The 112,209-nt window shown below is 69.5% G+C and carries 115 protein-coding genes, 1 tRNA gene, 2 pseudogenes and 1 riboswitch (2 of these 119 running past the window's edge); of the genes and pseudogenes, 63 read left to right on the top strand and 55 right to left on the bottom strand.

Translation table 11 applies throughout. The features are described from left to right. On the bottom strand, positions 1-301 hold the start of the coding sequence (locus WDU99_RS02815; RefSeq protein ID WP_420063979.1) for a 4-hydroxy-3-methylbut-2-enyl diphosphate reductase. Its footprint begins 743 nt before the window's first position; only the first 301 of its 1,044 coding nucleotides appear in the window; its start codon is at positions 299-301; the stop codon falls past the left edge of the window. A gap of 136 nt (positions 302-437) precedes the next feature. Here WDU99_RS02815 and xseA point away from each other — a divergent pair, with 136 nt between their 5' ends. The 8 genes from xseA (at position 438) to WDU99_RS02775 (ending at position 6,526) form a co-directional block, all read left to right on the top strand. After that, on the top strand, positions 438-1,715 hold the full coding sequence (gene xseA / locus WDU99_RS02810; protein ID WP_337330918.1) for an exodeoxyribonuclease VII large subunit: 1,278 nt from the start codon (positions 438-440) through the stop codon (positions 1,713-1,715). 1 nt (position 1,716) lies between these two features. Further along, positions 1,717-1,953, top strand: a complete 237-nt coding sequence (locus tag WDU99_RS02805; RefSeq protein ID WP_337330917.1) for an exodeoxyribonuclease VII small subunit — start codon at positions 1,717-1,719, stop codon at positions 1,951-1,953. Further along, on the top strand, positions 1,950-2,591 hold the full coding sequence (locus WDU99_RS02800) for a DUF4245 family protein (protein ID WP_337330916.1): 642 nt from the start codon (positions 1,950-1,952) through the stop codon (positions 2,589-2,591). Before WDU99_RS02805 ends, WDU99_RS02800 begins: the two co-directional genes overlap by 4 nt. Next, positions 2,588-3,262, top strand: a complete 675-nt coding sequence (locus WDU99_RS02795) for a carbonic anhydrase (protein WP_337330915.1) — start codon at positions 2,588-2,590, stop codon at positions 3,260-3,262. Before WDU99_RS02800 ends, WDU99_RS02795 begins: the two co-directional genes overlap by 4 nt. Further along, the gene (locus WDU99_RS02790; RefSeq protein WP_337330914.1) at positions 3,259-4,653 is read left to right on the top strand and encodes a class II fumarate hydratase; all 1,395 of its coding nucleotides are present in this window, start codon (positions 3,259-3,261) and stop codon (positions 4,651-4,653) included. The genes WDU99_RS02795 and WDU99_RS02790 overlap by 4 nt, the downstream gene beginning before the upstream one ends. Positions 4,654-4,854: 201 nt before the next feature. Next, positions 4,855-5,145 carry a hypothetical protein gene (locus tag WDU99_RS02785; protein WP_337330913.1) on the top strand — a complete coding sequence of 97 codons (291 nt, stop codon included), beginning with the start codon at positions 4,855-4,857 and terminating at the stop codon, positions 5,143-5,145. Beyond that, positions 5,142-5,699: a hypothetical protein gene (locus tag WDU99_RS02780; RefSeq protein WP_420063974.1), complete on the top strand. Its 558-nt coding sequence runs from the start codon at positions 5,142-5,144 to the stop codon at positions 5,697-5,699. The genes WDU99_RS02785 and WDU99_RS02780 overlap by 4 nt, the downstream gene beginning before the upstream one ends. A gap of 350 nt (positions 5,700-6,049) precedes the next feature. Then, the gene (locus WDU99_RS02775) at positions 6,050-6,526 is read left to right on the top strand and encodes a hypothetical protein (RefSeq protein WP_337330912.1); all 477 of its coding nucleotides are present in this window, start codon (positions 6,050-6,052) and stop codon (positions 6,524-6,526) included. Positions 6,527-6,740: 214 nt separating this feature from the next. On the opposite strand, the gene WDU99_RS02770 is transcribed toward WDU99_RS02775, so the two are convergent. From WDU99_RS02770 to WDU99_RS02760, 3 genes are all read right to left on the bottom strand, one after another. After that, positions 6,741-8,048 carry a PhoH family protein gene (locus WDU99_RS02770; RefSeq protein WP_337331107.1) on the bottom strand — a complete coding sequence of 436 codons (1,308 nt, stop codon included), beginning with the start codon at positions 8,046-8,048 and terminating at the stop codon, positions 6,741-6,743. Positions 8,049-8,276: 228 nt separating this feature from the next. Next, entirely contained in the window at positions 8,277-9,395 is a 1,119-nt protein-coding gene (locus WDU99_RS02765; protein ID WP_337330911.1) for an aminotransferase class V-fold PLP-dependent enzyme, read from the bottom strand. Between the two features lie 34 nt (positions 9,396-9,429). Continuing rightward, positions 9,430-10,212 (bottom strand): isoprenyl transferase, encoded by a 783-nt coding sequence (locus WDU99_RS02760; protein ID WP_337330910.1) that lies wholly within the window; start codon positions 10,210-10,212, stop codon positions 9,430-9,432. 139 nt (positions 10,213-10,351) lie between these two features. On the opposite strand from WDU99_RS02760, the gene trhA reads away from it, so the two are divergent. Continuing rightward, a complete protein-coding gene (trhA, locus tag WDU99_RS02755) occupies positions 10,352-11,038 on the top strand; it encodes a PAQR family membrane homeostasis protein TrhA (protein ID WP_337331106.1) in 687 nt (228 codons plus the stop codon). A gap of 61 nt (positions 11,039-11,099) precedes the next feature. Then, on the top strand, positions 11,100-11,573 hold the full coding sequence (locus WDU99_RS02750) for an S-ribosylhomocysteine lyase (RefSeq protein ID WP_337330909.1): 474 nt from the start codon (positions 11,100-11,102) through the stop codon (positions 11,571-11,573). 10 nt (positions 11,574-11,583) lie between these two features. Here WDU99_RS02750 and WDU99_RS02745 read toward each other — a convergent pair whose 3' ends face one another. Continuing rightward, positions 11,584-11,874 carry a hypothetical protein gene (locus tag WDU99_RS02745; protein WP_337330908.1) on the bottom strand — a complete coding sequence of 97 codons (291 nt, stop codon included), beginning with the start codon at positions 11,872-11,874 and terminating at the stop codon, positions 11,584-11,586. A 74-nt stretch (positions 11,875-11,948) separates the two neighbouring features. Between WDU99_RS02745 and WDU99_RS02740 the strand changes: the two genes are divergently transcribed. Together WDU99_RS02740 and greA are read left to right on the top strand one after the other, a co-directional pair. Further along, complete coding sequence (locus WDU99_RS02740) at positions 11,949-12,335, top strand: DUF4307 domain-containing protein (RefSeq protein WP_337330907.1); 387 nt, start codon at positions 11,949-11,951, stop codon at positions 12,333-12,335. Positions 12,336-12,454: 119 nt separating this feature from the next. Continuing rightward, positions 12,455-12,943: a transcription elongation factor GreA gene (gene greA, locus WDU99_RS02735; protein WP_337330906.1), complete on the top strand. Its 489-nt coding sequence runs from the start codon at positions 12,455-12,457 to the stop codon at positions 12,941-12,943. Positions 12,944-13,044: 101 nt separating this feature from the next. Here the strand turns inward: greA and ilvA are convergent, their stop codons facing one another. Both ilvA and WDU99_RS02725 read right to left on the bottom strand, forming a co-directional pair. After that, positions 13,045-14,274 (bottom strand): threonine ammonia-lyase, encoded by a 1,230-nt coding sequence (gene ilvA, locus WDU99_RS02730; RefSeq protein WP_337330905.1) that lies wholly within the window; start codon positions 14,272-14,274, stop codon positions 13,045-13,047. After that, positions 14,271-15,467: an AI-2E family transporter gene (locus WDU99_RS02725; RefSeq protein WP_337330904.1), complete on the bottom strand. Its 1,197-nt coding sequence runs from the start codon at positions 15,465-15,467 to the stop codon at positions 14,271-14,273. Before WDU99_RS02725 ends, ilvA begins: the two co-directional genes overlap by 4 nt. Positions 15,468-15,536: 69 nt before the next feature. Between WDU99_RS02725 and WDU99_RS02720 the strand changes: the two genes are divergently transcribed. Then, entirely contained in the window at positions 15,537-16,808 is a 1,272-nt protein-coding gene (locus WDU99_RS02720) for a winged helix-turn-helix domain-containing protein (RefSeq protein ID WP_337330903.1), read from the top strand. Between the two features lie 22 nt (positions 16,809-16,830). Here the strand turns inward: WDU99_RS02720 and WDU99_RS02715 are convergent, their stop codons facing one another. The 14 genes from WDU99_RS02715 to WDU99_RS02650 all read right to left on the bottom strand — a co-directional run bounded on the left by WDU99_RS02715 (position 16,831) and on the right by WDU99_RS02650 (position 29,787). Then, the gene (locus WDU99_RS02715) at positions 16,831-17,397 is read right to left on the bottom strand and encodes a LemA family protein (protein ID WP_337330902.1); all 567 of its coding nucleotides are present in this window, start codon (positions 17,395-17,397) and stop codon (positions 16,831-16,833) included. A gap of 73 nt (positions 17,398-17,470) precedes the next feature. Beyond that, positions 17,471-18,784 carry a D-arabinono-1,4-lactone oxidase gene (locus WDU99_RS02710; RefSeq protein ID WP_337330901.1) on the bottom strand — a complete coding sequence of 438 codons (1,314 nt, stop codon included), beginning with the start codon at positions 18,782-18,784 and terminating at the stop codon, positions 17,471-17,473. After that, positions 18,781-19,938, bottom strand: a complete 1,158-nt coding sequence (locus WDU99_RS02705) for a type III PLP-dependent enzyme domain-containing protein (RefSeq protein WP_337331105.1) — start codon at positions 19,936-19,938, stop codon at positions 18,781-18,783. Before WDU99_RS02705 ends, WDU99_RS02710 begins: the two co-directional genes overlap by 4 nt. Positions 19,939-20,093: 155 nt before the next feature. Next, entirely contained in the window at positions 20,094-20,639 is a 546-nt protein-coding gene (gene msrA, locus WDU99_RS02700) for a peptide-methionine (S)-S-oxide reductase MsrA (RefSeq protein ID WP_337330900.1), read from the bottom strand. 205 nt (positions 20,640-20,844) lie between these two features. Beyond that, positions 20,845-20,917, bottom strand: a tRNA-Leu gene (locus WDU99_RS02695). Positions 20,918-21,006: 89 nt separating this feature from the next. Beyond that, a complete protein-coding gene (locus WDU99_RS02690) occupies positions 21,007-22,554 on the bottom strand; it encodes an NAD(P)/FAD-dependent oxidoreductase (protein WP_337330899.1) in 1,548 nt (515 codons plus the stop codon). Between the two features lie 20 nt (positions 22,555-22,574). Next, positions 22,575-23,960 (bottom strand): S8 family serine peptidase, encoded by a 1,386-nt coding sequence (locus WDU99_RS02685; protein WP_337330898.1) that lies wholly within the window; start codon positions 23,958-23,960, stop codon positions 22,575-22,577. Next, positions 23,957-24,490, bottom strand: a complete 534-nt coding sequence (locus WDU99_RS02680; protein ID WP_337330897.1) for a DUF501 domain-containing protein — start codon at positions 24,488-24,490, stop codon at positions 23,957-23,959. The genes WDU99_RS02685 and WDU99_RS02680 overlap by 4 nt, the downstream gene beginning before the upstream one ends. 46 nt (positions 24,491-24,536) lie before the next feature. Further along, complete coding sequence (locus tag WDU99_RS02675; RefSeq protein ID WP_337330896.1) at positions 24,537-25,079, bottom strand: FtsB family cell division protein; 543 nt, start codon at positions 25,077-25,079, stop codon at positions 24,537-24,539. 34 nt (positions 25,080-25,113) lie between these two features. Beyond that, positions 25,114-26,394: a phosphopyruvate hydratase gene (gene eno, locus WDU99_RS02670; RefSeq protein ID WP_337330895.1), complete on the bottom strand. Its 1,281-nt coding sequence runs from the start codon at positions 26,392-26,394 to the stop codon at positions 25,114-25,116. Positions 26,395-26,595: 201 nt separating this feature from the next. After that, positions 26,596-27,258, bottom strand: coding sequence for an O-methyltransferase (locus tag WDU99_RS02665; RefSeq protein WP_337330894.1), 663 nt, complete (start codon positions 27,256-27,258; stop codon positions 26,596-26,598). A 152-nt stretch (positions 27,259-27,410) separates the two neighbouring features. Next, positions 27,411-28,376, bottom strand: coding sequence for a CPBP family intramembrane glutamic endopeptidase (locus tag WDU99_RS02660; protein ID WP_337331104.1), 966 nt, complete (start codon positions 28,374-28,376; stop codon positions 27,411-27,413). Between the two features lie 17 nt (positions 28,377-28,393). Continuing rightward, positions 28,394-29,443, bottom strand: a complete 1,050-nt coding sequence (locus WDU99_RS02655) for a DUF1648 domain-containing protein (RefSeq protein WP_337330893.1) — start codon at positions 29,441-29,443, stop codon at positions 28,394-28,396. Continuing rightward, a complete protein-coding gene (locus WDU99_RS02650) occupies positions 29,440-29,787 on the bottom strand; it encodes a GntR family transcriptional regulator (RefSeq protein WP_337330892.1) in 348 nt (115 codons plus the stop codon). Before WDU99_RS02650 ends, WDU99_RS02655 begins: the two co-directional genes overlap by 4 nt. A 117-nt stretch (positions 29,788-29,904) precedes the next feature. Between WDU99_RS02650 and WDU99_RS02645 the strand changes: the two genes are divergently transcribed. Next, on the top strand, positions 29,905-30,378 hold the full coding sequence (locus WDU99_RS02645; protein WP_337330891.1) for a DUF4442 domain-containing protein: 474 nt from the start codon (positions 29,905-29,907) through the stop codon (positions 30,376-30,378). Positions 30,379-30,416: 38 nt separating this feature from the next. Next, a complete protein-coding gene (locus WDU99_RS02640; RefSeq protein ID WP_337330890.1) occupies positions 30,417-31,673 on the top strand; it encodes an APC family permease in 1,257 nt (418 codons plus the stop codon). Here WDU99_RS02640 and WDU99_RS02635 read toward each other — a convergent pair. After that, positions 31,655-32,425: an AraC family transcriptional regulator gene (locus tag WDU99_RS02635; protein ID WP_337330889.1), complete on the bottom strand. Its 771-nt coding sequence runs from the start codon at positions 32,423-32,425 to the stop codon at positions 31,655-31,657. The two genes, WDU99_RS02640 and WDU99_RS02635, sit on opposite strands and share 19 nt — an antisense overlap. A 10-nt stretch (positions 32,426-32,435) precedes the next feature. Continuing rightward, a pseudogene (locus WDU99_RS02630) lies at positions 32,436-32,552 on the bottom strand (IS5/IS1182 family transposase); the annotation flags it as partial. A 131-nt stretch (positions 32,553-32,683) separates the two neighbouring features. Here WDU99_RS02630 and WDU99_RS02625 point away from each other — a divergent pair. The 3 genes from WDU99_RS02625 (at position 32,684) to WDU99_RS02615 (ending at position 34,545) form a co-directional block, all read left to right on the top strand. Continuing rightward, entirely contained in the window at positions 32,684-33,235 is a 552-nt protein-coding gene (locus WDU99_RS02625; RefSeq protein WP_337330888.1) for a matrixin family metalloprotease, read from the top strand. 17 nt (positions 33,236-33,252) lie between these two features. Next, positions 33,253-33,813: a hypothetical protein gene (locus WDU99_RS02620; RefSeq protein WP_337330887.1), complete on the top strand. Its 561-nt coding sequence runs from the start codon at positions 33,253-33,255 to the stop codon at positions 33,811-33,813. 234 nt (positions 33,814-34,047) lie between these two features. Next, the gene (locus WDU99_RS02615) at positions 34,048-34,545 is read left to right on the top strand and encodes a VOC family protein (RefSeq protein ID WP_337330886.1); all 498 of its coding nucleotides are present in this window, start codon (positions 34,048-34,050) and stop codon (positions 34,543-34,545) included. 44 nt (positions 34,546-34,589) lie between these two features. Here WDU99_RS02615 and hisS read toward each other — a convergent pair whose 3' ends face one another. Continuing rightward, entirely contained in the window at positions 34,590-35,855 is a 1,266-nt protein-coding gene (gene hisS / locus WDU99_RS02610; protein WP_337331103.1) for a histidine--tRNA ligase, read from the bottom strand. A 77-nt stretch (positions 35,856-35,932) separates the two neighbouring features. Here hisS and WDU99_RS02605 point away from each other — a divergent pair, with 77 nt between their 5' ends. Genes WDU99_RS02605 through WDU99_RS02595 form a run of 3 tightly spaced genes read left to right on the top strand, consistent with a single transcriptional unit; the run spans position 35,933 to position 36,794 of the window. Continuing rightward, positions 35,933-36,160, top strand: a complete 228-nt coding sequence (locus WDU99_RS02605) for a hypothetical protein (protein ID WP_337330885.1) — start codon at positions 35,933-35,935, stop codon at positions 36,158-36,160. After that, positions 36,144-36,482 carry a type II toxin-antitoxin system PemK/MazF family toxin gene (locus WDU99_RS02600; RefSeq protein WP_337330884.1) on the top strand — a complete coding sequence of 113 codons (339 nt, stop codon included), beginning with the start codon at positions 36,144-36,146 and terminating at the stop codon, positions 36,480-36,482. The genes WDU99_RS02605 and WDU99_RS02600 overlap by 17 nt, the downstream gene beginning before the upstream one ends. A gap of 54 nt (positions 36,483-36,536) precedes the next feature. Then, positions 36,537-36,794, top strand: coding sequence for a DUF2087 domain-containing protein (locus WDU99_RS02595; protein WP_337330883.1), 258 nt, complete (start codon positions 36,537-36,539; stop codon positions 36,792-36,794). Positions 36,795-36,844: 50 nt separating this feature from the next. On the opposite strand, the gene WDU99_RS02590 is transcribed toward WDU99_RS02595, so the two are convergent. After that, positions 36,845-37,564: a MazG family protein gene (locus WDU99_RS02590; protein ID WP_337330882.1), complete on the bottom strand. Its 720-nt coding sequence runs from the start codon at positions 37,562-37,564 to the stop codon at positions 36,845-36,847. Positions 37,565-37,574: 10 nt separating this feature from the next. Then, positions 37,575-38,744 carry a Na+/H+ antiporter NhaA gene (gene nhaA / locus WDU99_RS02585; RefSeq protein WP_337330881.1) on the bottom strand — a complete coding sequence of 390 codons (1,170 nt, stop codon included), beginning with the start codon at positions 38,742-38,744 and terminating at the stop codon, positions 37,575-37,577. Positions 38,745-38,812: 68 nt separating this feature from the next. On the opposite strand from nhaA, the gene WDU99_RS02580 reads away from it, so the two are divergent. Next, positions 38,813-41,494, top strand: a complete 2,682-nt coding sequence (locus WDU99_RS02580) for a phosphoenolpyruvate carboxylase (protein WP_337330880.1) — start codon at positions 38,813-38,815, stop codon at positions 41,492-41,494. 128 nt (positions 41,495-41,622) lie between these two features. Further along, positions 41,623-42,990: an NADP-specific glutamate dehydrogenase gene (gene gdhA, locus WDU99_RS02575; RefSeq protein WP_337330879.1), complete on the top strand. Its 1,368-nt coding sequence runs from the start codon at positions 41,623-41,625 to the stop codon at positions 42,988-42,990. Positions 42,991-43,100: 110 nt separating this feature from the next. Here gdhA and WDU99_RS02570 read toward each other — a convergent pair whose 3' ends face one another. After that, a complete protein-coding gene (locus WDU99_RS02570; protein WP_337330878.1) occupies positions 43,101-43,697 on the bottom strand; it encodes a gamma carbonic anhydrase family protein in 597 nt (198 codons plus the stop codon). 105 nt (positions 43,698-43,802) lie between these two features. On the opposite strand from WDU99_RS02570, the gene WDU99_RS02565 reads away from it, so the two are divergent. Beyond that, positions 43,803-44,681 (top strand): SDR family oxidoreductase, encoded by an 879-nt coding sequence (locus WDU99_RS02565; protein ID WP_337330877.1) that lies wholly within the window; start codon positions 43,803-43,805, stop codon positions 44,679-44,681. 138 nt (positions 44,682-44,819) lie between these two features. Continuing rightward, positions 44,820-45,020, top strand: a pseudogene (locus WDU99_RS17255) (VOC family protein); the annotation flags it as partial. Positions 45,021-45,063: 43 nt separating this feature from the next. On the opposite strand, the gene WDU99_RS02560 reads toward WDU99_RS17255, so the two are convergent. From WDU99_RS02560 to WDU99_RS02550, 3 genes are all read right to left on the bottom strand, one after another. After that, the gene (locus WDU99_RS02560) at positions 45,064-45,432 is read right to left on the bottom strand and encodes a nuclear transport factor 2 family protein (protein ID WP_337330876.1); all 369 of its coding nucleotides are present in this window, start codon (positions 45,430-45,432) and stop codon (positions 45,064-45,066) included. A gap of 169 nt (positions 45,433-45,601) precedes the next feature. Beyond that, entirely contained in the window at positions 45,602-46,639 is a 1,038-nt protein-coding gene (cydB, locus tag WDU99_RS02555) for a cytochrome d ubiquinol oxidase subunit II (RefSeq protein WP_337330875.1), read from the bottom strand. 26 nt (positions 46,640-46,665) lie between these two features. Then, positions 46,666-48,249: a cytochrome ubiquinol oxidase subunit I gene (locus tag WDU99_RS02550; RefSeq protein ID WP_337330874.1), complete on the bottom strand. Its 1,584-nt coding sequence runs from the start codon at positions 48,247-48,249 to the stop codon at positions 46,666-46,668. Between the two features lie 154 nt (positions 48,250-48,403). Between WDU99_RS02550 and WDU99_RS02545 the strand changes: the two genes are divergently transcribed. Both WDU99_RS02545 and WDU99_RS02540 read left to right on the top strand, forming a co-directional pair. Continuing rightward, the gene (locus tag WDU99_RS02545; RefSeq protein ID WP_337330873.1) at positions 48,404-48,760 is read left to right on the top strand and encodes a BlaI/MecI/CopY family transcriptional regulator; all 357 of its coding nucleotides are present in this window, start codon (positions 48,404-48,406) and stop codon (positions 48,758-48,760) included. Positions 48,761-48,779: 19 nt separating this feature from the next. Further along, positions 48,780-49,595 (top strand): M56 family metallopeptidase, encoded by an 816-nt coding sequence (locus WDU99_RS02540; RefSeq protein WP_337330872.1) that lies wholly within the window; start codon positions 48,780-48,782, stop codon positions 49,593-49,595. A 52-nt stretch (positions 49,596-49,647) separates the two neighbouring features. Here the strand turns inward: WDU99_RS02540 and cydC are convergent, their stop codons facing one another. The 4 genes from cydC to WDU99_RS02520 are packed head-to-tail and all read right to left on the bottom strand — an operon-like array spanning position 49,648 to position 58,480. Beyond that, positions 49,648-53,088: a thiol reductant ABC exporter subunit CydC gene (gene cydC / locus WDU99_RS02535; RefSeq protein ID WP_337330871.1), complete on the bottom strand. Its 3,441-nt coding sequence runs from the start codon at positions 53,086-53,088 to the stop codon at positions 49,648-49,650. A gap of 50 nt (positions 53,089-53,138) precedes the next feature. Next, a complete protein-coding gene (locus WDU99_RS02530; protein ID WP_337330870.1) occupies positions 53,139-53,945 on the bottom strand; it encodes an alpha/beta fold hydrolase in 807 nt (268 codons plus the stop codon). A 20-nt stretch (positions 53,946-53,965) separates the two neighbouring features. After that, positions 53,966-57,565: a transcription-repair coupling factor gene (gene mfd, locus WDU99_RS02525; protein WP_337330869.1), complete on the bottom strand. Its 3,600-nt coding sequence runs from the start codon at positions 57,563-57,565 to the stop codon at positions 53,966-53,968. A 9-nt stretch (positions 57,566-57,574) separates the two neighbouring features. Further along, on the bottom strand, positions 57,575-58,480 hold the full coding sequence (locus tag WDU99_RS02520) for an EamA family transporter (RefSeq protein ID WP_337330868.1): 906 nt from the start codon (positions 58,478-58,480) through the stop codon (positions 57,575-57,577). Between the two features lie 84 nt (positions 58,481-58,564). Here WDU99_RS02520 and WDU99_RS02515 point away from each other — a divergent pair, with 84 nt between their 5' ends. The 13 genes from WDU99_RS02515 (at position 58,565) to WDU99_RS02455 (ending at position 70,330) form a co-directional block, all read left to right on the top strand. Then, positions 58,565-59,128: a GNAT family N-acetyltransferase gene (locus tag WDU99_RS02515; protein WP_337330867.1), complete on the top strand. Its 564-nt coding sequence runs from the start codon at positions 58,565-58,567 to the stop codon at positions 59,126-59,128. A 128-nt stretch (positions 59,129-59,256) separates the two neighbouring features. Further along, complete coding sequence (locus WDU99_RS02510) at positions 59,257-60,120, top strand: Fpg/Nei family DNA glycosylase (protein WP_337330866.1); 864 nt, start codon at positions 59,257-59,259, stop codon at positions 60,118-60,120. Between the two features lie 57 nt (positions 60,121-60,177). After that, positions 60,178-60,318: riboswitch (FMN riboswitch) on the top strand. Between the two features lie 50 nt (positions 60,319-60,368). Continuing rightward, entirely contained in the window at positions 60,369-61,397 is a 1,029-nt protein-coding gene (ribD, locus tag WDU99_RS02505; RefSeq protein WP_337330865.1) for a bifunctional diaminohydroxyphosphoribosylaminopyrimidine deaminase/5-amino-6-(5-phosphoribosylamino)uracil reductase RibD, read from the top strand. Then, positions 61,397-62,026 (top strand): riboflavin synthase, encoded by a 630-nt coding sequence (locus WDU99_RS02500; RefSeq protein ID WP_337330864.1) that lies wholly within the window; start codon positions 61,397-61,399, stop codon positions 62,024-62,026. The genes ribD and WDU99_RS02500 overlap by 1 nt, the downstream gene beginning before the upstream one ends. Next, entirely contained in the window at positions 62,023-63,291 is a 1,269-nt protein-coding gene (gene ribA, locus WDU99_RS02495) for a GTP cyclohydrolase II (protein WP_337330863.1), read from the top strand. The genes WDU99_RS02500 and ribA overlap by 4 nt, the downstream gene beginning before the upstream one ends. Continuing rightward, the gene (gene ribH / locus WDU99_RS02490; protein WP_337330862.1) at positions 63,288-63,782 is read left to right on the top strand and encodes a 6,7-dimethyl-8-ribityllumazine synthase; all 495 of its coding nucleotides are present in this window, start codon (positions 63,288-63,290) and stop codon (positions 63,780-63,782) included. The genes ribA and ribH overlap by 4 nt, the downstream gene beginning before the upstream one ends. Before the next feature lie 89 nt (positions 63,783-63,871). Further along, positions 63,872-64,228, top strand: coding sequence for a Fe-S protein (locus WDU99_RS02485; RefSeq protein ID WP_337330861.1), 357 nt, complete (start codon positions 63,872-63,874; stop codon positions 64,226-64,228). Positions 64,229-64,382: 154 nt separating this feature from the next. Then, positions 64,383-65,555: an ABC transporter substrate-binding protein gene (locus tag WDU99_RS02480; protein ID WP_337330860.1), complete on the top strand. Its 1,173-nt coding sequence runs from the start codon at positions 64,383-64,385 to the stop codon at positions 65,553-65,555. Positions 65,556-65,578: 23 nt separating this feature from the next. Beyond that, on the top strand, positions 65,579-66,457 hold the full coding sequence (locus WDU99_RS02475; RefSeq protein ID WP_337330859.1) for a branched-chain amino acid ABC transporter permease: 879 nt from the start codon (positions 65,579-65,581) through the stop codon (positions 66,455-66,457). Next, entirely contained in the window at positions 66,457-68,178 is a 1,722-nt protein-coding gene (locus tag WDU99_RS02470) for a branched-chain amino acid ABC transporter ATP-binding protein/permease (protein WP_337330858.1), read from the top strand. Before WDU99_RS02475 ends, WDU99_RS02470 begins: the two co-directional genes overlap by 1 nt. Beyond that, positions 68,171-68,896, top strand: a complete 726-nt coding sequence (locus tag WDU99_RS02465) for an ABC transporter ATP-binding protein (protein ID WP_337330857.1) — start codon at positions 68,171-68,173, stop codon at positions 68,894-68,896. Before WDU99_RS02470 ends, WDU99_RS02465 begins: the two co-directional genes overlap by 8 nt. After that, the gene (locus tag WDU99_RS02460) at positions 68,893-70,116 is read left to right on the top strand and encodes an alpha-hydroxy acid oxidase (protein ID WP_337330856.1); all 1,224 of its coding nucleotides are present in this window, start codon (positions 68,893-68,895) and stop codon (positions 70,114-70,116) included. The genes WDU99_RS02465 and WDU99_RS02460 overlap by 4 nt, the downstream gene beginning before the upstream one ends. Positions 70,117-70,159: 43 nt before the next feature. Then, positions 70,160-70,330: a hypothetical protein gene (locus tag WDU99_RS02455; RefSeq protein WP_337330855.1), complete on the top strand. Its 171-nt coding sequence runs from the start codon at positions 70,160-70,162 to the stop codon at positions 70,328-70,330. Positions 70,331-70,349: 19 nt separating this feature from the next. On the opposite strand, the gene WDU99_RS02450 is transcribed toward WDU99_RS02455, so the two are convergent. Then, positions 70,350-70,724, bottom strand: a complete 375-nt coding sequence (locus WDU99_RS02450; protein ID WP_337330854.1) for a type II toxin-antitoxin system VapC family toxin — start codon at positions 70,722-70,724, stop codon at positions 70,350-70,352. Further along, positions 70,721-70,975, bottom strand: coding sequence for a FitA-like ribbon-helix-helix domain-containing protein (locus WDU99_RS02445; RefSeq protein WP_337330853.1), 255 nt, complete (start codon positions 70,973-70,975; stop codon positions 70,721-70,723). The genes WDU99_RS02450 and WDU99_RS02445 overlap by 4 nt, the downstream gene beginning before the upstream one ends. Before the next feature lie 119 nt (positions 70,976-71,094). Here WDU99_RS02445 and WDU99_RS02440 point away from each other — a divergent pair, with 119 nt between their 5' ends. Beyond that, positions 71,095-71,301, top strand: coding sequence for an AsnC family protein (locus tag WDU99_RS02440; protein ID WP_337330851.1), 207 nt, complete (start codon positions 71,095-71,097; stop codon positions 71,299-71,301). A 38-nt stretch (positions 71,302-71,339) separates the two neighbouring features. Beyond that, the gene (locus tag WDU99_RS02435) at positions 71,340-73,223 is read left to right on the top strand and encodes an ABC transporter ATP-binding protein (protein ID WP_337330850.1); all 1,884 of its coding nucleotides are present in this window, start codon (positions 71,340-71,342) and stop codon (positions 73,221-73,223) included. Between the two features lie 2 nt (positions 73,224-73,225). On the opposite strand, the gene WDU99_RS02430 is transcribed toward WDU99_RS02435, so the two are convergent. Further along, entirely contained in the window at positions 73,226-73,552 is a 327-nt protein-coding gene (locus WDU99_RS02430; RefSeq protein ID WP_337330849.1) for an FAD-dependent oxidoreductase, read from the bottom strand. Positions 73,553-73,714: 162 nt separating this feature from the next. Beyond that, entirely contained in the window at positions 73,715-75,586 is a 1,872-nt protein-coding gene (locus WDU99_RS02425) for a phosphoenolpyruvate carboxykinase (GTP) (RefSeq protein WP_420063973.1), read from the bottom strand. A gap of 110 nt (positions 75,587-75,696) precedes the next feature. Here WDU99_RS02425 and WDU99_RS02420 point away from each other — a divergent pair, with 110 nt between their 5' ends. Beyond that, positions 75,697-77,139, top strand: a complete 1,443-nt coding sequence (locus WDU99_RS02420) for a helix-turn-helix domain-containing protein (protein WP_337330848.1) — start codon at positions 75,697-75,699, stop codon at positions 77,137-77,139. A gap of 46 nt (positions 77,140-77,185) precedes the next feature. On the opposite strand, the gene WDU99_RS02415 is transcribed toward WDU99_RS02420, so the two are convergent. The 4 genes from WDU99_RS02415 to WDU99_RS02400 all read right to left on the bottom strand — a co-directional run bounded on the left by WDU99_RS02415 (position 77,186) and on the right by WDU99_RS02400 (position 81,934). Next, positions 77,186-77,962, bottom strand: a complete 777-nt coding sequence (locus WDU99_RS02415) for a thioesterase family protein (RefSeq protein ID WP_337330847.1) — start codon at positions 77,960-77,962, stop codon at positions 77,186-77,188. 28 nt (positions 77,963-77,990) lie between these two features. Beyond that, on the bottom strand, positions 77,991-79,028 hold the full coding sequence (locus WDU99_RS02410) for a winged helix DNA-binding domain-containing protein (protein WP_337330846.1): 1,038 nt from the start codon (positions 79,026-79,028) through the stop codon (positions 77,991-77,993). A gap of 140 nt (positions 79,029-79,168) precedes the next feature. Beyond that, complete coding sequence (locus tag WDU99_RS02405) at positions 79,169-80,617, bottom strand: glyceraldehyde-3-phosphate dehydrogenase (protein WP_337330845.1); 1,449 nt, start codon at positions 80,615-80,617, stop codon at positions 79,169-79,171. Between the two features lie 141 nt (positions 80,618-80,758). Continuing rightward, on the bottom strand, positions 80,759-81,934 hold the full coding sequence (locus tag WDU99_RS02400; RefSeq protein ID WP_337330844.1) for a DUF998 domain-containing protein: 1,176 nt from the start codon (positions 81,932-81,934) through the stop codon (positions 80,759-80,761). Between the two features lie 50 nt (positions 81,935-81,984). Between WDU99_RS02400 and WDU99_RS02395 the strand changes: the two genes are divergently transcribed. Genes WDU99_RS02395 through WDU99_RS02385 form a run of 3 tightly spaced genes read left to right on the top strand, consistent with a single transcriptional unit; the run spans position 81,985 to position 84,626 of the window. After that, positions 81,985-82,539: a GNAT family N-acetyltransferase gene (locus tag WDU99_RS02395; RefSeq protein ID WP_337330843.1), complete on the top strand. Its 555-nt coding sequence runs from the start codon at positions 81,985-81,987 to the stop codon at positions 82,537-82,539. Between the two features lie 9 nt (positions 82,540-82,548). Then, on the top strand, positions 82,549-83,955 hold the full coding sequence (locus tag WDU99_RS02390; protein ID WP_337330842.1) for an amidase: 1,407 nt from the start codon (positions 82,549-82,551) through the stop codon (positions 83,953-83,955). 20 nt (positions 83,956-83,975) lie between these two features. Then, a complete protein-coding gene (locus WDU99_RS02385; protein WP_337330841.1) occupies positions 83,976-84,626 on the top strand; it encodes an HAD-IA family hydrolase in 651 nt (216 codons plus the stop codon). A 42-nt stretch (positions 84,627-84,668) separates the two neighbouring features. Here WDU99_RS02385 and WDU99_RS02380 read toward each other — a convergent pair whose 3' ends face one another. Both WDU99_RS02380 and WDU99_RS02375 read right to left on the bottom strand, forming a co-directional pair. After that, positions 84,669-85,085 carry a hypothetical protein gene (locus tag WDU99_RS02380; RefSeq protein ID WP_337330840.1) on the bottom strand — a complete coding sequence of 139 codons (417 nt, stop codon included), beginning with the start codon at positions 85,083-85,085 and terminating at the stop codon, positions 84,669-84,671. Positions 85,086-85,638: 553 nt separating this feature from the next. Beyond that, positions 85,639-86,076, bottom strand: a complete 438-nt coding sequence (locus WDU99_RS02375) for an Lrp/AsnC family transcriptional regulator (RefSeq protein ID WP_337330839.1) — start codon at positions 86,074-86,076, stop codon at positions 85,639-85,641. A gap of 148 nt (positions 86,077-86,224) precedes the next feature. Here WDU99_RS02375 and WDU99_RS02370 point away from each other — a divergent pair, with 148 nt between their 5' ends. The 8 genes from WDU99_RS02370 to paaI all read left to right on the top strand — a co-directional run bounded on the left by WDU99_RS02370 (position 86,225) and on the right by paaI (position 95,206). Beyond that, positions 86,225-87,355: a thiamine pyrophosphate-dependent enzyme gene (locus tag WDU99_RS02370; protein WP_337330838.1), complete on the top strand. Its 1,131-nt coding sequence runs from the start codon at positions 86,225-86,227 to the stop codon at positions 87,353-87,355. After that, positions 87,352-88,398 (top strand): alpha-ketoacid dehydrogenase subunit beta, encoded by a 1,047-nt coding sequence (locus tag WDU99_RS02365; RefSeq protein ID WP_337330837.1) that lies wholly within the window; start codon positions 87,352-87,354, stop codon positions 88,396-88,398. Before WDU99_RS02370 ends, WDU99_RS02365 begins: the two co-directional genes overlap by 4 nt. Then, positions 88,395-89,741 (top strand): dihydrolipoamide acetyltransferase family protein, encoded by a 1,347-nt coding sequence (locus WDU99_RS02360; RefSeq protein WP_337330836.1) that lies wholly within the window; start codon positions 88,395-88,397, stop codon positions 89,739-89,741. Before WDU99_RS02365 ends, WDU99_RS02360 begins: the two co-directional genes overlap by 4 nt. A gap of 1 nt (position 89,742) precedes the next feature. Continuing rightward, on the top strand, positions 89,743-90,930 hold the full coding sequence (locus WDU99_RS02355; protein WP_337330835.1) for a thiolase family protein: 1,188 nt from the start codon (positions 89,743-89,745) through the stop codon (positions 90,928-90,930). 142 nt (positions 90,931-91,072) lie between these two features. Continuing rightward, entirely contained in the window at positions 91,073-91,813 is a 741-nt protein-coding gene (locus WDU99_RS02350; RefSeq protein ID WP_337330834.1) for an enoyl-CoA hydratase/isomerase family protein, read from the top strand. Continuing rightward, a complete protein-coding gene (locus WDU99_RS02345; protein WP_337330833.1) occupies positions 91,810-92,703 on the top strand; it encodes a 3-hydroxyacyl-CoA dehydrogenase family protein in 894 nt (297 codons plus the stop codon). The genes WDU99_RS02350 and WDU99_RS02345 overlap by 4 nt, the downstream gene beginning before the upstream one ends. Continuing rightward, entirely contained in the window at positions 92,700-94,820 is a 2,121-nt protein-coding gene (gene paaZ / locus WDU99_RS02340) for a phenylacetic acid degradation bifunctional protein PaaZ (protein WP_337330832.1), read from the top strand. Before WDU99_RS02345 ends, paaZ begins: the two co-directional genes overlap by 4 nt. Before the next feature lie 5 nt (positions 94,821-94,825). Then, positions 94,826-95,206, top strand: coding sequence for a hydroxyphenylacetyl-CoA thioesterase PaaI (gene paaI, locus WDU99_RS02335; RefSeq protein WP_337331101.1), 381 nt, complete (start codon positions 94,826-94,828; stop codon positions 95,204-95,206). Here paaI and WDU99_RS02330 read toward each other — a convergent pair. The 3 genes from WDU99_RS02330 to WDU99_RS02320 all read right to left on the bottom strand — a co-directional run bounded on the left by WDU99_RS02330 (position 95,184) and on the right by WDU99_RS02320 (position 97,766). After that, entirely contained in the window at positions 95,184-95,963 is a 780-nt protein-coding gene (locus WDU99_RS02330; protein WP_337330831.1) for an aquaporin, read from the bottom strand. The genes paaI and WDU99_RS02330 overlap by 23 nt on opposite strands. Continuing rightward, complete coding sequence (locus tag WDU99_RS02325; protein WP_337330830.1) at positions 95,960-96,382, bottom strand: arsenate reductase ArsC; 423 nt, start codon at positions 96,380-96,382, stop codon at positions 95,960-95,962. Before WDU99_RS02325 ends, WDU99_RS02330 begins: the two co-directional genes overlap by 4 nt. 61 nt (positions 96,383-96,443) lie before the next feature. Further along, positions 96,444-97,766: an NAD(P)-binding domain-containing protein gene (locus tag WDU99_RS02320; protein ID WP_337330829.1), complete on the bottom strand. Its 1,323-nt coding sequence runs from the start codon at positions 97,764-97,766 to the stop codon at positions 96,444-96,446. An 88-nt stretch (positions 97,767-97,854) separates the two neighbouring features. On the opposite strand from WDU99_RS02320, the gene WDU99_RS02315 reads away from it, so the two are divergent. Continuing rightward, a complete protein-coding gene (locus tag WDU99_RS02315) occupies positions 97,855-98,208 on the top strand; it encodes a metalloregulator ArsR/SmtB family transcription factor (protein WP_337330828.1) in 354 nt (117 codons plus the stop codon). A 48-nt stretch (positions 98,209-98,256) separates the two neighbouring features. Here the strand turns inward: WDU99_RS02315 and WDU99_RS02310 are convergent, their stop codons facing one another. After that, positions 98,257-100,392 (bottom strand): RecQ family ATP-dependent DNA helicase, encoded by a 2,136-nt coding sequence (locus WDU99_RS02310; RefSeq protein WP_337330827.1) that lies wholly within the window; start codon positions 100,390-100,392, stop codon positions 98,257-98,259. Between the two features lie 100 nt (positions 100,393-100,492). On the opposite strand from WDU99_RS02310, the gene paaA reads away from it, so the two are divergent. The 8 genes from paaA (at position 100,493) to WDU99_RS02270 (ending at position 107,911) form a co-directional block, all read left to right on the top strand. Continuing rightward, positions 100,493-101,464 carry a 1,2-phenylacetyl-CoA epoxidase subunit PaaA gene (gene paaA / locus WDU99_RS02305; RefSeq protein WP_337330826.1) on the top strand — a complete coding sequence of 324 codons (972 nt, stop codon included), beginning with the start codon at positions 100,493-100,495 and terminating at the stop codon, positions 101,462-101,464. Beyond that, complete coding sequence (paaB, locus tag WDU99_RS02300; protein WP_337330825.1) at positions 101,464-101,775, top strand: 1,2-phenylacetyl-CoA epoxidase subunit PaaB; 312 nt, start codon at positions 101,464-101,466, stop codon at positions 101,773-101,775. The genes paaA and paaB overlap by 1 nt, the downstream gene beginning before the upstream one ends. Then, positions 101,772-102,602 (top strand): 1,2-phenylacetyl-CoA epoxidase subunit PaaC, encoded by an 831-nt coding sequence (gene paaC / locus WDU99_RS02295; protein ID WP_337330824.1) that lies wholly within the window; start codon positions 101,772-101,774, stop codon positions 102,600-102,602. Before paaB ends, paaC begins: the two co-directional genes overlap by 4 nt. Then, entirely contained in the window at positions 102,596-103,117 is a 522-nt protein-coding gene (paaD, locus tag WDU99_RS02290) for a 1,2-phenylacetyl-CoA epoxidase subunit PaaD (protein WP_337330823.1), read from the top strand. Before paaC ends, paaD begins: the two co-directional genes overlap by 7 nt. 31 nt (positions 103,118-103,148) lie before the next feature. Next, positions 103,149-104,291, top strand: a complete 1,143-nt coding sequence (paaE, locus tag WDU99_RS02285) for a 1,2-phenylacetyl-CoA epoxidase subunit PaaE (RefSeq protein ID WP_337331100.1) — start codon at positions 103,149-103,151, stop codon at positions 104,289-104,291. 45 nt (positions 104,292-104,336) lie between these two features. Beyond that, on the top strand, positions 104,337-105,107 hold the full coding sequence (locus tag WDU99_RS02280) for an enoyl-CoA hydratase/isomerase family protein (RefSeq protein WP_337330822.1): 771 nt from the start codon (positions 104,337-104,339) through the stop codon (positions 105,105-105,107). A 138-nt stretch (positions 105,108-105,245) separates the two neighbouring features. Then, entirely contained in the window at positions 105,246-106,061 is an 816-nt protein-coding gene (locus WDU99_RS02275) for a class II glutamine amidotransferase (protein ID WP_337330821.1), read from the top strand. Between the two features lie 125 nt (positions 106,062-106,186). Next, complete coding sequence (locus WDU99_RS02270) at positions 106,187-107,911, top strand: thiamine pyrophosphate-binding protein (protein ID WP_337330820.1); 1,725 nt, start codon at positions 106,187-106,189, stop codon at positions 107,909-107,911. A gap of 19 nt (positions 107,912-107,930) precedes the next feature. Here WDU99_RS02270 and WDU99_RS02265 read toward each other — a convergent pair whose 3' ends face one another. The 7 genes from WDU99_RS02265 to WDU99_RS02235 form a co-directional block, all read right to left on the bottom strand. Continuing rightward, complete coding sequence (locus WDU99_RS02265; RefSeq protein WP_337330819.1) at positions 107,931-108,269, bottom strand: DUF202 domain-containing protein; 339 nt, start codon at positions 108,267-108,269, stop codon at positions 107,931-107,933. Beyond that, positions 108,266-108,634 (bottom strand): YidH family protein, encoded by a 369-nt coding sequence (locus tag WDU99_RS02260; RefSeq protein ID WP_337330818.1) that lies wholly within the window; start codon positions 108,632-108,634, stop codon positions 108,266-108,268. The genes WDU99_RS02265 and WDU99_RS02260 overlap by 4 nt, the downstream gene beginning before the upstream one ends. Before the next feature lie 32 nt (positions 108,635-108,666). Continuing rightward, positions 108,667-109,281 carry a response regulator gene (locus tag WDU99_RS02255; protein ID WP_420063972.1) on the bottom strand — a complete coding sequence of 205 codons (615 nt, stop codon included), beginning with the start codon at positions 109,279-109,281 and terminating at the stop codon, positions 108,667-108,669. Positions 109,282-109,286: 5 nt separating this feature from the next. Continuing rightward, entirely contained in the window at positions 109,287-110,396 is a 1,110-nt protein-coding gene (locus WDU99_RS02250; protein WP_337330816.1) for a sensor histidine kinase, read from the bottom strand. Positions 110,397-110,405: 9 nt separating this feature from the next. Then, entirely contained in the window at positions 110,406-111,167 is a 762-nt protein-coding gene (locus WDU99_RS02245; RefSeq protein ID WP_337330815.1) for an ABC transporter permease, read from the bottom strand. A gap of 2 nt (positions 111,168-111,169) precedes the next feature. After that, positions 111,170-112,126, bottom strand: a complete 957-nt coding sequence (locus WDU99_RS02240) for an ABC transporter ATP-binding protein (protein ID WP_337330814.1) — start codon at positions 112,124-112,126, stop codon at positions 111,170-111,172. A gap of 81 nt (positions 112,127-112,207) precedes the next feature. After that, on the bottom strand, positions 112,208-112,209 hold a 2-nt sliver of the coding sequence (locus WDU99_RS02235) for an FAD-dependent monooxygenase (RefSeq protein WP_337330813.1). 1,855 nt of this gene lie beyond the right edge of the window; only 2 of the gene's 1,857 nt are visible here; the start codon falls outside the window, past its right edge; only part of the stop codon is in view: it crosses the right edge, with 2 bases visible at positions 112,208-112,209.

Raw genomic sequence — 112,209 nt, 5'->3', positions numbered from 1 at the left:
CAGCCGGCGAGACGCCGTGGGCGCTGAAGACGATGTGGGCCCCCTCGGGCACTTCGTCGACCTCCTCGACGAAGATCGCGCCCTTGGCCTCGAGCTCCGTGACGACGTGGATGTTGTGCACGATCTGCTTGCGCACGTACACCGGAGCGCCGTAGCGATCGAGCGCCTTCTCGACGGCGACGACCGCGCGGTCGACACCGGCGCAGTATCCGCGCGGGGCGGCCAGCAGCACCCTCTTCTCACCGTCGACGGGACGGTTCTCCAGGCGCGCGCGCTCGGTCGGGCGACGGCGGGAGGGAATGTGCGGCACAGGCAGCGAGACAGCGGTTGAACTCACCCCTCCAGCCTACCCGCGGCACCTGTTCAAGGGCCGGGAGCCGGGGCGTCGGCCGTTGAGTGACGGAACCCGCGTCGGTGGCATCCGGAACAATGGACGCATGACCGTCTTCGAAGCCGCCGCCGTTCCCGGCGAGCCGCCGCCCGCGGACTCCGTCGCGCCGCGCGACTCGCGCCCCGACGCCCCCACCTCGGTCGCACGACTGAACGGCACGATCCGCGACTTCATCGCCCGCTGGAACACGGTCTGGGTCGAGGGCGAGATCACGTCCTGGAACCTGCGCGCCGGCAACGTGTTCGCACGCCTCAAAGACGTGCGCTCCGACGCGCACATCTCGATCCGCATCTGGTCGAGTGTGCGGCCGCGCATCCCGAGCGACCTGGCAGTCGGCGACCACGTGGTCGCGGCCGTCAAGGCCGACTACTTCGTCAAGGGCGGCGACTTCAGCTTCATCGTCTCGGCGATGAAGCACGTCGGCCTGGGCGATCAGCTCGAGCGGCTCGAGAAGCTGCGCGCCCAGTTGCGCCAGGAGGGCCTGTTCGACGATCGTCGCAAGCGGGCGCTGCCGTTCCTGCCGCACTGCATCGGCCTGATCACCGGCGAGAAGTCGGATGCTGAGAAGGACGTGCACCGCAACGCCGAACTGCGCTGGCCGCAGGTGCATTTCCGCACCGAGCATGTCGCGGTGCAGGGCGACCGGTGCGTTCCCGAGGTGCTCGCGGCCCTGCAGAAGCTGGATGCCGACCCCGAGGTCGACGTCATCATCATCGCCCGCGGGGGCGGCGACCCGCAGACGCTGCTCGGCTTCAGCGACGAGAGGCTCATCAGGGCGGTCGCGGCAGCATCCACCCCCGTCGTCAGCGCGATCGGGCACGAGAACGACCACCCCCTGCTCGACGACGTCGCCGACCTGCGCGCCTCGACGCCGACGGACGCCGCCAAGCGCGTCGTGCCGGATGTCGGCGAGCAGCGAGCAATCGTCGCGCAGCTGCGCGCCCGCGCCACGACACGGCTGACCCAACGGATCTCCCACGACATCGCGCAGCTCGAGCAGCTGCGCTCCCGCCCCGTGCTGCGCTCCCCCGACCCGATCATCGAGACGCGTGCGCAGGAGGTGTGGCTTCTCACCTCACGGGGACGAGACACCGTGCACCGCGGGGTGGATGCCGCGCATCGTGCCACCGCCGAGCTGCGCGCGTCGCTGCGCGCGCTGTCACCCGCGGCGACCCTCGCCCGCGGCTACGCCATCGTGCACCGCGACGGCGGACGCATCCTCACCGACGCCGCCGACGCCCCGGCGGGCGTCGATCTGACGGTCACCCTCGACCGGGGTTCGCTGCGCGCCCGCTCCGACGGAGAGATCGAGGAAGGCGGATAGGATGGAGGGTGTGACCGCGCCCAACGACACCCCCGTCGAATCGCTGTCGTTCGAGGCCGCGCGCGACGAGCTGGTGCGCGTCGTCGCCGAACTCGAGCAGGGTTCGCCGACGCTCGAGCACTCCCTCGCCCTGTGGGAGCGCGGTGAGGCACTCGCCGCGCGGTGCGAGGAATGGCTGGTCGGCGCGAAGCGCCGGTTGGATGCTGCACGGGCAGCATCCGATGGAGATGAGGAATGAGCAGGCAGCCGACGGTCGTCGCGGGTCTCGGGCGCCCCGAGACCGCGCAGGAGACCGCTGACCGCAAGGCCGAGTCGAGCCGGGTGTACCGCTCGAGTCAGACCTTCCGCAATCTGATCGCGGCGCTGATCGTCACGGTCGCCGTCGTCGCCGTCGTCGTGTTCGGCGTGCCGCGCGGCACGCCCGTCACCGCGCCCGAGATCGATGTCGCCGCCATCGCGGCCGACGTCGAGACGAGCATGCAGCGGCCCGCGCTCGTTCCCGACACCGATGACTTCTGGCGCGTGAACGCGGCTCAGCTCGACGGCGGCGCCGTGCCCGTCTGGGACATCACCCTCGCTCCGGCCGCCGACGACGAGCGCGGCTTCATCCGCATCGCGCAGGCCTTCGGCGCCGACGTGTCGTGGGCCCCGCAGGTGCTCGGCGGCAAGGCACCCACCGACACCACGACCATCGACGGACGCGAGTGGGACGTATTCGAACTCGGTTCGGGCGGCGACGCCAACATCACCTACGCGCTCGGCACCCAGGCCGGCCCCGACTACGTGCTGCTCTACGGATCCCGCTCCGCGGACTCCACGGCAGAGCTGGCCTCATCACTTTCCGCACAGCTGAACGACCTGGAGGAGGCCGAATGACTGCGACGCTCACACCCGCCGAAGCCTGGCAGGAGATGCTCGACGGCAATCGACGATTCGTCGCCGGCGCCCCGGCGCACCCGCACCAGGACATCGACAAGCGGCACGAGCTCGCACAGGGACAGGCGCCGATCGCCACGCTGTTCGGCTGCTCGGACTCCCGCCTGGCCGCCGAGATCATCTTCGACAAGGGCCTCGGCGACCTGTTCGTCGTGCGCAACGCCGGCCAGGTGATCGGCGAGTCGATCGTCGCCAGCCTCGAGTACGCCGTCGGCATCCTCGGGGTGCCGCTGATCGTCGTGCTCGCCCACGACTCGTGCGGCGCCGTGCGCGCCGCCATCGACGGCACCGCCATCGACTCCGAACCGCTGCCGGCGGGCATCTGGAAGCTCATCGCCCCGATCGTGCCCGCAGCCCGCAAGGTGTTCGCCGAGACCGGGGGCACCACGCCCGCCGACATCGACGCCGAACTCGTCGGTCGCGAGCACCTGCGCAACACCGTCGCCGACCTGCTGCACTCGTCGGAGATGATCAGCGCCGCCGTCGCCGCCGGGAAACTGGGCATCGTCGGCGCCAACTACCGGCTCGCAGAGGGCACCGCCGTGCCCGTGGTCACTGTGGGCATCGACACCGGGGAGAACGACCCCGCATCCAAGGAGGGATCGGAATGAGCGACCAGCAGTACCGCATCGAGCACGACACCATGGGCGAGGTGCGCGTGCCCGTGAACGCGCTGTACAGCGCACAGACGCAGCGCGCCGTCGAGAACTTCCCGATCTCGGGGTCGGGCCTCGAGTCCACCCAGATCGCGGCGCTCGCCCGCATCAAGAAGGCCGCGGCTCTCGCGAACAAGGAGCTCGGCACCCTCGACGGAGCGATCGCCGACGCCATCGCCCAGGCCGCCGATCAGGTCGCCTCCGGCAAGCACGACGGCGAGTTCCCGGTCGACACGTACCAGACCGGCTCGGGCACCTCGTCGAACATGAACATGAACGAGGTGCTGGCGAACCTGGCATCCAGCATCCTCGGCTCCGCCGTGCACCCGAACGACCACGTCAACGCATCGCAGTCGTCGAACGACGTCTTCCCCACCTCGGTGCACATCGCCGTCACGCAGGCGCTGATCGACACGCTCATCCCGTCGCTCGACCACCTCGCCGTCGCCCTCGAGGCGAAGGCCGAGCTGTGGAAGAGCGTGGTGAAGTCGGGCCGCACGCACCTGATGGACGCGACCCCCGTCACGCTCGGTCAGGAGTTCGGCGGCTACGCCCGCCAGCTGCGCCTCGGCATCGAGCGCGTGCAGTCCGCGCTCCCCCGTGTCGCCGAGGTGCCGCTGGGCGGCACCGCAGTGGGCACCGGCATCAACACGCCCCTCGGCTTCCCACAGAAGGTCATCGAGCTGCTCGCCGCCGAGACCGAACTGCCGATCACCGAGGCGAAGGACCACTTCGAGGCGCAGGCCAACCGCGACGGTCTTGTCGAGGCATCCGGCGCGCTGCGCACCATCGCCGTCTCGCTGACCAAGATCAACAACGACCTGCGCTGGATGGGCTCGGGCCCGAACACGGGCCTCGGCGAGCTGCACATCCCCGACCTGCAGCCCGGATCGTCGATCATGCCCGGCAAGGTCAACCCGGTCGTGCCCGAGGCCGTGCTGATGGTGTGCGCCCGCGTGATCGGCAACGACGCGACGGTCGCCTGGGCCGGCGCCTCGGGCTCGTTCGAGCTGAACGTGGCCATCCCGGTGATGGGCACCGCGCTTCTCGAGTCGATCCGCCTGCTCTCCAACGCCGTGCGCGTGCTGGCCGACAAGACGATCGACGGCCTGGAGGCCAATGTCGAGCGCGCCGCCGCTTTCGCGGGTATGAGCCCGTCGATCGTGACGCCGCTGAACAAGGTCATCGGCTACGAGGCGGCCGCGAAGATCGCCAAGCACGCCGTCGCCAAGGGCATCACGGTGCGCGAGGCCGTCATCGAGCTCGGCTACGTCGAGCGGGGCGAGATCACCGAAGAGGTGCTCGACCAGAAGCTCGATCTGCTGAGCATGACGCACGCCGGCTGACCTCGGCTGCGGGGCGTTTTCCTCGTTGCACTTCGGGGGCCGACACGCCAGATGTCGGACGAAACACACGTTTCGGTCCGACATCTGGAGTGTCGGCCCCCGTTCTGCATCTCCTGCACAAGCAGGGTGCGGGGCCGGGTTCTCCACAGTTGCCGGGTTTTCGGGGCATCTGCGTCGGCGCGAGGGCGGATGCTGGTGCGCATGCTCGATCCCCGTGAACTCATCACCAGCCTGGGCGGCATCGCCCAGGGCGCCCACCTGCAGCAGCACGGCATCAGTCGTGTGCGTTTGGCGAAGTCGGTGCGCGAAGGCGACGTGCAGCGCCTCCGCCCCGGGGTCTTCGCCACTGCCCGCCTGTGCGACGCGGCCCGCGACTCGCGTCGTGCAGTCGGCGGTACTGGGCGCGCTCGAGCGACTTCGGGAGCACGCATGACCGCATCTGTGGATAACTTCAGCGAGCGGGTCGCGGTTCGCGTTAGCGTGATCGGGTGACGATGACGACCGCGCCCGTGAAGACTATGACCCGGCGCGCCGGTGCGGCGTTCGCCGCCGCCGGTATCGTGCTCGGGATGCTGGCTGGCTGCTCCCCCGCAGAGCCGGAGCCCACCCCGTCGAAGACCGCCCTGTTCGCGTCGGAAGCGGAGGCGTTCGCGGCAGCGGAAGAGACGTACAGGGCGTATCTCGCCGATCTGAACGCAACAGACTTGAGCGATGACGATTCTTTTCGTCCTGTCTATGATTGGCTCACCGACACAGCGCTCAGCGCGGAGCGTGAAAGCCTTAGTTACTACTACGCAGAGCACTTGACCCGCACAGGCGAGACTTCTTTCGACACCTTTTCACCGCTCTCTCACTCCGAGGCCAAGACCGTGGCGAACATCTGCCTGGACGTTTCGGACGTTGATCTTCTGGACTCCGATGGCCGGTCTGTGCTTCCCGAGGATCGGCCGAACCGCCGCGCTTTGAAAGTCACATTCACCCCCGGCGACACAAGCACACGGTTAGCGATCGCCTCGAATCACGCACCCGAGGACTTCTCGTGTTAGTTTCCGCCGCGTCTGCCAGTGTGCTCGCGGTTCTGTTGTTTGCCGGGAGCAGTACGACGCCTCCGCCCGAAATAGGTGGAGGCGGAACTTCGTGGGGAATAGACGAGTCAGGTCGCGAACTGGACATTGAGAACCAACGTACGGAACCGGGGTCGAGCGGATCGAGCGGTGACGCTGAATCTCATTCATCGGGTGACGGTGTCATTGACCAGGTCGGCTATGTCCCGCCGCCGCGGCGGACGCCTGCGGATTGCCTGGCCAATTGGGACAACATGATGTCCTGTTGGGAGTTCATGGGCCGAGATGAAGCCACCGAAGAAGAAGACGAGCCCGCCCCGACGATGCCGCCGGTGACCATCACCGATCTGGAGTCCTTCTCGCCCGACGCCGGCATCCTCGCCGGGGAACCGAACAACCTCGGTGTCGCCGGGCTGCCGGCCAACTTCACCACCGACGCTGCCACGCACACGCAGAGCGGCGAACTGTTCGGATTCCCCATCCACGTCCGCTTCACCCCGGCGACCTATACCTTCCACTACGGTGACGGCGAGTCACGGGCATCCGACACTCCCGGCCAGAGCTGGGACGACCTCGACCTTCCCCAGTTCACCCCGACCGACACCAGTCACAGCTACGCCGAGCGCGGCACCTACGACGCCCGCGTCGACGTCACGTACACCGCCGAGATCGACCTCGGCGTCGGCTGGTTCCCCATCACCGGACAGCTCGACATCCCCGGCGCCCCGCAGCCCATCCGCATCTACGAGGCGCACACCGCCCTCGTCGCCCACACTTGCGACGAACAGCCTTCCGCCCCCGGCTGCTGATACCGACCGCCACATCACCCGCGTGGCGTCCTTCGTCTCGCTGCACTCGCTCAGGAACCGGGTTAGGGAAACAGATCGGGGGCCGACACTCCAGAAGTCGGACGAAACCCGCGGAACTGTCCGACATCTGGAGTGTCGGCCCCCAGACTGTAACCCCATCGCGCCCGGCCACCGTGGAACGGCAACCGGGCGCGGGGCGAACTCGCTGACCCCCTCAGCTGAGCTCGCTGCCCTCCAGCAGATCGGTGACCAGAGCTGCGATGGCCGAACGCTCCGAGCGCTGCAGTGTCACGTGCGCGAACAGGTCGTGCCCCTTCAGTGTCTCGATCACGCTCGCGACCCCGTCGTGGCGCCCGACGCGCAGGTTGTCGCGCTGCCCGACGTCATGCGTCAGCACCACCCGCGAGTTCTGCCCGATGCGGCTGAGCACCGTCAGCAGCACGTTGCGCTCCAGCGACTGCGCCTCATCGACGATCACGAACGCGTCGTGCAGCGATCGTCCGCGGATGTGCGTCAGCGGCAGCACCTCCAGCATCCCGCGATCGATGACCTCTTCGAGCACGTTGCCCGACACGACCGACCCCAGCGTGTCGAACACCGCCTGACCCCACGGGTTCATCTTCTCGCCCTGGTCACCCGGCAGATAGCCGAGCTCCTGCCCGCCGACCGCGAACAGCGGGCGGAACACGATGATCTTCTTCTGCTGCTGCCGCTCGAGCACCGATTCGAGCCCGGCGCACAGCGCCAGCGCCGACTTGCCGGTGCCGGCCCGACCACCCAGCGAGACGATCCCGACCTCGGGGTCGAGCAGCACATCGATCGCGATGCGCTGCTCCGCCGAACGCCCGTGCATCCCGAACACTTCGCGATCACCGCGCACCAGCCGGTACTCGCCGTCGCCGACGACCCTTCCCAACGCCGATCCGCGCTCGGAGTGGATGATCAACCCCGTGTTCACCGGCACCCCGCGCACCTCCTCGCTGAGCCCGACCTCACTCTCGTACAGGTCACTCATCTCATCACCCGAGAGATCGAGGCTGGTGATGCCCGTCCACCCCGAATCGACCGCCTGCTCCGCGAGGTACTCCTCGGCCGCCAGCCCGAGCGACGCGGCCTTGACCCGCATCGGCAGGTCCTTCGAGACGATCGTGACCTGCTGCCCGTCCTGCGCGAGCTGCGCGGCGGTGGCGAGGATGCGACTGTCGTTGTCGCTGAGGCGGATGCCCGCGGGCAGGATCGACATGTCGGCGTTGCCGAGCTCGACTCGCAGTGTGCCGCCGTCGCCGACCTCGACCGGGAAGTCCAGACGACCGTGCTCGATCCGCAGTTCATCGAGATGCCGCAGCGCACGCCGGGCGAAGTATCCGAGCTCGGGGTCGTGCCGCTTGCTCTCCAACTCGGTGATCACGACCACCGGGAGCACGATCGAATGCTCCGCGAAGCGGAACAGGGCCTGCGGATCGCTCAGAAGAACAGAGGTGTCGAGCACATATGTGCGAAGAGCCGTGTCATCCTGCGACACGGCTCTGGTGGCTGCTCTCCGGCTGGTGGACGGCTGCTGCGCTGTACGTGTGGTCACGATCCACTCCTACTTCCCGGGAGTGATCCCGGCTCTGCAGCGAGTCGACCAGGGGCCACGAGTCGCGAACCTGGAGGCCGACTCGATCGGGCACGGTGCCCGATGCCTTGAAGGTACGTCGCGACACGGCCGGTTTCGCGCACGACACGCGGCTGTCGGGTGACGTCTCGATTAACGGCGCGTGTCGGATGCTGCGAGCGCGCGCTCCAGCATCCGCAGCGTCTCATCGTCGGTGCCGGCATGCGGTGCCACCCGCACGGAGCTTCCGCGCGCCGTCACGGTCACGCCGGCATCCAACAGCGCCTGCGCGACCCGCTGCGGGTCGGCGGGCGCCAGCGAGACGATCCCGGCGCGATGGGCGCGCTCGCGCGGTGAGTCCACCACGGTGCCCGCGCGGTCGGCGATGTCGATGATCGCGTCCACGCGCTCGGCGAGCGCCCGCTCGATGTTCGCGACGCCGGCGGTGCGGGCGTCATCGAGGCCGGCGGCGAGCCGGGCCGCCGCGAGCGGGTCGAACATGCCGACCGCGTACGCCTGCCCCGAGGCTGCGGGCTCGAGCAGTTCATCGGCGACCACGGTGCCGGCCGTCGTTCCCATCATGCCGCTGAGCACCGGTGCGATGCGCTCGCGCGCCCGCGGTGAGAAGCGCGCGAACCCGGTGCCCCGCCCGGCTCGCAGCCACTTGTAGCCATGCCCGACCACGACATCCGCCAGCGTGTAGTCGTCGTCGACGACGCCGAACGACTGCACCGCGTCGAGGATCAGCAGCCGGTCAGGGCCGATCACGTCGCGCAGCTCGGCCAGGTCGATGCGGTACCCGGTGCGGAAGTCGACGTGGCTGACTGTCACGGCGTTGACCGCGTCGTCGAGTGCCTCGGCGATGGCATCGGGGGTCGCACGACCATCGACCGGCGTGATCCAGCGCGGCCGGAGTGCGCCGCGCGACGCCTGCGACGCGCGGTGCAGCATCAGGCTCACCGCCGGGAACTCAGCCGTCGAGACGACGATATCGCCGGTCAGCCCGTAGAACGCCTGCATCAGGCCGTGCGCTCCCGACGTGTGCAGCGTGACGTCGTCGACGTCGGCGCGCAGCAGCTCGGCGAGCAGCTGTCGCGCGCGATCCACGTAGGCGAATGCCGTCGGAACGGCGGTCGGATGCCCGGCGCTGAGCGCGTCGATCTCGCGGATCGCCTGATCGCGAACGCTCGTGGACAGCGGCCCGAACGCCGCCCAGTTCAGATAGCCGGGCACAACGTCGAACGTCGAGAGGTAATCGTCGAACGCGCTCATCCGCTCAGTCTGCCACCCGTCGCGGACAGACGCGTCAGCGCCCGAAGCGACGGTCGCGGTCGGCGAAGTCGCGGATCGCACGAAGGAAGTCGACCTCGCGCAGGTCGGGCCCGAGGGCTTCGACGAAGTAGAACTCGCTGTGCGCGCTCTGCCAGAGCAGAAAGTCGCTCAACCTCTGCTCGCCGCTGGTGCGGATCACCAGATCGGGATCGGGCTGACCGCCGGTGTACAGGTGCTCGCCGATCATCTCGGGGGTCAACTGGGCGGCAAGGTCGTCGAGCGTTCCGCCGGAGGCGTTGTGCTTGCCGATGATGCTGCGCACCGCATCGACGATCTCGTTGCGTCCCCCGTAGCCGACCGCCAGATTCACGTGTAGGCCCGTGTGATCGCTGGTGCGCCGCTGGGCGTCTTCGAGCACCCGCGCCAGCTCGGGCGGGAGGATGTCGGTTCGGCCGACGTGCTGCACCCGCCAGTTGCCGTGCTGCGCGAGCGTGTCGGCGAGTTCGGCGATGATCTCGATGAGATCGCTGATCTCCTTCGAGTCGCGCTTGCTGAGGTTGTCGGCCGACAGCAGGTACAGCGAGACGACCTCGATGCCCAGCTCGTCGCACCAGCCGAGGAATTCGCGCATCTTCGCGGCACCCGCACGGTGCCCGTCGGCAGCGGAGTCGTAGCCCAGCTGGCGTGCCCAGCGCCGGTTGCCGTCGATCATCATCGCGACGTGGTGCGGAACGGACGCCGCGTCGATGCGTCGGCGAAGACGATTTCCGTAGAGCCGATAGAGGGGCCCGCGCCCCGAGCTCTCGCGTGCAGTCACGTGCCTACGCTACCGCCACCTCGGCGTTCCTCCCTGTGACTGCTCAGGATATGTACGGCACGCGGAATGCTCGCGAGCCTAGAGTGAGCGTGTGAGCACACGACGCGCAGACGATGTCGACGTCCCCCAGCTTCCGCTGATGGAAGCCGCCGCGGTCGACGCGGCGGTCGAGATCAAGCCGAGCTGGCGCGGCTGGATCCATGTGGGCATCTTCCCCATCGCGATCGCCGCCGGCATCGTGCTGATCGTGCTCGCGCAGGGGGCACCCGCGAAATGGGCCGCAGCGGTCTTCATGACCACCTCGCTGCTGCTGTTCGGCAACTCGGCGGTCTACCACCGCTTCAACTGGGGCCCCACGACCAAGGCCGTGCTCAAGCGCATCGACCACGCGAACATCCTGCTGCTGATCGCCGGCACCTACACGCCGATCGCGACGCTCGCCCTGCCACCAGAGAAGGGTGCGCTGCTGCTCTTTCTGGTGTGGGGTGGTGCGATCCTGGGCATCCTCTTCCGCGTCTTCTGGATCAACGCGCCGCGCTGGCTCTACGTCGCTCTCTACCTCGTGCTCGGCTGGGCCGCGGTGATGTACATGGTCGACCTCGTCATCGCGAACGTCGCCATGATGGTGCTGGTGTGCGTGGGTGGCCTGCTCTACACCGCCGGCGCGATCGTCTACGCGATGAAGAAGCCCAATCCCTGGCCGGGGCACTTCGGGTTCCACGAGATCTTCCACGTGTGCACCGTGCTGGCCTTCCTCTGCCACTGGACCGCCTGCCTGCTCATCTCGCTGGCGCCGTACTCCCCCTCGCTCGGCCTGCCCGGCTGAGCACTCGGCCTGCCCGGCTGAGCGATACGCTCGAAGCGTCCCCGAACGCAAGGAGCATCCCATGGCCGACGTCGAGAGCTTCACCCTCGATCACACTGCTGTCATCGCCCCGTACGTGCGCCTGATCGGCGTCGAGCACGGGCCCAAGGGCGATGCGATCTCGAACTTCGACGTGCGCTTCGTGCAGCCCAATGAGGGTGAGATCCCCACCGCGGGGCTGCACACCATCGAGCACACGCTCGCCAGCGTCTTGCGCGACCGCATCGACGGCGTGATCGACATCTCGCCGTTCGGGTGCCGCACCGGCTTCCACCTGATCATGTGGGGCGAACCGGCGATCGCCGACGTCGTCGCGGCGATCCGCGCCGGACTCGAGTTCATCGCCGGTCCGGCCGAATGGAGCGACGTGCCCGGGGTGTCGGCGGTGGAATGCGGAAACTACCGCGACCACAGCCTGCACTCGGCGAAGGAGTGGTCGAAGCGCATCCTCGAGCAGGGCATCAGCCTCGACGCGTTCGCGCGCGTCGGCGTCTGACCTCGCGCCGTCAGGCGCGCGGCGGCCCGTCCGCGCCGGCGTCGCCGCGGACGTCGCCGTCCCCGCCCTCGCCGGCGTCGCCATCGCCGCGAGCGGCCGCCTCTTCAGCATCCAACTGCTCGCGCACCTCTTCGCGGTAGCGCACCCGACGGATGCGACGGTTCATGTCCCAGATGAGCAGGATCACGGCGATCACGATCACCACGACGATCGCGAACCCCGCGAAGCCCGGCGTCACCGAGTCCGGATCCACCGTCATCGAGGGGGTGGGCATCGGGGTCTGCTCACCGAACAGGATCATGGGTCCGCCTCTTCTCCGCAGGTCGAATATCCTGGGAGTACCAGCCTATCCGCCACTCGACCCGCAGGAGACCCGTGACCACCGCACGCGAGCTCGACGAGCGCTACGGCCGCACCGGTCGCCGTCCCCTGCCGTGGATCATCGGCGGTGTGCTGGCGGTCGCCGTGGTCGTGTTCTTCGGATGGACCACGGTGGCGAAGCAGATGAACGCGGTGGATGCCGCCGATCTCGGCTTCACGGTCGTCGACGCCCACAGCGTGGAGCTGAGCTTCCAGTTCACCGCGCCGCGCGGCCAGGACGTCGCCTGCGCACTCGAAGCGCTCGATGTCGAGTTCGGCGTGGTCGGCTGGAAGATCGTCGAGATCGCCGCCAGCGATGAGCACACTCAGGCGATGCGGGTCAGCATCCCGACCGTCGCCGAGGCGACCACGGGTTTGGTGAAGTCCTGCTGGGTCGCCTAGAATCATCCGCAGATGACCGACGCCCCGGCCCTGCCGGGGCGTCTTGCCATATCCCCGGGCATCGGATGATGTCCCGACTCTCCCAAGCCCCCGCGGGGGCCCGCACAAAGGAGCACGCTGTGTCCACAGACGCTCAGGTACCGTTCCTCACCCAGGAGGCCTACGACCGCCTCGCCGAAGAGCTCGAGCACCTCTCGACCATCGGCCGTGATGAGATCGCTGCACGCATCGAGGCGGCGCGCGAAGAGGGCGACCTCAAGGAGAACGGCGGCTACCACGCCGCGAAGGACGAGCAGGGCAAGCAGGAGGCGCGCATCCGCACGCTGCAGCAGCTGCTGAAGACCGCGAAGGTCGGCGCAGCGCCCGCGAGCCGCGGCATCGTCGAACCGGGCACCGTCGTGACGGCGCTCGTCGCCGGCGATGAAGAGGTCTTCCTGCTGGGCAGCCGCGAGATCACCGCGAGCGGCGACCTCGACGTGTACAGCGAGGCGAGCCCGCTGGGTCAGGCGATCATCGGGCTCAAGATCGGCGCGAAGTCGAGCTACGAAGCACCCAACGGCCGTTCGATCGCGGTCGAGATCGTCGGTGTGGAGACCTACACGGGCTGACCCGCACCCCGCAGACGCAACGGCGGGATGCTGTCCATCGGACAGCATCCCGCCGTTCTCTGTTCGGCCCGCGCGGGCATCCGCCCCTCGTCGGCACCTGCTCAGTCGGGCATCACGGACGGTTCGTACCCGGCCGCGCGCAGCGCGTCGAAAGCCATCTGGGTGTGCTCGGGGCCGCGCGTCTCGATCGACAGCTGCAGGATCATCTCGCTGATCTGCAGGCCGTGGCCGTGTCGCGTGTGCAGCACTTCCATCACGTTGGCGCCGACCTGCGCAAGGATCTCCGACACCTTCGCGAGCTGACCGGGGCGGTCGGGCAGCGGGATGCGCACCGTCGCGTAGCGCCCGGATGCGGCCAGACCGTGTGCGACCACCCGCTGCAGCAGCATCGGATCGATGTTGCCACCAGAGAGAACGGGCACCGTCGGGCCTGCGGCGGTGATCTTGCCGGCGAGGATCGCCGCGACGCCGACCGCGCCGGCCGGCTCGACGACGACTTTCGCGTGCTCGAGCAGCACCAGTATCGCCCGGGCGATGTCGTCCTCCGAGACGGTCACGACGTCGTCGACGAGGTCGCGGATGATCTCGAACGGCACACCCCCTGGCTCGGCGACGAGGATGCCGTCGGCGATCGTCGGCTGCGTCTGGATCTCGATCGGATGCCCGGCGGCGAGCGACGGCGGCATGGCCGCCGCCCGCTCGGACTGCACGCCGATGACCCGCACCGTGCGCCCCGCTTCGGCCGCGGCCTGCTTGATGGCCGCGGCGACGCCCGCGATCAGCCCGCCACCGCCGATGCCCATCACCACCGTGTCGACATCGGGGATGTCATCGATGATCTCCAGGCCCAGCGTGCCCTGACCGATCACCACGTCGCGATGGTCGAACGGGTGGATCAGCACGGCCCCTGTGCGCTCGGCGAATTCGGCGGCCAACCGCAGCGAGGTCGCGACGGTGTCGCCCTCCAGCACGACCTCCGCTCCGTAGCCGCGCGTGGCCAGCAGCTTCGGCACCGGCACGCCCAGAGGCATGAAGATCGTGGCCGCGATGCCCAGCGACTGGGCGGCGAGCGCGACGCCCTGGGCATGGTTTCCGGCGGAGGCCGCCACCACGCCGCGCTTGCGCTCTTCGGCGGTCAGCTGCGCGAGGCGGTACGTGGCCCCCCGGATCTTGAACGAGCCTGTGCGCTGCAGGTTCTCCATCTTCAGCAGCACGGGTGCACCCAGCGTGTCGCTGAGGGCCCGCGAGAGCTCGGTCGGCGTGTGCGAGATGACGTCGGCGAGACTCTCGGATGCTGCTCTGAACTCGGCCAGGCTGGGGGCTGCGGTCATCGATTCCTCCTCGGCCGCTCGTGCGGCACTGTGCTCCAGATGAGATCTGCTCGGGGCTCTTCGCCGGTGCGCCACGCGCCGGTGCTGATCGTGACGGCGGCGACGTTGATGAAGGCGGCCAGCGGCACCGCGAACAGCGCGCCGGGGATGCCGGCGATCATCGCTCCACCGGCGACGACGAGCACGACGGCCAGCGGATGCACCTTGACCGCCGCACCCATCATGATCGGCTGCAGGATGTGTCCCTCGACCTGCTGCACCAGCAGCACGACTCCGAGCATCGCCAGCGCGATCCAGGGCCCGTTGTACACCAGCGCGAGGAACACCGCGATCGCGCCGGTGAGCACCGCACCGACGATCGGGATGAACGCACCGAGGAACACGAGCACCGCGACGGGGATGGCCAGCGGAACCCCGAGCAGCGCGGCGCCTGCGCCGATGCCCACCGCGTCGATCGCGGCGACGAACAGCTGCGTGCGCGCGTAGTTGACGACGGTGTCCCAGCCGTTGTTCGCGGCGGCGTCGACGGCGGGCCGTGCGCGGCGGGGGAAGATCTTCAGCGCCCAGCGCCAGATTCCGCCGCCATCGGCGAGCAGGCAGATCAGGATGAACACGGCCAGCAGCAGGCCGGTGACGATGTGCGCCGCGGTGCCCGTGACTGCTCCGGCGGCGTTCCACAGCAGCGACGCCTGCTCGGACAGCAGATCGAGACCCTGCTGGATGAACTCGTCGATCTGCTTCTCGGTGAGGTGCAGAGGACCTTCGAGCAGGAAGGTGCGCAGCTGATCGAGAGCCTCCTGCGTCTTGAGCTGCACGTCGGGCAGCTGCTGCCGGACCTGCCAGATGACCAGCCAGAACAGCCCGACCACGATGCCGAGGGTGCCGCCGAGCGCGATGGTGATCGCCAGCCAGCGGGGGAAACGGGCGCGCAGCATGAGCTGGAAGCCCGGCCACAGCAGCGCGGTGACGAGGATGCCCACCATGAGCGGGATGACCAGCAGCTTGAGCAGCATCACCAGCCAGATGAACAGGGCGACCGCCCCGGCGATGACCAGGAGTCGCCACGAGTACGCCGCCGTGACCCTGAGCGGTCTCGGCACGGCCTCGTCGGTCTCGATCTGCACCGTGCGGTGGGTGGACGGCGGATCGCTGCGGAACGGATTGCGGAACCTCGGTCTGGGGTTGTCGCTCATCATGCAATTCTACGTATCGGCACATCACCGGCACGGAATGATGTCGGATGCTGTCGATAGCCTGTGCGGATGACCCGCAAGAAGAGCTCGACGCTGAGTGCGGCCGAGGCGCGCCGGATCACGCTCGCCGCACAGGGATTCTCACGTCGGATGCCCGATGCCGTGGTGCCGCGGCACCTGCACCGCTCGATGGAGCGCCTTGGCGTGCTGCAGATCGACTCGGTGAACGTGTTCGCCCGCTCGCACTACATGCCGATGTTCTCGCGCCTGGGCGCGTACACGCCGACGCTGCTCGACCGAATGTTCCTGTCGCGCACCACCCACTACGTCGAGTACCTGGCGCACGAGGCGACGTTCATGCCGGTGGCCGACTGGCCGCTGTGGGACTTCCGCATGCGCGCCTGGCAGCAACGGGAGTCGAAACCCGGTGCATGGGGGCACGAGCATTCGCGCACCCTCGACTGGGTGCGCGCCGAACTGCGCGACCGGGGACCGCTGCGCCCGGCCGATCTGCGCGACGATGCGCCCCGCGAGCGGGGCTCGTGGTGGGACTGGGACGAGGCGAAGGTGGCGCTCGAGCACCTCTGGCGCCGCGGCGAGGTGGCCATCGCGGGCCGCAGCGGCTTCGAGCGGCGCTACGGCCTGGCCGAGCAGATCATCCCCAGCGATGTGCTGGCCACCAGCATCAGCGAACGCGACGCGGTCCGCGAGCTCGTGCGTCGGGCATCCGCGTCCTACGGCGTCGCGACCATCGCCGATCTCAACGACTACTACCGCCTGCGCGACCAGGCGGCCGTGCGCTCGGCGGTCGACGAGCTCGTCGACGAGGGTGAGCTCGAACCCGTGACCGTGCGCGGCTGGGAGCGCGGTGGCCGCCCGCTGCCCGCCTGGCGGCACAGCAGTGCGTCACTCCCCCGCCGCATCGACCGCGCAGCGCTGCTGACGCCGTTCGACCCCGTGATCTGGTTCCGCGACCGCGCGCTGCGAGTGTTCGACCTCGACTACCGCATCGAGATCTACGTTCCGGCGGCGAAGCGCCGCTACGGCTACTACTCACTGCCGGTGCTGGTCGGCGACCGGATCGTCGCGCGCGTCGATCTGAAGGCCGATCGCGCGGCATCCACGCTTCAGGTGCAGTCCGCGTGGTGGGAGCCGCACGCCGACCGGCAGCACGACGACGCACGCATCGCCGAGGAGCTGGTGCGCGCGGCTCTGTGGCAGGCCCTGGAGCGCGTCAGCGTCTCGGGTTGGGGAGATGCCTCGGATGCCATCGCTCGTGCGCTGCACGGACGCGATACCCCGGTGGCCAGGCATCAGCATCCCCGCGAGGTCGCGAGCTGACGCTCAGCGTGTGCGCGGTCGGTCAGAACTGCACGCGGGGCGGCTCGGAGATCGCTCCGTCGTCTGCGACCTCGAAGAACTCGCGCTCGGTGAAGCCGAGACCGCGGGCGAACATGTTGTTCGGGAACACCTTGATCTTGGTGTTCAGCTCGCGCACGCCGCCGTTGTAGAAGCGGCGGGCCGCCTGGATCTTGTCCTCGGTGTCGACGAGCGAGTGCTGCAGCTGCAGGTAGTTCTGGCTGGCCTGCAGCTGGGGGTAGGCCTCGGCGACGGCGAACAGACTCCGCAGCGCCTGCTGCAGGTGCCCCTCCGCGACGCCCGCTTCAGCGGGCCCGCTGGCCGACAGCGTCTCGGCGCGCGCCCGGGTGACCCCCTCGAACACGGCCTTCTCGTGGGCGGCATAGCCGCGCACGGTCTCGATGAGGTTGGGGATGAGGTCGGCTCGACGCTTCAGCTGCACGGTGATGCCGCTCCATGCCTCATCGACGCGCACGTTCAACTGCACCAGCGAGTTGTACGTCGACCAGAGATAGATGCCGACGAGCACCAGCACGCCGACGACGATCAGTACCGGCCACAGCCATTCCATGCGGAGCCCCCTCTTGGATCGAGAACCATCCTATGTTGCGATCACTGCGCGTCACCTGGGCGAGCGACGGGAGTCAGCTGCCCAGCACGCGCTCGAGGTGACCGTTGCCGAAGAGCCTGTGCGGATCCATCCGGTCACGCAGCGCGACGAAATCGTCGAACCGCGGGTAGCGCTCGCGCAGCCGGTCGGCGTCGAGGCTGTGCAGCTTTCCCCAGTGCGGGCGGCCCTCAAAGCGCAGCATGATCTGCTCGACGGCGTCGAAGTACTCACGCGGATCGACGCGCCAGTAGCGGTGCACGGCGATGTAGGCGCTGTCTCGCCCAGAGGCGGTCGAGAGCCAGAGATCGTCGGATGCTGCGAAGCGCACCTCGACGGGGAACTCGATCGACCAGCCGCGTTCCGCGATCAGCTGCTGCAGTTCGCGGAATGCGGGCACCACGTTCTCTGCGGGAAGCGCGTACTCCATCTCGCGGAAGCGCACGGTGCGGCTCTGCGTGAGCACCGTGTGCGAGCGGTCGGTGTACTCGCGGTCGCCGGTCAGTGTCACGGCGAGACGGTTGAACGGCGGGGTGATGGCGGGCACGACCCGAGCCGCCGCGCAGGCCGCGCGGTACACGCCGTTGGAGAGCAGGGTCTCATCGACCCACTTCCCCACCGGTGAGAGCGGTCGGCGACGCGCCGACTCCGGCAGCCGGGTCTGCCGCTTGGTGAGGGCGACATCGGTGTGCGCGAACCAGTAGAACTCGAAGTGGTCGTGCTCCGCGGCGCGTTCGTGCACGGTGTCGAGCACCTCGTCGAGGGGTGCGGGCTCGTCGATCGCGTGCAGGGTGAAGGCCGGCACGCACTGCAGGGTGACCTCGACGATGATGCCGAGCGCCCCGAGTCCCACCGCCGCGGCGGGCAGCAGCTCGCTGTTGTGGGTCTCGTCGATGCGCAGGAACTCTCCGGCGGCGGTGATGAGCGTGACACCGCGCACCTGCGTGGCGATGCCGCCGAAGCCGCTGCCGGTGCCGTGGGTTCCGGTCGAGATCGCGCCGGTGATCGACTGCCGGTCGATGTCACCCAGGTTCTCCATCGCCAGTCCGTGCGGGCGCAGCAGCTCGGGGATGCGGTGCAGCCTGGTGCCCCCGAGCAGAGTGATCCGCCCGGCTGCGGCATCCACCGACACCACCCCCTGCAGGTCGTCGAGCTCGAGCAGCACACCCGGCGCGACCGCGATGCCGGTGAAGCTGTGGCCCGCCCCGACCGCCTTGATCGTGAGCCCCTGGTCGACGGCGGCCCGCACGGCGCGCTGCACGCCCTCCGGCGAGCGCGGGCGCTCGACGCGCACCGGACGCACACCGGCCGAACGGCCCCAGTTCTGCCAGGTTCCGCCGGGTCGTGTCATAGGAAGGCCTTTCCCTCGCCCCGGTACGTGGGGAGCTCGTCGACGACCGCGCCGTCGGCGACGAGGTGATAGGTGTTGATGCGCTCGGCGGGCTCGCCGCTCTTCGCATGCCGGAACCACACCCGGTCGCCGATCCTCAGATCACGGGCGGCATCACCACGCAGCGGCGTCTGCACTTCGCCGGCCGCCTCGCGGGGCATGGTGCGCAGTCCGGACGGCCAGACCGGTGCAGGCTGCCGTGAGGCCACCGCCGGTCCGGAGGCGATCCATCCACCGCCGAGCACCGTCGCGATGTCCGGCTCGGGCTTGCGCACGACGTCGAAGGCGAAGGCGCTGGCCGGAGCAGGAGTGAACGAGCGGTACCCGTCGAACAGGTGCCCGGCGAGCAGCCCGCTGCCCGCGGTCGCCTCGGAGAGCGATTCATCGCTGCCGGTGAACTCGAGCGAACCGGTGCCTCCACCGTTGAGGAACTCCAGCGGCGCGACGTCGCGCATCGCCTCGGCGATCTCGGCCCGCCGGCGACGCAGCTCGTCGCGCGAGCGTGCCTGCACCATGCGGATGATCGGGGCGTCGGCGCCGGCGGCATCCCCCTGCCCGGCGATCTGCGCTTCGTACATCTGCAGCCCGACCAGGCAGAACCCGGGTCGCCGTACGACCTGGCGGGCGAAGCCGGCGACGTCGGCGGCAGTGAACAGCGACGATCGACGGACGCCGATGTGCCCGAGCGCGGCCGAGCGCAGCGAGGCGTCGACGTCGATCGCCACACGCACCTCGGGTCGCGCGCCCGGAGCGGCGATCGAGTCGATGAGATCCAGGTGGGCGAGGTCGTCGATCATGAGGGTGATGCGGGATGCGAGTCGCTCGTCGGCCAGCAGCGTGGTGAGCCCTGCGGTATCGACCGTCGGATAGCCGAGAACGATGTCGTCGTGGTCCTCGGCGAGCCACAGCGCTTCGGCGAGGGTGAACGCGAGGATGCCGCGGTATCCGGGCAGCGCGAGCACAGCATCCAACACGGCGCGCACGCGCACCGACTTCGTCGCGACGCGGATCGGGATGCCCCCTGAGCGCACCAGCAGATCCACCGCGTTGTAGCGCAGCGCATCGCGCTCGATGACCGCCACCGGGGCGGGCAGATGCGCGGTCGCCTCGGTCAGCGAATGCCAGTAGCGCTCGGGGTGGCGCCATGCGCCGGGGTCGGACCGGTGGCCCCGGTCCGGTGCGGCGTGCGGGCTCTGATCAACAGTGAGGTCGAGCACCTCTCCACCCTAGGTCCAAGCAGACTGGGTGTCACGCGATGTGAGACCTTGGGTCACTGCTGTCGTGCCGGCAGCACCCAATCGGGACGGACGAAGTGGCAGGTGTAGCCGTTCGGGTAGGTGATCAGATAGTCCTGGTGCTCGGGCTCGGCCTCCCAGAAGGGCCCGGCCGGCTCGATCGTGGTCACAGCCCTCCCCGGCCACAGCCCGGAGGCGTCCACATCGGCGATGGTGTCGCGGGCGACCCGCTCCTGCTCGGGCGACAGCGGGAAGATCGCCGAGCGGTAGCTCGAACCGATGTCGTTGCCCTGCCTGTCGACCGTCGTCGGATCGTGCACCTGGAAGAAGAATGCCAGGATGTCGCGATACGTCGTGTGCGCCGGATCGAACACGATCTCGATCGCCTCAGCGTGCCCGGGGTGGTTGCGGTACGTCGCGTGATCGTTGTCGCCGCCGGTGTACCCGACCCGAGTGCCGCGCACGCCGGGCTGCTTGCGGATCAGGTCTTCCAGCCCCCAGAAGCAGCCGCCTGCCAGCACCGCCGTCTCGGTGCCCTCGCCGCGCGTGATCTCGCCGGTGTCCTGTGGTCCGCTGGTCATGGTGCCCTCCTTGCTGTCGACGTCTCGTGCCCCGACCCCCGCAGGCCGGCGTGGGCCCGAACCTGGGCCTCACCCAGTGTGGTCACTTCGTGCCCCCACTGGGATTCGAACCCGCCCCACCGGCTCTCCGCCCGCCGCTTCGCGTCGGTCGGAGCCTCGGCCGGCGTGGGCCCGAGTCTGGGCCTCACCCAGTGTGGTCACTTCGTGCCCCCACTGGGATTCGAACCCAGACTGAAGCGATTTTAAGTCGCCTGCCTCTGCCGTTGGGCTATAGGGGCCCACTGACCAAGCCTACGATGCGGCAGACCGGCCGGGACGCGAGAAGACCTGCACGAACACTCGTGCAGGTCTTCACGATGACCGTGGATCAGGCCTTGGCCTTCGCCGGCGCCTTCTTGGCCGGCGCCTTCACTTCGTCTCGCTCCGCTCGCTCAGTACGACGCTTCGCGGGCGCGTCGGTCTTCACGTCGTCCTTGACCGGCACGGCGGCCTCGGTCGGAACCGCCTCGGTCTTCGCCGGCTCGGCCTTGGCCGGAGCCGCCTTCGCGGGAGCCGCCGGGGCCGCCGCGGGAGCCGCCGGACGCGGACGCGCGGCGAACTCCTCGAAGACGTAGCGCGGGTTCTGCACGGTCTGCAGGTTCACGATGTCGCGACCCAGCCACAGGTTGTTCCACCAGCCCCACAGCACGCGCCACTTGCGCTCCCACGTCGGCATCGCCAGGCCGTGGTAGCCGCGGTGCGCGACCCAGGCGACGAAGCCCTTCAGCGCGATGTTGCCCGACTGGAACACGCCGTTGTAGAGGCCGAGACCGGCCACGGCGCCGAGGTTCTTGTGGAAGTAGTCCTTGGTGCCCTCACCGCGCAGCACGGCGACGAGGTTCTTGGCGAGCACCTTCGCCTGACGCACGGCGTGCTGGGCGTTGGGCACGCAGTAGCCGCCGACGCCGCCGCCCGACAGGTCGGGCACGGCCGAGACGTCGCCGGCCGCCCAGGCGCCCTCGACGGGTTCCTCGGCGGTGCCGACGCGCAGGTCGGCGCGGGTCTGGATGCGACCGCGCTCCTCGACGGGCAGATCGCCGCCGCGCACGACGGTCGGGTTCGCCATCACACCGGCGGTCCAGACGATCAGATCGGTCGGAATGACCTGGCCGGTCGAGAGCTCGACGTTGCCGCCGACAGCCCCGGTGACCTGGGTGTCGAGGTGAACGTTCGCTCCGCGCTTGGCGAGGTCCTTGAGCACCCACTCGCTGGTCTTCAGCGAGACCTCGGGCATGATGCGCCCCATCGCCTCGATGAGGTGGAAGTGCGTGTCTTCGAACGACAGCTGCGGGTACTTCGAGATCAGCGACGAGGCGAGCGAGCGCAGCTCGGCGAACGCCTCGATGCCGGCGAAGCCACCACCGACGACGACGGTCGTCAGCAGGCGGTCGCGCTCGGGACCGGCGGGCACCGAGGCCGCCTTGTCGAAGTTCGACATCAGCTTGTCGCGCACGGCGACGGCCTCTTCGATGGTCTTCAGCCCGATCGCGTTGTCGGCGATGCCGGGGATCGGGAAGGTGCGCGAGACGGCACCTGCCGTGACCACGATCTGGTCGTACTCGAACTCGTACGGGTCACCGACCGGCGGGGTGATGGTGGCGACCTTGTTCGCGTGGTCGATGCCGGTGATCTTCGCGGTGATCACGTTGGTGCGCTTCAGGTGGCGGCGGTGCGCGACGACGGCGTGACGGGCCTCGATCGAGCCGGCGGCCACCTCGGGCAGGAACGGCTGGTACGTCATGTACGGCAGCGGGTCCACCATCGTCACATCAGCCTCACCCTTGCGAAGGTGCTTCTCGAGCTTCCATGCGGTGTAGAAACCTGCGTAGCCTCCACCGACAATCAGAATGCGGGGTGCAGTGCTGTTCTGAGGCACAGGGGGACAACTCCTCGTCGTCAGGGGGTGGGAGTGCGTCGACCGCGCTCCGTTCGGATGCGCCGGGCAGCTGCGGTGACGCCAAGCGCTATCAGAATACCAGGCACCGTGAGTGCCAGCAGCGGCAGGGTACCGTACCGCAGTGAATCGGCGGTCGGCAGCAGAGGAGAGCCCGCCTCGGTGGGCGGTTCGGGCGGGGGCAGCGGGTCCACCGCGACCGGGGTGGACGGATCCTGCGGGGTCGGCTCCTCGGGGGCATCCGCGCGGCGGTACACCCGCACCCACTCCTCGAGGTCCCCCATCGGATTCTGCTTCACCCGCGGCACGGATGCCGTCACCGCGGCGTTCACGTCGAGCAGACCGTACCCGTACAGCGGGTCGGGCGTGCGCGTCATCTCGGGAACGGGCACGGCCGTCGCGATCAAACGGTTGATGACGTTGGCGGCGTCGAGGTCGGGGTGCGCGGCACGCACCAGCGCCGCCGCACCGGCTACGATCGGGGCCGCACCGCTGGTGCCCTCCCAGCCCACGATCTGACCGTCGGCGGAGAACCCGATCAGCGACTCGCTCGGAGCCATGATGCCGATCGTGATCCCCTGCGTCGACGCCCCGCGACTGGCCATGCCGGTCTGGTCGACACCGCCCACGGTGAGAACCCCCGGGATCGTGGCCGGAGCCCCGATGATCGAGGTGCCGCTGTCGCGGTTGCCGGCCGCGGCGATCACCACGACATCGTGCTCGTAGGCGTACAGGAAGGCCTCGTCCCAGCTGCGATCCCAGTCGAGGGTGTTCGTCGTGAACGAGAGGTTGATCACATCGGCGCCGTTGTCGACCGCCCACTTCATGCCCTCGGCGACCTGCTCGCTGAACGGCTTCGTCGCCGACGTGCCGGGGAAGCCGAGCGAGATCGACAGCAGATCCGCGCGCGGGGCGACCCCGATCATCCCGGTGCCGTCGGGCTTTCCGGGCGCTGCGGCGACCGACCCCACGAGCGTGCCGTGGCCGCGGTTGATCACGCCGATGGGCGTGCGTCCGTCTGCCGTGCCGGCACCGGACATATCGGTGCCGTCGACGACGGCATCCCCGAACGCGCCCCCCGCCTCGCCGATACCGGTGTCGAGCACCGCGATGGTGACGCCCTGCCCTCGCGTGACCCGCCAGGCGTCGCGGATCTTCGCGCCGTCCAGCCAGTACTCCTTGGCCCGGATCGGGTCGGTCGGATCGTCGGGGATCGGCAACGGGGTGGGCTCAGGGCTCTCCGCGCTGGTCGCGAAGGCGCTGGATGCTGACGCAGCCGCATCCGCATCAGCGGCGTCGCCACCGGCGGCCGGTGCCGCGCCGACCAGCACGGAGGCCGTCATCGCCGCGATCGCGGCGATGCCCGACAGCATCCGCCCTGTGGTCATCCCGCCGTGCTCCCCCGCGCCGCACCCGGGTTCGCGCACGCGCAGCGATCCGGCGACCAGCTCGACCTCGCCAGCGCCGCGTCGCCGATGGGGTTCACGCCGGAGCCCGCGGCGAGCGCGTGTCCGGCGAGGGCGTGCAGGCACTTCACCCGCGTGGGCATCCCGCCGGCCGAGATGCCGTCGATCTCGGGAACGTCGCCGAAGGCGGCCCGGTCGGCGAGATAGGCCTCGTGCGCACGCTGGTAGGCGGCGGCGACTTCGGCGTCCTCGTCGAGCAGCAGCGCCAGCTCGGGCATCACCTGGGTGGCTTCGAGCGTCGACATGGCAGCGGTCGCCGCAGGATGGGTCAGATAGTAGAACGTGGGGAAAGGCGTGCCGTCGGCGAGACGCGGTGCGGTCGCCACGACGGTGGGGTTGCCGCAGACGCAGCGGGCGGCGATGCCGACGACCCCGCGGGCGGTGCGCCCCAGCTGTTCCGAGACCACGTCGATCTCGGCGGCGGTCGGCGGCTCGTAAGGCGGTGTCGTCACCTGTCCAGGGTACGGGAGCGCGGCTGTGCGATGCCCCAGCGCGGGGTCAGCGCGTCGGCGTCTCGACGGCCGTCTGGGCCAGCCCTGCCGAGGCGATGCTGCGCAGCAGCTGCGGCATCCAATCCGCGCCACGCTGCTGCAGCTCGTCGCTGACCTCCTCCTGCTCCGGAGGCAGGTCGGCGGGGTCGAGGTCGAAGTCGACCAGGTAGGGCACCTGACCCGGCTTGACGTAGTACAGGCGCTCGCGCGCCTGGGTAGTGATGTAGGCGGGATCGTCCCATCGGGCCTGCTCGCGCTCGAGCTCGGCGATCTGATCCTCGGTCAGCTGCACCGAGTGCTCGAGGGCGGCGATCTTCTGCTTCTGCTCGAGGTAGGTGCCGATCGTGGGCACGAGCACCCAGGTGCCCAGCACCACCAGCGAGAGCATGATCGCCGCGAAGGCCGACAGCCGGATGCCACCGGCCCATTCCCGCACGTCGACGGCGCGCTCAGCGATGTGTGCCCGCGCGCCGCCCTCTGATCGCTTCCTGCGCGGCGGTGTCTCTTCACGCCCCGGGGACGACGAAGGGGGAGCCGGTCGTCGTGCCATGCTCCCCCTCCTTCGCGTATGTCAGTTCAGCTGATCAGCCCTTGAAGCGCGGGAAGGCCGACGCCCCCGCGAACACCGCGGCGTCGCCCAGGTCCTCCTCGATGCGCAGAAGCTGATTGTACTTCGCGACGCGCTCGCTGCGGGCGGGCGCACCGGTCTTGATCTGACCGGCGTTCGTCGCGACGGCGAGGTCGGCGATCGTGGTGTCTTCGGTCTCGCCCGAGCGGTGCGAGAGCATCGCGGTGTAGCCGGAGCGCTGAGCCAGGCTCACCGCGTCGAACGTCTCGGTGAGGGTGCCGATCTGGTTCACCTTCACCAGCAGCGAGTTGGCGACACCGCGGTTGATGCCGTCGGCGAGACGCGCCGGGTTGGTCACGAACAGGTCGTCGCCGACTAGCTGCACCTTGCCGCCCAGCGCCTCGGTGAGGAGCTTCCAGCCTGCCCAGTCGTCCTCGGCCAGCGCGTCCTCGATGGTCACGATCGGGAAGTCGCTGACCAGGCCCTGGTAGTACTCGATCAGCTCGGGACCGGTCCAGTCCTTATCGTCGAGGCGGTAGACGCCGTCGTTGAAGAACTCGGTGGCGGCGACGTCGAGGCCGAGGGCGATGTCCTTACCCGGGGTGAAGCCGGCCTTCTCGATCGCCTTGATGAGGAACTCGAGGCCCTCGCGGTTGCTGGGCAGGTCGGGGGCGAAGCCGCCCTCGTCGCCGAGACCGGTGGCGTAGCCGGCGGCCTTCAGCTCGCTGCGCAGCACGTGGTAGGTCTCGACGCCCCAGCGCAATGATTCAGAGTACGTGTCGGCGCCGATCGGGGCGAGGAAGAACTCCTGCATGTCGATGCCGTTGTCGGCGTGCTCGCCGCCGTTGATGACGTTGAACAGCGGGACGGGCAGCAGGTGCGCGTTCGGGCCGCCCAGGTAGCGGTACAGGGGCAGGTCGGCCGAGTCGGCGGCGGCCTTCGCGACGGCGAGGCTGACGCCGAGGATGGCGTTGGCGCCGACGCGCTTCTTGTTGTCGGTGCCGTCGACCTCGTTGAGGATCTCGTCGACGATGCGCTGCTCGCTGGCCTCGACGCCCTCGATCGCGGGGCCGAGCTCGTCGAGGACCGCCTCGACGGCCTTCAGCACGCCCTTGCCGCCGTAGCGACCCTTGTCGCCGTCGCGCAGTTCGTACGCCTCGAATGCACCGGTGGATGCACCGGACGGGACGGCGGCGCGCTGCACGATGCCGTCATCGAGGAGCACCTCCACCTCGACGGTCGGGTTTCCGCGCGAGTCGAGAATCTCGCGTGCGCCTACTGCCTCGATAAGTGCCACAGGTGTGCTCCTTGGTCAGAGAGGAAAGGGTGTGTGGAGCGACGTCGATCCGTCGCCAGTCTAACGCGGGCCGATTTCGGAGCCGAGCGCCGCGCGTCAAGGGAACGAATGCAGGTCGATCGGACGCTTGTGAGGCAACACGCCGAGGATTCGACCTGCAGGTGTTCAGACTCCCTGCATCCGTTCCCGGATCGGAAGGAGTCAGACGATGAGGGCGAGCGCGAAGCCGTCCCAGCCCTTGAGCCCCACGGTCTGCAGGGCGGTCGCGTCGAAGCGGGGGTCGTCCCCCAGCATCCGAAGTGCGTCCCTGGTGCCGATCACCATCGGGTCGGCGCTGTCGGCGTCGATGATGTCGCCGCTGCGACCGATGTTGTCGAGCACGACGACCGTGCCCGGATGCCCGAGTCGCGCCGCCCAGTCGAGGTAGATCGTGTTCGATTCCTTGTCGGCGTCGATGAAGACCAGATCGAAGCCGCCGACCAGGGTGGGCAGCACGTCGGCGGCGCGCCCGATGCGGATATCGACGCGCTCGCCCACGCCCGCCGCGTCGATGCTCGCGCGGGCGACAGCGGCATTGTCGGCCTCGGCCTCGATCGTGGTGACCCGTCCGGTCCCGCCGACGGCGCGGGCCATCCAGATCGTGGAGTACCCGCCGAGCGTGCCGATCTCGAGCACGCGCTGCGCACCGCTCATGCGGGTCAGCAGGTTCAGCAGCTTTCCGGCGACCGGTGCGACCTCGATCTCGGGCATCCCCGCCTTCCGCTGCGCGGCGAGCGCGTGTTCGAGGGCCGGATCGTGGCCGACGAGGGTCTCGGCGAGGTGGTCATCGGCGGCGCGCCAGTTCTGCGGTGTGGACTCGACCATGCTCTCAGCCAACCCGCCGCGATGCGCGGGGTCAAGACCCGGCCGGTATCCGCTGCCGAGTGACGCGCCGGCGCCCCTCCTGGCCGTCGACGCCCCTCCTCAGCAGCGTGATTGCGAGGGGGCGTGGACGACCAGAGGGGGCTTCGGGGGAATCAGGATGCCGGGGGCGTGAGTGCCCGGCGCGGACCGGCGAGCTCGGGCTGACGACGGATCTGACCGGTCAGCAGCAGCACCACGATCACGACGGCGCCGACGATCCATCCCGAGATGCCGAGCGCGGAGGCCAGCGCCGGGTCGAACGATGAACCCGCGGCGACGAACAGCAGCGGCAGGCCGGCGGATGCGTTGATCGCGCCATGGGCGAACACCGCCGGCCACACCGAGGCGCTGCGCAGGCGCAGCCAGCCGAGCAGCACACCCCACACGATGCATCCGCCGGTCATCAGCAGCACCCCGATGATGTCGGTGCGGCCGAAGTTGTAGCCGAGCAGGATCACCGGTGCGTGCCACAGTCCCCAGACCGCGCCGCTGATGAGCAGCGCCGGCCAGGTGCCGTACCGCCGCAGCGCCGGCACGAGAAATCCACGCCAGCCGAGCTCCTCGCCGAAGGCGGCCACGGCGTTGATCGTCGCCGCGGTGATCGGGATCATCACGAGCTGGACGGCGACGAGCAGCCACGGCGACGGCACCGGAACACCGGGCGGCAGGCTCGCGGCGACCTGCTGCTGGAAGCCGGACAGCCCGACGAAGTCGGCGCTCAGCCAGCCGAGCGCCACCGACAGGAACATGGCCGCGACGATCACGGCGACCGAGCCGAACAGGCCGATCACGCACAGCCAGATAACCTGCTTGGCAGGTCGCAGCGGCCACATCCCGAGGAACCGCAGCCGCTGCCCCTTCGGGATCGGGCGCATCGCGAAGAGCACGATCAGCACGGCCAGCGCCGGGGTGTACATCATCACCGGCAGCAGCAGCCCGGCGAACGGTGCCGCCAGTCCGTCGCCGAGCCACAGCGGCAGGGCGACCAGCCAGGCCAGCCCGAAGGCCAGCAGGATGAAGGCGACGATCGCCTGCAGTGGTACGACCGTTCGCGTGTCGCGGGGCTCTCCTGATGTCATGTTCACAGCATCCATCCTCATGCCTCCTGTCGATCGAGATACGCCTGCAGGGTGGCGGCACCCACCTCAGCGCCGTCCACGGTCACGATCAGCGCACCCTTGCCCCGCCGCTCGACCTCGATCGCGGCTCCCGTGCGCAGCACGATGCCGGTGCGGCCGTCGAGCCCGATGCGCCAGCCGAAGCCGCCGAACTCGCCGAAGGGGTGGCAGGTGATGGCGCGCACGGAGACGATCTCGTCGAGCGGCACCTGGATGCTCGGGAATCCGAGCTGAGAGCGCACGCTGAGTCCGTCGGCGCCGGCGCGCACGCGGAACGACATCGTCGCCGCCATCGCCAGGCCCACCACGATGAGCACCAGCAGGGGAACCCACACCATCTCGGGCGCCTGGAAGATCATCAGAGCCACGGTTCCGACCAGCAGCACTGCGGCGACGGCGAGCACGATCACCCCGCCGCGCGACATCGACGCGGTGGCCATCCAGACGACGCGCTCTCCCGCCGAGATGGATGCCAGGTGAGCAGGCTTGAGAGGAGCCGCGGGTGTCGGATGCACGTCGGGCTGCAGCACCCAGCCCGCCGCGGACAGCACCAGCAGCGCGCAGAACCCGCCGACCATCACCGGCCAGATGGGACCGGCCTGGGCCGCGTCGTCAAGCCCGCGCTGGACGGCGACGGACCCGGCGTTGATCACCGCGCTGAGTCCCGACAGGCCGAGCGACATCGCGCCGAGGAACCGTGCCGTCGCACCCCACTGCTGCCTGGCCATCGACAGCACGCTGATCACCATCAGCAGCGGCAGGCCCAGCCCGATGCCGACCGCCAGCCACAGATAGAGGGCTGCGGGTCCGAAGCCGTCGACACCGCCGACTCCCCAGTGGGTCGCAGCGGGGTCGGGCAGCTCGGGCATCCACATCGCGATCAGCGTCACGGCGATCGCCGTCGCGACGAGCGGAAGCACGAGACCGACGACGATCAGCGCGCGCCGGGCGCGACGCAGGTCGTCGACGGCCACCGCCGAGACGGATTGCTCGGATCTCTGTTCGCGGGAGTGGGCGCGGTCGTTCATGTCATCTCCTTGATGAGGGCGGCGATGGTGGCGGGTGTGACTCCGAGCTCGGAGCCTCGGCGCACGAGCGCGGCGATGTCGTCGGCGAGCGCCGTCAGCGGAGCCGCGGATGCCGACACGACAGCGCCACGGCCCCGGCGCAGGTCGATCAGCCCCTCGTCGCGCAGTTCCTGATAGGCGCGCAGCGCCGTGTGGACGTTCACGTCGGCGGCATCCGCGAGTTCACGCGCCGCGGGAAGGCGGTCACCGGGGCGGAGCCGCCCTGCCAGCACGTCGCCGCGGACGGACGCTGCGATCTGCTCGAACAGCGGCCGGGTGCTGTCCGGATCGATGCGGATGAGCATGGCTACCTCCTTACTCGCATTATTCTATTCACACTAGATCATCTAGTACAAGTAGATCAATTGTGGACGCCCACCAGTCGATGCGGCGAGGCGGACCGGCCCCGCAAGACTGGCGGCATGCGCATCACTCCCCGCCGTCTCGCCATCGGCATGAGCCTGTGGATCCCGAACCTGTGCAGCGGCATCCGTGTCCGCCGCTTCGCCGACGACTGGACGCACGCCACCGTCGAACTGCACGTGAACCTGTTCACCCGCAATTACGTGAAGACGGCCTTCGGCGGATCGATGTCGGCGATGACCGACCCGTACTTCTTCATGCTCGTGATGCACCAGCTCGGCCGTGACTACGTCGTCTGGGATACCCGCGGCGAGATCGAGTTCGTCAAGCCGGGCCGCGGTGTGCTCACCGCGCACTTCCACGTCTCCCCCGAGAAGGCGGCCGAACTGCGCGAACGCGCCCACGGCGGGGCGAAGGTGCTCGAATGGTTCGAGACCGAGATCAAGGACGCTGACGGCGATACCGTCGCCCGGGTGCGCCGTGAGGTCTACGTGCGCGAGAAGAAGCGGGTCACCGCGGCCCGCGACGCGTAGGACACCCACCGTTCACCGCACGGTGGCACGATGAGCGGATGCCCCTTGCGCGCCGCCTGAACCTCGCCGACGCCGTCGCCATCGGCCTCGGATCCATGATCGGCGCCGGAGTGTTCGCCGTGTGGTCGCCCGCTCTCGGGGTCGCCGGCTCCGGCATCCTCATCGCCCTCGCCATCGCCGCCGTCGTCGCGTTCTGCAACGCGACCTCGTCGGCGCAGCTCGCCGCCGTGCACCCCGTCGCCGGCGGCACGTACGCGTACGCCCGCGCCGAGATCGGCCCATGGTCGGGGTTCATCGCCGGATGGTGCTTCGTGATCGGCAAGATCGCCAGCTGCGCCGCGATGGCGATGACGTTCGCCGCCTACGCGGTGCCCGAGCAGTGGCGCACGCCGGTCGCCGTTCTCGCGGTAGCGGCCCTGGTGACGGTGAACTGCTTCGGCGTCACGCGCACGGCCCTGCTGACACGCATCCTCGTGGTGATCTCACTGATCGGTCTCGCGGTCGTCGTCACTGCGGGCTTCACGGCCGCGCCGACCGCATCGCCCACTCCCCTGCCGGATGCCACGGCCTACGGCGTGCTGCAGGGAGCCGGCCTGCTGTTCTTCGCCTTCGCCGGTTATGCGCGCATCGCGACCATGGGTGAGGAGGTCACCGACCCGGCCCGCACGATCCCGCGCGCGATCGTGCTGGCCCTGTCGGGCGCGGTGGTCGTGTACGTACTGATCGCCGTCGCGGTCACGCTGACGCTGGGCGCGGATGCCATCGGCAGCGCCCACCCGATCGCTGACGTCGTGACCGCCGCGGGATGGACAGGGCTTGAACCCGTGGTTCGGGTCGCCGCGGCCGCCGCCTCACTCGGGGCGCTGCTCGCCCTGCTGACCGGAATCGGCCGCACCACGCTCGCCATGGCTCGGGAGTCTGATCTGCCGCGGTTCCTGGCGCACATCGATGCGCGCTGGCAGGTGCCGCGCCGCGCCGAGATCGCGATCGGCCTGATCGTCATCGGGATCGTGCTCGTCGCCGACCTGCGCGGAGCGATCGGCTTCTCGTCGTTCGGGGTGCTGCTGTACTACCTGATCGCGAACGCCGCGGCGTTCCGCCAGACCGGCGAGGTGCGCCGGTACCCGCGGTTCCTGCAGGTCGTCGGTGCGCTCGGGTGCCTGCTGCTGGTCAACACCCTGCCGCTGGTCGCATCACTGATCGGCACGGGCGTGGTGCTGCTCGGCGTCGGCTATCGGATGCTGCGGCTGCGCGTCGCACGGGGGACGGAACACCCTCACAGGCGCTCCCGATAGCCGCTGGGCGGCATGCCCATCACCCTGCGGAAGTCCGCCGTCAGATGGGCGTGGTCGGCGTACCCGAGTTCTGCGGCGAGCGCGCTCAGATCACTGCCGGGGTCATCCCGCAGACGCTGCGCCGCCTCCTGCAGCCGTCGGCGGCGGATCATCGCCAGCGGCGGAAGCCCCACATACCGGTGCGCCATCCGCTGCAGCGTGCGCAGTGACATGGCGAGCCTGACGGCCGCCTGCTCGGCGGTGCGCACCGTGTCGTCGGTCATCAGCAGCTCCGCCATGTCGTTCGCCTGGCGGTCAGCATCCGAGATCCCGCCCTTCTGATGCACCAGCCAGCGCGAGACGATCTCGACGACCGCGGTGAGGCGATCGGGTCTGGCCATCGACGAGGTGACCTCCTCGACGAGCGCGGACGCCGGCAGCGAGACCTGCGCATCGCGCAGGTCGGCGGGCTGGTCGGTGAGCGCCGCGGCACCGGCCGGGCGCAGTAGCGCGCCGACCGCCCAGCCGCGGCCGGTGAGGTCGCGGTGGGTGGCCCTGGTTGTGGGGCCGACGAGCTGCGCCCCCTCGGGCGAGATCACCAGGTTCAGTGCGGGGTAGGCCACGACATCCTGTCGCGAGACCTCCCCCACCGGCAGGTCCCATTCGGGGATCCAGAACCACGCCACCAGCTCGGCCGCGGCGGGGGCCGGAGCCAGCCGGTGGAACTGCGGCATCCGATCAGGGAACAGCACCCCGCGTCGCGCGTCGATCACGTCTTCGACACTAGGCCATGTCTCCTATTAGGGGGGCCCAGGTGAGGTCGGCGTGGAGGACTGCGGCTGCGCGGTAGCTGATGGCGAGTTTGTCGTAGCGGGTGGCGATGCCGCGCCATTGCTTGACGAGCGCGGAGGAGGATTTTACGTGAGTCAAGTCGGGTCATTGACAACAGCCTCCATCGTGGCCAGTATGGCGCAGACAGGAGGCCGTTTGGCTCTAGCCATGAAGACAATGAAGTGGATTGGTGGTCCGAGATGCAGACATCGACAGGAAGACCGGGGCACCCTCGCGGCATCGCCCTCGTCACCACGGCACTGCTGGTGCTCGCAGTCATCATGTTCCCAGGGCCTGCGATGGCGTACGTGAAGACCGGCTGCTATTGGCCGAACAGCCCGGTTACGTGGAATCGAGCGGTAACCGGGAACTACGCCACAGCTGCGAATGCCGCGGCTGCGTCATGGAGCTCGTCAACCGATATAGACATGACCATGTCCTACGCTTCCAACCTCAAGGCATCATCCAAGAACAAGGGAGCCGATGGATACGACGGTTACGCGGTGTGGAACTGCCCGATCCTGAATGTCTCGATCTCGGCCGAGTGGTGGTTCAACACTCACTACACAAGCGGCATGGCCGTCAACAAACTGAAGGCGATTGCCGTTCACGAATTCGGACACACACTCGGACTAAACCACGTGACCATGAACATGCAGATGATGTACAACTGTCCAGCGTGTGTGTATAACAACTTTGGCTACTACACCCCGCAGAGCGACGACAAAGCCGGCATGAACTCGATTTATTAGATCACAAGGAGGACACCGTGAACACGAAGTTGATTCGGCGCCTGGTGCCTGCTTTTGTTGGAGCAGTGGTAGCTTCCGCCTTGTTTGGATGCGCGCCGTCAGAAAGGACACTTGAGGGTGCCCGACATGAGATCTACTCGTCAAACAATGCGCTCGTGGCATCGAGCGACGCGATGGTCACCGGTACAGTCGTCTCGCAGTCAGAGAAACAACTGGGCGACGACATGGCGCCAACGACGTTCTCGGAAGTGAAAGTCGAAGTAAGCTACGCGCCAGATGGGCTGGCATCAAGGTTGACGAGCCCCTCTGCGGTGCAGGTGAAGCCAGGCGGTACCATCACTGTGATACAGCTTGGCGGTAAGGGTTGGGAGACTCCTTATCAACTGCTTCAGGAGGGTAAGACGTATCTGCTCCTGCTCACTGACAGCGGGCTCAGCGACCTCCAGGGCTTTTACACAACAGGTGGGCCGGCTGGTATCTTCACGCAAGCTGAGTCCGGCTTCGCACCAACCTCAACCGATGGAGACCAGCTGACTCCTTACAGCACTTCTCAGCTGCAAGGCATCCCTGCGCGCTGAGGCAAATCTTCTCTAACCTCGATCTTTCGTCGGCGTTTGGGGCTGAGCGTTGGGCGTCGGTGTGCCTGCTTGATTTTGATTCTCACATGAGCCCGCACCGCCGAGCTCACCGCGGCCGCCATCCACGACGCCTTCAACGCAAGGCTCGATACCAGGCGCTACGAAGACAAGTGCAGCGACATCGTGTCGCGAATCTTCAAGCGCCGCCTCCGGTCGCGCTCGTACCGTCAAAGCATGACCACGCAGACAGCCGGCCTGACCGGCGCACACACCACGAACGGGCGCCCCAACGGCTCCACCTCGCTCACACCCTTCCTCGCCATCCCGGGCGCGGCCGACGCGATCGTCTTCTACCGCGACGTGTTCGGCGCGCGCGTCGTCGACGTCACCGAGTTCGACGGCGTCGTCGTGCACGCCGACCTCGATTTCGGCATGGGGATGCTGCAGCTCGGCGAGCCCTCCCCTGCCTACCACCTGGTCGCGCCACCGCAGGGTGAGGACGACTGCTACTCGATGGGGCTGTACGTGCCGGACGTGGATGCCGTCGTCGCCCGCGCCGTCAAGGCGGGCGCGACCGTGCGCGAAGCGCCGTCGGACTTCGTCTCGGGCGATCGGTTCGCCAGCATCCGCGATCCCTTCGGCGTGCGCTGGTCGGTGATGAGCCGCGTCGAGGATCTCTCCGAAGAGGAATCCGCCGCACGCGTGGCGGAGTGGGCGGCGCAGCAGAGCTGACCCCGACCTGATCCGGGCGGCACGCACAGGTGCGCGCGCCCGGGTCAGGACAGCGGCTTGACCTCGAGATCGCCGACGGCGTCACCGGCGCGCAGAGCCGCGAACCCGGTGTAACCGTCGGCCGACGCGCGCTCCAGCAGCGCCTTCAGGTTCTTGGGGCGACGCTCCAGGCGCACGCGCGCGACATCGCCCTCGCGCAGCAGCGCCGCCTTGTGCGCCAGCAGCTCGGCGACCGGCACGTCGGCATCGTGCACCAGCACGACGGCCTGCGCGGACTCGGCCTCGAGCTCAGCGACCAGGTCAACGATGCGCTCGAATCCGATCGAGAAGCCCACGGCCGGCACCTGCTGGCCGAGGAAGCGCCCGATCATGCCGTCGTAGCGTCCGCCGCCGCCCAGCGAGTAGTCCACCGACGGGTGGGCGAGCTCGAAGATCGTGCCGGTGTAGTAGCCCATCCCCCGCACCAGGAACGGGTCGTAGATCAGGGGCGGCTCACCCGCATCCGATCGAGCGGCGGTGACAGCCTCGCCCAGCGAGACGAGGTGCGCGACGATCTCGTCGGGCGCGCCCTCGGGCAGTGCCTTGCGGATCTGACGCTCGCCGTACGGGTTGTACTCCAGCGTCTTCGGGCGCTTCAGGAACGCCTCGAACGCGTCGACGGCCGCCGGGGTGACGCCGCGCCCGCGCAGCTCTTCGGCGACACCGTCGGCACCGACCTTGTCGAGCTTGTCGATCGTGATCAGCACGCCGGGTCGCTCGTCTTCGGCGAAGCCGAACGAGTCCAGCATCCAATCCAGCGCGCGACGGTCGTTCACCCGCACCACGCCACCCTCGAGCCCGAGTGCGTCGATCGTGTCGAGCGAGGCGACGATCAGCTCGGCCTCGGCGCGTGCCGAGTCGTCGCCCATGATGTCGATGTCGCACTGCACGAACTGGCGATAGCGTCCCTTCTGCGGGCGTTCGGCACGCCAGACCGGCCCGATCTGGATCGACCGGAACACCGTCGGAAGCTGACCGCGGTTGGTCGCGTAGAAGCGCGCGAGCGGCACGGTGAGGTCGTAGCGCAGACCGAGATCGCTCAGAGCCGCCGGGTCGTCGGCGGCAGCGCGGATGCCGTCGGCATCCAGCCCGCGACGGAGGATGCTGTACGACAGCTTCTCGTTGTCTCCGCCGATCCCGGCGTGAAGGCGCCCGTGCTCCTCGACGACCGGCGTCTCGATCTCGTCGAAGCCGTGCGCGCGGTAGCGCTCGCGGATGACGGCGAGCACACGCTCGCGCCGGGCCTTGTCAGCGGGAAGGAAGTCGCGCATTCCGCGCGGCGGGTTCACGTTTGCCACGCATCCATCTTTCCAGGTCCGCGAAGTATCCCTCACGGTATACTCAAAGTATGACCACGACGACGATCAAGGTCTCCACCGATCTGCGAGACCGCCTCAAGGAGCAGGCACGCGCCGAGAACAGGACCATTGGTTCATATCTGGAGAAGCTGCTGGAGCGAGAACTGCGGGCCCACCGCTTCGAGCAGATGCGCGAGGCGATGAAGAACACCACTCCGGAGGAATGGCAGAGTTACCGCGAGGAAATCGCGTGGTGGGACCGTGCCGCCGAATCCTGAACTCGCGCCTCGTGACATCGTGTGGATGGACCCCGACCCGACCGTTGGCCGCGAGCAGGCCGGCCGCCGCCCCGCTGTGGTCGTCGCCGGCAGAAGCTACCTTCACGTGGTCGATGCCCTCGCCATCATCCTGCCCGTCACATCTGTGAACCGCCGCTGGCCGAATCATGTTCCGATCAGCACTCTTCCGGTGCCGTCGTGGGCGATGACCGAGCAACTGCGCGCCGTCTCACGCGATCGACTGCACGGCGACCTCGGTCGGGTCGACGAAGCGACCTTCTTGCAGATTCAGAGCTGGCTTAGCGACCATCTGGATCTGTGAGCACGCCGCGAGCCCGCGGCATGCGGCCGACTGGCAGAGTGGATGACATGTCGGATGCTGAATCGCACGCCTCATTCGCGCATCGACCGGTATCCCTCGCAGCACGACGAGCGCGACAGCTTCCTGCAATTCCTCGCGGGGCGTATCCTCGCGGCTGACGAGACCCTCACCGAGGCGGAACTGGGCACGCGGCTGGACGCACTGACGACCGACACCGCTCGGCTGCGCAGGGCGCTCGTCGATCACGGCATCCTCACGCGCGATCCGGCGGGCACCTCGTACCGCCTCGCGAACCAGGGATTCGAGCGTTGAAAGGAGGAATTCACGGCTGAAGGCACCCCGACGGCCGGGTTTTTCTCCTTTCAGGGCCGGCGAGCAGCCGATTCCGCGGCGCGCACCTCGTCCTCGAGAGCGCGCGTGCGCTCGCGGAGGGCGCGCTCGGCGTCCCAGCCGTTCGCGCGGGCGTGGGCTACGAGGGCGAGCAGGGCGTCGCCGAGTGCGGATTCGGATGCCGGCCCTTCGTCTCGCTGCGCTCGCTCAGGAACCGGGGATTCAGCATCGGTTCCTGAGCGAGGAGCGGCGCGACGAGACGAAGGGCGCTCAACGACCGGGAGGCGCGCCGCGCGCCCGAGCACCTTCTGTGCGCGGGCCAGAGCCGGCATGCCCGCAGGCACCCCGTCGAGCACGCTGGTCCGCTCGCGCTTCTCTGCGGCCTTCGCCGCGTTCCAGTGCACGAGCACCTCTTCGGGCGTCGTGGCGACAGCATCCGAGAACACGTGCGGATGCCGTCGCACCATCTTCTCGGTGAGCCCGCGCGCCACGTCGTCGATGTCGAAGCCGCTCTGCTCGGCGGCGATCGCCGAGTGGAACAGCACCTGCCACAGCAGGTCGCCGAGCTCTTCGCGCAGCTCGTCCGCCGAGCCGCCATCGACGGCGTCGATCACCTCATGCGATTCCTCGATGAGGTACGGCACGAGATCGCGGTGCGTGATGCGCTGCGACCAGACGCACCGCTCGCGCACCTGACGCATCGTCTCGGCGGCGCCGCGCAGCGCATCGGGCTCCTGCAGCGGATCCGTCATGCGGTTCCCCTCACTCCGCAGCCGCGGCGAGCACGCGGTAGTGACGGGCCCGGGCCGAGACGATGATGCCCGACAGGATCAGGGCGATCAGCGAACCGCCCAGCACGCCCAGGATCGCCTCGTCGCGCAGCATCCGGTCCTCGGCGAACGCGAGATTGGCGAGAAGCAGTGACACCGTGAATCCGATGCCGCCGAGCGTTCCCGCCGCGAGCAGATCGGGGAACACCATCGCCGGCGCCGCACCCTTCGGCTTGATGCGCATGGCGATCCAGCCGAACAGTCCGATGCCGATGATCTTGCCGACCGGCAGGGCGATCAGGATCGCCCAGAACGCCGGCGACAGCTCGGACGGAGCGACCTGCGGGATCACGACGAACGCCGCCACGAAGGCGAACACCGGCAGGATCACGCCGTTCACGGTGGGCTCGAGCCCGTGGCGCAGCTTCTCGGCCGGCGCGGGCGACATGAACAGCCCCAGCAGCACTCCGGCGATGGTCGCGTGGATGCCGGATGTCGCCATCAGCCCCCACGTCACGACGCCGATCACGCCCATCAGCACCCCGATGCCCGCGGAGCCGCTCTTCGCCACGACCCTGCTGAGCAGCGCGAAGACGATGACACCCACCACGGCGAGCGCGAACATCACCCAGTTCACGTCATGGGCAAACAGCACGGCGATGAAGACGATGCCGATGATGTCATCGAGGATCGCCAGCGCAAGCAGGAACACCCGCACGGCCGGCGGCAGGCCCTTGCCGAACATCGCAAGCACGCCGAGTGCGAAGGCGATGTCGGTTGCGGTCGGGATAGGCCAGCCACCGGAGGTCGCAGGGTCGGCACCGGCGATCAGCAGGTAGACCGCGATCGGCACGAGCACACCGCCCGCGGCGGCGATCGCCGGCTGCAGCGCCTTGCGCGGCGAGTCGAGTTCGCCATGGGTCAGCTCATGACGCAGCTCGATGGCGACGACGATGAAGAAGATCGCGAGGAGCCCGTCCGACACCCAGTGTGCGATCGACAGATCGAGGTCGGTGCCGGGGATCGCGATGTGCGCGTCGAGCACCGCGGCGATCGCGTCGTGTGTGGGCAGGTTGGCCAGCAGCAGGCCGAGGCCGGCTGCGATCAGAAGAAGTGCCGCGGGGAACTGCTGCCCCCGCAGAGGGTTGTCCGAGATGCGCATCACCTCCATCGTATGCCGCGGTCGTCACGTGGCGCGGGATCGAACGGACTCGGGGATACGCTCGAAGAATGTCTTCCGAGCCCACGAACACCGAAGCCATCCGCGTCATCACCCGATTCGAGGCGTCGAACGGCATTCCCGAGGCCATGCGCGCGGACGTGCGCATGCTGGGCGGACTGCTGGGTCAGGTGCTGCGCGAGTCGGGCTCCCCAGGCCTGTACGACGACGTCGAGCGACTGCGGTTGGCGACGATCCAGGCATCCGACGCCGAGGGCCCCGAGGCGTTCGAGCGCGCCGCATCCATCGCCGAGTCGTTCACGATCGAGCGCGCCGACGAGGTCGCCCGCGCCTTCACCTGTTACTTCCATCTGGTCAACCTCGCCGAGGAGCACCAGCGCGTGCGGGTGCTGCGCGAGCGCGCCGGCCAGCCCGGCCGCTCGACAGGCTCAGGGACCCAAGCCACCGACACCGTCGCCACCGCGTTCGCGAAGCTGCGTGACGAGATCGGTGAGGATGCTGCCCGCGAGCGTCTCGCCGAGCTGCGCTTCCACCCCGTCTTCACCGCCCACCCGACCGAGGCGCGTCGCCGGGCGGTGTCGGGCAGCATCCGACGCCTTTCGGATCTGCTCGGACAGCACGACGACGCCAGCGCCGGCGGCGCCGAGGAGCAGCGCGCGGTGCGTCGGATGCTGGAGGAGATCGACACGCTGTGGCGCACCGCTCCGCTGCGCGCCGAGAAGCCGAGCCCCACCGACGAGGTGCGCACCGTGATGGGCGTCTTCGACGAGACCCTGTTCACCACCGTGCCGCACGTGTACCGCCGCATCGACGACGCCCTGCGCGGCGACGAGTCGGGCGCGAGCGCCCCGGTCGTTCCCGCGTTCGTGCGGATCGGCTCGTGGGTCGGCGGCGACCGCGACGGCAACCCGTTCGTCACAGCATCAGTCACCCGTGAGGCGGCGCAGATCGCGTCGGAGCACGTGCTGCGCGGACTAGAGCGCGCCATCGAGCGCATCGGCCGCACCCTCACCCTCGATGCCGACGGCACTCCCCCGAGCGCCGCGGTGATCGCGATCTGGGAGGGCTTCGAGCAGCAGGATCCGTCCCTCGCCGCCGAGATCGCCAAGCGCTCGCCCGACGAGCCGCACCGTCGCACCATGCTCGCGATCGTGCACCGCGTGCACGCCACGCGCACCGAGGAGCCGGGCGCGTACACCGCCCCCGAGCAGCTGCTCGCTGATCTGCACGCGGTGCAGGGCTCGCTGGCGGATGCCGGTGCGCGCCGCCACGCCTTCGGTGGCCTGCAGCACCTGATCTGGCAGGTGGAGACCTACGGCTTCCACCTGACCGAGCTGGAGGTGCGCCAGCACTCCCAGGTGCACGCCGAGGCCCTGGCCGAACTCGACGCCGGCGCCGAACTCAGCGAGCGCACGCAGGAGGTGCTCGAGGTCTTCCGCGCGGTCGCCGACATCCAGCGCCGCTACGGGCTGCGTGCGGCCGGCCGCTACGTCGTCTCGTTCACCCGCTCGGCCGCCGATCTGATCGCCGTGCGCCGGCTCGCACGGTACGCGCTCGGCGACGACGCGCCCGTGCTCGACGTCGTGCCGCTGTTCGAGACCTTCGCCGACCTGCAGGCCGCCCCCGGGATCCTCGCCGAGGTCGTGCAGGACCCCGATTTCCGCGCGCGGCTCGAGGCCACCGGCAACCGACTCGAGGTCATGCTCGGCTACTCCGACTCGTCGAAGGACGTCGGCCCGGTCGCCGCGAACCTCGCCCTGTACGAGGCGCAGCGCGACATCGCGCAGTGGGCCGTGGAATCTGGCATCCGACTCACGCTCTTCCACGGCCGCGGCGGTGCACTCGGCCGCGGCGGCGGACCGGCGAACTCGGCGATCCTCGCGCAGCCGCCGCACTCGGTCGACGGTCGCTTCAAGCTCACCGAGCAGGGCGAGGTGATCTTCGCCCGCTACGGCGAGCCCGCCATCGCGATGCGGCACATCGATCAGGTCGCCGCCGCGACGCTGCTGGCCTCGTCGCCCAGTGTCGAGCAGCGCACCAGCGGCGCCGCCGAGCGCTTCGCGCCCATCGCGCAGGTGATGGACGTCGCCTCGCGCGAGCGGTTCTTCTCGCTGGTCGGCGCCCAGGGCTTCGCCCCCTGGTTCGCGACCGTCACGCCCATGGAGGAGATCGGCCTGCTCGCCCTGGGCTCGCGCCCCGCGCGCCGTGGACTGTCGGTCGAATCGCTCGAAGACCTGCGGGCGATCCCGTGGGTGTTCGCCTGGACCCAGGCGCGCATCAACCTGGCCGGCTGGTTCGGCCTGGGCTCGGCACTCGAGGCCGTCGGTGACGAGCAGGCGCTCATCGAGGCGTACCGCGAGTGGCCGCTGCTGCACACCATGGTCGACAACGTCGCGATGAGCCTGGCGAAGACCGATGAGCGCATCGCCCGCGAATACCTCTCACTCGGGGACCGCGACGACCTGGCCGAGATCGTGCTCGACGAGCTGCGTCTCACCCGCGAATGGGTGATCCGCCTCACCGGCGGTGCCGGCCTGCTCGAGAACAAGCCGATCCTGCAGCGTGCCGTGCAGCTGCGCACCCCGTACGTCGACGCGCTCTCGCTGCTGCAGCTGCGGGCGCTGCGTTCCCTGCGCTCGGATGCCGAGGCGCCCGCTGCGGATCCGGATGTTCAGCGCCTGCTGCTGCTCTCGGTCAGCGGGGTCGCGGCCGGACTGCAGAACACCGGGTGATAGCATCCCCACGACTTGTCGTCGGGGGAGGTCGGTCTCGCGCGCTAAAGTGAGATCTTCCGCCTGACCCGGCTACGCATCACGCGACACGATCGCACCCACCCATCCCCCCTCAGAAAGCTTCACGCGTGACCGATACCACTGCCGCCTTCCATCCGCTCAGCGTTGCCGCACAGCCCGTCTTCGACGCGGTCCGTGCCGTCAACCCCAACGAGCCGGAGTTCCACCAGGCAGTCCACGAAGTGCTGCACTCGATCGGCCCCGTGCTGGAGCGACACCCGGAATACCTCGACAACGGCGTGCTCGAGCGCCTGGTCGAGCCCGAGCGTCAGATCATCTTCCGGGTGCCGTGGATGGACGACAACGGCAAGCTGCAGGTGAACCGCGGCTACCGCGTGCAGTACAACTCGGCGCTGGGCCCGTACAAGGGCGGCCTGCGCTTCCACCCCTCGGTCAACATCTCGATCATCAAGTTCCTCGGGTTCGAGCAGATCTTCAAGAACGCGCTCACCGGCCAGGGCATCGGCGGCGGCAAGGGCGGATCGAACTTCGACCCGCACGGCAAGAGCGAGGCCGAGGTGATGCGGTTCTGCCAGTCGTTCATGAACGAGCTCTTCCGCCACATCGGCGAGCACACCGACGTCCCCGCGGGTGACATCGGCGTCGGCGGCCGCGAGATCGGCTACATGTTCGGCATGTACCGCAAGATCACGAACCGTCATGAGTCGGGCATCCTCACCGGCAAGGGCATCGGCTGGGGCGGCGCGCAGGTGCGCACCGAGGCCACCGGATACGGCGCGGTGTTCTTCGCACAGGAGATGCTCGCCGTGCACGGCGAGAACCTCGAGGGCAAGCGCGTGGCGGTGTCGGGCTCGGGCAACGTCGCGATCTACGCGATCGAGAAGGCCACCCAGCTCGGAGCGCGCGCTGTGACGGCATCCGATTCTTCGGGCTACATCGTCGACGACGCCGGCATCGATCTGAGCCTGCTGCGCCAGATCAAGGAGGTCGAGCGCGGTCGCATCGTCGAGTACGCCAAGCGCCGCCCTGGTGCGCGCTTCGTCGAGGGCGGCAACGTCTGGGAGACCCCGGTCGACATCGCCGTGCCCTCGGCCACGCAGAACGAGCTGAACCTGGATTCGGCGCAGATGCTGATCGCCAACGGCGTGCGCGCGGTCGCCGAAGGCGCCAACATGCCGTCGACCCCCGAGGCCGTCGGCGCGTTCCAGGACTCTTCTGTGCTGTTCGCCCCCGGCAAGGCCGCGAACGCCGGTGGTGTCGCGACCTCGGCACTCGAGATGAGCCAGAACGCCTCGCGTCAGCGCTGGAACTTCGCCGACAGCGAGCAGAAGCTGCGCGACATCATGGCAGACATCCACGATGCGTCGTTCCGTGCGGCCGAGCGCTACGGGACCCCCGGCGATTACGTCGCGGGCGCCAACATCGCCGGCTTCGAGCGCGTCGCCGATGCGATGCTCGCCCAGGGCGTCATCTGACCCTCTTCCCTTCCGCCGGCGCCCCCTCTGGTCGTCCGCGCCCCCTCTGAGAGGCGCGTTTCAGAGGGGGCGTCGGCGTGCAGAGGGGGCCTCGACGAGGCTGGTGGATGCTACACCTGGTGGTCGTCGGTGTGGCGGGCCAGTGAGCTGGCGTAGCGCTCGGTGAGCTGCACCATCAGATCAGGCGTATCCCGGTCGACGCCGAAGACATGACCGGGGAAGTCGAGGTCGGGCATCGCCGCGGCGATCTCGTCGGCCTGATCGGGTGAGAACAACTGCACCGGGTCTCCGCTGGCGACCCATCCGATCGGCAGCACCGTGCCCTCGGGCAGCACCGACTTGCGCTGCACGATCGCATTCACGCGGATCTCACAGCGCGGGCCGACGACGGCACCGTTGAACACGCGCGCGCCCGACGCGAAGAACACCTCCTCGCCGACGGTCGCACCGGCGATGCTCGCCAGGGTGCCGATGAGCGTGTGGTCACCGATGTGCACGGCGTCTGCCGCGGTGGCGCGGATGAGCGCGTTCTCCATCACGATGACATGCTCGCCCAGGGTGATCGGCCCGCCCTCGGCGGTGATCACGGCGCCGTGCAGCACCTGACAGTTCGGGCCGATCTCGACATCGCCCGAGATCACAGCGGTCGGCGCCACGACGGCGGTGTCGTGGATGCGGGGCCGAGCCCCGAGGTGCTCGTAGATCATGCCGCCAGACTAGCCCTCCGCACTGCTACCGTGGACGCCATGCAATGCAGGTGAGTCACCTCCGTCCCCGCCGTGCCACGGCATCCTCCACACGAAAGACCCACCATGCAGCAGCATCCTCTCTCGGGCCGCACGGCCCTGATCACCGGCGCATCCCGCCGCAAAGGCATCGGCTACGCCACCGCCCGCGAACTCGCCCGGCTCGGCGCGAGCGTGTTCATCCACCATTTCCGCCCGCACGACGAGGACCAACCGTGGGGCGCGGATGAACTGGATGCCGTGCGCGAGGGCATCCGATCGGCGCTGGTCCCGGGCGCCGTTTTCGGCGATCTCCACGCCGACCTGCGCGATCCGGCGCAGATCGAGACGCTGTTGGATGCTGCCGCGAACCTCACCGGCTCGCTTGACATCCTGGTGTGCAACCAGGCGCTGAGCGGCGGCGACGGCAGCATCTTCGACATGACCGCCGACGCACTCGACGCGCATTGGCAGACCAATGCGCGGGCGTCGATGCTGCTCACCGCCGGCTTCGCGCGCCGGCTTCGTGCCCGGCTCGGGCAGTCGGATGCCACCAGCGCCCGCCCCGGCGACCGCTTGCCCTCGGCGCGACCGTTCGCGAAGCCGACCGGGCACGTGATCTGGATGACCTCGGGCCAGCTCGACGGCCCGATGCGCGGCGAGGTGGCCTATGCGACCAGCAAGGCGGCACTCGCCGGCATCACGAAGACGGTCGCGGCGGAGTTGCTGGATGCCGGGATCGTCCTGAACACCGTCAATCCCGGCCCGGTGAACACCGGCTACCTCGACGCCGACACCACGGATCGCGATCTGGAATGGGTGCCCGAGTTCCTGGCATCCACCCCGTTCGGCCGGTTCGGGCGGCCCGACGATCCAGCCCGCCTGATCGGCTGGCTGTGCAGCGACGCGGGCTCGTGGGTCGTCGGACAGGTGCTCACCACCGACGGCGGCTTCACCCTTCGCTGATCGCGCCCGAGACCAGTCGCGCCGTGGCGTCGGGCGGGTGCCGGCGCCAGCGGCACGAGGTCCTCTTGTGACGCTCCTGCCGCAGCGTTCTCCGCAGCTGTGCACGACAGCTTCGAGCACGAAGGGCGCGATGTGTACATGGCGCTCACGGTGGGCGGCGGCGCGATCGGCATCGGAGCGGAATCCGAAATCGACCGCGGCGACGCCGTGGCGATCTGGCTGTACGTCGACGACGTCGACAGCGCGCATTCCGCAGCGGTCGAAGCCGGCGCAGTGCCGGTCGCGCCGCCGGAGGACATGCCGTGGGGAGAGCGGGTCGCACAGGTCCGTGACCCCGACGGCACGCTGCTGTACCTCGGCCGTCAGGGGTGTCCTGCGAGGGTCAGTGGGTGGCCGTCGTCTGCTGATAGAGCGCGAGACGAGGGCGGTCGTCGATCAGCACGTAGACGCTGGTCATCACGGCATCGAACGGCTCCTCTGCCTGACGCTCCGCGCGGGCACGGTAGACGAGTGCTGCCGAATCTCCGCCGACCGGGATCATGCGGGCATCCGAGAGCTCGTACCGGTCCCACGATGGCGCGCCGTCGAGCGAGGCGGCGACCGCGTCGCGATCGAGCACCAGGCCGTTCACCAGGATCATCACGGCGTCCGGCGTCATCAGGGCTCCGTAGAACGCGCCGCCGGTCGAGCCGCACAGGGCATCCCAGCCCTCGCGCTCCACGGCGAGGAGGTCGTCGAGTTCGAAAGTCATGCCTCGACGATAACCGTGCGCCGGCTGGCTGTGAACGCCCACTGCCACCGCGCGCTTCGCGCGGAAATGCGCGCTTCGCGCGGACGGAATCTCGGAATTCATCCGCGCGAAGCGCACAAACCCGCGGCTGGCGTACGGCGCGCGACTCCGCCAGCGCGCGAGCACGGCCTCACCGCGCGCGCAGCACCGCAGGCAGCACGATGTGCACCTCGGGGATCATGCCCGGGGTGACGCGCTTGCGGAAGATCCAGTAGCTCCACGCCTGGTAGAGCAGGATCACCGGCAGCGAGACCGCCGCGATCACCGTCATCACGCCGAGCGTGTACGGCCCGTTCGCGGCATTCCAGATCGTGAGGTCGAAGGCCGAGTCGACCGTCGACGGCAGCAGCAGCGGGAAGAGACCGGCGAAGATCGCAGCGGCGCCGAACAGCCCGAACCCCGCGTATCCGATGAAGGCGTAGCCCTCGTTGCGACGACGCGCGGCCAGCCAGCCGAGCACCGCCGCAACCACGGCGAGCACCACGAACGTCCACGACAGCGGGCTGCCTCCGTGGGTGAACTGCACCCAGAGCGCCCATACGGCGGCCGGCACCAGGCACAGCGGCGCCCAGCGCGCGGCGAAGTCGCCGGCCCTTTCGCGCACGACGCCGTCGGCCTTGAGACCGAGGAAGGTCGCGGCGTGCGCCAGCGCGAACCCGACGACGGCGAGGCCACCGAGCACGGCCGGCACCGTGAGCCAGACGAACGGTCCGCCCACCCGGTCGCCGTTCGCATCGATCGGCAGCCCGGTCGAGGTCAGCGCCAGGGCGGCGCCGATGCAGAAGGCGACGATGAGCGAGCCGAGGCCGATCATCCAGGTCCAGAACGTGCGCCACCGCTCGGTGTGGATCTTGCCGCGGTACTCGATGCCCACCGCGCGCACGATCAGGCCGACCAGGGCGATCGTCAGCGGTATGTACAGGGTCGAGAACAGCGAGGCGTACCAGGCGGGGAAGGCCGCGAACATCGCCGCTCCGGCGGTGATGAGCCACACCTCATTGCCGTCCCAGACCGGGCCGATGGTGTTGAGCATCACCCGGCGGTCGCGTTCGGAGCGCGTGGAGAAGAGCATGTGCATGCCGACGCCGAGGTCGAAGCCCTCGAGCAGCAGATAGCCGATCCAGAGCACGGCGATCGCGATGAACCAGACGATGGGAAGGGGTTCCATGATCGTATTCCTCTCGGATCAGCCGGTCAGTACGCGAAAGCGAGCACGTCGTCGCGCTTGTCGGGGTCGGTTCCGTCGTCATCCGCGGATGCGGATGCCGTCAATTCGGGCATGGATGCTGCGACGCCGCCCCTGACGTACTTGACCATCAGGTACCCCTCGATCACGAGCATGATGCCGTAGACGACGCTCAGGGTGATCACCGAGAAGAGCATCTCGCCCGCGGTCACGCCCGGTGAGACGGCGGCGGCGGTGAACATGAACACCCCGTCGATGCCGGACGGATCGGGGTTGGGCGCCACGACGAACGGCTGACGGCCGAGCTCGGTGAAGATCCAGCCCGCGATGTTCGCCGCGAACGGCGCGACGATGCCGAGCAGCGCGAGTCGCATGATCCACGGCGAGCGCGGCACGGTGCCGCGACGGGTCAGCCACAGAGCGACCACAGCGCCGAAGGCGACGATGCCACCGAGCCCGATCATCAGGCGGAAGCCCCAGTAGGTCACCCACATGACGGGCACGTAGTTCACCTCGGTGCCGGCATGGGCGCCGTAGAGCGCGTCATCGGGGATCGTCTCGCCGTACTGGTCGACGTACTGCGGCTCGAGATCGCGGATGCCCGGCATGTCGGCGCCCCACTCCCCCGTGCCCAGGAAGCCCAGCACGCCGGGGATCTCGATGAGCGTGACGACGTCGCCGCAGTCGGTCGAGCCGGGGTCGCCGAGCGAGAGCACTGAGAACGACGAGCCGGTGTGGCAGGCGGCTTCGGCGGCGGCCATCTTCATCGGCTGCTGCTCGTACATCAGCTTGCCCTGGATGTCACCGGACACGACGGTGCCCATGAAGCCGAGGATCGCGACCACCGCACCCAGGCGCAGCGACCAGATCCAGACGCCGTGATCCTTCCGGTCGCGCCCCGGTGCGGCATCCGACTCCCCCACCACGACGTGACCGCTGTCGTCGACGGTGTCGATGCGGTCGTGGCGGCGCCGCCACAGGTGGTACCACGAGATGCCGATCAGGAACATCCCGGCCACGACCAGTGCGCCGAAGATCGTGTGGGTGTACGCCGCAAGCGCGGTGCTGTTGGTGAGGACGGCCCATATGTCGGTCATCACCGGACGGCCATCGGCGCCCATCTCAACGCCGACCGGGTGCTGCATCCACGAGTTCGCGACGATGATGAAGTACGCCGAGATCCACGAGCCGATCACGGCGCACCACAGCGCGGCGAGGTGCAGGCCCTTGCGCAGGCGTCCCCAGCCGAAGATCCAGATGCCCAGGAAGGTCGACTCGACGAAGAAGGCGAGCAGGCCCTCCATCGCCAGGGGTGCCCCGAAGACGTCGCCGACGAAGCGCGAGTACTCGCTCCACGCCATGCCGAACTGGAACTCCTGCACGAGTCCGGTGGCGACGCCGACGATGAAGTTGATCAGGTAGACCTTGCCCCAGAACTTGGTCATCCGCAGGAACTTCTCGTCACCGGTGCGCACCCATCGGGTCTGCATGATCGCGACCATCATGCCCAGCCCGATCGTCAGCGGCACCATCAGGAAGTGATAAACGGTCGTGATTCCGAACTGCCATCTGGCGATGTCGAGCACGTCCACGCAGAAGCTCCTTCTCGATGCCAGTGGCGACGCATTCCGTCGCCATCATCTGAATTCTACGTTATGTAGAACTACTTCGACGCATCATAGAACAACTTCGACCGATGGTAGAATCGAGGTCGCGGCGCGCGCACGCCGCAGCGAAGGAGGCACCATGGGAACGCTCGGAGAGCTTGAGCGCGCGGTCATGGACGCCCTCTGGGACGCCGACGACTCGCTGAGCGCCTACGACGTGCAGCACCGTCTCGAGGCCGACGGCCGCACCCTGGCGGCGACGACGCTGCTGACCGTGCTCGCACGCCTGGAGAAGAAGGGCTTCGTCACCTCGGAGCGCTCATCCCGGCCGCACCGCTACACCGCGGTCGCCTCGCGCGCCGATCACGTCGCCGAGCTGATGCACTCCGTGCTCGGCGACTCCGCCGACCGCACGGCCGTGCTGGAGCGCTTCGTCGGCGGCGTGTCGGCGGAGGACGCGGCGATCCTGCGCCAGCTGCTCGGGCGATCGAGCTGAGCTCGCACCGATGATCGGGATGCTGACGGGCACCGACACCGCGCTGGCCGGTGCCCTCGTCATCCCGCACGCCATCGTCGTCGCCGCCGCGATCGCCCTCGGTGCGATCGCGCTCGCGCTGGCCTGGCCCGTGCCCGTGGCGCTGTCGCGCATGTCGTGGCCGATGCGGATGCCGGTGATCGCGCTGCTGCTGTGGCAGGCCATCGGGCTCGCCGGCGGCCTGGCGATGATCGGCGCCCTCGCGCTGGCGGGGTACGCCGTACTGCCACAGCATCCCTGGCTCGCACTGCTGCCCGCGGGACTCTTCGCCGTGTACCTGCTCTCGCACCTGGGCGTGACGATCGCGCAGGTCACCCGCCAGCGCCGGCGTCACCTGGCGCTGCTCGAGCTGCTCACCTCGCCGCATCCGACGCGCGCCCGCACCCGTGTCATCGACGATGCCGTGCCGGTGGCCTACTGCCTGCCCAAGGGCACCCGGTCGGTGACCGTGCTCTCACAGGGACTGCTCGACCGACTCGACGCCGATGAGCTGGTGGCCGTCATCGCTCACGAGCGCGCTCACGTCGAGCAGCGTCATGACCTGCTGCTGCTCGCCTTCCGCGCCTGGCGGCACGCGCTGCCCTGGTTCCCGATCGCGGCGCGCGCCGAGGTCGAGGTCGCCGCACTCGTCGAGATGCTCGCCGACGACCATGCCCGCCGCGAAGTGCGTGACGAGGTGCTCGCGCGGGCCATCCTGCAGGTCGGCGCCGGCGGCGTCGCAGCGGGTGGTGTCGCCGATCAGCCGGTGTCGGGGTCGACGCGCGTCAGCGACCGGTTCCGCCGCCTGACCGCCTGACGGAACCGGCACCCTGAGCCGGCCTCGGCGACGACGCCTCAGCGCCGATGTCTCAGCCGGCGACGAGCGCCGCGGAGTCGGATCGGATGCCCGTGCCGAGTCGCACGATCGCGTCGCCCTCCTGCCTGTCGGCGGCGCGGTGTGAGACCAGCATCACGACCCGGTCGGACGTCGCGCCGCGCACATCGGCCATCATGGCAGCGGCGGTCGGCTCATCGAGGTGCGCGGTCGGCTCATCGAGCAGGATGACGTCGGCCCGGGTCAGCAGTGCCCGAGCCACGGCGAGTCGCTGGCGCTCTCCGCCCGACAGCGACGAGCCCCCGGCCCCCACGGGGGTGTCGAGCCCCGCGGAGAGCCCGTCGACCAGCGGGGAGAGTCCCGCCTGCGCCAGCGCACCGCGCATCGCGGCGTCATCCGGTGCATCGTCCCGTGCCCGCGCCAGCAGCAGGTTGCCGCGCAGGGTGGAGTCGAACACGTACGCATCCTGCGGGCACCACGCCACCCGGTCGCGCCAGCCCCGCTCGTCCATCCCCGTGAGCGCTCGCCCGTCGGCGCTGATCGCGCCGCTCTCGACCGGGAGCGCACCCATCACCGCCGACAGCAGCGTCGACTTACCCGAACCCGAGGGTCCGTCGAGCACCAGCCAGTGGCCGCGCGTGATGCCCGCGCTGACGCCGCGCACCGCCGGCTGCACCGCGCCCGGGTACCGGATCGTCACGTCGTCCAGTTCCAGCCGGACCACGGCATCCGGCGTCACAGTTCCCCACTCGGGCGTCGGAGCCGGCTGCAGCAGCGGATCGAGCCGCGCCAGCAGTGCGCGCAGGGTGGGGATGCGCTGCACGGCCGAGACGAAGTCGGCGAGAGGTTCGAGCACAGCCAGGGCGAGCAGCGCGATCACCGAGGCCGACTCGGCGGGCAATCCGCCCGAGAGCAGCGGCACCAGCACGGCGAGGATCACCGTCGTCGCCGTGACGACCGCCGTGCCGAGCCCTGCCGACCAGGCTGCCCGGCGCTCGGCGTCGGCGAGACGCCCGGCGGCGGCATCGAGCTCGTCGAGGGCGCCGGACGCGACCCCGTTGCCGCGCAGATCGGCGGTGGCCGACGCCAGTGCCGCCGTACCGCGCACGATCTGCGAGCGGGCGGTCACCCGGGCGGCACCCGCACGACGGTCGCCCGCGACAGCGAGGAGGGATGCCAGTGCCACGCCGACCAGCAGAACGACGGCCACGAGCACGGTGAGGTGCGGCGTGACGGCGGCTGTGGCGATGACGGTGCCGCCGATCACCAGCAGGCCGGCGCCGATCGGCGGGAGGATGCGCGGCAATTGATCGCGCAGGTCGTCGGCGAGGGTGACGAGGTAGTCGAGCGGCGCTCCGCCCTCGAGCAGTCGGCGGGAGCCCGCGCCGCGCGCGGCGATCGCCCGCCACAGGCGCAGCCGCAGCGCATCCACGACGAGGAACGCGGCACGGTGAGTGACCAGGCGCTCGGCATAGCGTCCGACCGCCCGACCGATGCCGAAGGCGCGTACCCCGACGATCGCCACCAGCAGGTACATGATGTACTCCTCGACACTGGCGCGCACGATCAGCCAGCCCGAGACCGCCGTCAGTGCGGCGGCGAGACCCGCGGCCAGTGCCGCCAGCAGGATCGATCCGGTCCACAGCCAGGCGTGCGGACGCAGCAGCGTCGACAGGGTGAGCGCGCGCGACGGGCGGCGTCCCGGTTCAGCTCCAGAGGGAGCCGGCGATTCTGCCGGATGCTGCCGCGCCGATCGTCCTGTCGAAAGGGCATCGTCCTGGGTTCGCGAGATCGCGGCAGAACCCTCTCGATCGCCGGCAGCACCGGCAGCGCCGGCAGACCGTCCGACGGACACGTGATGGTCAGCGAGCGCGAGGGTCTCGGGCTCGTGACTGGCCAGCACGACCACGCATCGCGGCGCCCGTCGGCGCACCGCGGCACGCACCAGGTCGGCCGCCACGGGATCGAGGTGCGCCGTGGGCTCGTCGAGCACCAGCACGCCGGCACCGGCATCCACCCGCGCCAGCGCCCTCGCGACCGCGAGACGACGCAGCTCACCCGGGCTGAGCTCAGCGACCGCGGCATCGGCCCGATCGGTCAGGCCCAGTTCGTCGAGCGCGGCGGTCCCTGCACCGTAAAACGCGAGCTCCTCGCGCACGGTGGCGGCGAACGCCCGAGGGGCCTGCGGTGCCCATGCGACGGCATCCGGATCGATCCCGCCGATCGCACCGGTGACCTCGGCATCGGCGGGGAGCACGCCGGCGAGCGCAGCCAGCAGCGTCGACTTGCCGGCCCCGCTCGGCCCGGTGACGGCGGTGATGCCGCGCAGCTCGGCGGTGAGCGCGTCGAGCACGGGAGCGTGCCGACCGGCGTACCGCACGGTGATGTCGTCGAGGCGCACAGCGCGGGAATCCACAGTGCCGGGTTCCGCGCCCGCGGCATCCGACGCCGTGCCGCCCTCCGCCCGGCGCACGTCGACGCGCGCCGGGCTCGCGAGCAGCGCCTTCGCGCGGTCCAGCGCCGACAGACCGTCCTGCGAGGCGTGGAACGCCGAACCGACATCGCGCAGCGCCTGGAAGCACTCGGGGGCCAGGATCAGCGCGACCAGCGCCGCCTCGAGACCCATCGTGCCGTTCAGCAGCCGCAGTCCGAGGAAGACCGCCACGATCGCGACCGAGATGGTCGCGATCAGTTCGAGTGCCAGCGCCGACAGGAACGCCCAGCGCAGCGTCTCCTCGGTGCGGGCACGGTAACGACGCTGGATGCCGTCGAGTGCGCGGGTCTGCTCGTCGACGCGACCGAGCCCGACGAGCACCGGCAGTCCCCGGGCGAGCTCGGCGAGGTGATCGGCCAGGCGGGTCAGCGCGCGCAGCGCCGCATCGGTGCGCTGCTGCGTGTGCCTGCCGATCAGCGTCATGAACAGCGGCACCAGCGGCACGGTGAGCACGATGATGAGGGCACTCAGCCAGTCGGCTCCGAGAATGCGCACGCCCACCAGCAGCGGGATGACGGCGGCCGAGATCAGGGCGGGCAGGGACTGGATGTAGTAGTCGTCGAGGTCGTCGAGGGCGTCGGATGCCAGCACCGCGGTGCCACCGCCTGTGCGGTCGCCGTCGGCGATGCGGCGCCACAGGCGGGCACGCAGATCGCGCTTCACATCGGTGGCGATGCGCCGTGCGACCACCGCGGTCGCCCACTCCCCGGCGGTGCGCAGCAGCATCCCCCCGATGCCGAGCAGCAGGATCAGCCGCACGGTAGGTGCGCTCAGCCCATCAGCGGCGAGCGCTGCGATGCCGCGCGCGACGGCCTCGGCGACGAGCACGAGGCCGGCGGCGCGGAATGCGGCGAGCACCCCGAGTGCGTACAGCGGGCGGCGCGGCACCGGGCCGAGATCCGGGCGCCGTGGCGCCGGAGCCTGCGCCACGCGAGCGGCCTCAAGCACCCACGGGTCGTTCGGGATCGGAGTGACGGTCACCCCCTAATTCTACATTGCGTAGAAATCAGGTAGCGCGTGCCGGAGTGCGCTCAGGCGAGCGCGAACCCGTCGAGCACCTCCAGGATGGCTCGGCTGGCGGCATCCGACGCATCCAGCGTCACCACGTGACCCGCCCGCGGGATCACCCGCTCGTGCACGCCCTCGGCGTCGGCCCACGCGGGCATCGCCTTCGCGATATTGCCGGTGCGGTCCTCCGCACCCCGGATCAGACCCAGCGGCACCGGCGTGCGGTACTCGGGATCGGGATCGACGAACGACACGGTCGCGCGCCACACGTCGAGGAACGTCTTCTTCGGCATCCGGGCGAACACCCTCGTGATCTCGGCGACCGCCGCCGGATCGACCGCCGAGGCCCGTGCCATGATGCCGGGCAGGCGGGATGCCGGGATCAGCGCCAGCATGGGAGCCGCCAGCGACAGGCCGAACCGCTCGATGCCACTGAGCGGACCGGCGTTCCACGTGGAGTCGACCGCGATGAGCCCGCCCGTGCGCTGCGGGTGCGCGCGCACGAACGCCTGCGCGAGATTGCCGCCCAGCGAGTGCCCGACCAGCACCGGACGGTCCAGCTCGAGCGCGTCCAGCAGCGCCAGGACGTCGTCCAGCGCATCGTCGGCCGTGAAGCGCACGCCGGCGCCCAGGTCGGACTCGCCGTGGCCGCGCAGATCGCACAGCACCGCCCGGAATCCCGCCGCCTGCGCGGCGTCGGCGGCGGCGAGGAACATCGTATGGTCCATGCCCGCGCCATGCAGGAACACGACCGATCGCCCGTCACCCCCGCCATCACGGAATCGGATGCCGGCGCCGGGTCGGTGCAGGGTGCGGTCGAGTGCCGTCATGCCTCGACGCTATCCCACCCTCAGCCGGCGGGTACGGCCACCGGCTCGGGGAACATCGCGGTGAACAGCGCCGCGACCCATTCGATGATCTCCGTGCCGCGAGCCACTGCCCCGTCGGGTGTCGGCATCGGCACCACCAGCGCCTCTCCCCCGCCGACGAGCTTCGCCTTCGGGTACAGCCGCTGCAGGCGCACCTTCATGGAGTCCTCGAAGCGCGCCGGAGCGATCCGCAGGTTCGTGCCCATCGCCACGACATCGCTGAGCCCGGCCTTCGCGGCCCGGCGGCGCAGGCGCGCCACCTGCACGAGCGTCGTCACCTCGTCGGGGAACGCCCCGTAGCGGTCGATGAGCTCCTCGACCACGAGGTCGATGGCGTCGTCGGCGGCGCCGGCCCCCGCCGCGGCGGAGAGCTTCTGATACGCCTCCAGGCGCAGCCGCTCGCTGTCGATGTAGTGCTCGGGGATGCGGGCATCGACCGGCAGCTCGAGCCGCAGCTCGACCTCGGAGCTCGTGTCCTCGCCACGGAAGGTCGCCACGGCCTCGCCGATCATGCGCAGGTAGAGGTCGAAGCCGACACCGGCGATGTGCCCGGCCTGCTCGGCACCGAGCAGGTTGCCCGCACCGCGCAGCTCGAGGTCCTTCAGTGCCACCTGCATTCCCGAGCCGAGGTCGTTGTTCACGGCGATGGTCTGCAGCCGGTCGGCGGCGGTCTCGCTGAGCGGCTTCATGTCGTCGTACAGGAAGTACGCGTAGGCGCGCTCGCGTCCGCGGCCGACCCGCCCGCGCAGCTGGTGCAGCTGCGACAATCCGTACTTGTCGGCGCGGTCGATGATGATCGTGTTGGCGTTCGAGATGTCGAGGCCCGTCTCGATGATCGTCGTCGAGACCAGCACGTCGTACTTGCGCTCCCAGAAATCGTCGACGACCTGCTCGAGCTGGTGCTCGCCCATCCTGCCGTGTGCGACGGCGATGCGTGCCTCGGGTACGAGCTCTGCGAGCTCGGATGCCACTCGCTGGATCGACTGCACGCGGTTGTGCACGAAGAACACCTGACCCTCGCGCAGGATCTCGCGGCGGATCGCCGCGGCGATCTGCTTGTCGCTGCGCGGGCCGACGAACGAGAGGATCGGATGCCGGTCCTCGGGCGGGGTCTGCAGGGTGGACATCTCGCGGATGCCGGTGACCGCCATCTCGAGGGTGCGCGGGATCGGGGTGGCGCTCATGGCGAGGATGTCGACGTTGGTCTTGAGCTTCTTCAGGGCGTCCTTGTGCTCGACTCCGAAGCGCTGCTCCTCGTCGATGATCATCAGCCCGAGATCCTTGAAGATCACCTGGTCGGTGAGGATGCGGTGCGTGCCGATGACCATGTCGACCGAGCCGTCGAGCACCCCCTGCAGAGTGAGCCTCGCCTCTTTGTCGGTCTGGAAGCGCGAGAGCGGCCGCACCTTCACGGGGAAGCCGGCGAAGCGCTCGGTGAAGGTCTCGAGGTGCTGCTTGACCAGCAGCGTGGTCGGCACCAGCATGGCGACCTGCTTGCCCTCCTGGATCGCCTTGAACGCCGCGCGCACGGCGACCTCGGTCTTGCCGAATCCGACGTCACCGCTCAGCAGTCGGTCCATCGGGATCGGCCGCTCCATGTCGGCCTTGATCTCATCGATCGTCTGCAGCTGGTCGTGCGTCTCGGCGAACGGGAACGCCTCCTCCAGCTCACGCTGCCAGGGGGTGTCCGGCCCGAAGGCATGGCCCTTCGAGCTCATCCGCGCCGAGTACAGCTTGACGAGCTCGACGACGATGTCGCGCACGGCCCGCCGAGCCTTGCCCTTGGCGGCGGCCCAGTCGCTGCCGCCCATCTTCGACAGCTGCGCGGCCTCGCCGCCGACGTACTTCGAGAGCAGATCCAGCTGGTCGGTGGGCACGAACAGCTTGTCGCCCGGGTATCCGCGCTTCGACGGCGCATACTCGAGCACCAGGTACTCGCGGGTGGTCTTGACGGCATTGCGGCCGCCTGACGAGACCTCGCGCTTGGTCATCTCGACGAAGCGGCCGATGCCGTGCGTGGTGTGCACGACCAGATCGCCCGCCTTCAGCTGGAGCGGGTCGACGACGTTGCGGCGCCGGGACGCCAGCTTCTTGACGGTACGCTGATCGCCGCCGATCGTGCGCCCGTAGAACTCGTTGTCGGTGAGGACCGCGATGCGGGCATCCGGCACCTGGAAACCCGACTCCACGGTCGCCGCGACGATGCTCGCGACACCGCCCTCGGGCTCGTCGGCGAGGTCTTCGATGATCCGGGCGGCCAGACCGCGGTCGCTGAGCACATCGCGCGCACGCTCGACCAGCCCCTGTCCGGACGCGACGATGACGACCCGCCAGCCCTCCGCCAGCCGGGTCTCGACGAACGCGATCGCGCCGTCGACGTTGCCGTGGAAGGACGGGATCACCGAGGAGTCGAGGTTCGCGGCATCATCGTCGTCGGTCGCGAACGGGCTCAGCCGCCACCACACCCCGTCGCGATCGCGCACGATCTCGCGCAGCCGCGCGAGCGAGATGAAGTCGCCGGCGTCGAGGCCCGCGCCGGCGCCCGTCGAAGTGCCTGCGCTGAGCCCCGTCGAAGTGTCGATCGGAGCGGATGCCCCGGACGTGGCCGCATTCCACGCGGCCTCCAGGAACTCGCGGTTCGTCTCACCGAGGTTCTGCGCCCTGGCGCTGGCGCGCTCGGGGTCGATGACCGCGGTCGCCGTGCCCTCGGGCAGGTACTCGGCGAGGGTGACGAGGGGGCCCGCGACGACGGGGAGCAGCGATTCCATGCCCTCCACGGGGATGCCCTCCGACATCTTCTCGAGCATCCCGGCGATCGCCGGGAACCGCGCCGCCAGCGACGCCGCGCGCTCGCGCACCTCAGGAGTCAGCAGCAGCTCCCGGCTGGCGGGCAGCTCGACCCCGGCGACATCGCCCGGCAGCGAGCGCTGATCGGCGACCGAGAACGCGCGGATCTGATCGACCTCGTCGCCGAAGAACTCCACGCGCAGCGGGTGATCGGCGATGGGTGGGAAGACATCGAGGATTCCGCCGCGCACCGCGAACTCACCCCGCCGGGACACCATGTCGACGCGAGTGTAGGCCCGCTCGACCAGCTGCTCGACGGCCTGTTCGAGCTCGATGCCCCGGCCGCCGACCTTCAGCTCGAGGGGCGCGGCATCGCCGAGGTTCGCCGCCAGCGGCTGCAGCGCGGCGCGCACCGAGGCGACGACGATGAGCGGCCGCTCGCCGTTCCAGGTGTGGATGCGGCGCAGGGTCTCCAGACGACGGCCGACCGTGTCGGGGCTGGGGCTGAGCCGCTCATGCGGCAGCGTCTCCCATGCCGGGAAGGTGAGGATCTCGGCGTCGGCGAGGTACGCCGACAGGGCCGCGGCGACGGACTCCGCGCGGCGGCCGGTCGGGGTGACCACAAGCGCGGATGCCGGATGCCCGGCGCCGGCGCGCTTGCGCAGCAGGCCGGCGACGATCGGGACGTCGAGTCCGTCGACCGCCGAGATGTCGGCGTCGGTCTGCGCCCAGGTGAGGGCGTCGCGGTACAGGTTCGCCTCTTCCAAGGCGCGCAGAATCCCCGGAACAGTCACCGGAGAAGTCTACGCGGGGTCGGCGACACCTGCGGCGCCGCCTGGCCGACGGGCCGCACGGAACCCCTCCACCGCCAGCAGCGCGAGCGCGACGGCCAGCAGGCCGTAGACGAAGGCATCCGCGCCCTGCATGCGTTCGCCGAGCAGCAGCGCGACCCCGACGAGCATGACCGGCTCGACGTAGCCGAGCAGACCGAACACCGGCATCGACAGCAGATAAGACGCCCCGAGGTAGAAGGTCATGGCCGCGGCGCTGCCGAACCCGATCGCGCCAAGCACCGTGAACTCGAGCGCCGAGGGCTCGATGGGCACCGACGTCACGAGCGCGAGCACGGCCACCGGGGCGAGCAGCGCCACCTCCCAGCCGAACACCATCGGCTCGTCGAGGCCGAAGCGCTGCCGCAGCACGAAGTACAGGGCGTACGGGCCGCAGATCATCAGCGTCACCCACGACAGCTCCGGCGTGGCGATGACCTTCACCACGACGGCGACCGAGGCCAGTGCGACGACCAGCCACTGCACCCGGCTGACGTGCGCCTTCATCACGAAGCGCCCCGCGAACACCAGGGCGATCGGCAGAAGCAGGAAGCCCAGCGCGGCGTCGAGGCCGTGCCCGTGCATCGGCGCCCACATGAACAGCCACAGCTGCACGCCGGCGATGGCGGTGAGCAGAAGGCTGAGCAGGGGCATCCACCACCGCGCGCGGAGCCGACGCCACAGCACGACGACTCCCCGTCGTGCGGCCGGATGCAGGAGAGCCGCGGCGTAGCAGAGCAGGGTCAGCAGCACGCGCGCGGCGAAAACCACCTCGGCCGAGGAGGTGACCAGAGAGGCGATGTAGAACATGCCCGCGAAGATCGCAGACGCCAGAAGAGAGAACAGCACGCCTCGCGGCGACGATCGCTGCCCGACCACGGTCCCTCCTCCGGTGACGGCTGACGGCCGCCCTCGGATTCTACCCGCGCAGGAGCGGACGCCGAACGCCGCTACGCTGGCGCGATGGAACCGGTGACCCTGCGCACAGAACGACTCGTCCTCAGCATCCCGACCGAGGCGGATGCGGATGCCATCACGAGCGCCTGCCAGGACCCCGAGGTGCCCCGCTGGACCACCGTGCCGAGTCCGTACACGCGGCAGGATGCCGTCGACTTCGTCGCGCTGGTCGCCGGCTGGTGGGCCGAGGGCGTCGAGACCGTCTGGGCGATCCGATTCGACGGCCGGCTCGCCGGCATGATCGGGCTGCACAGGATCGCGCCGCACCCGCACGGCGGCGAGGCCGAGATCGGATTCTGGGGAGTCGCGGAGTTCCGCGGCCAGGGCCTCATGGGCGAGGCGGCCCTGGCGGTCATCGACTACGCCTTCGACGAGCTGAAGCTCGCACGGGTGGCGTGGCGGGCCGTCGCCGGCAACGTGCCGTCGGCGCGCACGGCCCGAGGCCTCGGCTTCCGCTACGAGGGGATGCTGCGCCAGGGGCTGACCAGCTCGCGCGGCCGCGACGACGGCTGGGTGGCCGGTCTGCTGGCATCCGACGACCGCACCCCGGTGGAGTGGCCCGTGCTCTGACGCACGAAACGCAGGAGAACGCGCGAAACGCAGGAGCGGATGCCAGGATGCGCCCTGCATTTCATGCGAACTCCTGCATTTCGGGCGACCCCCTGTGGCATGTCGGCGCAGCGTGACAGGATGACGGCATGCCCGAGATGCCGGAGGTGCAGGGGCTGGTCGACTTCCTCGGCGAGCGCGCGGTCGGCCGTGCCATCACCCGCACGAGCGTGGGCGAGATCGCCGCGCTGAAGACCTACGACCCGCCGAACACGGCCCTGCACGATGCGACGATCACCGCGACGGCGCGACACGGCAAGTTCATCGACCTCGCCTGCGGCGACGACCTGCACCTCGTCTTCCACCTCGCCAAGGCGGGATGGCTGCGCTGGTATGACGAGCTGCCGACGACGCTGATCCGGCCCGGCCGCAGCCCGATCGCGCTGCGGGTGGCACTCGACGACGGCAGCGGGTTCGACCTCACCGAAGCAGGTACGAAGAAGTCGCTGGCCGTGTACGTCGTGCGCGACGTACACGGCGTTCCGGGCATCGCCCGTCTGGGCCCTGATCCGTTCGATCCGGACTTCACCCGCGACGCCTTCGCCGCACTGCTGACGGGCCGGCGCACACAGATCAAGGGCCTGCTGCGCGACCAGTCGCTGATCGCCGGCATCGGCAACGCCTACTCGGACGAGATCCTGCACGCGGCGCGGATGTCTCCCTACGCGCCGGCCGCGAACCTCGACGAGGCCGACATCGACCGCCTCTACCAGGCGATGCAGACGACGCTGCGGGATGCCACGGCCGAGGCGTCCGGAAAGCCGCCGGCCGATCTGAAGGATGCCAAGCGCTCGGGCTTCCGGGTGCACGCCCGGCGCGGTGAGGCCTGCCCGGTGTGCGGCGACGAGATCCGCAGCGTGTTCTTCGCCGATCGCAGCCTGGAATACTGCCCGACGTGCCAGACCGGCGGCAAGGTGCTCGCCGATCGGCGGCTGTCACGCCTGCTGAAGTGACTCCGAGATCGTGGGAATGAATCCCTCGCGCCGGCGTTGAGTACACTCAGAAGCATCAACGTGCTCCGGGGTCGGTGTGAATCCGAACCGGCGGTGACAGTCCGCGAACGCCTGGCGACAGGCGCCGATCCGGTGGAATTCCGGAACCGACGGTGATGCGAGCGTCAGCTCGCTAGTCCGGAAGAGAGGCAGCACGAGCGGCGCGCACGCGCCCGCTGCCATCCCCGGTTCCCAGAGAAGGAAGACCGATGGCAGTGACCGAGATCGAACGCGACGCGATGCGGCGCGCTCTCTCGCTCGCGACGCGCGGGCCCCGCGGCCTCAACCCCCAGGTCGGTGCGGTCATCCTCTCCCCCGCCGGCGAGATCCTCGCCGAGGGCTGGCACCGCGGCGCGGGCACGCCGCACGCCGAGGTCGATGCGCTCTCGAAGCTGACCCCGGATGCCACGCGCGGGGCCATCGCCGTCGTCACGCTCGAGCCGTGCAATCACACCGGTCGCACCGGTCCCTGCGCACAGGCGCTGATCGATGCCGGCGTCGCCCGCGTGGTGTACGCGCTCGATGACCCGGGCGACCAGTCCAGCGGGGGTTCGGATCGCCTGCGTGCGGCCGGAGTCGACGTCGTCGCGGGCGAGCAGTCCGAGCAGGCCCATGAGCTCATCGCCGATTGGCTGACCGTGCAGCAGCGCGGACGTCCTCACGTCACCGTGAAGTGGGCGCAGAGTCTGGACGGCCGGGCGGCGGCATCCGACGGCACCAGCCAGTGGATCACCGGGCCGGACGCCCGCGCCGACGTGCACCGCCGCCGGGCCGAAGCCGACGCGATCGTCGTCGGCACCGGCACGGTGCTCGCCGACGACCCGGCGCTCACCGCCCGCGACGGCGAGGCGCTGCGCCCGCAGCAGCCGGTGCCGGTCGTGATCGGGGCGCGTCCGATCCCCGCGGATGCCGCCGTGCACCGGCATCCGCATTCCCCGCTCTTCTACGACACGCACGACCTCGCCGAGGTCCTGACCGATCTCGGCGAGCGCGGCGTGCAGCGCATCTTCGTCGAGGGCGGTCCGACCCTCGCGAGCGCCTTCATCGCCGCCGGGTTCGCCGACACCGTGCTCGCCTACATCGCGCCGGTGCTGCTGGGCGGCGACCGCCTCGCGCTCACCGACATCGGCGTCGCCACCATCGGCGACGCCCGACGCCTGCAGGTCGACGAATGGGTTCCGCTCGGTGCGGACCTGCTCGCGATCGCCCACCCCGTCTCACCACCGGAAGGAAGCTGATGTTCACCGGAATCATCGAGGAGATCGGCGAGATCGCCGCGATCTCGCCCTCGGGCGACGGCTGGCGACTCACCGTGCGCGCGCCGAAGGCGGCATCGGATGCCGTACACGGCGAGTCCATCGCCGTGAGCGGCGTCTGCCTGACCGTGGTCGGCTCCACCGCCGACACGTTCGACGCCGATGTCATGAAGCAGACGCTCGACGTCTCGGCACTCGGGTCGGTCGAGGTCGGCTCGCGCGTGAACATCGAGAAGGCCATGCCGGTCGGTGCACGCCTGGGCGGGCACATCGTGCAGGGTCACGTCGACGGCACGGGCACGGTGCTCGAGGTGCGGCCCGGGGAGCAGTGGCGCGTGCTGCGGTTCAGCCTGTCCGACGACCTCGCCCCGCTCGTCGTCGACAAGGGGTCGATCAGCGTGGCCGGCACGTCGCTCACCGTCAGCGCGGTCTCCCCCGTTGACGCAGCCTCTCCCTGGTTCGAGGTGTCGCTGATCCCGGAGACCCTCGAGGCGACCATCCTCGGCTCCCTCGAGGTGGGCGACCTCGTCAATCTCGAGACCGACATCCTCGCCCGGCACGTCGAGCGAATGCTGGCATTCCGCTCCCACCCGGAAGGAGGCTCACGATGAGCCTTTCCCCCATCTCCGATGCGCTCGATGCGCTGCGCGCCGGCCGACCGGTGATCGTCGCCGACGACGAGAACCGCGAGAACGAAGGCGACATCATCATCTCGGCCGAGCTCGCCAGCCCCGAGGTGATGGCGTGGATGGTGCGCTGGACGTCAGGACTGATCTGCGCCCCCATGCCGGCCGACCTCGCCGACCATCTGAACCTGCCGCCGATGGTCGAGACGAATGAGGATGCCCGGTCGACGGCCTACACGGTCAGCGTCGACGCCGCATCCGGCGTCACCACCGGCATCAGCGCGCGCGACCGCGCGCTGACCCTGAACGTGCTCGCCAACCCCGAATCGACCAGCACGAGCATCATCCGCCCCGGACACATCCTGCCGCTGCGCGCGGTCGACGGGGGCGTGCGTGAGCGTGCCGGCCACACCGAGGCGGCCGTCGAGCTCATGCGAATGGCCGGTCTGCAGCCCGTCGGCGCGATCGCCGAGGTCGTGGCCGAGGACGGCAGCATGATGCGTCTTCCCGGCCTGCTCGAGCTCGGCGAGCGCGAGAACGTTCCGGTCATCACGATCGAGCAGATGATCGCCCACCTGAACGAGCACGAGCCCCGGGATGCCGGTGCCGCACACCCCGCGCAGCGCCGCGTCAGCCTGCGGGCCGACGCCAACGTGCCGACCACCCACGGATCGTTCCGCGTGCTCGCCTACAAGGACCGGGTCACCGGCACCGACCACCTGGCGATCACCTCGGGCGCGCTCAGTGACACCGCGCTGGTGCGCGTGCACTCCGAGTGCCTCACCGGCGAGGCCTTCGGCTCGTTGAAGTGCGAGTGCGGCCCGCAGCTGCAGACCGCCCTCGACCGGATCGAGAAGGAGGGCGGCGTCGTCATCTACATGCGCGGTCACGAGGGACGCGGCATCGGGCTGATCAACAAGCTGCGCGCGTACAGCCTGCAGGAGGACGGCCTCGACACCGTCGACGCGAACCTCGCACTGGGTCTGCCGGCGGATGCCCGCGACTACGCGGCCGCCGCGGGCATCCTCACCGATCTCGGCGTGTCCAAGGTGCGCCTGCTCACCAACAACACCGACAAGGTCGCCAAGCTGCGCGAGCTCGGACTCGATGTCGTCGAGCAGGTGCCGCTGCTCGTCGGCGTCGGCCCCAACAACCACCAGTACCTCGAGACCAAGCGCGATCGCATGGGCCACATCATCGGCGAAGCCGAGCTGGCCGAAGCGCTCGCCCACGGAAAGGACGACGCATGAGCCGCGCCGGAGCCCCCACCCCCACTTCCCCCATCGACGGCAGCGGTCTGCGCGTCGTCGTGATCGCCGGAACCTGGCACGAGACGATCTCGAACGGCCTGATCGCCGGCGCGCAGCGCGTGCTGGATGCCGCGGGCGCCGAGCACTCGCTGGTGCACGTGCCCGGGTCGTTCGAGCTGGCCGTGGCCGCGCAGGCGGCGTTCGCCGGCGGAGCCGACGCCGTGGTCGCGCTGGGCGTGATCATCCGCGGCGGCACCCCGCACTTCGAGTACGTCTCCGCCGCGACGACTGACGGGCTCACGCGGGTGTCGCTGGATGCCGGCAAGCCGGTCGGCTTCGGGCTGCTCACCCTCGACGACGAGCAGCAGGGTCTGGACCGTGCGGGCCTGGAGGGCTCGCAGGAGGACAAGGGCGCCGAGGCCGCGGATGCCGCGCTGCGCACCGCACTGGTCGTGCGCGCCCTTCGACAGGCTCAGGGACCGCGCGGCTGACCCTCCTCCACCGGTTCCTGAGCGAGCGCAGCGAGACGAAGGGCCGGTATCAGACACCACCCGCGCGTGGGGACGGCTAGCCTGGGGTCATGGAGACCCTGCGCCACATCGTCCTGTTCATCCACCTGATCGGCTTCGCCACGCTCTTCGGGGCCTGGGCCGTGCAGGCCTTCGGCGGCAAGCGCGAGATCACGCGCCTGATGCACATCGGCATCTCGATCGCGGCCGTCGCGGGGCTCGCTCTCGCGGCTCCCTGGGGGATGCCCGAGGGCGCGGAGTTCAATTACGCGAAGATTGGCACGAAGCTGGTCATCCTTCTCGTCATCGGCGCCTTCCTCGGCATCGGCCAGGGGCGTCAGCGCAAGTCGGGCGCCGTCCCACCCGTGCTGTTCTGGGGCATCGGCATCCTGACGCTGGCCAATGCGGGCATCGCCGTCCTCTGGTGATCCGTCACGGCACCACACCGGTGTCGCACTATGATCGATCCATTGCCGAACCCGTGCGCATCGAAGAGGCTGACGCGCCATCCCCGGTGACCACGATGTCTCGTGGTCTCGTCGGCAATCCTGCAATTCGTGTGCCTCGCTGATTGGAATCCCCATGCGCAAGCTGCTCAGCACCGCCGTCGTCCTGTCCGCATCCGTTCTCGTGCTCGCCGGCTGCAGCAGCAGCGGTGACGGCGGGGGTGGTACGGCCGAAGGCCTCACCGGCTCCGGCAGCGGTGACAGCTGTGTCATCGACGCGACGGTTCCCGTCGGCGCGGCGCTGAGCCTCACCGGCGGTGCCGCCAGCTACGGCGAGTCGCAGCAGAAGGGACTCGAGCTGGCCGTCGAGCACCTCAATGAGAAGGACGGCGTGGAGTACGCGCTGTCCGTCGAGGACGACGCGACCGACCCCCGACAGGCGATCAGCGTATTCGAGGGCTTCGTCGCCGACGGCTCGAGCGCGATCATCGGCCCGACCCTGTCGAACACCGCCTTCCAAGCGCAGCCCATCGCGCAGGAGTCCGGCGTGCCGGTGCTCGCCATCTCGAACACCGCCACCGGCATCACCGAACAGGGTGACTTCATCTTCCGCGACTCGCTCACCGAGGCGCAGGTCATCCCGCAGACCATCGCGGCGGCCAAGGAGAAGCTCGGCCTTGAGAAGGTCGTCGTGATGTACAGCAACGACGACGCGTTCACCGAGTCGGGCTTCGAGGTCATGGAGTCGGCGCTGGAGGACGAGGGCATCGAGGTCGCCGACACGCTCACCTTCTCGGTCAAGGACACCGACTTCCGCAGCCTGCTGACGACCGCGAAGCAGCAGGATCCCGACGCCATCGTCGTCTCCGCCCTGATCGAGGCGGCCATCCCGCTGGTGACGCAGGCCCGCGAGCTCGGCATCGACCAGCCGATCATCGGCGGCAACGGATTCAACAACCCCGCGCTGATGGCCGACGCCGGCGACGCCGCCGAGGGCGTCATCGTGGGCGCCGCCTGGAACTCCGCCTCCGACAGCCCCGAGAACACCGACTTCATGGCGGCGTTCGAGGAGAAGTACGGCGCCGGTCCCGACCAGTTCGCGGCCCAGGCGTACGCCGGCATGCAGATCATCGACCACGCCGTGCGGGTGAACTGCTCGGGTGAGCGCACCGACGTGCAGGACGGCCTCACCCAGGTGACCGACCTGCCGACCCCGCTGGGCGCGATCAGCATCAACGCCGACCGTGACGCCGAGCACCCGGCCGTCGTGCAGATCGTGAAGGACGGCGCGTTCGCCGTTCTGCAGTAACCCGCTGAACGCAGAGAGACACCATGCAGCAGCTGCTGAACGGTCTGTTCCTCGGTTCGATCTATGCCCTGTTCGCCATCGGCTTCACGCTGGTGTTCGGCATCCTCGACCGACTGAACCTGGCCCATCCCGCCGCGTTCGCCGCCTCGGCGTTCTTCGGAATCTGGCTCTCCGAGTCGTTCGACATGCCCATCGCGCTGGTGCTTGTGCTGGTGTTCGCCTTCGGCGCGATCCTGGGCCTGCTGATCGAGCGCATCGCGTTCCGCCCGCTGAAAGAGCGTCCCGACGCGCACTTCGCGGGACTGATCTCATCGATCGCCGTGGGCGGCATGCTGATCGCGCTGCTGCAGGCGGTGTTCGGCCCGAACACCCGACGGTTCCCGGTCGGCACAGTACCCGACGACGCGATCGAGTTCGGTGCCGGGGTGACCGCCAGCGTTCTGCAGATCGTGATCGTCGCGGTGTCGCTGGGCCTGATGATCGGGCTGACGATCCTGGTGGGGCGCTCATCGCTGGGACGCTCCATGCGCGCGGTCGCCGAGAACCCGGGTGCGGCCCGGGTTCTCGGTGTGAACGTCGACCGGGTGACGGCGACCACCTTCGCGATCTCCACGGCGCTCGGCGCGGTCGCCGGCGTGCTCTTCGCGTTGAGTGTGAACAGCGCCCAGTTGGGAATGGGCTCGGCCATCGAGCTGAAGGGCCTGGCTGTCATCATCGTCGGCGGCATGGGGTCACTCCCCGGGGCGCTGGTCGGCGGGCTGCTGCTGGGCATCGCCGAGGTGTTCGCCATCCAGTACGTCGGATCGAGCTGGCGCGATCTGATCGCGTTCGCCCTGCTGTTCCTGATCCTGCTGGTGCGTCCGCAGGGGCTGTTCGGCAAGCGCAAGGTGCGTGAGGTCTGATGCTGCTCACCGAATCGACCCTCGTCTTCATCGCGCTCAACGGCGTCTTCGCGTTCTCGTTCTACGCAGTGCTCGTCGCGGGCCAGCTGAGCCTGGCCCAGGCCGGCTTCGCGGGCATCGCGGCGTTCGCCGCCGCGGCGATCGCACCGGCGCCCACGCTGTGGGGCCCGATCCCGACCCTGCTGTTCGCCATGGTGATCGGCATGCTGGTGGGTGGTGCTGCGGCCGCCGTCCTCGGCCTTCCGACCATGCGGCTGCGCGGGGTGTTCCTCGCGATCGCCACGCTCGGTGCGGCCGAGGCCATCCGCATCTTCCTGCTGAACGCGGAATGGACCGGCGGCGCGCAGGGCATGCCCGTGCCGAAGATCATGACGCCGCTGATCGCCTGGATCGTGCTGCTGCTGGTGGCGTACTGGTTCTGGCGGCAGGGCCGCTCGCGCTACGGGCGTGCGCTGGATGCCATCCGCGAGGACGAGCTGGCGGCGCGCTCCATCGGCATCAACGTCGGCGGTCACCGGCTCAGCGCCTTCGTCGCGGCCGGTGTGCTCGCCGGGCTGTACGGCGTGATGTGGGCGTACTACCTGCGACTCATCGCCCCCGAGGACTTCGCGTTCGAGAAGGCGATCGACGGTCTGGTGACGGCAGTGGTCGGCGGTACGGCCAACTTCCTCGGCCCGATCCTCGGCAGCGGATTCCAGACCCTGCTGCCCGAGCTGCAGCGCATGATCGGGATCGAGGCCGGTTGGATCCGTCCGTTCATCTCGAGCCTGCTGCTGCTGGTGGTGATCCTGTACCTGCCGGGTGGCATCGCGAGCCTCATCCCCCGCCGCAGGCAGCGCATCGATGTCTCGACGCTCGACGACGGCGAAGCGGTGGCCGGCCGCGTGCATCCCGCGAAGGGTGAGGTGGTCGCGCAGCTGACGGGTCTGTCGAAGGAGTACGGCGGCGTGCACGCGGTGCGCGGCGTCGACCTGACCGTCCGCAGCGGTGACGTGGTGGGTCTGATCGGGCCGAACGGCGCCGGCAAGACCACCCTGGTCAATATGATCAGCGGCCTGACCCCGCCGTCGGCGGGAACGGCCACCGTACTCGGCATCACGATCGGTCGCACTCCCGTGCACAAGATCGCGGCGGCGGGCGTCACCCGCACGTTCCAGCATTCGAAGCTGTTCAACCGCCTGACGGCGCTCGAGAACGTGCTGATCGGTGCGCACCTGGTCGCCAGGCCGACCTTCCTGCGCCGGTTGCTGTGGCTGCCGTCCGCACGCCGTGACGAGCGTCAGGCGCTTGAGCACGCCGCACGCTGCCTGCGCCGCGTTGGGCTGCTCGAGAAGGCCGATGTCACCGCCAAGAGCCTGTCGTACGGCGACCAGCGCCGCCTCGAGATCGCCCGTGCCCTCGCCGCCGATCCATCGCTGCTGATTCTCGACGAGCCGGCCGCCGGCATGAACCACGTTGAGGCCGAGGGTCTGTCCGACCTGATCCGCTCGCTCACCGACGATGGTCTGACGATCATCTTCATCGAGCACAACGTGGGCATGGTGCTCGACACCTGCGATCACATCGTGGTGCTGAACTTCGGCGAGGTGCTCGCCGACGGCACCCCCGCCGAGATCGCGGCGGATGAGCGCGTGATCGAGGCGTACCTCGGTGCCGCCGACGAGGATGCCGTCGATCGGCCGTCCGCGGCCGCGACGACCCCGGAGGAGCGCAATGACTGAGCCGCTGCTGAGTGTCACCGACCTGTCGGTTTCCTACGGGCGCGTCGAGGCCGTGCGCGGTGTCTCGTTCGACGTCGCCGCCGGATCGCTGGTCACCCTGGTCGGCGCCAACGGCGCCGGCAAGTCGTCGATCATCAACGCCATCTCGGGGCTCGTCAAGCCCTCGAGTGGAAAGATCGTGTTCGAGGGCTCCGACGTCACCAAGACGAAGTCGCATCGCCTCGTGCCGCGCGGCCTGGTGCAGGTGCCGGAGGGGCGGCAGATCCTCGCCACGATGACGATCGCCGAGAACCTGCAGCTGGGTGCCCGCTACTACGGCTCCGGCGCGAGCGCGGGCATCGACGAGATGTATCAGCGCTTCCCGGTGCTCGGCGAACGTCGCAAGCTGGCCGCAGGATCGCTGTCGGGTGGTGAGCAGCAGATGCTGGCCATCGCGCGGGCGATGCTCGCGAAGCCCCGACTGATCCTGATGGATGAGCCCTCGATGGGGCTGGCGCCGAAGATCGTCAACGAGGTGTTCGCGGTGATCGACGAGGTGCTCGCCGCCGGCACCACGGTGCTGCTGGTCGAGCAGAACGCCCGTCGCGCGCTGCAGGCCGCCAGTGAGGGACACGTGCTGCAGAACGGCGAGATCGTGCGCTCCGGGGCACCCGAGGCACTGCTCGCCGACGACGACATCATCCAGGCCTACCTCGGCACCGGTCGGTCGCAACAGTGACCACGCGGCGCCGCGTCGTGCGCCGCATCCCGACGTGGGGTGCGGTCGCTCCTCTGCTCGGATTCCGGCGCCCGGTGTGGAACGGCGTCGATCGGCGGCTTGCGCGCGCCCTGTCGGTGAAGGACCTCGCCCGCATCGCGCGCCGGACCACTCCCCGCTCGGTGTTCGACTACGTGCACGGCGCCGCCGAGGACGAGCTGAGCCTGACGCGGGCGCGCCGCGCGTTCGCGGGCGTGGAGTTCGAACCGCGGGTGCTGCACGACGTCGCCGAGGTGGACACGTCCACGACCATCCTGGGGCGACCGGCGGCGTTCCCGCTGATCATGGCGCCGACGGGTTTCACGCGCATGATGCAGCACGAGGGCGAGATCGCGGTCGCTCGTGCCGCCGAGCGTGCCGGCGTGCCGTACACGCTCTCGACGATGGGCACGACCTCACCCACCGAGCTGCAGCAGGAGGTGCCCGGCGGGACGAACTGGTTCCAGCTGTATCTCTGGAAGGACCGCGACGGCACCCGCAAGCTCGTCGACGACGTGCGCCGCGCCGGCTACGACACCCTCGTGTTGACCGTCGACACCCCGGTGGCCGGCAATCGCCTGCGCGACGCGCGCAACGGGCTCACGATCCCTCCGACGCTGAATCTCAAGACCATGTGGGACATGGCGTGGCATCCGTCATGGTGGTTCAACGTGCTCACCACCGACCCGATCGAGTTCGCGAGCCTGCGCTCGTTCGACGGCACCGTCGCCGAGCTGGTGGCGAAGATGTTCGACCCGAGCCTCAAGATCGAAGACCTCGCGTGGCTGCGCGAGCAGTGGGACGGCAAGCTGGTCGTGAAGGGCATCCAGTCGGTCGCCGACGCGCAGCGGGTGGTGGATGCCGGGGCTGATGCCCTGGTCGTCTCGAACCACGGCGGGCGCCAGCTCGACCGCGCCCCCACTCCCCTGCGGCTGCTGCCGGAGGTCGCGTCTGCGGTCGGCGATCGCGCCGAGATCTTCCTCGACACCGGCATACTCTCCGGCGCCGACGTGCTCGCCGCCGTCGGGCTCGGCGCGGATGCCTGCATGGTCGGCCGCGCGTATCTGTACGGCCTGATGGCCGGCGGCGAGCGCGGAGTGGATCGGATGCTGCAGATCATGCGCGATGAGGCCGTGCGCACGATGCAGCTGTCGGGCGTCTCGACGGTCGCCGAGCTGCGCGGGCGGGTGCGACTGGGCTGAACGGCCCCTGGTCGGGCTCGGCGGCGGGGCGTACCCTGTCGCCATGGCGACGCTCTTCACCATCCCGCATTTCGACGGGTACCCCGCCGTGCTCGCCGTGGTGGATGCCATCGATGAACAGCTGCTGCGCGAGGTGCTCACCGACGCCTGGGTGCTGCGCGTGCCGACCACCATCGGCCGGGCCTGGCTCGCCGAGCACGGTCTGAGCGAGTAGCGCACGACGCCGACATCACCTACGGGACGATGACGTCGCAGTAGCGCTCGGCGGTCCGGGCGAGCTTCCGATCGAGGGTGACCAGCGGATACCCCAGCGCCTCGGCAAGAACGACGTACCCGGCGTCGTAGGCGGAGATGTCGTGGCGCATGGCCCAGACCCGTGGAATCAAGTCCGTCATCGGATGCCGCTCGATGTCGAGCTGCAGAAAGCTGTCGAGCACTTCACGAGCGCCGTGCGCCGGCAGCTCGTCGCGCTGGACTCTACGGCGCAGCACCGCGACGACTTCGAGATCGAGTCCGCAGTGGGCGTGAAAACGACCATCCTCGGGCAGCGATGCACCATCGAGAAGCACATCGACCAGAGCCGACGCGTCGAGCACCACGTCGGTCATCGCCGGTCCAGCTCCGCGTCGCGTTCAGCACGTACTTCGTGCACAGCCTCCAGGATCTCCTCACGCGTCATCGCGTAGCCTCCCGCGCGAGCACGCTCCCGAGCATCCGCGAGGATCTCGGCATTGCTCCGATACCGCACGAGCTTCTCCAGCTCTCGTGCGACGTAGTCGGACAGCGACATCCGCTCGGCTGCCGCGCGCTCCTTCAGCCGCGCGTGCACCTCGTCGGGAAGGTTCCTCACTTGAAGCATGCGGCTCATACTGCCATGATCGCATGCGCACCACATGCGATGGCCACCAATTCTGTGGATAACTCCCCTCGCGTCAACAAACATTGACAATCTTGGATTGTCAACCTAAGCTGACGCACATGAACCGTCACACCGCTCTCGCGACCGATCCGGCGGGCGAACCTCTCGCCGAGTTGCACCACCTCGCCGGCATCCGCCGCGAGATCGCGCGCGCCGAGGAGGCGCAGGTGCGTCGCGCCCGACTGGCCGGGTACTCCTGGCAGGCGATCGCGAGCGCCCTCGGCGTAACCAGACAGGCGGCGCATAAGAAGTACGGCAGACAATAGAAGCACTCCCACCGCATCCCCTCACGAACGAGGTCCCCATGTCTCGCACGGCGCCAGCACGCCGACGCGGACGCCGTGCGCAGCAGGACGGCCCGCGCGCCACGTTCCGCCAGCTCCTCCCCTTCCTCTTCGAGCACAAGAAGGTGCTCGCCGTCGTCGCCGTGCTCAGCATCGTCGGCGCCGCCGCCTCACTGGTCCAGCCCCTGCTGGTCGGGCAGGTCATCGACCGGGTCCAGCGTGGCGAGATGCTCGGCGGCCTGGTATGGCTGCTGATCGGGTTCGTGATCATCGCCTCGGTGATCTCGGGCTACCAGCACTACCTGCTGCAGCGCACCGGCACCGCGGTCGTCTACTCCAGCCGCCGCAAGCTGATCGCACGCATCCTGCACCTGCCGATCAGCGAGTTCGACGCACGCCGCACCGGAGACCTGGTCTCGCGCGTCGGCACCGATACGACGCTGCTGTACGCGGTGCTCACCCAGGGACTCGCGGATGCCGTCGGCAGCGCGCTGCTGTTCGTCGGCGCACTGGTCGCCATGCTCATCATCGACCCGCTGCTCCTGCTACTGATCGTCGGCGTCATCGGCGTCTCGGTGGTCGTCGTCGTGGCGCTCAGCGGTCGCATCCGCACAGCATCCGCCGCGCAGCAGCAGAAGGTCGGCGAACTGGCATCCGGCATCGAGCGGGGCATCTCGTCGATCCGCACCGTGCGCGCTTCAGGTGCGACCGAGCGCGAGACCGCCGCCGTCGAGGGCACCGCCCGCGAGGCGTATGGACTGGGCGTCCGCATCGCGAAGATCTCGTCGCTGGTGGTGCCCATCGCCGGGATCGCGCTGCAGCTGTCACTGCTGGTCGTGCTCGGCGTGGGCGGGTTCCGGGTCGCATCCGGCGCCCTCACCATCGCCTCGCTGGTGACCTTCATCATGTTCCTGTTCATGCTCATCATGCCTTTGGGACAGGCGTTCGGCGCGATCACCTCGGTCAACCAGGCCCTCGGAGCCCTCGGCCGCATCCAGGAGGTGCTCGACCTGCCGACCGAGACCGAGAACGACGAATCGGATGCCACGGTGACCGCCGCGGCCGTGGTGGGCGCTCCGGCCATCGAGTTCCGCGACGTGCGGTTCCGCTACCCCGACGACGTCATCGCCGCCCGCGAGGCCGCCGCCAAGGAGGCGCAATCGCTGCTCGTCGACGCGCACCTGGAGCGTGCCGCCGACGACGTCGTGTCCGACGTGGATCGCGATGTGCTCAAGGGTGTCTCGTTCTCGGTGCCGCGCGGTTCACGCGTCGCGCTGGTCGGCCCGAGCGGCGCGGGCAAGAGCACGATCCTCTCGCTCATCGAGCGCTTCTACGATCCCACCGGCGGGTCGATCCGCCTCGCCGGCCACGATGTGCGCACCTACCCGCGCGAGCAGCTGCGCGCGCAGTTCGGCTACGTCGAGCAGGATGCCCCGACCCTCGCCGGCACGCTCGCCGAGAACCTGCGCCTGGCGGCGCCCGACGCAACCGACGACGACTGCGAGCGCGTCCTGCGCTCGGTGAACCTCGGTGATGTGCTCGAGCGCAGCCCCCTGGGGCTGGAGGCTCCCGTCGGCGAGGACGGCGTGATGCTCTCCGGTGGTGAGCGTCAGCGCCTGGCCATCGCCCGCGCGCTGCTCACCGAGGCGCCCATCCTGCTGCTCGACGAGTCGACCTCGTCGCTGGACGGCGTGAACGAACAGCGCATGCGCGAGGCGATCGACGCCGCCGCCGAGGATCGCACGCTGCTGGTGATCGCGCACCGACTGTCGACCGTCGTCGACAGCGACCTGATCGTGGTGCTGCAGGGCGGTCAGGTCGAGGGCCAGGGCACGCACGACGAGCTGGTCGAGTCGACGCCGCTGTACCGCGACCTCGCGCGACACCAGCTGCTGACGACCTGAGGTCACGCCGTCGGCCAGGCCGGCACCTCGATGGGGTCGCGCAGACTTCGTCCCATCACCAGGTTCGCCACCAGCCGGACATCCATCATCCGCATCAGCGCGTTGCGCAAGCGCAGCTTGCCGCGCGTGAGCGGGGCGAACGCCGTGCCCAGTCCCCGTGCACCATCCTGCTTCGCGATGTCGAAGCCCGCACCCCAGAAGTCGATCAGGTATCCGCCGGTGCGCAGCTCGGGCGATTTCTCGACCAGGGTGACCTCGTGCCCGGCACGGCGCAGCCAGTGCGCCAGGGCGGGACCCGCGATGCCCGCCCCCACGATCAGCGTCCTCATGCTCATCTCCAGACCGACGAGGGAGCCAGTGCTCGGAGTCTAATCCTCGCCGTGGGCGGGCGTCGCTGCTCGCACGAAGACGCGACGGCGGGATGCCGGAGACCACTCAGCCATGGGTCGTCTCCAGCATCCCGCCGTCGCGGGTCCTTCGTCTGCGCCGGGTCAGCGCGCGGCGGTGAGCCGGTAGCGCAGCGCCTCGAGCTCGCTGCGCAGCGCCGACGGCAGGCGATCGCCGAAGATCGAGTAGAACTCCTCGGTCGAGTCCGCCTCGGCCTGCCAGGCATCGACGTCGACCTCGAAGAGCTCATCGAGATCGGCATCCGAGATCTCCAGGCCGTCGAGGTTGAGGTCCTCGCGACGCGGCAGGCGGCCGATGGGGCTGTCGACGGCGTCGACCTCGCCCGAGATGCGACGGATGATCCAGTCGATCACACGCGAGTTGTCGCCGAAGCCGGGCCACAGGAACCGCCCGTCCTCACCGCGGCGGAACCAGTTCACCTGGAAGATGCGCGGAGCCCGATCGAAGCGCAGCGTGCGACCGACCTTCAGCCAGTGCGCGAAGTAGTCGCCCATGTTGTAGCCGCAGAAGGGCAGCATCGCGAACGGGTCGCGGCGCAGCTCGCCGACCTTCCCCTCCGCTGCGGCGGTGCGCTCGGACGAGATCGTCGATCCGAGGAAGACGCCGTGAGTCCAGTCGGTCGCCTCGACGACCAGCGGCACGTTGCTGGCGCGGCGTCCGCCGAACAGGATCACATCGAGCGGCACGCCCTCGGGCGCCTCCCAGTCCTCGGCGATCTGCGGGCACTGCGCTGCGGAGACCGTGAAGCGCGAGTTCGGGTGGGCCGCAGGCCGACCCGAATCCGGCGTCCACGGGTTGCCCTCCCAGTCGATCAGGTCGGTGGGCGGCGTGTCGGTGAGCCCCTCCCACCAGACGTCGCCGTCGGGGCGCAGCGCCACGTTCGTGAAGATCGTGTTGCCCCAGAGCGTCTCGACCGCGGTGACGTTCGTCGACTCGCCGGTACCAGGGGCGACGCCGAAGAAGCCCGCCTCGGGGTTCATCGCGTGCATCCGTCCGTCTTCGCCGGGGCGGATCCAGACGATGTCATCGCCGAGGGTCTCGACCGTCCAGCCCGGGATGGTGGGACGCAGCATGGCGAGGTTGGTCTTGCCGCACGCCGAGGGGAAGGCGGCGGCGATGTGGTGGGCCTTGCCGTTCGGGTCGGTGACGCGGATGAGCAGCATGTGCTCGGCGAGCCAGCCCTCGTCGCGGGCGATCACCGAGGCGATGCGCAGAGCGAAGCACTTCTTGGCGAGGATCGCGTTGCCGCCGTAACCGGAGCCGTACGAGTAGACCTCGAGCGTGTCGGGGAAGTGCACGATGTACTTGTCGTCGTTGCACGGCCACTCGACGTCGGATTGGCCCGGTGCGAGCGGGGCACCCACGGAGTGCACCGTCTTGACCCACGGTGCACCCTCGGCGATCTGGCGGGTGACGGCGTCGCCGACGCGCGCCATGATGCCGATGGATGCCACCGCGTAGGCGCTGTCGGTGACCTGCACTCCGATGTGGGAGAGCTCTCCGCCGATCGGTCCCATCGAGAACGGCACGACGTACATGGTGCGCCCGCGCATGGAGCCCTCGAAGAGACCGTCGAGCTTCTGACGCATCTCGGCGGGGTCGGTCCAGTTGTTGGTGGGGCCGGCATCCTGCTCGCGCTCGGAGGCGATGAAGGTGCGCGCCTCAGTGCGGGCGACGTCACTGGGGTGCGAGCGGGCCAGGTACGAGCCGGGCCGCCACTCGGGGTTGAGCTTGATGAGCTTTCCCTCGTCGACGAGACCGCGCATGAGCGCGTCGTTCTCGGCCCGGGAGCCGTCGATCCAGTGGATGCGCTCGGGCTGGGTGAGGGCGGCGATGCCGTCGACCCATTCGCGCAGCTCAGTCATGGCCGGCGTGTCATACGCCGGCACCGCACCGAAGCTGCGCAGCGGTGCGACGGCGGGGGTGCGGGGGGCGTACGTCTCGGCGAGTGCCATGTCTGCTCCTTTGAAGAGGGATGCTGTACGTCCATCATCCGCGAGGTTTCGGCTCACTTTCAGGCGGCTCGACTTGAAAGAACAGCTGATCTTTCGGATATGCTCAAGGAATGGCGACCAGCGGACTCGAACTCAGCACACTCGGACATCGCATCCGGCATCACCGCACGACCAAGGGGTACACCCTCGATGAACTCGGCGCGCGCGTGGGGATCGCTGGTTCGCAGCTGAGCCTGATCGAGAACGGCAAGCGCGAGCCGAAGCTGTCACTGCTGCAGGCGATCGCCGAGGCCTGCGCCACCGACGTCGCCGATCTCATCTCGGGTGAGCCGCCGAACCGGCGAGCCGCGCTCGAGATCGAGCTCGACCGGGCGCAGGCGAGCCCCGTGTTCCGCCAGTTGGGCATCGCTCCGATCCGCGTATCGAAGGGCATGAGCGACGAGACGATCGAGGGGGTGCTCGGGCTGCACCGCGAGCTGCACCGTCGCGAGAGCGAGGCGATCGCCACGCCCGAGGAAGCGCGCCGCGCCAACACCGAGATGCGCCTGACGATGCGCGCCAAGGCGAACTATCTGCCTGAGATCGAGGCCCTCGCCGAGAAGCAGCTCAAGGCCGCCGGGCACGTGTCGGGCGCCCTCACCCACCGCACGGTGAGCATCATGGCCGAGAAGCTCGGGTTCGAGCTGATCTACGCCGGCGACCTGCCCCACTCGACCCGATCGATCACCGACCTCGAGAACGGCCGCATCTACCTGCCGCCGGCGTCCATCCCGGGCGGTCACGGACTGCGCTCGATGGCGCTGCAGGCGATGGCGCACCGCCTGCTGGGTCACACTCCCCCGACCGACTACGCCGACTTCCTGCAGCAGCGCCTCGAGATCAACTACTTCGCCGCGTGCTGCCTGATCCCCGAGACCGCGGGCGTGACGTTCCTGCAGCAGGCGAAGAAGGATCGCAACCTCGCCGTCGAGGACTTCCGCGACGCCTTCGGAGTGACCCACGAGGCCGCCGCGATGCGCATGACCAATCTGATGACGCACCATCTCGACATGCGCCTGCACTTTCTGCGAGTCGACGAGAACGGTGCCATCACCCGGGTGTACGAGAACGATGACCTGCCGCTGCCGATGGATGTCACCGGCGCTGTGGAGGGACAGCCCGCCTGCCGCAAGTTCTCGGCGCGCGCCGCGTTCGATCAGCACAACCGCACCACCGAGCACTACCAGTACACCGACACCCCGTCCGGCACGTTCTGGTGCGCCACGCAGATCGGCTCGGCCAGCGACGGCGGCTTCTCGATCACGGTCGGGGTGCCCTTCGACGATGCGCGCTGGTGGCGAGGGCGCGAGACGCAGCATCGCGCCCAGTCGGCCTGCCCCGACGAGTCGTGCTGCCGACGGGCATCCGCCGCGATCAGCCAGCGCTGGGAGGGACGCGCCTGGCCCAGCGCCCGCGTGCACACGCACATGTTCTCTCCGCTGCCGCGCGGCGCATTCCCCGGCGTCGACGACAGTGAGGTGTACGAGTTCCTCGATCGGCACGCCGCCGAGTGATGCGCCGGGGCGACGACGTCGGATGCCGGATGCCGGATGACGGTCGTCAGCGCCGGCGCAGCGTCAGCGTCTGCGACGAGGTGCCCAGCGGCCCCGACTCGTCGCTGATCACGGACTCCGTCAGCCCGACCCCGTCTGGCCCGAATGACACCGAGGTGTCGAGTCCGATCCACTCGCCCACCGGCTCGCGGAACAGGCTCGCGGTGAGGTCGACGTTCGGATAGAGCACCTCGGTCGGCGAGACCCGGATCGCGACGCCGTTCGCGAAGTCGAGGGCGCCGATCAGACGCGACCGCGGCGAGATGGCCTCGTCGGCCAGCAGCGGCACCTGCGGGCGCAGCCAGCTCTGAGCCCGGCCGGGCCCGAAGTCCCGGTGGTGGAAGTCGACCGATCGAATGGCGCCTCCCAGCCATCCGGCATCCGCCTCCCACCCGTCGAGTTCCTCGCGCGGCGGCATGGCCGCCAGCGCGGAGCCCGCGATGTCGCCGGTGTCGGAAGTCTGCAGCATCCACGCCCGCAGGGTCAGAGCCGCACGCCCGCCCTGGCTGAGCGTCGCCTCGACGAGCTCGATCGTGCGGCCCGGGCGCACCACCCGGGTGCTCACCTCGAACGCCGCCATCGGGATGACCCCGAGGATGTCGAAGTTCACGCGGGCGAGCGCCAGCGGCGCGTCCGGTCGCCGCGCGGCGTGGTCGACCTCGACGATGTGCGCCAGCAGTCCCAGCACCGGCGCGACGTGCTGCTCGGCGGGATTCCACGCTCCCCCGACGTGTTCGGTCGGTTCGTACTCGGTGGCGGACAGGCGGTGGAAATAGTGCGGCACAGCCTCATCCTCTCGCACCGAGAAGGTGTCAGCTCTCGACGAAGCGCGCGAAGCGCGCGAGGGCGGATGCCACGGACGCGTCCGCTCCGTGGCCGTCGAACATCTGCGGCAGCTCGTTTCGCGTGGCGGCCGCGTGCGACCAGGTGCCGGTCACGCGGCCCGATTCGATCACGGTAGGCCGGACCATGCCGTTCTTCCCGGGTCCGACCGCGCCCGCGTTCTCGGGATCGCAGACCGAGGTGCGATCGGCGTACGAGATGTAGTACTCGTCGAAGGCCGGCAGCGCGAACGCCGTCGCATCGTCCAGGCTGCGGCGAGCGCTCTTCAGCGCCGCATACACCCCGGCATCCGTCTCCTGCACCCGACCCTGCGCCCGCTCGGCGGCTTCCCGCGCGGCCGTGAGCGTCAGGCCCGACCACCAGGCGAAGTCGCGCGCTCCGGCAGGGCCATGTCCGTCGATGTACCGCACGAACAGCTCAGCCAGCGGGTCGTCCGGCTGCACGGATTCACCCACCCGGTCATCGACGGCGACGAACCGCTGCTCGCGGGTGATCCCGTCCGATTCGACGACAGGGCCCTGGCAGATCAGTCCGTCGATCGTCAGGGTGAACAGCAGGTGGATGCCACGCTGTCCCGAAGGATCGATGCCGACGCTCTCGAACCGGGTGAAGGCCTCCGCTCTCGTGCATCCGCCGTCGGAGAGCGCTGGGCGCAGCGCGTTCGCCGCGGCGGCCACCATTTCGTCGTCGATGCCGAGGTCGCGGTGCCTGCCTGCGGCCTGCTGTCGTTGACGCGCGGCCGTGACGGAGAGCACCCAGCCCAGATCGCGGGCCGGGATGATGTGCAGCGTGCCGCGCGTCGTCCACGCGCGCACGAGCTCGCCGCGCGCGAAGGCGGCATCGACGTCACGCAGGAACACGCCCTTCGTGCGCACGCCCAGCGCCCAGCGCCCGGCGAGAAAATCCTGGGCCTGCACGGCGAGCATGTGCTCCGCAGCATCCGACACCGATCGCGCCGGCGCGGTGAGCCGATGAGATCGGAGGCGGTGGCTGCGCAGCTCGCTCATCGTCCCATCATGGCGCGAGCCGCCGACATGCGTGCCGGATCACTGATGCGACAGGCGCGCAGCGGCGTGTCGCCGCCGGACACGCCGTCGCGACAGCATCCGATCAGTGATCCGGTACATGACGAGCCGCGCTCACGGGCTCAGCCCCGCAGCGTCACCTCACGGCGCGGCGGCAGCACCACCGGGTGGGCGCCCGCCATCACCTCGAGCACGCGGACGACCTGGCACGAGTATCCGTACTCGTTGTCGTACCAGACGTACAGCACCACGTCGCGGTCGTTCGCGATGGTGGCCAGGCCATCGACGATGCCGGCGCGGTGCGAGCCGACGAAGTCGGTGGAGACGACCTCGGGGCTCTCGATGTAGTCGATCTGCTGGCGCAGCTTCGAGTGCAGCGAGACCCGGCGCAGATAGTCGTTGAGCTCGTCCTTCGTGGCCGGGTTCTCGAGCGTGAGGTGCAGTACCGCGAGCGACACATCCGGAGTGGGCACGCGGATCGCCGATCCGGTGAGCTTGCCGGCCAGCTCGGGCAGAGCGCGCGCGACCGCCTTGGCGGCACCGGTCTCGGTGATGACCATGTTGAGCACGGCGCTGCGACCGCGGCGGTCGCCCTTGTGGAAGTTGTCGATGAGGTTCTGGTCGTTCGTGAACGAGTGCACGGTCTCGACGTGCCCTCGGACGATGCCGTACGCCTCGTCCATTGCCTTCAGCACGGGCGTGATGGCGTTGGTGGTGCACGATGCCGCCGAGACGATCCGGTCATCGTCCGTGATGGTGGAGTCGTTGATGCCGTGCACGATGTTCTTCAGCTCGCCCTTGCCGGGTGCTGTCAGCAGCACCCGTGCGACGCCGTTGGCCTGCAGGTGGCGACTGAGGCCCTCTTCATCGCGCCACCGCCCGGTGTTGTCGACGATGATCGCGTCGCGGATGCCATGGGCGGTGTAGTCGACGCTGGCCGGATCATCCGAGTAGATCACCTGGATGCGGTTGCCGTTGGCGATGATCTGCGAGCGCTCCTCGTCGACATCGACGGACCCCTCGAACCGGCCGTGCACCGAGTCGCGCAGCAGCAGCGATGCGCGCTTGACGAGGTCGTTCTCGGCTCCCTTGCGCACGACGATCGCGCGCAGGCGCAGTCCGCTGCCGCCGCCGGTGTGCGCGATGAGGATGCGGGCGAGCAGCCGTCCGATGCGGCCGAAGCCGTACAGCACCACGTCGACCGGCTCGGCGAGCTCGGCTCCGAGCGCGGGGGCGAGCGCCTCACGCAGGAACCCCTCGAGGTCGCGACCGCTCGCGGCGTGCTCCTCGATGAGCCGCGCGACGTCGAGCGACGACGCCCCCGGCTGAATCTCGCACAGCGCCTCGAGCACGGCGAGGGTGTCTTCGAGTTCGAGCCGGCCGTGACCGAGTGCGGCGACGCGCTCGTGCACCTCGAGGATGCCCGCCGTCGAGAGCCCGAGAAGCCGGTGGCCGTGCAGCGAGGTCACGACATCACGACTGCGGTTGAGTCGGCCGATCAGCGGGATCATCCGCTCGGCGAGTTCTTCTTCTGCCTGCCATTCGTCGCGATGCGTCGCGATGTCGTACATGTGCGTCCTTGCGGTGCGGGCGCGCCGATGGGGGTCTCGACGCGGGCGGAGTGCGGGCGGATGTGCCCGCTTACAGCGTACGTCGGCGACTGGGCCCCAGCCCGGCGGATCCGAGTGTCAAGATCAGGGATTCTATGCGGCTCACGTAAAGTTCCGCGATTCGGATGCCTGATTGGCGCGTGTGGATGCCGATTCTTGCGATCGCGGTGAGGCGTTCTGGGATGCGGATGCTGCTCCCGCGGTGCGCAGGAAGAGGATGATCCACGTGAAGATCAGGATGCCGGCGATGAGCTCGACGGCGGTGAGGTTGTAGTAGCCGGTGGCGAAGAAGACACCGAGCAGGATGATCACGGCGACGAAGATGTAGCCGACGCCGAAGAACACCCGCGGCAGCGTCGGCAGCAGCCACGGCAGCGCGCACACGACGACCGCGTAGATGACGGCCATGCCGGTGGCGACCGTGTTGTGCACGAGGAAGAACCTGTCGACCGGGAAGACGCCCACGCACGCGAGCAGCACGCCGACGAGCACCAGCCCTGCGCGCACCTGGGTGCGACGACGGCGCTGCAACGCTGTGCCGACCGGCAGTCCCGCCGTCGCATAGCGCGCGATGGTCGTGACGATGACGCCCGAGATGATGAGCGTGAAGTTGAACGCCGGCGCGGCCTGATTGCTGGCCATGCCCAAGGCCGAGAGGTTGTCGCGCCACCAGTCGGGATCGGTGGACTCGAGCATGCTCGCGAATGCGCCGATCACGAGGAAGATCGCCAGCGCCAGTGACAGCGACAGCGGCGTGAGCGCCGCCGCCCCGAGGAAGGCGATGTAGGCGGTGAGCGCGAAGGCGACGCCGACGAGCACCGCGCCCGGGAACGCGTACACCGGTGCGCCGATGAAGCTGAGCTCGAGCAGCTGTGCGATACCCAGCCAGCCCAGCACCGCGACCGCGCCGTAGGCGGCGCTGATCGCGATGAGGTCGTACCAGCGCAGCCGCACCTCGGCGGTGTCCTCGCCCGCGGCATCCTCGCCCGCAGACTGTTCCTTCGATGCCTCGCGCTGCGGCCGCACGGCCACCCTGCCCAGCACGAACGCTATCACCGCGACGATGCCCCCGCCGATCGCGGCGTACACGCCGATCGATCCCGGCCCGCTGATCGAGAGCTGCGCTCCCCAGAACAGCATCAGCGAGATGAGGAATCCGAGCACGAGTGCCGCTGCCCCGACGAGCACGGCGATCGTCTCGAGTGCCTCGGCGGTGCGGGCCGGCCGGCGCAGGGCATCCTCGCTCCGCTCGATGAAGCGACGCAGTCTCTCAGCCATTCCCTCCGGCCGATGGCGGCCGCCTCCCGGCAACACTCTAGAGTCGTCGCATGGCCGACGACGTCTTCCCCCACCGCACGGCGAGACTGACACTGCGCTTCCACGAGTCGCGCGATCATGATGACCTGCTGCGCGTATATCGCCGCGACGACGTCGCCCGCTACCTGCTCGAGGAACCGTGGACGGACGAGCAGACCTCCGAGCGCCTCGCCAAGCGCATCACTCGCCGCACGCTCTTCGACGAACCGCATGCACTGTCGCTGATCATCGAGGACGAGCAGGGGCGCTACGCGGGCGATCTGGCTCTGTGGCTCACCGACGTCGAGCACGGGCAGGCCGAGGTCGGCTGGGTCCTCGATCCCGGGCACGCAGGCCACGGCTACGCGACCGAAGCCGCGTCGGCTCTGCTGAAGCTGGCGTTCACCCGGCTCGACGTGCACCGGGTGAAGGCCGAGATGGATGCCCGCAATGCGGCGAGCGCCGCCCTCGCCCGCCGATTGGGATTCCGGCTCGAGGGGCACATGATCGAAGACCTCTACTGCAAGGGCGAGTACACCGACACGTTCGTGTTCGGCATGCTCGCCCGCGATCTGCCCCCGTCGTAGGCTCGCGTCATGCCCGAATTGCACGACCTGACGGCGCTCGACCAGCTCGCCGCGCTGAGCGACGGCGAGATCTCACCGCTCGAACTGGGCGCGCACTACCTGACCCGCATCGCCCGCCTCGACGGTCGGGTGGGTGCGTTCGCCGAGGTGACCGCGGATGCCGCGCTGGCGCGCGCCGAGCACCTCGCCCGCTCGGCACCGGACGGCGCACTGTGGGGGCTGCCGTTCGGCGACAAGGACCTCGTCGCCCGCGCCGGAGTGCCCACGCGCTTCGGCTCGCGGCTGCACCGCGATTTCGTGCCGGATGCCACGGCCGATGCGGCCGCGGTGCTCGATGAAGCCGGCGGCGTCAGCCTGGGCAAGACCAGCACCCCCGAGTTCGGGCTCACCGGATACACCGAGACGCAGATCGGTCCGCCCGCGCGCGACCCGTGGAACCTCGACAACGGCGCGGGCGGCTCCAGCGGCGGGGCCGCAGCCGCCGTGGCCGCCGGGCTGCTGCCGCTGGCACCGGCATCCGACGGCGGAGGGTCGATCCGCATCCCGGCCGCGACCGTCGGGGTGGTCGGCATCAAGCAGTCCCGGGGACGCGTGCCGTTCGCGGCGGGTCTGGACAGCCCAGGAGGTCTCCCGGTGGCCGGGCCCATCGCCCGCACGGTGGCCGATGCGGCCCTGCTGTTGGACGTTCAAGTGGCCGGCCGGCCGCATCCGTACGCGACGCAGGCGCCCGGTGGCGGACCGTTCGTCGAAGCCGCACAGCATCCGACGGCGTTCGCGCGCATCGGCATCACCACGGTGTCGCCGTGGGACGACGCCGACGACATCCGCCTCGACCCCGAGGCGGCACGCGCCGTCGATGTCGCGGCGGCGCTGCTGGCGGATGCCGGGCACGGCGTCGATCCGCTGGACTGGCGCCCGCGTGGCTACGCCGAGCTGTTCACGACGATCTGGCGCATGAGTGCGGCGCGCATGACGCTCACCGACGCGGAGCTCGAGCTGGTCGAGCCGATCACCGCGTGGCTGGTGCGCGAGGGGCGCACCCTCAGCGGCGCCCAGGTGCTGGACGCGCTCGCGGCAGCATCCGCGTTCGAACGCGACACGATCACCGCCTTCGCACCGTTCGACGCCGTACTCACCCCCGCACTCGCGCTGCCGCCGCAGCCGATCGGCTGGTTCGATCGCGCCGACGCCGCGCGAGGCTTCTCGCAGCAGGTGCGCTACGCGCCGTACAGCAGCTTCGTGAATGTGGCCGGGCTGCCCGCCCTGGTGCTGCCGGTGACCGTCGACCCGTCGGGCCATCCGGTGAGCGTGCAGCTGATCGGCCGCCCCGGGGGCGAGGCGCAGATCATCGCGCTTGCCGCCGGCCTGGAGCAGCAGGTGGGTCGGATGCCGACACCGGCGCTCTGGACGATGTGAGGCACGGCTAGCCTGGGCTCATGACCACCACGCTGCACGCCCGCGCCGTTCTGCTCGACATGGACGGAACCCTCGTCGACTCGACCGCGGTGGTCGAGCGACTGTGGCTGCAGTGGGCCGAACCCCACGGCCTCGACCCGGCCTTCGTGCTCGAAGTGGTGCACGGCCGGCAGGGGCATCAGAGCATGGCGATCATGCTCCCCGAGCGCGACCACTCGATCAATCTGATCGAGAATCAGCAGATGCTCGACCGCGAGACCGACGACGTCGAGGGCGTCGTCGCGATCGGCGGCGCCCAGCAACTGCTGGAGGCGCTGCAGCGGCATCCGCATGCGATCGTGACGAGCGCGAACGTCGCTCTGATGACAGCGCGGATGGATGCCGCGGGCCTGGCCATCCCCGATCTGCGCGTCACTGCCGAGAGCGTGTCGGCCTCGAAGCCGCACCCCGAAGGATTCCTCAAGGCAGCCTCGCTGCTGGGAATCGAACCGGCCGACTGCGTCGTCTTCGAGGATTCGGAGGCCGGCATCCAGGCCGGGCTCGCCGCCGGCATGGTGGTGATCGGGGTCGGCTCGGCTGCGGCCGGTCACAGCCCGACGCACGCCGTGCCCGACCTCACGCATGTCACGATCGTCGAGACCGGCGAGGGGTTCTCGCTGACGATCGTCTGATCGGCCACGTCTGAAGTGCTGCGGCGACGACGCCGAGCCCACCTATTCACGCAGCCAGGCGTCTCCCTGCCCATCGGGCGACACCCATGCCCGCGGTGAGTCGTCGAATCGGATGGCGGAGGTGAGCCAGTAGGTCTCGCCGGGGTTCCAGCCCGCGATGACCGATGCCCGCTCGTCGTCCACCGGGATGGCTGTGCCGGCGGCCTCGAGATACGCTCCCGTCTGCAGGTGCACGCCGTCGTAGTGCTCGGCGACCGCAGCCCAATCCGGGATCACCCATTCCCCCGCGCGTCCCGTGGTGCGGTACCAGTCGTGTCGCTTGAGGTCGGTGACGGTGATCGGAAACCGACGACAGAGTTCCGCCCACGCGTGCGGACCGTCGACCTCGAACACTCGCGCAGTGGTCGCGATGGTGGCGCGATACGCGAGGCCGCGCTCCCAGCCCATGCTGTCCTCCACGAACCAGAGTGCGGCTGGGCTGCCGTCGCAGGTCGCCCCGGCCGTCGACGGTGCCGGGTGCCGCGATGCGGGTGTCGTCCCACTGCACGGCCCACTGGGCGCCTCGATCGAGCGGCAGCCGCCACTCGGACATCGCCGCCGCGAGCTGGTCCGCGATCGGCTCCAGAGCTCTGCGCACCTCGGGGGTGGCCGCGAGCTGATCGGTGCCGTCGGGCTCCTGCCAGTACCGGGCCATGTCCACCGACCGCGCAAGCGCCGCACGGAGCCGCTCCGGGGACGGGTCGGCGAGCGCCATCTGCACCAGCAGCCGTGCCACCTCCGCGGGCGTGGCCGGCTCGGGTTCTGGCGGACGTGCACCGCTCCCGAACCAGATCGTGGTCCCCGCCGGCTCGAACACGTGCGCGGCCGTCATCACGGCGGTGGAGAGCCGGCGGGATTCATCGCTCCCGCTGCCGAGTGCGTGCTCCAGCAGCAGACGCCGCCCACGCGGTCCGGCGAGCAGGGCCTGAGTCGGTGGCATCCGGTTCACACCCGCACGCTATCGGAATCGCGCTCACTCCCGGGTGAAGTCCTCGAAGATCAGCGTCGTGCGGGTCGAGCGGATCGACGGGATCGCCTGGATGTCCTCCAGCACGATGCGCCGCAGGTCGCGGGCGTCGCTGGCGCGCACGAGCAGGATGACGTCGAAGTCGCCGCCGACCAGCGCCATGTGCTCGACTTCGGGGATCGCTCGCAACCGCGCCTGCACGTCCTGCCAGGTCGCCTGCTCGATTGCCAGCATCACGTATGCCGAGGCGTGGTGACCGAGCTGCACCGGATCGGTGCGCACGGTGTAGCCGATGATCACACCCAGGTCGGTCAGACGCTTGATTCGTGCGTGCGCGCCGGCGCGCGAGATGTGCACGGCCTCGGCGATCGCCGTCATCGACGCCCGTGCGTCGCGGCGGAGCTCGGCGAGGATCGCGCGATCCGTGGCATCCATATCGCTCATGCGACCCCCGTCGTTCCGTCACCGAATTCTGACACTCTGTGCACGGATGACGCAATAGCTGACCAATCGTTCGGGAATCCGCCTCAGCGGTTGGACGACTGCGTCGCGAGAGCGATGCTGGAGACACCGTTCGGCGAAGGAGGCGAATATGAGCGAGGCCCTGCTCCCCCGCGACACCCCTGTCTGCCTGATCGATCAGCACGGCACCGCGGTCGAGGATTCGGAATATCGGATGCCCGATGCCGGCCGTCTGCGCGAGGCCTATCGCGCCCTCATCGAAGCACGCCGCATCAACGATCAGGCCAGCGCGCTCGTGCGCCAGGGCCGGCTGGCCGTGTACCCCTCGTCGCACGGACAGGAGGCCTGCCAGGTCGCGGCCTCCCTCGTGCTCGGCGAGCGCGATTGGCTGTTCCCCACCTACCGCGACTCGGTGGCCGTGATCGGGCGCGGCGTCAGCCCCGCGGACGCCATGGTGCTGCTCGCGGGCGACTGGCACTCGGGCTACGACCCGAACGAGCACCGGGTCGCTCCGCAGGCCACTCCGCTGGCTACCCAGCTGCTGCACGCCGTCGGGTTCGCCCACGCCGCGAAGCACCGCGGCGAGGACACCGTCGTGCTGGCCCTGTGCGGTGACGGCGCCACCAGCGAGGGTGACTTCCACGAGGCGCTGAACTTCGCCGCCGTGTTCCACGTGCCGGTGGTGTTCTTCGTGCAGAACAACGAGTTCGCCATCTCGGTGCCCCTCTCGCGGCAGAGCGCAGCGCCGTCGCTCGCGCACAAGGCGATCGGATACGGGATGCCAGGGCAGCGCGTCGACGGCAACGACGTCGCCGCTGTGCTCGCCGTGCTCGGTGAGGCCGTCGATCGCGCGCGTGCCGGCGGTGGTCCGTCGCTGGTCGAAGCCCACACCTATCGGATGCAGGCGCACACCAACGCCGACGACGACACCCGCTACCGCGAGCGCGCCGACGTGCAGGCGTGGGTCGACCGTGACCCCGTCACCCGGGTGCGCGCGTACCTGATGGACCAGGAGGCTCTCGACGAGGTCGCAGAAGAGCAGTTCGCCGCCGGTGCCGAGCGGATCGCCGCCGAACTGCGTGCCGCGCTGAACAACGACGCCGACCTCGACCCCGAGGACCTGTTCCGCTTCGTCACCGCGCAGCGTTCGCCGCAGCTCGATGAGCAGTGGCGGATGCTGCGCGACGAGATCGCCCGGACTGCGGCATCCGACTCCGCGACAGCATCCGATCCCGTCTCGACGTCTGGAGGCACCCGATGACCATCGCGCACGACGACATCCGTCTCGACGCCGACGCGCCGACCATGCAGACGATGACCATGGCTGCGGCACTCAACCTCGCTCTCGCCGATGCGATCCGCGAGGATCCCGCCGTCGTCGTCTTCGGCGAAGATGTCGGGGCGCTCGGCGGGGTCTTCCGCATCACCGACGGACTCACCGAGCGGTTCGGCGAAGACCGCTGCTTCGATACCCCACTGGCCGAGTCCGGCATCGTCGGCACCGCCGTCGGCATGGCGATGAACGGCCTGCGGCCGGTGGTCGAGATGCAGTTCGACGCATTCGCGCTGCCCGCGTTCGAGCAGATCGTCAGCCATGTGGCGAAGCTCGGCAATCGCACGCGCGGCGCGACGCGGATGCCCATCGTGATCCGTGTTCCGTTCGGCGGCGGCATCGGCGGCGTCGAGCATCACTGCGACTCCTCCGAGGCGTACTACGCGCACACGCCCGGTCTGACGGTCGTCGCGCCGTCGACCCCGCAGGATGCCTACTCGATGCTGCGCGCCGCGATCGCCTCACCCGACCCGGTGATCTTCCTCGAGCCGAAGAAGCTGTACTGGAGCAAGGGTGAGGTCGACACCACGCAGGTCACCCACCTCGGCACCGCCCGCATCGCCCGCGAGGGCACCGATGTCACCGTGCTCGCATACGCCGCCATGGTGCCGGTCGCCCTGGAGGCCGCCGAGATCGCCGCATCCGAGGGACGCAGCGTGCAGGTGATCGACGTGCGCTCGCTGTCACCCTTCGACGACCAGCTGGTCACCGCCGCGGTGCGCGCCACCGGTCGCGCGGTGGTGGTCGCCGAGGCCCCCGGGTACGTCAGCGTAGCCGGCGAGATCCAGGCCAGGGTTTTCGAGCGCTGTTTCGAGTACCTCGAGGCGCCCGTTCGGCGCGTCACGGGGTTCGACACTCCGTTCGCCCCGCCGAAGCTCGAGCACTTCTACCTGCCCGACGCGGACCGCGTGCTCGATGCCATCGACTCGCTGCACTGGGACGACGATGCTGAAGCAGGAGCCGTGCGATGACCACCGCGACAGCGAAGGTGTTCCGACTGCCCGACCTCGGCGAAGGGCTCACCGAAGCCGGGCTCGTGCAGTGGCTGGTGAGTGTGGGCGATGAGATCCGCACCGACCAGGCAATCGCCGAGGTAGAGACCGCCAAGAGCGTCGTCGAGCTGCCCTCGCCGTTCGCCGGTGTCGTCACCGCGCTGCACGGCGAGCCCGGAGACACGATCACTGTGGGGGCGCCCGTGCTCGAGGTCGCGTCTACCGCGGACAGCTCTGAGAAGGAGGCGTACCGGGCCGAGGAGCGCGCCGGAGGCTCGGCATCCGGCAACGTGCTGATCGGGTACGGCACGACCGAGCGCTCCACGTCCGGCCGCCGCCGCCCCCGGGCATCCGCTCCCCCGCCCGCGCCCTCGTCGACAGCACGCGATGTCGACGGCGGCCAGAGCGGTGACGCGAGCGGCGGCGGGGAGCGCAGGATGCCCGTCGCGGTGCGGTCGCCGCTGGTGCGCAGGCTCGCGCGCGACCTGGGCGTCGATGTGCACGGCCTCACCGGCACCGGCCACGACGGGGCGATCACCCGGGGCGATGTGCTGCGCGCGGCGGTGGACCACACACTCGACAGGGTGGCCGCGCCGCCGGCATCCGACACGACGACCTCGGATGCCCTCGCCGTGACCTCACGCGAGAGGCTCAGCCCTCTGCGCAAGGCGGTCAGCGCGAAGCTCTCGCGCAGCCGCAGCGAGATCCCGGAGGCGACTGTCTGGGTCGACGTCGACGCGACCCGCCTGTGGGCGCTGCGCGCCGACATGGCATCCGACGGCGGACGCGCACCATCGCTCACCGCCCTCGTCGCCCGCTTCACTCTGCTCGCCCTGGCCGACTATCCGCTGCTCGCCTCGCGACTGAACGACGACGCGAGCGAGGTCATCGGCTTCGACGGCGTGAATCTCGGCGTGGCCGCCGACACCGAACGCGGCCTGATGGTTCCTGTCATCCCGCGCGCCCACGAGCTGTCGGTCGACGCCCTCGACGCCCAGTTGCGTGAAATCGCCGAGACGGCGCGTTCGGGCGGCATGTCACCGGAGCGGCTGCGCGGCTCCACCTTCACCCTGAACAACTACGGCAGCCTCGGCGTCGACGGGTCCGCGGCGATCATCAACCACCCCGAGGTCGCGATCCTGGGCATCGGACGCATGATCGAGCGCCCCTGGGTCGTCGACGGGGAGATCGTGGCGCGGCGCATCGCCCAGCTGTCGCTGGTGTTCGACCACCGGGTGTGCGACGGCGGCTACGCTGCCGGGTTCCTGCGCCGCGTGGTCGAGCTCATCGAGCATCCTCTGCGCGCCTACGGGAGGGTCTGAGATGACCGAGGCCTTTCTCATCGGCGGTGTGCGCACGCCGGTCGGACGCTACGGCGGTGTGCTCGCGGGGGTGCGTCCCGACGACCTTGCGGCGATCGTCGTGCGGGCCGCTGTCGATCGCGCAGGCGTGCCCGACAGCGCTGTCGAGGAGGTGATCCTCGGTGCGGCCAACCAGGCCGGAGAGGACAATCGCAACGTGGCGCGCATGGCCGTGCTGCTGGCCGGCCTGCCCGACGAGGTTCCCGGCATCACCGTGAACCGGCTGTGCGCCTCGGGGATGTCGGCGATCGCGATGGCCGCGCAGGCGGTCCGCGCCGGCGACGCCGACGTGATGGTCGCCGGCGGTGTCGAGTCGATGACCCGCGCTCCCTGGGTGCAGGCGAAGCCCGAGCGCGCCTGGGCGAAGCCCGGTGCGGCCTTCGACACCTCGATCGGGTGGCGGTTCGCGAACCCGAAGCTGCTCGCTCGCGACAAGGCGACGTTCTCGATGCCCGAGACCGCAGAGGAGGTCGCGCGCCGCGACGGCATCACTCGAGAGGATGCTGACGCGTTCGCCCTGGCGAGCCAGCGCAAGGCCGTGGCTGCGGTGGATGCCGGACGCTTCGCCGACGAGATCGTGCCGGTGCCCACCCGTGCCGGCGAGGTCGTCGACGACGAGGGACCGCGGCGCGACACCAGCCTCGAGGCGCTGACCGCGCTGCGTCCCGTGGTCGCCGGCGGCAGCGTGGTGACGGCGGGCAACTCCAGTTCACTCAACGACGGCGCCTCGGCCGTGGTCGTCGCCAGCGGTGAGGCCGTGCGCCGCTACGGGCTGACCCCGCGGGCGCGCATCGTGGCCTCGACGACCGCGGCGCTGGCGCCCGAGATCATGGGGCTCGGGCCGGTGCCCGCCACCGAGAAGGCGCTGAAGCGCACCGGGCTGGACGTGTCGGCGCTCGGTGCGGTGGAGCTGAACGAGGCGTTCGCGACGCAGTCGCTGGCATCCATCCGCCGCCTCGGTCTCGACCCCGAGATCGTCAACCGCGACGGCGGGGCGATCGCGCTCGGGCATCCGCTCGGTTCCAGCGGCAGCCGCATCGTGATCACCCTGATGGGACGCATGGAGCGCGAAGACGCGAGCCTGGGACTGGCGACGCTCTGCGTCGGCGTCGGCCAGGGCGCGGCGATGATCCTGGAGCGGGTCGCATGACGGGCATCCGAGGTCTTGGCGCCGCTCCGGTCGCAATGGATGCCGGTATCGGGACGCACACCATCGCTCCGGTCGCAATGGATGCCGCTATTCCGGCGCCGAAACGGCATCCATTGCGACCTGAACACCGGCGGTGGGCTCGATGACCGGCCCGCTGCTCGTCGAACGGCGCGACGACCGGGTCATCGCGACGCTGAACCGGCCCGAGAAGCGCAACGCTATCGACCAGCAGATGATCGACGCGCTGCATGCGCTGTGCACCGAGCTGGAGGCCGAGCCGCGCACGCTCATCATCACCGGCAGCGAGCGGGTGTTCGCCGCCGGCGCCGACATCGCCCAGCTGCGCGAACGCCGTGCCGACGACGCCCGCCGGGCGATCAACGCGATCGCGTTCATCCGCATCAGTGAGCTTCCGATGCCGGTGATCGCCGCGATGAGCGGTCACGCCCTGGGCGGTGGCGCCGAGCTCGCCTACGCCGCCGACCTGCGGATCGCCTCACCCACCCTGCGCATCGGCAACCCCGAGACGGGGCTCGGGATCATGGCCGCGGCCGGGGCGACCTGGCGCCTGCCCGAGATCGTGGGTCACGCCCGCGCGAGCGAGATGCTGCTCACCGGACGAGTGCTCGACGCCGGAGAGGCGATGGACTGGGGCCTGGTCTCGGCCGTGCATCGCGCCGATGAGCTGCTCGCCGCCGCACACGCCCTCGCCGACCGGATCGCCGGCAACGACCCGCTCGCGACCCGGCACACCAAGCGCGCGCTGCGCGCGCCGCGGCACGAGCACCCCGACATCGAACGCGAACTGCAGGCGGAACTGTTCGAGAGCGACGAGAGGATGCGCCGGATGACCGAATTCCTCGAGCGGAGGAGCAGCCGATGAGCGACGCCGTTTCGTCTCGCTCGGCTGCGCCGGGTTCGCTCAACGACCGGGGAGTGGGCGTCCTCGGCGGCGGCCGGATGGGCGCCGGCATCGCTCACGCGTTCCTGCTCGCCGGAGCGCGCGTCGACGTCGTCGAGCGCGATGCCGGGGCGGCGGATGCTGCCGTGCAGCGCATCGGCGACAGCATCCGACGCTCCGCCGAACGCGACCCCGACCTCGATCCGGCCGAGACGGCGTCGCGACTGCACGTCGGCGTCGACCTCGCGCGCTTCTCGGGCGCCGCCCTCGTGATCGAGGCGGTGCCGGAGGATCGGATGCTGAAGCACGACGCCCTCGCGCGTGTGGACGCCGTGCTCGGCGAGGGTGCCGTGCTGGCGTCGAACACCTCGTCGATCTCGATCGATGACCTCGCCGCGGCTGTGCGCGATCCCGGGCGGTTCCTCGGGCTGCACTTCTTCAATCCCGTACCTGCATCGGCACTGGTCGAGATCGTGCGGGGATCGGCGACGGATGACCGGGTCGTCGACCTCGCCCGCGGATGGGTGCAGTCGCTGGGCAAGACCCCGATCACGGTGAGCGACTCCCCTGGCTTCGCGTCCTCGCGCCTCGGCGTGATGCTCGGCCTCGAGGCCATTCGGATGCTGGAAGAGGGCGTCGCCAGCGCGGAGGACATCGACACGGCGATGACTCTCGGTTACCGACATCCGATGGGGCCGCTGCGCACGACCGACATCGTCGGACTGGACGTGCGACTCGGCATCGCCGAGGAACTCGCCCGCGAACTCGGCGAGCGCTTCGCCCCGCCCGAACTGCTGCGCACGATGGTCACCGAGGGCAGACTGGGCCGCAAGAGCGGCGAAGGCTTCTACGTATGGAACGAGGAACGATGACGACCGACACCCTGCCCAGCTACGTCCGGGGCGAATGGTGGACGCCCGTCGATTCCGGGTCCCTGAGCCTGTCGCCTGTGCTGAGCGAGCGTCAGCGAGTCGAAGTGAAGGGCACCGAGGTGCGCGACGCGTCCACCGGCGAGGTGGTCACGCGCGTCTCGACGGAGGGCCTCGACCTCGCCGGCGTGCTCGATTACGCCCGCAGTGTGGGACAGCAGAGCCTCGCCGCCCTCACCTTCCACCAGCGCGCCCTGCTGCTGAAGCAGTTCGCGCTCGCGCTGACCGAGCGCAAGGAGGAGCTGTACGAGGTCTCGGCGCGCACCGGAGCGACGAAGACCGATTCGTGGGTCGACATCGACGGCGGCATCGGCGTGCTGTTCGCGTACTCGGGCAAGGGGCGGCGCGAGCTGCCGAACAGTCACGTCTACGTCGACGGTCCGGTCGAGCCGCTGTCGAAGGACGGCTCGTTCCTCGGCCGACACGTCTACACGACGCTTCCCGGCGTCGCCGTGCAGATCAACGCGTTCAACTTCCCGGTGTGGGGGCCGCTCGAGAAGTTCGCGCCGGCGTTCCTGGCCGGCATGCCGACGGTCATCAAGCCCGCGACTCCTACCGGGTACCTCAGCGAGGCGATGGTGCGCATCCTCGTCGAGTCGGGGCTGCTGCCCGAGGGCTCGCTGCAGCTGGTCAGCGGCAGCGTTCCCACGCTGTTCGAGCACCTTCGCCTGGGCGATGTGGTCGGCTTCACCGGCAGCGCGTCGACCGCCGAGATGCTGCGGGGGCATGCCGCCGTCCAGACCGGTGGCGTGCGGTTCACCGCCGAGACAGACTCGATCAACGCCTCGGTGCTGGGCACGGATGCCATCCAGGGCACGCCCGAGTTCGACGCCTACGTGCGCCAGCTCGTCATCGAGATGACCACGAAGGCGGGTCAGAAGTGCACCGCGATCCGCCGGGCGATCGTGCCGGCGGCATCCGCCGACGCCGTGATCGACGCCGTGCGCGCCCGGATCGAGGCGAAGACCGTCGTCGGCGACCCGCGCGCCGAGGGCGTCACGATGGGGCCGCTCGCGTCGACCGCGCAGCGCGATGAGGTGCACCGGCAGGTGCAGAAGCTCGTCGACGGTGGCGGACGGATCGTGATCGGCGGGGTCGACGAACCCGAGGTCGTGCAGGCCGACGGCTCTACCGGCCCCGCTCCCGACGGCGCGTTCGTCTCGCCCGTGCTGCTGCGCTTCGACGATGCGGATGCCGAGGCCGTCAACACCGTCGAGGCGTTCGGTCCGGTCTCGTCGCTGATCACCTACGACACGATCGCCGAGGCCGCCGACATCGTCGCGCGCGGCGGCGGATCGCTGGTCACCAGCATCGCCACGCACGATCCGGCGCAGGCCGTCGCCCTCGCGACGCGCATCGCGCCGTTCAACGGTCGGATGCTGCTGCTCGACCGTGACGGAGCACGCGCGTCGACCGGGCACGGGTCTCCGATGCCCGGGCTCGTGCACGGCGGACCCGGCCGTGCCGGTGGCGGTGAGGAGCTCGGCGGCATCCGCGCGGTGCTGCACCACATGCAGCGCACGGCAATACAAGGCTCGCCTGAGATGCTCACGGCGCTGACCGGCATCTGGCACGCCGGTGCGTCCGCGAACGCCGGCGATCGGCATCCGTTCCGCAAGTCGCTCGCCGAGCTGCGCATCGGCGACCGCATCTCGTCGGATGCCCGTGAGGTCACCCTCGACGACATCGAGACGTTCGCGCACTTCACCGGCGACACCTTCTACGCGCACATGGACGAGGAATCCGCCGCGGCCAATCCCTTCTTCCCCGGCCGGGTCGCACACGGCTACCTGCTGGTGTCGTGGGCGGCGGGCCTGTTCGTCGACCCCGAACCCGGGCCGGTGCTCGCCAACTACGGGCTCGAGAACCTGCGGTTCGTCACGCCGGTCTCGCCGGGTGACAGCATCCGCGTCGATCTCACGGCGAAGCAGATCACGCCGCGCGAGACCGACGAGTACGGCGAGGTGCGCTGGGATGCCGTGATCCGCAATCAGGACGATGAGATCGTCGCGACGTACGACGTGCTGACGCTGGTGAGCAAGGAGGCGGCTGCCGCGTGAGGGAGATGATGCGCCGCGACGCGGCCTCGGCGATGCTCGGCATGAGCGTCGAGGTCGACGAGCCGGGGCGCGCCGTCGTGTCGATGACCGTGCGGGAGGACATGCTCAACGGCTTCGCGATCACTCACGGCGGACTGGTGTTCGCCCTCGCCGACACGGCGTTCGCGATCGCCTGTAACGAGGACGAGCGGGTCACCGTGGCATCCGGCGCCGACATCACCTTCCTCAAGTCAACGGGTGCGGGTCAAGTGCTCACCGCGACCGCCGTACGTCGGGCCGTCAGCGGACGCACCGGGGTCTACGACGTGACCGTGCGCGACGAGAGCGACGACGTGGTCGCGGAGGTGCGCGGGCGCTCGCTGATCACGAACCGGGCGGTGGACTGATCTCGGTTGGCGGGTGCGGGCCGCCCACCCACGTCGTGGCCAGCGGCGACTCTCCATCGTCGGAAGCGCCGATGACAGACGGCTGCGACCTCGGAAACAGGACGACGGTGAGCGCGATCGCGAGGGCGGCGCCGAGGAGCTGGGCTGCGAGGAACGGCAGCACCGAGGTGGACGCGATACCTGCGAAGGTGTCGGTGAAGACCCGGCCGATGGTGACGGCGGGGTTGGCGAACGCGGTGGAGCTGGTGAACCAATAGGCTGCGCCGATATAGGCACCGACCGCCGCCGCGATCACCGGGGCGGACGAGCCGCTGCGGCTGAGTCCCATGATCAGGAGCACCAGCCCCATCGTTGCGACGATCTCGGCGAGGAACGTCGCCGGGCTGGCACGGACGGTGGTGGAGATCGTCGTCGCGGTTGCGAACATCGCGTTGGCCGCGACCGCGCCGACGATGCCTGCCGCGATCTGCGCCAGCAGGTAGACCGCGAGTTCCCGCGGCGGCAAGCCGGTGCCGGAGCGGTGGCCGAGCAGGGTGTCGGCGAGGGAGACGACGGGATTGAAGTGTGCACGGGAAACCGGGGCGAGCAGCACGATCAAGACACCGAGACCGAGGGCGGTGGCGATCGAGTTCTCGAGCAATTGCAGACCGGGGTCGGTTGAGAGGCGTTGTGCGGCGATTCCGGAGCCGACGACGATGGCCACCAGCAGGCCGGTGCCGAGGAGCTCGGCGAGGCCGCGCCGCAGCAAGCCTGTCACGAGAGCGATGCCGTCGAGCCCGTGTCGAGCTCGGCGATCAGTGCCTCAACGCGGGCGCGGATCTCGTCGCGGATCGGCCGGACCGCGTCGATCCCCTGCCCTGCAGGATCGTCGAGCTGCCAGTCCTCGTAGCGCTTCCCGGGGAAGATCGGGCAGGCATCCCCGCAGCCCATCGTGATCACCACGTCCGACTCGCGGACCGCATCGACGGTGAGCACCTTGGGGGTGCCGCCGGCGATGTCGATGCCGTCTTCCGCCATTGCGGAGACAGCGACCGGATTGATCTGGTCCTTGGGCTCAGACCCGGCCGAGAGCACCTCGATGCGGTCACCGGCAAGATGCTGCAGGTAGCCTGCGGCCATCTGCGACCGGCCCGCGTTGTGGACGCAGACGAACAGCACAGTGGGCTTCTCATTCATGACGTGCTCTCTCTTCTTCCTCTTCATCGGGAAACATGGACAGGAGTCGATCTCTGGGCAGTCACGAGCAGCACGAGCCTCCGCCGGAGCCGAGGTCGGTGGAGCAGACCCCCGTGGCTGGCAGCGTCAGTTGAACCTCGGTTGCGGCGGACATGTCGCCATCCAGCCAGGCGGCGATCGAGCGGACCTGTTCGTACCCGGTGGCCAGGAGAAACGTCGGCGCGCGACCGTAGGACTTCATCCCGACCAGGAAGAAGCCCGGCTCCGGATGCCGGAGTTCGGCGAACCCGTGCGGGGAGACAGTGCCGCAGGAGTGCAGATTCGGGTCGATGAGCGGGGCCAGACGGCGGGGCGCCTCAACGATGTCGTCGAGATCGAGGCGCACCTCGCGCAACATCGACAGGTCGGGCCGGAAGCCGGTCGCGTTCACCACGACGTCGGCATCCAGGAAGACGTCCTCGCCTCGGCGTCGCCCGGTGAGGCGAACTCCCCCGTCCTGATTCTGAAGGCGGGAGATCTCGAACGAGTCGACAAGGGTGATCTGCCCGGAGTCGACCAGCCTGTCGACCCGGGACCCCAGCTTCGCGCGGTCGGCGAGCTCGTCGTCGGGCGACGAAGATACACGGACGGCGGAGGGGTTCCGGATCAGCCAGGTCACCCGTGTTCCTGGCTCATCCTCGGCGAGCCGGGCGAGTCCGGTCAGAGTGTTCGCGGCCGAGTGCCCGGCGCCGACGACCACGGTGTGCGCGCCTGCGAACGACGCACGGTCAGCACCCAGGACATCAGGGAGAGCGTGCAGCACGAGGTCACCGACTTCGGCGGCGCCGATCGGATCCAGCCCTGTCGAGGCGAGCGGATTAGGTGTGGTGTAGGTGCCCGATGCATCGATGACCGCACGCCCCGACAGTTCCTCGACAGCACCGTCGGAAGTCTGCAGACGCACGAGGAACGGGGTCTGTGCGCGCCCCGCGCTGCGGGTGCGATCCATGCCCTCACGTGCAACTGCGACCACCCGCGTGCCGAATCGGATCCGCGAGCCGATCTGCGGCAGAGCGGCGAGTGACTCCAGGTACTCGTCGACCAGCTCGCGGCCCTTCGGGGCGCGGCCATCGTCGGTCGGGGCACTCCAGCCTGCGGCCTCAAGCAGGCGACGTGCGGCCGGGTCGATGAGGTGCCTCCAGGGCGAGAACAGCCGAGTGTGGCCCCAGAGCCGGATCGAGGAGGAGACCCTGTCGCCGACCTCGAGGATGGTGAAGTCGATACCACGCTCCACAAGGTTCGCCGCTGCGGCGAGACCGATCGGACCGGCGCCGATGATCACCACCGGCAGCGCCGCCATGCGGTCGCTTGTCGCGGTGCGCGGGGTGAGATCGAGCAGCGTCATGGAAGCGCCTCCTGAGTACATTGATGAACGTCGATGCTCAGTATGGACACATGTATCGAAAGCTGTCAATATCGACTATTGTCGATACATGGTTGCAACTCTTGAGGTCACCGACGTAACCCCCGGGGTCACATGCTGTGCACCGCTGGTGAAGAAGCCGCTCGAACAGACCGACGCCGAGCGCCTCGCAGTCACACTGAAGGCCCTCGCAGATCCGGCTCGACTGCGACTGCTGTCGATCGTCGCCTCCTCCGCGGGCCAGGAGGCGTGCGTGTGCGATCTGATCGACCCGATCGGATTGTCACAGCCGACTGTCTCGCACCACCTCAAGGTGCTCACCGAAGCCGGCTTCCTCACCCGATCGAAGCGCGGAACGTGGGCGTATTACCGTCTCATCCCGAAAGCCCTTGAGCAGGTCTCGGAACTGCTGACCTCCGCCTGATCACCTTGCGCAGGAACAGTGCTTCTCCGGGGACCGCGCTACGCCCGCTCACCCCCGCAGCGCCAGCAGGAACGGCAGCACCTGACCTGCTCCCGCCCGGCGCAGCTCCCGAGCGGCGACGGTGAGCGTCCATCGGCTGTCGGCCAGGTCATCGACCAGCAGCACAGGGCCGTCGGGCACCTCGAGCCCCTCAGCACTGAAGCGCTCCCAGAGCCCGGCGAGACGGAATACGCTGTTGCCGCCCGGCTGGCCGGTCGGACCGCCGTTCGCGAACGCCAGCGCGCCGAGGAAGGGCAGCCGACCGATTTCGGAGAGACCACGCGCCAGCGAGTCGACGAGCTGCGGATGCGAGCGTGACGGCATCGCGATGACCGCAACCGGGCGCTGTTCCCAACCCCAGCCGGCGAGTACCCGCACGCAGGCATCCAGCACCTGACGTGACACGGGAGCGTCAGCAGCACCCGCCGCGAACAGCTCGCGCAGGGTGCCGCCCCATCCGAGGTCGGTGAGTCGCGCCAGCGCCCGCCCCTCTGCCGCCTGCTCGTCGGCGGGGATGCGCCCCTTCACCGGCACGCCCACACGATCCGCGCCGGTCGGCCACTGCCGCCGCGCTTCGATGGGAACCCCGACGCGGTCGAGCGACTCCCCGGCGGCATCCGCCGCAGCGCCGCCGACGTCCTGAGGGAACCACACGCCCGCGCAGTTGTCACACCGCCCGCACGGCGCCGCCGTGTCATCGTCGAGCGAGCGCTGCAGGAACTCCATCCGGCAGCCGTCGGTCTGCTCGTAATCGATCATGTGCTGCTGCTCGGCCCGGCGCTCACCGGCGATGCGTTCGTAGCGCTCGGCGTCGTAGGTCCACGGCTGTCCGGTCGCGACCCAGCCGCCCTGTACGCGGCGCACCGCGCCGTCGACGTCGAGCACCTTCAGCAGCAGCTCGAGCGGCGTGCGGCGGATGTCGACCATCGACTCGAGGGCCGGCGTCGAGATCGGCGCGTCGCCGAGTGCCGCGATGACGCGCTCGGCGCGCTCCTGGTCGGGCATGGATGCTGTCGCGAAGTAGTGCCAGATGTCACGATCCTCCGTGCCCGGCAGCAGCAGCACATCCGCGCTGTCGCTCGCACGACCGGCACGACCGACCTGCTGGTAATACGCCACCGGCGATGACGGCGCACCCAGATGCAGCACGAAGCCGAGGTCGGGCTTGTCGAAGCCCATGCCCAGCGCGCTCGTGGCGACCAGCGCCTTCACCTCGTTGCGTTTGAGTCTGCCCTCGAGATCAGCGCGCTCGTCGGCATCCGTCTGTCCGGTGTACGCATGCACCTCGTGGCCGTGCTCGCGCAGCAGACGCGCCGTGTCGACGGCCGCAGCCACCGTGAGCGTATAGATGATGCCCGACCCGGGCAGATCGTTCAGGTGGCTGAGCAGCCAGGCGAGGCGCTGCGTCGAGCCCGGCAGTCGCAGCACGCCCAGCCGCAGCGATGCCCGCGCGAGCGGGCCGCGGATCGTGAGCACACCGATCGCCTCGCCCCGGGCATCCGACGCCGCGACATCCGACGCTCCCTCACTCGCATCCAGCTGCTCAGCGACATCCGCGACGACGCGACTGTTCGCGGTCGCGGTCGTCGCGAGCACCGGAACACCGGCGGGCATGCCCGCGATCAGGTCGCGCAGGCGGCGGTAGTCCGGGCGGAAGTCGTGACCCCAGTCGCTGATGCAGTGGGCCTCGTCGACCACGAGCATCCCGATGCGCTGCACCAGCGTCGGCAGTTGCTGCTCGCGGAAAGCGGGATTGTTCAGCCGCTCCGGTGAGACCAGCAGCACATCCACCTCGTCGCGGTCGAGCTGGTCGAGCACGTCCTGCCACTCGTGCGCGTTCGTGGAGTTGATCGCGACTGCCCGTACGCCGGCCCGCTCGGCGGCGGAGATCTGATCCCGCATCAGCGCGAGCAGCGGCGAGACGAGCACCGTCGGACCCGCGCCCTGCCTGCGCAGCAGCAGCGTCGCCACGAAGTACACCGCCGACTTGCCCCACCCGGTGCGCTGCACCACGAGCGCGCGCCGGCGCTGTTCGACGAGCGCCTCGATCGCCTCGTACTGTCCGTCGTGGAATTCGGCATCCGCGCGACCGACGAGTTCGCGGAGTGCGTTGAGGGCGGCAGCGCGGGTGTCGGGGGAAGCCATGCCTCCACTCTGCCGCACGCCGCCGACACAGCATCCCTTGCACCTCGCCAGAGCACGTGCGAGAATTACTGCACGATCGGTCAGTAAACAGGAGTCGATGATGACCAGCCCCACGGATCTCTCGCTTGTAGAGGACGACGACGCCCAGGCGCGCTTCGACGAACTCGTCGCGCACGAGCAGCGCATCGAGCCGCGCGATTGGATGCCGGAGGCGTACCGCAAGACGCTGATCCGCCAGATCTCGCAGCACGCGCACTCCGAGATCATCGGCATGCAGCCCGAGGGCAACTGGATCACCCGCGCCCCGAGCCTGAAGCGCAAGGCCATCCTGATGGCGAAGGTGCAGGACGAGGCCGGCCACGGGCTGTACCTCTACTCGGCCGCGCAGACCCTCGGCATCACCCGCGACACGATGACGCAGCAGCTCATCGACGGCAAGGCCAAGTACTCGTCGATCTTCAACTACCCCACCCCCACCTGGGCCGACATGGGTGCGATCGGCTGGCTGGTCGACGGCGCCGCGATCGTCAACCAGGTGCCGCTGTGCCGCGCCTCGTACGGCCCCTACGGACGTGCGATGGTGCGCATCTGCAAGGAGGAGTCGTTCCATCAGCGGCAGGGATTCGAGATCCTGCTGCAGCTGATGCAGGGCACCGACGAGCAGCGCGAGATGGCGCAGGATGCCGTGAACCGGTGGTACTGGCCGAGTCTGGCCATGTTCGGCCCGCCCGACGACGAGTCCCCGAACTCGGCGCAGTCGATGAAGTGGAAGATCAAGCGGTTCTCGAACGACGCCCTGCGCCAGCGGTTCGTCGGCATGCTGGTGCCGCAGGCCGAGATACTCGGCATCACCCTGCCCGATCCTGAGCTGCGCTACAACGAAGAGACCGGCGCTTACGACATGGGCGAGATCGACTGGGACGAGTTCTACGAGGTGCTGCGCGGCAATGGCCCGTGCAACGCCGAGCGCATCGAGCGGCGCCGCACGGCGCACGAAGAGGGCGCGTGGGTGCGCGAGGCGGCCGCCGAGTACGCCCGCAAGCAGGCGCTGCGCGCGAAGGAGGTGGCCTGATGGATGCCCGTTCGACAAGCTCAGGGACCCAGGAGACCTGGCCGCTCTGGGAGGTGTTCGTCCGCGCGAACCGCGGCCTGAACCACGTGCACGTGGGCTCGCTGCACGCGCCCGATTCCGAGATGGCGGTGCGCAACGCCCGCGACCTGTACACCCGTCGCGGTGAGGGGGTGTCGATCTGGGTGGTGCCGACGGATGCCATCACCACGAGCGACCCGGACGACAAGGACGCGTTCTTCGAGAGCCCGACCGGCAAGAACTACCGGCATGCGGTGTATTACACGGCCTCCGAGGGGGTGCCGCACCTGTGAGCTCCCAAGTCAAGAGCAAGAACGTCACCGTCTCGGTCGATCAGCTCAATCTGGCATCCGAGCTCTCCGGCGGCGATGCGAAGGCCCCGTCCGCCGACATCGCCGAGTACGCGCTGTGGCTGGGCGACGACGCGCTGATCCTCTCCCAGCAGCTGGGCGCCTGGATCTCGCGCGCCCCCGAGCTGGAGGAGGACGTCGCCCTCGCGAACATCGCCCTCGATCTGCTCGGGCACGCCCGCTCGCTGCTGCACTACGCCGGCACCTGGGACGGCCGCAGCGAAGACGACCTCGCCTACTTCCGCGACGAGCCCGAATTCCGCAGCGCCTGGCTGATGGAGCAGCCCAACGGCGACTTCGCCCAGACGATCGCGCGGCAGCTGTTCGCCTCGGCGTACATGTTCGAGCTGCACTCCGCGCTGCGCGCCTCGACCGACCCGACCCTGGCCGCGATCGCCGCGAAGTCGCTGAAAGAGGTCGACTACCACCGCGACCACGCCGTGCAGTGGGTGCTGCGACTGGCCGGCGGCACCGAGTACTCGCGCGAGCGCATCATCCGTGCGATCGGAGACGTGTGGCCGTACGTCGACGAGCTGTTCCGCGACGAGCCGCTGATTGACCGGCTCGGCGACGCCGCGGCGCGTCCCTCCGCGCTGCGCGTCGGCTTCGACGCCGTGATCGCAGAGGTCTTCCGGGAAGCGGATCTCGAGATCCCCGAGATCAAGGCGTCCCGCGGCGGCGGCCGGCACGGCTCCCACGCCACTCCCCTCGGGCACCTGCTGGCCGAGATGCAGGTGCTGGCACGACGGCATCCGGGGGCGACATGGTGACCCTTCGACAAGCTCAGGGACCCACGGATGTGGCCGAACACCGCGCCTGGCAGGTCGCCGCTGCCGTCGCCGACCCCGAGGTGCCCGTACTCACCATCGAGGACCTGGGTGTGCTGCGAGCGGTGCAGGTCGACGAGACGGATCGCGTCATCGTCGAGATCACGCCGACGTACAGCGGATGCCCGGCGATGGACGCCATCCGCGACGACATCGTCCTCGCCCTGACCGCCGACGGCTTCGCCGACGTCGAGGTGCGCACCGTGCTCTCCCCCGCCTGGACCACCGACTGGATGAGCGAGGAGGGCAAGCGCAAGCTCACCGAGTACGGCATCGCCCCGCCCAGCGGACACGCCGCCGTTCGCCAGGGTCCGGTGCGCCTGGTGCTCAGCATCCGATGCCCGCGCTGCGGCTCTCTCGACACCCGCGAGGTGTCTCGCTTCGGCTCCACCTCGTGCAAGGCGCTCTACGAATGCCGCGCGTGCCTCGAGCCCTTCGACCACTTCAAGGTGATCTGATGGGTGGGGTGATCTGATGGCGCTGTTCCGGATGCCCCAGGCGCAGGCCGCGCCCCCGCCGCAGCGCGAGGGCGGCGTGCGCCACCGCGCCCGCTTCCACACTCTGACCGTGTCGGACGTGCGGCCGCTCACGAAGGACGCCGTCGAGGTGAGCTTCGCCGTGCCGCCCGAGCTCGCAGACGACTACGCCTACCTGCCCGGCCAGTACGTGGCGCTGCGCGTGCAGCTCGACGGCGTCGAAGTGCGTCGCTCGTACTCCCTGTGCCGCCCGCCGACACCGTCAGACGCAGGAACGACCCTCAGCGTCGCTGTCAAGCGCGACGAGGGCGGCCTGTTCTCGACCTGGGCACAGACCGAACTCACGCCCGGCTTCGAGATCGATGTGATGAGCCCGCAGGGCACCTTCACGTCGGGCCTGGCTGAGCTGGAGGGCACGCACGTGGTCGGCATCGCCGCGGGCTCGGGCATCACGCCGATGATGGCCCTGGCCAGGAGTCTGCTGTCAGCATCCGACTCCACCCGCTTCACGCTGCTGTACACCAACAAGGCGACCAGCGATGTGATGTTCCTCGAGGATCTCGCCGATCTCAAGGACCGCTACCCCACCCGCCTCGTGCTGCATCACGTGCTCTCGCGCGAGCAGCGCACCGCGCCAGTGCTGTCGGGCCGCATCGACGAGGAGCGCCTGCGGACGATCCTCGACGGGCTGATCCTGCCGGCGACGGTGGACGAGTGGTTCCTGTGCGGTCCGTTCGCGCTGGTCGACCTGTGCCGCGAGGTGCTGGCCGACCTCGGCGTGCCGCGCGAGCACGTGCGCTTCGAACTGTTCACCACGGGCGACGAACCCGTCGAGCGCGGGCCGCGCAGGATCGAGGTCCGCCAGGGCGAGAAGACCGTGCGCATCGAGATCAACCTCGATGGCGTCTCATCGACCGTCGAGAGCCCCGTCGACGCGCACGAATCGGTGCTCAACGCCGCCCTGCGGGTGCGGCCGGATGCCCCGTTCGCCTGCTCCGGCGGCGTGTGCGGCACGTGCCGCGCGCGCGTGCTCGACGGCAGCGTGACGATGACCGAGAACTACGCGCTCGAACCCGACGAGATCGAGCGCGGCTACGTGCTCACCTGCCAGTCCCATCCCACCAGCGACCGCCTCGTGGTCGACTACGACGTGTGACCGCCGTCCTCGCGGAAAAGCAGGGCGAAGGAGCAAGGAGCCGCCATGATCGACCTCACCATCGCCGACGACGTCGCGCACATCACCCTGAACGCGCCCGAGCGGCTGAACGCCCTCGACGAGCAGGCGCTGCATGGCCTCGACAGCGCGTACGCCGAGGCATCGGATGCCGGTGTGCGCGCGCTCGTGCTGCGCGGCGAGGGCCGCGCGTTCTGCGCCGGACGCGACATCTCGGACGTCGATCCACGCGATGACGACGTGATGGGCTACCTGGGCGGGATCTTCACTCCGCTGCTGAAGCGGATGGCCGCGTTCCCCGCGCCCACCTTCGCGGTGGCGCACGGCGCGTGTCTCGGTGTCGGCCTCGGCCTGCTGATCGCGACCGATGTGGTCTATGTCGCAGAGAACGCGAAGATCGGCTCGCCGTTCGCAGCTCTCGGCGCCACTCTCGACTCCGGTGGGCACGCCCTGTTCGCCGAGCGCCTCGGTGCTCACAAGACACTCGACCTCATCTACACCGGGCGACTCATGTCGGGCGCCGAGGCCGTGGCATCCGGCTTGTTCTCGCGCTCCTTCCCCGATGACGAGGTGAGAGGCGCGACCGAGGATGCCGCCGCTGCCGCCGCCCGCGGCGCCACGGCCGCGTTCCTGGCGAGCAAGCAGCTCATCGCGCGCATCCGCGATGAGCGCCTCGCGCTCTGGGAGTCGATCGAAATCGAGAACGCCGCCCAGGCGGCGCTGTGCGACACCGACGACTACCGCGAGGGTTTCGCCGCCTTCCAGCAGAAGCGCAAGCCGACCTTCACCGGCCGCTGACCGCCGCAGGGGATGCCAAAGTGCGGTGGCCGCCACGATACAGGCGCGCCGCGCGGTAGTGCGCGGCTGACCACCTCGATGACGCCATATGGCGCGGCATTCCGGCCCGCACGAGAAGCGGCGTACGGTAAAGGGATCATGTGTCGCCTGTTCGCCTTCGTCTCTCCCGAGCGCTCCACCGCGCGTCATGAGCTGCGCGGAGCCGGGCTTGAGAGTCTGCTCTCGCTCGCCCGCCTGCACGGCGACGGCTGGGGCTGGGCCGGCACCGACGCCATCGGCACGGCACCCGAGGTGCGCAAGTCGGCGCGCTCCGCCGTGTCGGATGCTGATTTCGAGACCGCCATCGACACCCCGGCGCACGCGGGGCTGGTGCATCTGCGCTGGGCGACCGCCGGTCTGCCGGTCAATATGAACAACGCGCACCCGTTCGAGGCCGACGGCATGGCGTTCGCCCACAACGGCACGGTGAAGCCGCTCGATGATGTGCGCGCGCTGCTGTCGCCCGCCAGTGTCGCGACGCTGAAGGGCACCACCGACAGCGAGATGTACTTCGCGCTGATCCGCGAGCAGCTCGACCTCGGATACGACCTGCACGAGGCCACCGTGCGCACGGTGCGGATGCTGCGCGAGCGGTTCCCGCACGTGAGCCTGAACGCGCTGCTGCTCGGACCGGAGCAGCTGATCATCGTGCACGCCAGCGCGACCAGCGCCCTCACGCCGCACGACCTCGAGCGCATGGGCCCGCTCGCGGCCGAGCTTCCCGTCGGCCACAACGAGGACTACTTCGCCCTGCGCTGGCGCGAATCGCCTGACGGCACGATCGCCGTCAGCTCCACCGGCGTCGCGGGCGCGGGCTGGAACCCGCTGCCTGCCGAGTCGGTCACCGCGGTGAACCTGCGCGATCGCTCGCGCGAGATCGTCGAGCTGACACCGGCGGCGATCGCACGCGGCTAGAATCGGATCGTCCGGCCCTGCTGCGGCCGATGCTCGAAAAAAGGGCACGAAGCACTCCGCGATGACGCGCGAGACGCGAGACACATACGGATCCCTCCGTTCGCTGTCTTGAAAGGCCACTTGTCATGCCCACCGTCTCCGCACACGTCGCCCGCACCCTCGCCCAGCACATCGACCACGTCTTCGGCGTGATGGGCAACGGCAACGCGTACTTCCTCGATGCCATCGAGTCGCAGACCGACGCCGTGTTCACGGCCGTGCGCCACGAGCAGGGCGCCGTGGTCGCCGCCGACGCGCACTTCCGGGCATCCGGACGCATCGCGGCCGCGACCTCGACCTACGGAGCCGGCTTCACGAACACACTGACCGCCCTGGCCGAGGCCGTGCAGGCGCACGTGCCGCTGGTGCTCGTCGTCGGCGACGAGCCGACCTCTGGCCCGCGTCCATGGGACGTCGACCAGATCGCGATCGCATCCGCGGTCGGCGCGCGCACGTATACGACCGGTCGCACCGACGCAGCGGCGACCACGGTCATCGCGATCGAGCACGCCCTCACGTACCGCGTTCCCGTCGTGCTGGCGATCCCCTACGACGTCGCTGCGCTGGAGGCCGGCCCGGTGGCCGAGGCCCCGGCACCCCGCACACCGGCTCCGCTCGCACCGCGCGGTGAGTTCGCCGAGGGGATGCTCGACGAGATCGCCGATGCGCTGCGCAGGGCCCGACGTCCGTTCCTCCTTGCGGGCCGCGGCGCCTGGCTCGCCGGCGCCGGTGACGCACTCGGACAGTTGGCAGGCGCCACCGGCGCGCTCACGGCATCGACGGCCCTGGGCCGTGGTGTCTTCCCCGACCAGCGGTACGACCTCGGCGTGACGGGCGGCTTCGGCGCCGACGGAGCCATGGCGCTGGTGCGCGAGGCCGACGTCGCCGTCGTGTTCGGCGCCTCACTCAACCAGTTCACGATGCGCTTCGGCGAGCTGTTCGCACCCGGCACCAGGGTGTTCCAGGTCGATGTCGCCCCGGCCGCGACGCACGCGCACGTGGGCGGATTCGTGCGCGGGGATGCCCGGATCGTGGCATCCGCACTGGTCAGCCGGCTCGCGGGCGTACAGAACTCCGGAGAAACGTCGTCCGACGGGCCCGACACGCCGGAGGAAGGCTCCGCGCACCAGGATTCTTCCGGAGTCTTGAACACCCCCTGGCGCGAGACCGTCGACGTCGCCGCCGCTCGCACGTACGACGAGGCCGAAGAGTTCGCCGACGACGGGCGCCTCGACCCCCGCGCGGCCGCACGCCGAGTCGCCGAGCTGCTGCCCCAAGACCGGGTGGTCGTCTCGGACGGCGGGCACTTCATCGGCTGGGCGAACATGTACTGGCCGGTCGCCTCGCCCGACCGCATGATGATGGTCGGCACGGCCTTCCAGTCGATCGGTCAGGGCTGGCCCAGCGTGGTCGGCGCGACCCGTGCACGCCCGGAGGCCACGGTCGTGCTCACCTCGGGCGACGGCGGCGGCCTGATGGCCATCGCCGACCTCGAATCGGCGGTGCGCTCGGCCGCCGGCCGCGGCATCGCCGTGATCTGGAACGATGCCGCCTACGGCGCGGAGGTGAACCTCTACGGGCTGAAAGGCCTCGCCGAGGAGCCGATGCTGATCCCCGAGGTCGATTTCGCGGCGTTCGCCGGGGCCGTCGGCGCCGAGGGCGTCGTGGTGCGCACCCTCGCCGACCTGGAGCGCCTGCGCACCTGGAGCGCCGAGAGCCCCGAAGAGCGCCGGTTCCTGGTGCTCGACCTGCGCATCTCCGGCAAGGTCATCGCTCCGTACCAGCAGGAGATCATCCGCGTGAACAGCTGAGCGGGCGGCCCCGTCCAGCTCAGACCCCGGATGCCGCGAACGCCACCACGAGGCCGACCACCCCGATGCACACGGTGACAACGACCAGCACCAGCAGCATCACCGCATCCGGCATCCGGCCCTGAGCATCCACGGCGGACAGCGCCCGGTCGACGGCTCGCGCACGTCGCCCGCCGGCCGCCCACAGCGCGCCGGCGACGGCGACACCGAGGATCCCGGGAACGACCCAGGCGCCCGAGGCGAAGATCACGGGCAGCGCCCGTGCGGCGATGAGCGAGCCGATCGCGAGCGAAAGGGCCGTGCGCCGCCACGCCAGCTGGGTGCGCTCCGGCTGCAGCCCCGGGTCGAACTGCGTCACAGCAGCGCCGCGATGAGCACGAGGAGTCCGGCGATCGTCACGGCAACGGCGATGACGGGCGCGAGCAGCGACCCCGGCAGCGGCGCAGCCAGTCGCATGGCACGCTCGCTGCGCGCCCATCCGATCCATGCCACCACCGGCGTGACGATGCCCGTGACGATGAGCAGGATCGAGGCCGCCAGGCGCAGCTGCGGGTGCAGATCGAGCCCGAGCACCTCGAGTGCGACCCCTCCGGCGATCAGTGCGAGCGCGGTGCGGATCCAGGCGAGGATGGTCCGCTCGTTCGCGAGCGTGAACCGCGGGTCGGGCTCGCCACCGTGACGGTAAACGGCGGCAGGGAAGCGACGATCAGCGGATGAGCCCACGCCTTGAATCATAGAGGCCGGTCCCCCGCACGTCAGATCCAGCCCTTGTCCTGGGCGATGCGCACGGCCTGTGCGCGGTTGGCTGCGCCGGTCTTTCCGATCACCGACGACAGGTGATTGCGCACGGTGCCGGCCGAGAGGAAGACCTCGGATGCTATCGCGCCGGCGGTGCGCCCGTCGGCCGCCAGGCGCAGCACCTGCTGTTCCCGCTCGCTGAGCGGGTTGGCGCCCTCGAACAGGCTCTCCTCGGCGAGCGCCGGATCGAGCACGCGCAGCCCCGCGTGCACGCGGCGCACGGCCTCGGCGAGCTGCTCGGCCGGGGTGTCCTTCACGATGAACCCGCTCGCACCGGCGTCCAGCGCAGCGCGCAGGTAACCGGGACGGGCGAAGGTCGTGACGATCAGCACGCGTGTGCCCGGGTTGGCGGCGCGCAATCGCCGGGTGGCTTCGACACCGTCGACGTCGGGCATCTGGATGTCCATCAGGCACACATCCGGCTGCAGCTCGGCGACCATCCGCACCGCCTGAGCACCGTCGGCGGCGACGCCCACGACCTCGAGATCGCCCTCCAGTTCGAGCAGAGCCGCAAGTGCCCCGCGCACCAGCGCCTGGTCGTCGGCGATCACCAGGCGGATCTTCCCTGGCATCCGATTCACCATCTGATCTCCACACGGGTTCCGGCGCCGGCACCCGGCCCGAACTCGAGCGCCGCGCCGGCCGCGGCCGCACGCTCGCGCATGCCCCGCACGCCGCTGCCGTCGCCATCGCCGGGCCCGCGCCCGTCGTCGTTCACGGCGAGCACGCCCGGCGCGATGCTGACCGTAACCGTCTTCGCCTGCGCGTGGCGCAGCACGTTCGTGATCGCCTCGCGCAGCACCCAGCTGGCCGTCAGCGACTGCACCGACGACAACGCGGTCGGCTCGCCGTCGACCCGCAGGGCGACGCCGGCCGACTGCAGGGCGTCACGGCCGGATGCCAGCTGTTCGACCAGGGTCGTGGCCCGCGCACCGGCCACCGTCGCCCGCACTCCGGCGATCGCCTCGGACGTCAGTGCGGTGATGTCGGCGAGTTCGGCCCTCGCGCGCTCGGGGTCGGTATCGATCAGACGGCCGGCCAGCTGCGCCTTCAGCTGCACGACGGTGAGCGAATGTCCGATCAGGTCGTGCACGTCGCGGGCGACGGCCTCGCGACCCGCGCTGGTGGCCAGCTCCAGGCCGAGCTGATCGGCCTGGGCAGAGCGGATGATCAACCAGGTTGAGACGGTGTTGACCACGCCGAGCAGCGCGACGACAGCCAGGATCGACATGAACGCGATACCACCGGGCAGCAGCGAGACGCACGCCGCGGTGAGGACGATGCCGCCGATGGTCGCGATCCAGTGCGCTGGACGGGTCAGCCCGTAGGAGGCGAACGACATGATGAACGGCAGGAACGCGAGCGCGTTGACTCCCCCACCCGGGATGAAGATCAACGCACAGGCGATCAGTCCGCCGAAGATCCACCACTGCCCGGGCGGGACGGGCCTGCCGAGCCCGCCGCCGAGCCGAAGCCCGCGGATGAAGCCACCCACGTACAGCACCACGAACAGGACGAGAGCACCCCAGCCGACGCCGACCCAGATCGGGGCGGCGTCGGACTCGACCAGAGCGATCGCGGGGTAGATCAGGAAGAACAGCCAGATGACTGCCATGAGCCATCCGTACCGATCCCAGGGGCTCTTCGGCAGCTCTCTCACCGCGGTGTCACCCCGTTCATCGGTCATCGTCCCACCCTACTGACGGCGCCGCGAGCGCTTGACCCCGGCCGCGACCAGCACAGCGAACACTCCCAGCCAGACGAGCACGTTCAGCACGACCAGCCACAGCGGGTCGGTCTGCCCCGTCGTGAGCACGCCATCGGTCAGCGGCCAGCGCGACAGCGCGACGAATCCGTACAGCGGGGTGAAGCGGGCGATGTCGAGCATGACGCCGTCGAGCGGGATGAACACGTTGCCGAAGAAAGCGAAGAACGTCATCGAGATGGACGCCAGTGCCGCCGCGGAGTCGGAGTTGAAGAACAGCCCGACGCCGAGCCCGTACAGCCCGTAAATGAGGCCGATGCCGAGCATGATCCCGGCGGACGCCCACCAGCGCCACGCGTCAGTCGCCTCAGCACCTGTCGTCAGGCCCGCGGCGAACACGAGGAGCACCGCCAGAGCGGCGAAGGCGACGGCGGTGAGCAGCTTGGTCATCGCGTAGCCCGCGGTGCCGAGTGGGGTCATGGCGAGCTGGCGCCCCCAGCCCTGCTTCGCCTCGGTGGCAGCCAGCGAGGTGAGCGAGCTCATCGCGACGGCCGTGCCGTAGGCGGCCATCGACACCATCACGTAGAACTTCACGTTGCCGTGCCCGGCGGCGATGTCGCCGTAGCCCATGCTGGCCCCGAACAGCAGGTACATCGCCACGGGCATCCCGAGGGTGAACGCGAGCGTGTACGGGTTGCGCAGCTGGCGCAGTGCCTCGACGCGCATCATCGTGGGTGAGATCGACAGGGTCATGATCAGTTCTCCGTCAGTGCCGTGAAGGCGGTTTCGAGGGTGGGTGCGGTGATCTCCAGATCGTGGGCGCCCGCGTTCAGCAGGGCGGATGCCGCAGCATCCGAGTCCAGCGCGCGCAGGCTCACGCGATCGGCGTCGATGCGCACGTCGCTGATGCCGTCGGTGCCGGTGAGCTGCGCGATGAGCGCGTCGCGACCGGACTCGGGGAGGGTCGCCGCGAGCGTGCGCCCGCCGAGGTTGGCGCGCAGCTGCGCGGTGGGCGCATCGGCGACGATGACCCCGCGATGCATGACGACCGTGCGCCGGGCGAACTGCTCGGCCTCCTCGAGATAGTGCGTGGCGAAGATGATGGTGCGGCCGGCGTCGGCATCGGCGCGCATGACGTCCCAGAAGTGCCTGCGGGCGGTGACGTCCATGCCGGCGGTCGGCTCGTCGAGCACGAGGATGTCGGGGTCTGCGACCAGGGCGAGAGCGAACTTGACGCGCTGCTGCTCTCCGCCGGAGCACTTCGAGATGCGGCGCCGGGCGATGGCTTCGAGCTCGGTGGCCGCCAGCACCTCAGGCACGCGGGCGAGCGACTCGCGCCCGTGCAGCGATGCGATGACCTCGACCGTCTCGCGAACGGTGAGGTCAGACAGCAGTCCGCCCGTCTGCAGCACGCCCGCGATCACGCCGGCTTTGGCGGCCTTCGACGGCACCTCGCCGAAGACCGAGAGGGTGCCGCTGCTGGGGTCGGTGAGCCCGAGCAGCATGTCGAGTGTGGTCGTCTTGCCGGCGCCGTTAGGCCCGAGCAGGGCGACGACCTCGCCGCGGCGGATGCTGAGATCGATCCCGTCGACGGCTTTGACCCTGCGCTCGCCCGCGCCGAAGTGCCTGTGCAGGCCCGAGATGGCGACGGCCGTGTCGGATGCCGCGCCGGCCGATCTCGATGAAGCCGGTGTCTGCAGTGTTGTGCTCATGACACCAGCCTGGCCGCACCCGGCGTGTGAATCCGGAGGGCCGTGTCACGACCTCGACATGACACCTGTCATGCGTCGCGATC

Source organism: Microbacterium bandirmense, from assembly GCF_037204185.1.
Classification (GTDB): domain Bacteria; phylum Actinomycetota; class Actinomycetes; order Actinomycetales; family Microbacteriaceae; genus Microbacterium; species Microbacterium bandirmense.
The sequence above is the reverse complement of the archived record's forward strand: the minus strand, read 5'-3'. Positions and strand labels throughout refer to the sequence as shown.

Coding starts and splice junctions, on each gene's coding strand:
- WDU99_RS02405 (WP_337330845.1), bottom strand. CDS start 80,617: ATGTACGACATCGCGACGCATCGCGACGAATGGCAGGCAGAAGAAGAA.
- WDU99_RS02445 (WP_337330853.1), bottom strand. CDS start 70,975: ATGCTTCAAGTGAGGAACCTTCCCGACGAGGTGCACGCGCGGCTGAAG.
- WDU99_RS02425 (WP_420063973.1), bottom strand. CDS start 75,586: ATGGCACTCGCCGAGACGTACGCCCCCCGCACCCCCGCCGTCGCACCG.
- WDU99_RS02390 (WP_337330842.1), top strand. CDS start 82,549: ATGCCCGAATTGCACGACCTGACGGCGCTCGACCAGCTCGCCGCGCTG.
- WDU99_RS02510 (WP_337330866.1), top strand. CDS start 59,257: ATGCCCGAGATGCCGGAGGTGCAGGGGCTGGTCGACTTCCTCGGCGAG.
- WDU99_RS02545 (WP_337330873.1), top strand. CDS start 48,404: ATGGGAACGCTCGGAGAGCTTGAGCGCGCGGTCATGGACGCCCTCTGG.
- ilvA (WP_337330905.1), bottom strand. CDS start 14,274: ATGACCGCAGCCCCCAGCCTGGCCGAGTTCAGAGCAGCATCCGAGAGT.
- WDU99_RS02345 (WP_337330833.1), top strand. CDS start 91,810: ATGAGCGACGCCGTTTCGTCTCGCTCGGCTGCGCCGGGTTCGCTCAAC.
- WDU99_RS02385 (WP_337330841.1), top strand. CDS start 83,976: ATGACCACCACGCTGCACGCCCGCGCCGTTCTGCTCGACATGGACGGA.
- WDU99_RS02245 (WP_337330815.1), bottom strand. CDS start 111,167: ATGACCCTGTCGATCTCACCCACGATGATGCGCGTCGAGGCACTGCGC.
- WDU99_RS02365 (WP_337330837.1), top strand. CDS start 87,352: ATGACCATCGCGCACGACGACATCCGTCTCGACGCCGACGCGCCGACC.
- hisS (WP_337331103.1), bottom strand. CDS start 35,855: ATGCGCGACTTCCTTCCCGCTGACAAGGCCCGGCGCGAGCGTGTGCTC.
- WDU99_RS02440 (WP_337330851.1), top strand. CDS start 71,095: ATGAACCGTCACACCGCTCTCGCGACCGATCCGGCGGGCGAACCTCTC.
- WDU99_RS02430 (WP_337330849.1), bottom strand. CDS start 73,552: ATGAGGACGCTGATCGTGGGGGCGGGCATCGCGGGTCCCGCCCTGGCG.
- WDU99_RS02355 (WP_337330835.1), top strand. CDS start 89,743: ATGACCGAGGCCTTTCTCATCGGCGGTGTGCGCACGCCGGTCGGACGC.
- WDU99_RS02660 (WP_337331104.1), bottom strand. CDS start 28,376: ATGACATCAGGAGAGCCCCGCGACACGCGAACGGTCGTACCACTGCAG.
- WDU99_RS02650 (WP_337330892.1), bottom strand. CDS start 29,787: ATGCTCATCCGCATCGATCCGGACAGCACCCGGCCGCTGTTCGAGCAG.
- nhaA (WP_337330881.1), bottom strand. CDS start 38,744: ATGCGCATCTCGGACAACCCTCTGCGGGGGCAGCAGTTCCCCGCGGCA.
- WDU99_RS02320 (WP_337330829.1), bottom strand. CDS start 97,766: ATGACGCTGCTCGATCTCACCCCGCGCACCGCGACAAGCGACCGCATG.
- WDU99_RS02255 (WP_420063972.1), bottom strand. CDS start 109,281: ATGCCAGGGAAGATCCGCCTGGTGATCGCCGACGACCAGGCGCTGGTG.
- paaI (WP_337331101.1), top strand. CDS start 94,826: ATGATGCGCCGCGACGCGGCCTCGGCGATGCTCGGCATGAGCGTCGAG.
- cydB (WP_337330875.1), bottom strand. CDS start 46,639: ATGGAACCCCTTCCCATCGTCTGGTTCATCGCGATCGCCGTGCTCTGG.
- WDU99_RS02805 (WP_337330917.1), top strand. CDS start 1,717: ATGGAGGGTGTGACCGCGCCCAACGACACCCCCGTCGAATCGCTGTCG.
- WDU99_RS02795 (WP_337330915.1), top strand. CDS start 2,588: ATGACTGCGACGCTCACACCCGCCGAAGCCTGGCAGGAGATGCTCGAC.
- WDU99_RS02370 (WP_337330838.1), top strand. CDS start 86,225: ATGAGCGAGGCCCTGCTCCCCCGCGACACCCCTGTCTGCCTGATCGAT.
- WDU99_RS02745 (WP_337330908.1), bottom strand. CDS start 11,874: ATGATCCTGTTCGGTGAGCAGACCCCGATGCCCACCCCCTCGATGACG.
- WDU99_RS02570 (WP_337330878.1), bottom strand. CDS start 43,697: ATGATCTACGAGCACCTCGGGGCTCGGCCCCGCATCCACGACACCGCC.
- paaZ (WP_337330832.1), top strand. CDS start 92,700: ATGACGACCGACACCCTGCCCAGCTACGTCCGGGGCGAATGGTGGACG.
- WDU99_RS02765 (WP_337330911.1), bottom strand. CDS start 9,395: ATGAGCGCGTTCGACGATTACCTCTCGACGTTCGACGTTGTGCCCGGC.
- paaB (WP_337330825.1), top strand. CDS start 101,464: ATGGATGCCCGTTCGACAAGCTCAGGGACCCAGGAGACCTGGCCGCTC.
- WDU99_RS02480 (WP_337330860.1), top strand. CDS start 64,383: ATGCGCAAGCTGCTCAGCACCGCCGTCGTCCTGTCCGCATCCGTTCTC.
- WDU99_RS02435 (WP_337330850.1), top strand. CDS start 71,340: ATGTCTCGCACGGCGCCAGCACGCCGACGCGGACGCCGTGCGCAGCAG.
- WDU99_RS02485 (WP_337330861.1), top strand. CDS start 63,872: ATGGAGACCCTGCGCCACATCGTCCTGTTCATCCACCTGATCGGCTTC.
- paaD (WP_337330823.1), top strand. CDS start 102,596: ATGGTGACCCTTCGACAAGCTCAGGGACCCACGGATGTGGCCGAACAC.
- WDU99_RS02515 (WP_337330867.1), top strand. CDS start 58,565: ATGGAACCGGTGACCCTGCGCACAGAACGACTCGTCCTCAGCATCCCG.
- WDU99_RS02250 (WP_337330816.1), bottom strand. CDS start 110,396: ATGACCGATGAACGGGGTGACACCGCGGTGAGAGAGCTGCCGAAGAGC.
- WDU99_RS02645 (WP_337330891.1), top strand. CDS start 29,905: ATGCGCATCACTCCCCGCCGTCTCGCCATCGGCATGAGCCTGTGGATC.
- WDU99_RS02595 (WP_337330883.1), top strand. CDS start 36,537: ATGCTGAATCGCACGCCTCATTCGCGCATCGACCGGTATCCCTCGCAG.
- WDU99_RS02375 (WP_337330839.1), bottom strand. CDS start 86,076: ATGAGCGATATGGATGCCACGGATCGCGCGATCCTCGCCGAGCTCCGC.
- WDU99_RS02675 (WP_337330896.1), bottom strand. CDS start 25,079: ATGGCACGACGACCGGCTCCCCCTTCGTCGTCCCCGGGGCGTGAAGAG.
- WDU99_RS02500 (WP_337330864.1), top strand. CDS start 61,397: ATGTTCACCGGAATCATCGAGGAGATCGGCGAGATCGCCGCGATCTCG.
- WDU99_RS02465 (WP_337330857.1), top strand. CDS start 68,171: ATGACTGAGCCGCTGCTGAGTGTCACCGACCTGTCGGTTTCCTACGGG.
- WDU99_RS02325 (WP_337330830.1), bottom strand. CDS start 96,382: ATGAATGAGAAGCCCACTGTGCTGTTCGTCTGCGTCCACAACGCGGGC.
- WDU99_RS02475 (WP_337330859.1), top strand. CDS start 65,579: ATGCAGCAGCTGCTGAACGGTCTGTTCCTCGGTTCGATCTATGCCCTG.
- WDU99_RS02605 (WP_337330885.1), top strand. CDS start 35,933: ATGACCACGACGACGATCAAGGTCTCCACCGATCTGCGAGACCGCCTC.
- WDU99_RS02270 (WP_337330820.1), top strand. CDS start 106,187: ATGCCCACCGTCTCCGCACACGTCGCCCGCACCCTCGCCCAGCACATC.
- WDU99_RS02800 (WP_337330916.1), top strand. CDS start 1,950: ATGAGCAGGCAGCCGACGGTCGTCGCGGGTCTCGGGCGCCCCGAGACC.
- WDU99_RS02750 (WP_337330909.1), top strand. CDS start 11,100: ATGGCCGACGTCGAGAGCTTCACCCTCGATCACACTGCTGTCATCGCC.
- WDU99_RS02455 (WP_337330855.1), top strand. CDS start 70,160: ATGGCGACGCTCTTCACCATCCCGCATTTCGACGGGTACCCCGCCGTG.
- WDU99_RS02615 (WP_337330886.1), top strand. CDS start 34,048: ATGACCACGCAGACAGCCGGCCTGACCGGCGCACACACCACGAACGGG.
- WDU99_RS02315 (WP_337330828.1), top strand. CDS start 97,855: ATGGTTGCAACTCTTGAGGTCACCGACGTAACCCCCGGGGTCACATGC.
- WDU99_RS02310 (WP_337330827.1), bottom strand. CDS start 100,392: ATGGCTTCCCCCGACACCCGCGCTGCCGCCCTCAACGCACTCCGCGAA.
- trhA (WP_337331106.1), top strand. CDS start 10,352: ATGGAAGCCGCCGCGGTCGACGCGGCGGTCGAGATCAAGCCGAGCTGG.
- WDU99_RS02450 (WP_337330854.1), bottom strand. CDS start 70,724: ATGACCGACGTGGTGCTCGACGCGTCGGCTCTGGTCGATGTGCTTCTC.
- WDU99_RS02560 (WP_337330876.1), bottom strand. CDS start 45,432: ATGACTTTCGAACTCGACGACCTCCTCGCCGTGGAGCGCGAGGGCTGG.
- paaA (WP_337330826.1), top strand. CDS start 100,493: ATGACCAGCCCCACGGATCTCTCGCTTGTAGAGGACGACGACGCCCAG.
- WDU99_RS02725 (WP_337330904.1), bottom strand. CDS start 15,467: ATGAGCGACAACCCCAGACCGAGGTTCCGCAATCCGTTCCGCAGCGAT.
- WDU99_RS02420 (WP_337330848.1), top strand. CDS start 75,697: ATGGCGACCAGCGGACTCGAACTCAGCACACTCGGACATCGCATCCGG.
- WDU99_RS02590 (WP_337330882.1), bottom strand. CDS start 37,564: ATGACGGATCCGCTGCAGGAGCCCGATGCGCTGCGCGGCGCCGCCGAG.
- msrA (WP_337330900.1), bottom strand. CDS start 20,639: ATGACCAGCGGACCACAGGACACCGGCGAGATCACGCGCGGCGAGGGC.
- WDU99_RS02360 (WP_337330836.1), top strand. CDS start 88,395: ATGACCACCGCGACAGCGAAGGTGTTCCGACTGCCCGACCTCGGCGAA.
- ribH (WP_337330862.1), top strand. CDS start 63,288: ATGAGCCGCGCCGGAGCCCCCACCCCCACTTCCCCCATCGACGGCAGC.
- WDU99_RS02685 (WP_337330898.1), bottom strand. CDS start 23,960: ATGACCACAGGGCGGATGCTGTCGGGCATCGCCGCGATCGCGGCGATG.
- WDU99_RS02275 (WP_337330821.1), top strand. CDS start 105,246: ATGTGTCGCCTGTTCGCCTTCGTCTCTCCCGAGCGCTCCACCGCGCGT.
- ribA (WP_337330863.1), top strand. CDS start 62,023: ATGAGCCTTTCCCCCATCTCCGATGCGCTCGATGCGCTGCGCGCCGGC.
- WDU99_RS02240 (WP_337330814.1), bottom strand. CDS start 112,126: ATGAGCACAACACTGCAGACACCGGCTTCATCGAGATCGGCCGGCGCG.
- WDU99_RS02625 (WP_337330888.1), top strand. CDS start 32,684: ATGCAGACATCGACAGGAAGACCGGGGCACCCTCGCGGCATCGCCCTC.
- WDU99_RS02395 (WP_337330843.1), top strand. CDS start 81,985: ATGGCCGACGACGTCTTCCCCCACCGCACGGCGAGACTGACACTGCGC.
- WDU99_RS02410 (WP_337330846.1), bottom strand. CDS start 79,028: ATGAGCGAGCTGCGCAGCCACCGCCTCCGATCTCATCGGCTCACCGCG.
- WDU99_RS02715 (WP_337330902.1), bottom strand. CDS start 17,397: ATGGAATGGCTGTGGCCGGTACTGATCGTCGTCGGCGTGCTGGTGCTC.
- WDU99_RS02785 (WP_337330913.1), top strand. CDS start 4,855: ATGCTCGATCCCCGTGAACTCATCACCAGCCTGGGCGGCATCGCCCAG.
- ribD (WP_337330865.1), top strand. CDS start 60,369: ATGGCAGTGACCGAGATCGAACGCGACGCGATGCGGCGCGCTCTCTCG.
- WDU99_RS02580 (WP_337330880.1), top strand. CDS start 38,813: ATGTCTTCCGAGCCCACGAACACCGAAGCCATCCGCGTCATCACCCGA.
- WDU99_RS02280 (WP_337330822.1), top strand. CDS start 104,337: ATGATCGACCTCACCATCGCCGACGACGTCGCGCACATCACCCTGAAC.
- WDU99_RS02640 (WP_337330890.1), top strand. CDS start 30,417: ATGCCCCTTGCGCGCCGCCTGAACCTCGCCGACGCCGTCGCCATCGGC.
- WDU99_RS02790 (WP_337330914.1), top strand. CDS start 3,259: ATGAGCGACCAGCAGTACCGCATCGAGCACGACACCATGGGCGAGGTG.
- WDU99_RS02540 (WP_337330872.1), top strand. CDS start 48,780: ATGCTGACGGGCACCGACACCGCGCTGGCCGGTGCCCTCGTCATCCCG.
- WDU99_RS02400 (WP_337330844.1), bottom strand. CDS start 81,934: ATGGCTGAGAGACTGCGTCGCTTCATCGAGCGGAGCGAGGATGCCCTG.
- WDU99_RS02565 (WP_337330877.1), top strand. CDS start 43,803: ATGCAGCAGCATCCTCTCTCGGGCCGCACGGCCCTGATCACCGGCGCA.
- WDU99_RS02720 (WP_337330903.1), top strand. CDS start 15,537: ATGACCCGCAAGAAGAGCTCGACGCTGAGTGCGGCCGAGGCGCGCCGG.
- WDU99_RS02665 (WP_337330894.1), bottom strand. CDS start 27,258: ATGGTCGAGTCCACACCGCAGAACTGGCGCGCCGCCGATGACCACCTC.
- WDU99_RS02350 (WP_337330834.1), top strand. CDS start 91,073: ATGACCGGCCCGCTGCTCGTCGAACGGCGCGACGACCGGGTCATCGCG.
- WDU99_RS02470 (WP_337330858.1), top strand. CDS start 66,457: ATGCTGCTCACCGAATCGACCCTCGTCTTCATCGCGCTCAACGGCGTC.
- paaE (WP_337331100.1), top strand. CDS start 103,149: ATGCCCCAGGCGCAGGCCGCGCCCCCGCCGCAGCGCGAGGGCGGCGTG.
- WDU99_RS02530 (WP_337330870.1), bottom strand. CDS start 53,945: ATGACGGCACTCGACCGCACCCTGCACCGACCCGGCGCCGGCATCCGA.
- WDU99_RS02710 (WP_337330901.1), bottom strand. CDS start 18,784: ATGACACGACCCGGCGGAACCTGGCAGAACTGGGGCCGTTCGGCCGGT.
- xseA (WP_337330918.1), top strand. CDS start 438: ATGACCGTCTTCGAAGCCGCCGCCGTTCCCGGCGAGCCGCCGCCCGCG.
- WDU99_RS02655 (WP_337330893.1), bottom strand. CDS start 29,443: ATGAACGACCGCGCCCACTCCCGCGAACAGAGATCCGAGCAATCCGTC.